Source organism: Corynebacterium sp. H127 (assembly GCF_037482665.1).
GTDB lineage: Bacteria > Actinomycetota > Actinomycetes > Mycobacteriales > Mycobacteriaceae > Corynebacterium.
Genome location: NZ_JBBHKY010000007.1, coordinates 57,672 through 138,665, shown reverse-complemented (window position 1 = coordinate 138,665; position 80,994 = coordinate 57,672). Strand labels below are relative to the sequence as shown.

The following is an 80,994-nucleotide window of genomic DNA, read 5'->3' as shown; positions in this document are numbered from 1 at the left end:
CGACTTCACCAAAGCCTGGACTACCGTACGCCGGCTGAGGTCGAGCACGAATTTTGGATGAGTAGCCCAGAACAAGAAATAATAGAAATCAAGGCAAACGCCTAGGAACAAAACCCGGGGCACTTCACACCTCAGCGTGGACACCGCCACCCACACCGCGCACCTACTCATGGACATGTCAGGCAAGTGGGTGCCCAGCTATTGCGGCGACATGAACCCCAGCCAGGTGTACAGCGCGCAGGGTATCGGTTGCGCGCCACACATGACACCCACCATCGGGCACCTACTACGCGACACTAAACAGCTTCAGCTCAACAGCCAGCCCGTAGCCTACTGCCCGGCGTGCATGAGCATGGCCATGTGTCAGGCGGAAATGCTGGGACAGCGATACAAGATCAAAACCACCATTCAGGCAATGGACGCCCTGCCAGGCAAACAAAAGCACGCAAACTGGCACAATTGATCCAAAACAAAAACTACCCGAGGGGTCGATTGATCCTCGGGTAGTTCTTCTGGGTAACAGTCACAAGTCCTGCTTGTAACTTTCATGACCGAGTGTAGACGAATTTACTCGGAATGCCAACACTCCCGTAAGCTAGGCGTGTCCACCTGCGCTATTGAAAGACCCTTTATGTCCACCCCTCAATGGTCAAAATTTGAAGCGGCACTGAGCAAACCACGGCTGCAGCCTTACTTGATTTCTGCACACGGGAATCAAGAATTAGCCATAAGTCTTTACCGCTGGAATCTTGAACTTTCAGTAGCTTTCCTGGAAGTACTTGCACCTACTGAAGTCATCGTAAGAAACGCTATCGACAGGGAACTTCGACTTTGGAACCATTCACGAAAGAAACCTGGAGGTGTATTCTTCAGCGAGAACTGGACATCTGACCCTGCACCCCAGCTTTCGATGTTGAGAAGTGCACTCAGAAATGCGCAAGATCAAGCCAATAAGTCAGCAATGGCACGCTCGGCAAACCATCCCCGCTACAACTCAAGCGTAAACCACGATGACGTGCTAGCTCAACTGACTTTTGGAACATGGCATAGAATCCTCCCGTCAAGTCAACCGGGCAACAAGCGCAAACAACTACTCTGGAACCATGCCCTAGTAAAAGCATTCCCCTATGCAGCAGGTAAGAACGCGGATCAAATACTAAAAGTGAGTGGCGAGCAAATGGTCTACTCCCGGTTGAGAAACCTCAGCCAACTTCGTAATCGCGCCGCACATATGGAGCCTTTGCTAGAGGTGAAAGTCAGCCGTCGTCTAAAAGATGTGTTTGACCTGATCCACTACGTCGATCCAGGTATGTACAGCTGGGTAAAGGGAATGTCCCGAGTCGCTGAAGTTAACTCTCGCCGCCCGGATATTCCAGCACAAGATTTGAGGAATACAAGCTAACCCGTAAGTTTTCGGCACCCTGAAGAAAGTCCTGACTGCAGGCAACGGGGCGGAGTCAGGTGGGGAAACTCCCCAATATTTCAGGCACCCCCTCGGGGAGAGAGACAACCTGACTGCAGGCAAACGGGGCGGAGTCAGGTGCCCATGCCCTCCAAGATTAAAGGGGCGGGCACCGGTTCCCCGTGAAACATTTTCTCGCGCGCGCGATGGGGGTGGCCAAATTTTGTGGGGAGAGAGGACACCACCCGCCCTAAAGGTGTCCACCAGGCAGGGGTTTTCGTGATTGTCGACGCCCTCCCCTTACAGCTCCCCGCGCTGCCGCTCCAGCAGCTCATACAGCAGCGCCGTGGTGGGGAACGTTGACAGGGCGGCACCCTGCCCACGCCCCGCAACCTCAGCAGCAGTAAGCACACCAGCATGCTGCAGGGCGCTTATGACGTCGTACCCGTATACTCGGGCTACCGCCAGGACTACGTGCGCTGGTGGCTGGTCAGCTTTAGCGGCACGGCTAATGGTGGTGTGTGACATGCCCGTGCGCTGTTCAATATCGCGTGTGGAGTCGTGGGTTATCCGCTGCAGCCAGTTCACATTACCAGTCATGCGTTTCAGATTAGCACCACATGAGGTAACGTGAAACAGGTGCACATACAGCGACAGGTTCCCTATTTGTACTGGTCACAGGCTCGCCGGCATAGTATGCACCACACTGGAAACAATAGCTGTCCGATAAGATAGATTATGTCAAAATGTAAAAAGTATGCACCACGCTTGCATAAAGTGATGTAACCTCGGGAATCCCCCAAACCCGTACACAACCCGAGCAACTATGCCCTCGGGGTTCCAGCGGGCCACAGGCAGGGGTTATCCCCCTCCCCGTCGCAACCGGGTACTAGGTACCCCAGAGAGAGATAACTTCATGTCTCGGGGACTCTCCCCCAGCCACCATCTAGGCTCAGGATACTTTTGGGTGAAATTCCCTGAGATTCTGAGATTCACCACTCTCCCCTATCACTACCAGCATAAACACGTCTCAGAACCTGGTAGAGACAGGCGGAAAGCGGATTGAGAAACTGAGATTAGGCCCGGCGCTAAAACAGAACAGGTTGCCCTTGCCGTGGTGCTAACTCCACTGGAGTGTCGGCGGCCAAAGGCTCCCCAGCGTCACGCGGTTGTGGCTTATCCCGGCGCGCCTGGTCATTGCGGATACGCTCAGCAATCACGCTCTTTTCCGTCCTGTATCGCTCAAAGGAACTGGTGAACTGGCACCCAGAAATGCACCGTGGTTGTTCTCGCTTCCCTTGCCACATGCCCTTAGGTTTGGAAATATCCAAGCCCAGCCGCTCCAGGTAGGACTCAATGCCGTCCAGGCTTTTCTCCCCGCTGGCAATCCTTGAGTCTGTGTTTCGTGCCCAGTCCAGCAGGGCGGCCCTCACGTCGTGGGTTGCCAGCACGTCGCAGGGTTCACCGGTAATGCGCAATGCTTCATCGTAGAAATCGAACGTTGCCAGCGCTGCAGCTTTCAGCCTATCCAGCACCATGTCATGCGTATCTGGCACGGTGAAGTGTCCCTGACGTTGCAGGCGCTGCAGTCCAACCATTGCCCAGTTGAATACGCCGGGCATTTCCTCAGCGATCTTTTCAGGCAGCGCGCTATCCTCCAGGGCAGTGCCCCGTACCTTTTGCCGAAAGAAAACGCCCATGAAACGGGTAGGGGCTACACCTGAGACGTCCAGCAAAGGCAGCACCGTGTTGGTGCAGATAATGACGTTGGCGTCAATCCTCACCGTTTTCCGGTTGCCGTACTTAGGCTCCACCACAATATCGTCCTGCCCGGTCACTTTCAGCAGCAGCTCAGCGAACTTGCGCGGGTCATGGACACTACGCATGTCAGCAAAGGAAATCAGCTTTTTGCCCACCCATGACGATGTTGTGTGCTTGCCTGTGTCTCCATCGGCGCTCACCTTATTGCCCGCACCCACAACCATGGTGCAGACCTTTTCGTACACGGACTGACCGGCACCAGATTCACCCATGAGGTACAGCCCTTTTTGTAGATCGGTACGACCTCGGGCAATGTAGCCCATGTACTCCTGCAGGAACAGCAAGGTGTTGGGCTGCCCTTTACATGCATGCTCAATGTAGGCGTCGAAATGCGGGCACGTCGCGCCGGGCTGGTAGTCATAATCCAGCTTCCACGCATTTGGGTAACGCGGGGAATGGCACCCCACCAAGGCCTGTGTTTCGACGTCGAACACGCCATTAGCCATGACAATGTACCGCTCGTGAGTCTTGCCCGCTTCTACCCCTGTTGGCACGGTCATTGCCAGGGCGTCACGCAGGCTACGGATACCAGCAGCGTTAGCAACCCAGGTACTTTCCTTATCGTCATTGGGTTCCGCACGCTCCAGCGACTCCAGGGCACTGGTACCAGGAACACGCCTAATCAGTGGCCTGCCACTTACAGCAAATGCCAGCAAGCGCTCCACGTCCCTGTCTGAAACTGTTGTCCAGATACCACCGGCCCATAGCTGCCATTCGTTCCCCTGCACATGGCGCAGAGATGGCACACCGTCGATGGTGAACAACTGGTGTTGCACCACCGTGGCGTTATCAATTTCATGGGCTTTGTGAAACAGTTTCACCTCGGGTGTTGTCTCAATTTCCCTATCCAATCTCAACACAACCTTGAGATGGATTACCGCAGGTAAAACAGCTAGAAAAATATAATCTCAGAATCTCAGAGGGGAAAGCAGTCACAGATTCTCCCCCGCTTCTATGCGCTTCAGCAGCCCTCGCAAATGCGGTACCGACTCCAGAGCCACCGAAACGTGCTCTACCGTCCCAGTCGACGCTTCCACTAGCGACCTGCCCAGCACCTCAGCGCCATGCAGCGCCCGCATACGCCGCAACCCTGCAGCCACCCGGCGCGCTGCAAACAACGTTGTCGGGTGAGCATGTTGGGCATTAAGCCAAAGTTGCTCCAGCGGGTTACCGATTACCCATTCACCACTCGCTTGCAAGGACTCCAGCACGGCCATTTTTGCCAGCACCGTGCCTCCCTCCCCGCTATCCACCTGCCATCGGGCTACACGTTGCACATGGCCCCATAGCGTGCGTGCGTGTGTACTAAAGAAATCCCGCTCTCCAAGTTCCTTGCCCAGCACAACAACGTCACCGGCACGCAGGGCCACGCACTGCGTGAACATCTCCAGCTCTTGGCTCACGTATGTTGCCCGCTCAGGCTCTCGGGTACCATTGGTTTCAGAGTGATGTTGTTCTGTATGCGCTCCAGCTTGCCGGGCTGGGGCGTTTTCTTTTGCCGTGCTTACCTCGGGATTGAGCACTTGGTCATGCCAGCTCATGCTGCACCACCGCCGTTGTTGCCACCGTCGAACCACGGCATGACAGCGTGCTCATACCCGGCGCGCTGCAGCTCCACCGGCACGGCGTGCTGGGCAGCGTCCAACAGGGCTAGAGCAAGGGCGCGTAGGTCATGGCGGGAACACTCCACCAGCACGGGCACGTTGTCTACCCGCTCAATTTTGAGTATGTACCGGGCGGTTCTCAGGTCAGTGCTCGGGGTACGGTGACAATGCACCTCAACCACCCCGTGCGGGTCGGCGTCCACATTCCCGTCCGCGTCCATGGCGGTGTCCAGCAGTTCGCCCCACAGGGCAGTCTCAGCAACCTGCACCCACTGGGGCTTATCGCGCCGGGGCGACGGGGCTTGCTCTCCCATATTGTGTACCAAGCGCATGTTAGGCCACCTCGTTCCAGCGGGTGGTTGCGGTGGCGTCCATCATGGCGTCGACTTCAGCGGCGTCTAGGCGGATTATGCGGGAACTCGGGCGGTAGGCGGTGAGCTTGCCCTGAGCAATCCAGCGGCGGACTGTTTTGGTGTGTACCCGTGCTCGGGCAGCAGCTTCCTGAATGGACTCATATTGACGATTGGGTGCTTTTTGCACTTTAAATCTCTAGTTTCTGCAATGCTTTGGAACGGCAAGGCATGCTTACGCCGCCCCAAGGCACCGAAGCTTGGGTAATAGGCGACTACCTTGCGATTAGCATTTAGAGTCCGTTAATTAGTCTACCATAGTCCACTATTGTCTACCTAGGGACATTCTCAACAGTTTCAGCTCCACACGATCATGTCCGGCGCGCTTGAATTTCCAAAGCACTGCCCGCAATTTCGGTTCACTCACCTGGAATCGGGGAAAGCCGTAAACAACATCACCATTTGAATTACGACGGTCGATGAATACGGGAGAGTGCTGCATATTCTCTATCGCTAAGAGGTTGGCACCTGATTTCGCTAGGAATTTTCTCGAGCGCTTATCCCCCTCTCGTGAATCGACAGCTGGAATTGTCGCCTCCGTATCGAAGCTCCCATCTGGCCGAATTCCAGGAATCACGCCCATGGCATTAATTGCAGGCTGATTGTAATAAGTCGGACGCGGTCGTTCCCCCTTGCTTACATGCACCTGAAACACCCTGCACGGCTTGTCGTTATGCGATTCAAGGTAGAACACAGCCAACCTGTGTCCCTTATTGTCGACTACTTCAATCGGTTCAAACCAGCACTGCTGAATTAGCCTTATTCGCGCCGCCCGGTGTAAAGGCAGCACGTCTGGATTCTCGATGTAGTTTGTACACAATTGCATGGCTTCATCACCCAGCAGCGACCGTTCATTGACCGCCGTGATTGGACGATTGATGCTCAGCCCAGAAAGACGCCCATCATGGCTATGACACACAATCATGTATTGCTTCACCCCATCAACAGTTTTCTTTGAGAATCCCACGTCCCCTAACCTCCCCCACCCGGCGCGCCGGGCTAGTTGTTGTCTTGCCCGGTGCTTATGGCACGACGTGCCATAGCTTGTTTAGCCTTACGTTCAGCGGCGCGCTTAGCCCTCAGCCCAGCCTTACGCTCAGTGGCTTGCTTCACCGCTTCAGCGTCGACCACAGGGGCAGCCATGCGGTTAGCCAGCTCAGCGTCACGCTCACTAGTCGCATGCTGGTACCTAAGCGCGCTTGCTGTCGTGGAGTGCCCCAGGCGCGCCATAACCTCAGGCATGCTTGCCCCAGCCCGCGCAAATTCAGTGCCACCGTAATGCCTAAGGTCATGGCTGGAGACGTCCCCACGGTCGACGGTCTCCCCGGCGCGTTTCAGCATGCGGTTAAACCGGCGCCGGTCACTCCACCCACCATCGGCATTAGGGAACAGTAAAGCGTCACGTGACTTATCTTTCATGGTGTCCATATGTCCAATTAGCAGGGGGATTAGGTGCCCAGGCACCATTACCCAGCGCTGTCTCTTGCCTTTAGTCTCAGCCACGTATTTATCCCCCGCCGCTGTTTCCTTAACGGCACGCACCACATGAAATCGGGCGCCGACCACCTCCCCGTCTTTCACGTCCAGGGCTACGTCCTTACGCCTAAGCTCAGACCATTCACCAATGCGTAGCACACACCCACCGGCGACCTGCACGGCCACCCGGTAGTGCTCGGGTACCGCCGCTGCAATGCCCTGTAGTTGCTTCACCGTGAGCAAAGGTTTCTGTTGTGCTTCAGGCGACTTGCCAGCGCCCTTGATGTACACCAGGGTAAGTTCTATCAGCCCAGCTTCGACAGCGTGCTTAAACAAGGTAGCCAGCAGTGAATAGCTATCGGCGTTGCGCTTGTGCGTGGTGGGAGTCTTAGCGCGCATGGACACCCACCAGTCCAGCACCATTGCCCGGTCGACGTCGACCAGTGGCACGTCCCCCAGCCACGGCTTAATCCTGTTGCGGAAAATCGACCGGTAGGTGCCCTCAGTCGTGGCAGGGTACCCGGCCTGCACCAGCATGAGGTCAAAGTAAGCGGCCACCGTGGTGGCGTTACGTGCCCGGCGCGCTTCCACAACCTCGGGCGGCTCCCACGTGCCTAGCTCCAGCTGCCTGGAGATAACCGACAGGAACCCTCAGCGTCTTGAATGGCTGCGAATGTTTGGGGTGTTGTGTAGTGCTTTTCATCGGCGCCTTTGTAACGCGCCTGGAAACGTCCGCTGGGCAGTTTGCGGATTGACCCGAATCCTTTACGTCGGTTGCGTTGTTTCTTTGCTGGCATGCGCTTCACCTCCAGGCGTTCCCGTCATGACACTTTTGGCACGTGCCATAAACGTGCCATACCTAAGGGGTTTCATGTCCCCTTGTGTCCACTTGTGCTCTTAGCATATCATGGGAACTACCAGCACAAACAGAACAAAACCCCCGCTCATCACTGAACAGGGGTTTTGGGTTTGGCGGAAGTGGAGGGATTTGAACCCCCGGATAGTTTCCCATCGCTGGTTTTCAAGACCAGTGCATTCGGCCGCTCTGCCACACTTCCAACGCAAAACCTTTCGACACGAGTGCCGAGGAAAAGCGTACCCAGAATGATAGCCGATACCCCGTCCAAAATCCCAAATCCTCGATACCCTGGTTAGTCATGAGCACCAGCACAGAAATGACGGCCATCCTCGCCCAAGACAAGACACCCACCCTCTGCACTGTCCCACGCCCTGAAATCGCTGATGGTGAGGTGCTGGTAAAGGTCAAAGCCGTGGGGGTAAACCGCGGGGACTTGCTGCAAGTTGCGGGCCACTACCCACCTCCTCCGGAGGTCAGCGAGGTCCTCGGCCTTGAATGCGCGGGCTTCATTGAAGATCCCGGGACCACGTCTCGTGCCAAAGGCGAGGAAGTTGCCTGCCTTCTTGCCGGAGGTGGCTATGCGGAATTCGTTGCTGTTCCAGAAGGGCAACTTTTCCCTGTTCCTGCTGGCTGGTCCATGACTGAGGCTGCCGCGATTGTTGAAGTCGCCGCCACCGTCCACTCGAATATGCAACTTGCAGGCCTAAAGGCCGGGGATACCCTACTCATTCACGGCGGCGCGGGCGGAATTGGCACCTTTGCCATCCAGTACGCCAAGGCGCTGGGATGCACCGTGGCTGTCACTGCCGGTAGCGCGGAAAAGCTCGATGTTTGTCGGCAGCTGGGCGCGGACATCCTCATTAACTACCGGGAGGAGGACTTCGCCGAGGTCATGAAGAACAAATGCAACGTGATCCTGGACATCATCGGCGCAAAGTACCTCGACCAGAACGTCCGCGCCCTCGCGATGGACGGACACCTGATCATCATCGGCATGCAAGGCGGGGTGAAGGGGGAGCTTAATATCGGCCGGCTCCTCACGAAACGTGCCAGCATTTCTGCCACCGCACTGCGCGCCCGCGATCTCGCTGACAAGGCTCGGATCGTCGCCGACACTGTGCACACCGTCTGGCCAATGCTTGCCGACGGCCGGATCAACCACCACCTCAGCACCGAACTCCCCCTCGCCGAAGCCGCAAAGGCGCATCAGATGCTTAAGGAGGGCGCGGTCACGGGCAAAATTGTCCTTGTTGTGGCTTAGGATATTCGGGTGCGCTTTCTGAATCCGATTCTCTTGGTGCTGGGCTGGGCGGTGACCCGCCTACTGTTGGTACGGCAATCCTTTGGTCGCCACCGCTGGATCTTTGGCGATGTCCACTACTACTTCTCCGAAATCCTTAAGGAGCGTAGTGGCCAGGTCGCGCTGAAGGAGTACCCGGAGGCTAACCTGTGGTTGATTCGCTTGATCGATCACTTTGCCCCGGATTCCCAAACCAGCATTGAGTACAGCTATGTCGGGTTCATCTTGGTGCTGGATTTCCTCTTCTTCCTCCTGCTGCTTCGGAGGGGCCACCGCCTGGCGAGTTGGTTCTGGGTCGCCTTTGGGCTGGTGGTCGGTCCGATTTATCTCACTCGATTGGATCTGATTCCTGGGCTTTTGGTGGGCGTTTTCGCCTACCTCTTGGCGCGCCACCAAAAACTGGCGGCGGCGTTCTTGGGCGCTGCAACGATGATGAAGCTGTGGCCTGGGGTTTTAGCAGCAGTGTTGGTCGGCCATTTCAAGAGCCTTCAGTCTTGGCTGCGCATCGCGGCGTTTGGCGGAACAATGGTGGTAATGGCCCTGATAACTACTCTGACGTTGGGCTTCGACCGCCTACTGTCACCGCTCAGTTACCAGGGGGAACGCGGACTTCAGATTGAGTCTGTTGCAGCTACACCTTTCATGGTTTTAGCGTCGACAGGCGGCGGTGGCTACCGCATCTCCTATGCGCCGTCGAAAAGCTTTGAGGTTGTGGGCCCTGGTGTTGCCACTGCCACGCAGGTTGCCTCCCTGGCGCTCTACGCGGTGGTGTTGTTTGCCGCGTTTATCCTGCTGCGCCGGCTGACTAGCCTGACGTGGCGTGCCTCGGAGTCGGTTGCGCTCGCGGTGGTGCTGACGGTGGCCATGTTGGTAACCAACAAAGTGTTTTCTCCGCAGTATATTGTGTGGCTCGCACCTATCTTCGCCGTCGCACTCTGCTTCAGCAAGTCCCCGAAGCTGCGGCAAGCCGCGGTGCTCGTGTTAGTGATTACGTGGCTCACGCAGCTGATCTACCCTGCGAATTACACGACGCTGATGACGAATGACCCCGACTTTCTGCCGACGCTGCTCCTCACGCTTCGCAACGCGGCGATGATACTGCTGATGGTGCTGAGCCTGCAATGGTGGCGTTGGGAAACTCGGCAGCCCTTAGCTGCCGTCCATAACCCGCCGGAGGCAGCACTACATGGTCGGCACCGCGAAGCAATTCAGCACTAGGCCAACGAGGCCAGCACCCGAGTGAGCTGATCAATGTCAGCCATGGTGTTATACGGGCCAAGTCCGACGGTGATTGCTCCGCCTTCTTCGAAGGTCCCCATCGCTTCCAAAAGCGGGTTACGCGGGCTAAGAGAGGTGACCAGGCCATTGGTGAGCAAGCGGCGTTGAACAGTCGCCGCCGGCACCCCAGGAACCATAAACGTCACCCGCGGCACACGATCCAGGTCAATGGCACCATGTCCCGCAGCTTCACCGCTGATGCCCAGCAGGTGAACGCTCGGCAAGCTGTTGAGCGAGTGCAGCAAATGCGCTGTGAGACGTCGCGAGTAAGCATCAATGTCTGACATCGCCCGCCGCAGACGCGTGCCACGAGTGCCACCCGGCGCAGCAAAATGCGCATAAAGATCAACGATTGCGGTCACGCCGCCGGCTAAGCCCACAGAATGCCCGCCGAGCTCTAGCTTCGCCGCTTTATCGACGCCCGCAGCCGGGTTAACAGATGCCAGCAGAGGGAACATCGAGGTATCCCGGAACACCAATGCGGCCATCTGCGGCCCGCCCATCGGCGCGAATTCTACGACCGCAATATCCGCGCCCCACTCGTCGATAGAGATGGCGCGATAGGGCGCTACCGCGGAGGCATCAACCAAAATCCAGGCGCGGGATTTAGACCTCACGATGTCAGAGATTGCAGCAACATCAGTGACCATTCCGGTCAGTGGGTGCGCGGCGGGCACGACAACGAAACGCGTCGAACCATTAACCACTTCTTCATATTGCCAAGCCGGAAGCTCCCCGGTACCGAGATCCGGTTCCGCCCAGACGACCTTCGAATCAGTGCGCAGGAATGGGCGGGTAACAGCGTCATCATCTACCTTGTTCAGCAAAACCTGCGTAGACCTGCGCAGCCGAGGAGCCAACGCCTCCGCCAGACTACGTAATAGCACTGCCTTGTTCGGGCCGAGTACTACGCGATCAGGGGCGGCACCGGTGAGATCTGCTACTGCAGCACGCGCGGCATCAAGAAAGCAGTCTCCAACGTTGGCACCGATTTCAGCGGCGCGTGAATGGGTACCAGACAGCGGGCTACGTTCATCCATGAGGACCGCAGAGCGGAAAGCTGTGGTGACAGCCGAGGAGACACGCTCCGGGATCTGGGCACCCTCATGCGCATTGAGGTAGGTCCAGCCGTCGCTAAGCGAGGTGTAGTGGCCTCTCGCATAGGCGACATCGAACATACGAAACTCCTGGACTTGAAAAATCTAGTTAACTGGCACCCGCTTACCCCGCTAAGCATACCGTGACGGCTAGGCTCTTAGGAGTGTCACATAAAGCAGCAGATCTCGAGCGGATGACCCGCGTTGACCAGTCCGATGCCCCTGCATCTAGGTCGATGACCTTTTCCGCAGCCTGGGCCGACCTTGTTCGCGGATTCAAGCAACACGAGCTATGGTTGCAGCTCGGTTGGCAGGATATCAAGCAGCGCTACCGTCGCTCGGTATTAGGTCCGTTATGGATAACCATTGCCACTGGTGTGATGGCGCTTGCTCTCGGCTTGCTCTACTCCTTATTGTTCCGGATTTCACTCGCGGAATTCCTGCCACACGTCACCGTTGGCCTCATCATGTGGGGCTTCATCTCCGGCGCCATCAAAGAAGGCTCGGACATCTTCATTGATAACGAGGGGCTGATTAAACAACTGCCCTCGGCACTGTCCGTGCACGTCTACCGTCTTGTCTGGCGTCAGACGCTGTTCCTAGCGCACAACCTAGTGATCTGGGTGGTGCTCATGCTCGTCTTCCCGCGTCACTTGGGTTGGGATATTTTGCTGGCCATCCCAGCTCTGGTTTTGCTGATCATCAACGGTGTATGGGTGGCCATGTTCTTTGGCATTGTGGCAACCCGCTACCGCGATGTCGCCCCATTGTTGGAGGCACTGGTGCAATTGCTGTTTTACGTCACCCCCATCGTGTGGACTACCCACACCTTAAAAACCGCGGGCCCGGAGATGGCGACCCGCGCGCGGATCGTGGAGCTCAATCCGCTGTACCACTACATGGAAGTCATCCGCGCACCGCTTATCGGCGCCCCGCTACCGATGTACCACTGGTACGTTGTGCTCGGCTGCACTGCTGGTGGCCTTATCCTCGCGATGCTGGCAATGAAACAGTGGCGCTACCGCGTGAGCTACTGGGTTTAGGAGTTTAGACATGGTTTCCATCGATACTTACAACGCTTGCGTGGATTTCCCCATCTTCGACGCCAAGTCCCGCTCTATGAAGAAAGCCTTCCTTGGTGCCGCTGGCGGTGCCATCGGCCGCAATTCCAATAACACAGTGGTCGTCGAAGCTCTCAAAGATATCAACCTCCACCTGCGCGAAGGCGACCGCGTCGGCCTCGTCGGGCATAACGGCGCTGGCAAATCGACGCTGCTGCGTCTGCTCTCCGGCATCTACGAACCCACCCGTGGTTCTGCCCACATTCGTGGCCGCGTCGCGCCGGTCTTTGACCTTGGCGTGGGCATGGACCCTGAGATCTCCGGCTACGAAAACATCATCATCCGCGGGCTCTTCCTTGGCCAGACACGCAAGCAGATGAAGGACAAAATGGAGGAGATCGCTGACTTCTCCGAGCTCGGCGAATACCTAGCTATGCCACTACGCACCTACTCCACCGGCATGCGTATCCGGCTAGCCCTTGGCGTGGTCACTTCGATCGAGCCTGAGATTTTGCTTCTCGACGAAGGCATCGGCGCCGTCGATGCCGCGTTCATGACCAAGGCTCGGATACGCCTGCAAGAGCTGGTCAAACGCTCTGGCATCCTGGTCTTTGCCTCACACTCCAATGACTTCCTGGCGCAGCTCTGCGATACCGCGCTCTGGGTTGACCACGGCACCATCCGCCAATCCGGCACCGTTCCCGATGTCGTGGAAGCATATGAAGGAAAGGGTGCCGCCGACCATGTGCGTCGCCTGCTGACCCGCATGGAAGAGGAGAAGTAATGCGCCTGTCCCGCACTGACCGCGTTGCCGCGGTGATCGTCACCCACAAGCGCGTCGATATGCTCCGCGCCTCACTAGAGGTCGTGGCAGCACAAACCCGCCCGGTGGAATGGATCATCGTGGTGGACAATGGCTGCGAAGACAGCGTGAAGTCCCTGGTCACTCAGGTCTGCGGCGCACGCGGCGTGTATCTTCCCTCTCAGACGAACCTCGGTGGCGCCGGCGGCTTCGCCTACGGTTTCCTCACCGCACTGGCCCTCGGGGCAGATGCGATTTGGTGCGCGGATGACGACGGCCGTCCCGAAGACTCACACGTGCTCGGTGCGCTCTATGACTGCGCGCTCGAAAACGGCTTGGCTGAGGTGTCCCCTGTGGTCGTCGACAAGGCTGAACCAGAAACGCTCGCCTTCCCACTGCGCCGCGGCCTCACCTGGCGTCGCAAACGCTCCGAACTTGGCGATGGCTTCCTGCCGGGCATCGCTTCCCTATTCAACGGCGCGCTCATCTCGGCGAAAGCAATGGAGCAGATCGGCGTGCCCGATTACCGACTCTTCATCCGCGGCGACGAAGTGGAATACCACCGCCGACTCGTCCGTTCCGGGCTTCCTTTCGGCACCTGCCTAAGCACCGCATACTTACATCCGAACGGCTCTGACGAGTTCAAGCCGATCCTGGGTGGCCGGATGCATACTCAGTACCCGTCCTCGGATTCCAAGCGCTTCTTCACCTACCGCAACCGCGGCTACCTGATGAACCAGCCTGGCATGCGCAAACTGCTCCCCCAGGAATACGCGCGCTTCGCTTGGTTCTTCCTCGTACAGGAAAAGGATCCTGCCGGCTTCCGCGAGTGGCTCAAGCTGCACAAGATGGGACGCGAGGAGAAATTCAAGCGACCTTAGGAAGCGAGCTTGCGACTTGCTGAATTTGTCACTTCCCCTGGTAGTTTTCCGGCGGCGAATTCCTACCAGAGGAAGTGACAAATTCGGCGAGCTACTTAAAAATGAGCATCCGCTGTGCGAAGAAGTTGATCACGGTAGCGATGCCTTGCGCAAAGACAAAAGCACCAACAGAGGCAACAAGCATAGGCGCGTGCGGCTCTAGGAGATGGAAACCCCAGGCATAAAGCGTCATGTTGAGCCATCCGGTAACGGTATAGAGAATCGCTACGTAGAACAACCGCTTCCAGGAGTGATCGGCCTGGAAAGTCCAGCGACGGTTGATCACATAGGCCGTGATAGTTCCGAAGATGAACCCTACGAGTCGCGCCCGAGATGCCGCGAAACCAAACAGAAATTGAGTGAGCGCCGTGAAGCCCCAGTCAACGACCGCTGAAATAATGCCGGAAATAATGAATCGATAGCTCTGGGTTTTCATATCCACGAGGAAGTAGCCTACCCTGCGAGCAGGTTTCGATAAATCTCCAAGCGGTCAACGGGCGATTTGGCGTGTCTCCCATAAGCCCCGAGCCGTGCCAATCCGGTCAGAGATGAAGCGCACAGGGCGCGGATGGTCGGTGCCTGCAGTGGGCTGCCGTCATCGTCAACCCACCCCAGGGTCGCCATTGTGCCCTCTAGTAGCTGATCAGACATTTCAGGGCCGCTGAAGCACGAGAGCACCAGCACCATCACCCAGTAGGCATCACGGGCTGCCGGGTCAGACTCCACCGGGAATTCCGCCAGCGGGGACAGCGCCTGGCGCAGATCGAGGGCTTGGAGCAGTGGCACGAAGTCATACAGACCCCCGCGTTCTATGAGTTCACGCACTTCTGGGTTGGTGAGTGATAGCACAGCAGAGACGGTTTCCCGCCCGGTGAGTTCGGTGTTTACCGTGGCGAGGTTGAAGTCGTCGGAAAGCGAACCATCGCCGCCGATACACAGGGCGCGCGGGGTGCCCTCATCGCGTGGGTAGGCATCGACGACCCGGATATCAACCTGCCACAGCCCCCACTCATAAGTGAATTCAGCGGGGATGCGCGAGCTGCCCTCAAGCCCGGGGAAGGACGAGGGGCCATCACTGGGGTCGAAACCGAAAATGATGTCAAGTACCCGCCGGAGCTCATCAAGGCACATGGTGTCATTGACTCCGAGGTGCCGGTACACATCAGTCCCCCGAACCCCAGCCCAGAGAATCAAGGAGCGCATGCGCCCCAGCCTAGTTAAGGATCCTAGGAGGCGCGGAGAACAGCGCGGAGGAATTCGCGGCGTGGTTTGGAAAGAGGGCCACCCAATACCAGGTCATCGCCCACTATGATCCCGAGACTGCGCAACACGTCCATCGTTTGAAGAGTCAGCGAATCCACCTCGGCCAGGGTCGTACGCTGCCCGGTCCATGCCATTCCCTCCAGAATGAAGGTCGTAGCGGCACCAAAGGGCATGGAGGAGATCAGCGCGATCAGGCGGAGCCAAGCTGCATCGTTGCCGCGGGTATCGCGTTCCAACGGCAGGCGGTGCGCGATGTGCCGCCACTTGTCCAGATCTGTAGTCAGCCCTAGTCGCGCGTCGTCGAGGTCAAGAAGCGCTACCAACCGGGCGTCGGCAAGCAACGGTGCGATCATCTTCGCGGCCTCGCCTTCAGCCACGTCCGCCGGGGCGTCGATGTCCAAAAACGCCACCAGCTGTGCTGTTTCCCACATTCCCGTGCGGAAAATTAAGTCTCGCAGACTCGGTTTGACGTGCGCCATCTTCGCGAACACCCAGCGCTCCGCATCCAACTCCCGGTTGACATCGCCAAGGTCGAAAGCGAGGTTCCCTAGTGTTCCTTCACCATCAATGCACAAGGTCTCCAGACGGGGCGTGCGCTGAATCTCTGAGACCAAGTTGATGTCAATGCTGAGAGGCTCGGCAAAATGGGAAACAAAACGCAGGTCAGCAACCTTAAGCAACTCGCCAAGCGTTACTGTTTCGGAAGGTGTGCCGGCGGCGTCGAAACGCACGAGAGTCGGCGCCGGCATGACTACCGCCGCGTTTTCCTCATTGCCCGCGGCCGCTGAATCCAATTGCAAAAAGGCATGCTCAGCTGGCTCTACAATGTCGAAGGCAACTTGCAGGATACGTGCGAAACGCTCCATACCAATGTCAGCCGGTACCCGGAGCCTGCGCCACACTTGCCCACTGGTCGCCTGCACTAGCAGCGCCTGGCCGTCGAGCACAGGCTCACGACGCAGCGGGCGCTGCAACTCAGGATCAGTCAGTGGTACGAAGCTCACGCTTCGAATGCTAAAGCCTAAGCGTTACTTTGGCAGTACGAGTACGTTACTGCTCCCACCGCCAGCCCTTCTGCAACGCGGGCGAAAGGACTCTTAAGCAGGCGCTTTTCTACGCCGGCAAAGCCAATCACAGTCAAAACTGCTCCGCCAATAACTCCCCAAGTTTTTAGCAGCGAACCCGGATCCCCCGCAGGTACGTCAGATTCCGGGCCGGCTTGATCGCCGATATCCCCGATCCGGTGCCGCACGCGGTCCACAATCACTGCGGGATCATTATTCGGATCATCGTCAGTGGAATTGAGATATGCCACAGTGCCAATCCCCGCGCCCAAAGCAAGCAAGCGGTTGACGGGCTTGCGCAACGCAGCAGACAGGCCAACAGATACTGCAAGAATGAAATCGTCCATGGCTACTAGTATGGACTCATGTTTGGATTTATGAAGAAAAAAGCCGCAACCGATCATACGGCTGCGGCTTTGACCAACACCCCGCTCAGCAATGAGCTCACGATGATGCTGGCTCAGGAGCTCCCGCTCCTGGACTCTAAAGACCGCGTACGAGTGTACGAGATCCTAGAGTCTTACGAGGGTCCTACGATCACCCGGCAAGAAGACTTGCCACAGGAGATCAAAGGCATGCTCGACCTCGATTAACTACTAGGAAGAGATAGCAGAAGAGGTGTTGTCGAACAGGGTGGTTGCAACGTTAAAAACGCCCTGCAGGCCACCGGTGAACAGGTTCAGCAGACCCTGAACTGCGCCAACAATGCCGTCGAAAAGTGCGTTGAAATCCATAATGATTCCTTTCTCGTTGATCGATTGGAGTTCCTAGTGTTGCAGCGAAACAAGCTAAGAACAAACCTTTTTGAAAGGTAGCATTTAATAACCTCGGCCATAAGTCCAGTTCAACTCGACAACCTAAAAATGTGACAGACCCCCCATTTGTGGGGTGCAGCGACCGCCATGAAAGACGAGTAGCCTTGTTGGCGTGACTAAACAACAAGTACTGACAGGTTGGGGCCGAACTGCCCCAACAACTGCGCAGGTATTGTCCACTCCTGATGTGGAGTCGATTGTTCGCGCAGTGAAAGAAGCTGCTGAAAAGAACGACCGTGGCGTGATTGCACGTGGCATGGGCCGCTCCTATGGCGACCCAGCACAAAACGCCGGTGGCCTGGTTATCGATATGCAGCCGCTTAACCAGATCCACTCCATCGACACGGAGACCGCGATTGTCGACGTCGATGGTGGCGTCACCCTCGACCAGCTGATGAAAGCCGCCTTGCCATACGGCCTCTGGGTTCCGGTCCTGCCAGGTACCCGCCAGGTGACCATCGGCGGCGCAATCGGCCCCGACATCCACGGCAAGAACCACCACTCTGCTGGTTCCTTCGGCGACCACGTCGTCTCCATGGAACTGCTCGTGGCTGATGGACGCATCCTGCACATCGAACCAAACGGCACCCCAGAAGACCCACAGGGCGACCTGTTCTGGGCCACCATTGGCGGCATGGGCCTCACCGGCATCATCATGCGCGCCCGCATCAAGATGACCCGCACCGAAACCGCCTACTTCATTGCAGACGGTGACCTCACCCAAAACCTAGATGAAACCATCGAGTTCCACTCCGATGGCTCCGAAACCAACTACACCTATTCTTCTGCTTGGTTCGACGCGATCTCCCCAGAGCCAAAGCTCGGTCGCGCGGCCATTTCCCGTGGTTCGCTGGCCACCCTGGCCCAGCTGGAAGAGCTCAATCCGAAGCTCGCCAAAGATCCACTGAAGTTCAATGCACCACAGCTGGTCACTGTGCCAGACATCTTCCCTAGCTTCACCATGAACAAGCTATCCATGATGGCAATCGGCGAACTGTGGTGGCTCAAGTCTGGCACCTACAAGAATCAGGTCCAGAATCTGACGCAGTTCTACCAGCCGCTCGACCTGATCGGCGAGTGGAACCGTGGCTACGGCAAGAAGGGTTTCTTGCAGTACCAGTTCGTAGTCCCACGCGAAGCCGTGGAACCATTCAAGGACATCGTTAAGGACATCCAAAAGTCCGGCCACTACTCTGCGCTGAACGTGTTCAAGCTGTTTGGTGAAGGCAACAAGGCACCACTGTCCTACCCAATGCCAGGCTGGAACGTCTGCGTGGACTTCCCAATCAAGGCTGGCCTCGGCCAGTTCCTCGATGATCTGGACAAGCGCGTCATGGAATTCGGCGGCCGTCTCTACCTAGCCAAGGAATCCCGTACCTCCGCAGAGAATTTCCACCAGATGTACCCAGGCATGGCGGACTGGCTCAAGATCCGCAACGAGATCGACCCGACCGGCGTCTTTGCATCCGACATGTCCCGCCGCCTTGAATTGGGAGGAAAGTAAATGCTGAACGCAGTAGGAAAACCACAGCACATCGTGCTGCTCGGCGGTAACTCCGACATCGGACTCGCCATCATTGAGGAGTACCTGCAGAAGGGTGCTGCCAAGGTCACGCTGTGCAACCGCACGCGCCCTGAAGCGGCTATCGAGGCCGTCGAAAAGCTCGGCGGCACTGCCGAGTTCATCGAGTTCGACGCCACCGACTTCGCCTCCCACGAGGACGTCTTCGCGCAGATCGACGGCGATATTGACGTCGCCATCGTCGCCTTCGGCATCCTCGGAGACAATGAAGAGCAGTGGCAGAACCAGGCCAAGGCCGTGGAAGCCGCTCAGATCAACTACACCGGCGCCGTATCCGTTGGTGTGTTGCTGGCTAACCGTATGAAGGCACAGCACCACGGCACCATTGTGGCCCTGAGCTCCGTTGCCGGCATCAAGGTACGCCGCTCCAACTTCGTATACGGCTCCACTAAGGCTGGTTTCGACAGCTTCTACACCGAGCTCGGCGAGGCCCTGCGCGAATACGGCGTAAATGTGCTTGTTGTTCGCCCGGGACAGGTGCGCACTAAGATGAGCGCAGATGTTAAGGAAGCCCCACTTACCGTTGACCGCGAAGCCGTGGCCACCGCGGTGGTGGATGCTGTACAGAACCGCAAGCAGGTACTGTGGGTTCACCCTGCATTCCAAGCTGTCATGATGGTGCTGCAGCATATTCCGAAACCAATTTTCCGTAAGTTGCCGCTGTAAAGAGAGAACATGAACGTCGTCGAGAATTACAAAGCAGACACCTTAAGTTTCCGCTCCACAATCCTCGCGATGTTCGCCGCTACAGTTGGCGGCGCAGTATTCACGCTGGCATGTTGGTTTGTCCTCAAGTCAACCAACCTGCCAGCGTTTGGCGGTTCTTATGTCTCCCGCGCCATCGCCACAGCCTGCTCGAGCGCAATCATCATCGGCGTGAGCCTGCTATTGCTGTGGTGGTTGCGGGATCAACACCGCGATTCCGTGCGCCCCAAGTGGCGCACCATCCTTACTTATCTGGCGGCTTACCTTGCCCCAGCCGGACTTGTGGTCTCCAACTTGGCTATTCCACTGTCAGCAACACGCCTCTATTTGGATGGCGTCACTGTGGACCAGGGATTCCGCACCCAGTTCCTCACCCGCATGACGGCTGAATTCGGCCTACAGGATATGAACTACATCGGGCTACCGTCGTTTTACCCTGGTGCCTGGTTTTGGTTCGGCGGTAGGTTTGCCAATCTCCTCGGCCTGCCCGGCTGGGAGGCGTACCAGCCCTGGGCTTTAGTCTCCATTGCCGCGATGACCTCTGCATTGGTGCCACTGTGGCAACGCTTGAGCGGCAGTCTTCCAGTCGCCGTGGGCATCGCCCTAGTCAACACCACCATCTTTTTGGTGATGAGTCCGGAGGAGCCCTATGCAGGCATCGTGGCACTGGGTATCCCGGTAGCCGCGGTGTTGATGTCTCGCACCCTACACGGCAGCTGGGCCGCCGCCGCTGGCCTGGCAATCTACCTTGGACTTTCTGCCGCGACGTACACCATCTTCACTGCAGCAGTGGCACTCAGCGTAGTAGTGATCACTCTTGTGTACGCGATCCTGGTCGAGCGTTCTTGGCAGCCCATTATCAAGTTGACCTTGGTGGGAGTCACTTCGATGGCCATCGCTGCGATCGTATGGGCGCCGTACCTGATCAAGCTACTCAGTGGCGCACCGCGCAGCGATAGCAGCGCTACGCACTATCTGCCCCTGGAGGGCACGGAGGTGCCGTTGCCGATACTCTCCCCGACTCTGATTGGCCTTCTGTGCGTCATTGGCATTGTGTTCTTGGTATTCCGCTTTAACGATTTTGATGTGCGCGCCATGGCAGTGACCCTGATCGTTATCTACGGTTGGCTTATCGGATCTATGGTGTACACCTTGGCTGGCAACACTCTGCTCGGCTTCCGCCTGGATATCCTGGTCTCGCTACTCTTGGGCACCGCAGGTGTTTTGGGCATCTCGGACTTCCGACTCAACGGCGTCCGCAAGTTCTACCCCGCTCGTACGGATGTGGCTTTTTCCACCAAAGTCTCGGCTGTGATGGTGATCCTCTTGATGATCGGTGGCGTAGCTTATGCTCAGTTGATCCCCAACCGCACAGCTGTGGCCATCGATCTGGCCTACACCGATACCGATGGCTACGGTGAGCGCGCAGACAAATTCCCGGCTGATTCGGCAAAGTACTTCCCGGAGATCGATGCCTACCTCCGCGAGTCCGGCCATGAACCCACCAACACCGTGGTGCTTACCGACGTCAAGGACTTCCTCTCCTTCCATCCCTATTACGGCTACCAGGCATCTACCAGCCACTACGCCAACCCGCTGGGCGAATTTGAGGCACGCAACGACCTCATTGAAAGCTGGGCGGTGCGCTCCCACGAGGATTTGAAGGATCCGGCGGCGTTTTCCGCCGAGATAGCCCGCTCTCCTTGGCGCGCCCCAGATGTCTTCATCCTTCATGGCGATAGCACCGATCCGAAAAGCCCGTGGAAGTACGATCTAGCTGAGGATATCTACCCGAATAATCCAAACGTTCGTTCCCGTGGTGTCTATTTCAACCCAGCAGCTTTCCAGGATTGGGACATCAAGCAGGTAGGTCCATTTGTGGTAGTTGTTAAGCCAGTGACGTAGAGTAATGATTTGTGTCAAAAGCAGCCAAACTCGCCCCGAACTGGTTAAAGACCACCGCGATCGTCTCAGGACTGGCAGGATTACTCCTTTTCATCCTGACGCCGTTCCTGCCGGTGAATCAAACACAATCGTCGTTTGATTGGCCCCAGAACGGCCTGAACAGCGTCAACGCGCCGCTGTTGTCCTATGCACCGCAGTCTATTGACCTCTCTGTACCCGCTTCTGCTCTGGAAGAGATGCCGGAAGACGAGTGGATGGTTTTGGGAACTCTCCCTGCCGATTCCAAGGATGCTACCGCCCGTGGCATGTTCGTCCGCTGGACCGACCAGGGCCTCGACGTGGTGGTGCGTGACCGAGTTCCACTCTCGATCCCCAAAAGGGACATCCCGAAGGACGGCACTCTGACGGTCTCCGCCACAGCGGAAGAGACCAAGGTGACTTTTGGTTCCAAGTCAGAAGTGCTCGATGGTGACTACCGCCCGCAGCTCACCGGCATTTATACCGATTTGCCGCGTGATGGCAGCATCAGTGGGCTCAACGCTCACGTTGAGATCAATTCTCGCTTCACTTCCAGCCCAAGCCTGATCAAGTACGTGACCATGTGGCTCGGACTTGCGCTGACCGTGGTGGCGTTGTGGTGTCTACACCAGATGGACAAGCTGGACGGCCGCAGATCTCGCGGATTCTTCCCACCGGATTGGTGGAAGCTGAAGGGCCTCGATGTCCTCGTCGCCTTCGTTTTGGTTTTGTGGCATTTCATCGGCGCCAATACTGCAGACGATGGTTATCTGCTCACCATGGCCCGCATCTCACACGATGCCGGCTATATGGCGAACTACTACCGCTGGTTCGGTGTCCCAGAGTCACCGTTCGGCGCGCCATACTATGACCTGCTAGCCCTGATGTCTTATGTGTCCACCAGCTCTATTTGGATGCGTCTACCTGGTCTCATCGCCGGCTGGATGGTGTGGCTCCTCATCACTCGCGAGGTGCTGCCACGGCTGGGCACCAAGATCGGTGATCGTCGCGTAGCGCACTGGACTGCAGCGATCAGCTTCCTGAGCTTCTGGATCGTCTACAACAACGGCACGCGCCCAGAGCCTGTCATCGCACTCGGCGCTCTGCTCACCTGGGTCTGCATGGAGCGTGCCATCGCTACCTCCCGATTGCTGCCTGCCGCATTCGCCGTCATCCTGGCGACGCTTTCTCTTGGCGCGGGCCCAACGGGCCTGATGGCCGTCGCGGCCCTGCTTGCCGGGTTGTCTAGCCTCATTCGCATCATTTATCGACGCCTGCCACTGCTGGGAGCACCACACGGTGGCAAGGGCACCTGGCGGGCTGCGATGGCGATGATTGCGCCATTCCTGGCTTCGGGAACTGCGATCCTACTCGCGGTTTTTGGCGATCAAACGCTGCCCGTGGTCATGGAAGCAATTCGCGTCCGTGCTGATAAGGGTCCTGCACTGGCCTGGTACATGGAGTGGGTTCGTTATGAATCCCTCATGGGCCAGACTGTGGATGGTTCCTTCACCCGTCGCTTCGCCGTCATCATGGTGTTCGTGTCGGTGGCGCTGGTGTTGGCATCCATGCTGCGCAACGGTCGTGTACCGGGCTCCGCCTCAGGGCCGTCGCTACGCTTGCTCCTGACCTTCCTGGGCACCTTGTTCTTCATGATGTTCACCCCAACCAAGTGGACCCACCACTTCGGTGTGTGGGCCGGCATCGGTGCCGCAATGGCAGGCCTAGCGGCGGTGGCACTATCGCATATGGCACTGAAGTCTTCACGTTCCCGCACCCTGCTCTTTGGTGGAATCCTCTTCGTGCTGGCGTTCTGTCTCTCCGGCCCGAATGGCTGGTGGTACATCTCCAGCTTCGGCATTCCGTGGTACGACAAGACGGTGCAGTTCAAGGGCATCGAAGCCTCGAGCGTGGTGCTCGCTATTTCCCTCCTCGTGCTGTTGATCGGCGTAATTCAGTCCTTCATCTCCGATGTTCGCACCGCGCAGGCGGAGGTAGCAGGAGAACTGGAAGAGCTGAGGCACGAACGACGCCAACGCCTGCAGCGTTTCCAAGGCTTGGCGGCATCCCCGATCGCTGTGGTGTCCGCACTCGTGATGGTGTTTACCGTCCTCAGCCTCAGCAAGGGCTTCATCTCCCAGTACCCCGCGTACTCCGTCGGGCTCGGCAATGTGCGCTCGGCTACCGGCAACTACTGTGCCTTGGCTAACGACGCCCTGTTGGAGACCAATTCCAATGAGTCCTTCCTCAAGCCTGCCGACGGCTCGGAACTGGGCAAATCTCTGGAAACCGATGAGAACCGTGGCTTCGAGGCCAACAACGTGCCAAGCACCATCGACTCCGAGTCTGTTGGCGTGGAGAAATCTGAAGGCACCATCGGCGGCGCTACTGCTTCCGAAGACACCACCGAAACCGGTGGTGGACAGAACGCCGGCAACTCGGGTGGTGTCCGCTCGGATGTCGGTGTCAATGGCTCCAAAGTCTCGCTGCCATTCGGCCTGGACTATCAGAAGGTCCCGGTTGTGGGCTCCTACACCGAAGGACCACAGTTCCCCGCAAAGGTCACTACCACTTGGTACTCCCTGCCGGAACGCAGCGAGGACACCCCGCTGGTAGTGGTGTCCGCAGCGGGCCGCATTGCGCACCATGACATCAATGGCGTAGAGCAAAACGGCCAGGACTTGGTCGTAGAGTATGCGACGGTTAACGGTGACTCGGTTACTGGCGTCGGCAAGCTGGAACCTTTGGACATCGGGCCAACGCCGTCGTGGCGCAACCTGCGTGTACCGATGGATCAGATCCCACCTGAGGCCAATGCAGTGCGCATCGTGGCCGAGGACCAGAACCTCGACCCGGAGCAGTGGCTGGCGTTCCTGCCACCACGCGTACCTAAGCTCGATTCGCTCAACAACGTGATCGGCTCTGAGGATCCCGGCTTGTTGGACTGGGCCGTGGCGCTGCAGTTCCCTTGCCAGCGCACCTTCAATCACTTCGCAGGCGTTGCTGAGCTGCCGAAGTTCCGCATCGCTCCAGATCATCCAGGCAAGGTCACCCTGTCCCCTGTGATGGACTACGCCGGTGGCGGCGTCCTCGGCTTGACCGAAGCCGTGAACACCTCCGTGGAGATCCCTGGTTACCTCAAGGATGACTGGCATCGCGACTGGGGCTCCGTCACCCGCTACACGCCACGCACGAATACTCGTGGTGAGGAGCCCGATGTGGCTGAGATCAACCACGAAGTCATTCAACGTTCTGGATTCTGGAACCCCGGACCAATGAAGATCGACGAATAACCCTTCGAAACTAAGGCCTCCGCTTCGGCGGAGGCCTTCTTGGTGTCTGCATCTTCTAGCCGCAAGGTCCGGATCCTCGCAGAAACTTCCACGAGGCCGCAGGCCGACAACAGTGATCCCAGGAATTCTGAGTTCTGCACGGCGGGTACGAAAGGCTTGGGTTGATTGTTAGGAAAACATCTTACTTACCCATTGAAGACACCCATAAACGCTGAAGCTAAGATCACTTCTCGTGTCCAATGATCCGCACTACGCGCCCTCCACTATCCCGACTAATGTTGTCGATTCCTTCCGCTACGCTTTTTCCTCCCCGACGCAGCTGCGCCGGGAGGTTTTCGGCGGCCTGATTGTGGCGCTGGCGCTCGTGCCGGAGGCGATTTCTTTTTCTGTTCTCGCTGGTGTGGACCCAGCGGTGGGATTGTATTCCAGCGTGATCATGACAGTGGTCATTTCTCTCACCGGCGGCCGCCCCGCAATGATCGCTGCTTCCACAGGCGCGGTCGCGGTTGTCATCGCGCCCGTCGCCCGCGACTATGGCATGAACTACTTCCTGGCGACGGTGGTGCTGGCCGGCGTAATCCAGCTGATCCTGGCTAGCTTGGATGTCGCCCGACTGCTGAGGTTCATTCCGCGCAGCGTCATGACGGGCTTCGTCAACGCGCTCGCGCTGGTGGTGCTCAGCGGTCAGATCAGACATCTGATTAACGTGCCGTGGCTGGTCTACCCATTAGTATTGCTCGGAATTGCAATCCTGGTGTTCTTGCCGCGACTGAGCACCGTGGTCCCGGCGCCACTGGTCGTGGTGCTGCTGCTCACTATCAGCACGATCTATTTCGACTGGGACCTGCCTACTGTCGGCGATCAGGGCGAACTGCCTACCTCTTTACCGAACCTGCTTGTTCCTGTTGTTCCACTGACCTGGGAAACACTCACCATCATCGGCCCATTTGCGCTAGCCATGGCACTAGTCGGCCTTATGGAATCGCTGCTAACTGCCAAGCTGATTGATGACATCACGGAGTCGCACAGCTCCAAGGCGCGCGAAAGCTTCGGGCAGGGCCTAGCAAACGTTATGTCAGGTCTCTTCGGTGGCATGGGCGGTTGCACGGTAATCGGTCAGACCTTGATCAATGTGAAGGAGGCACAAGCCCGCACGCGCCTGTCGACGCTCCTCTCCGGCGGATTCCTTTTAGTATTGCTGCTCGCATTCAGCGATGCGGTAGGCAAGATTCCTATGGCAGCGCTGGTAGCCATCATGTTGATGGTGGTCACACACACCTTTGATTGGCATTCGGTTAAGCCGCGCACCCTCAAGTTGATGCCGGTATCAGAAACCGTGATCATGCTGTTGACGGTGGCCACCACCCTGCTTACCCACAACCTTGCTATCGGTGTGGGTGTAGGCGTGCTCGCCGCCATGGTGGCGTTTTCCCGCAAGGTGTCCAATGTGGCCTCGGTGACGGAGACTCCAACGGGTTATCAGGTCAACGGCCCACTGTTTTGGGCTGCGAGCAATGATTTGATTTACAACTTCGACTACAACCGAGGACTGCAGCATGTGGAAATCGATTTGAGCGAGGCCAGGATTTGGGACGCTTCCACCGTCGCCACCTTCGATGCGATCACGCAAAAATACGCAGCAAAGGGGACGACCGTCTCAATCGTTGGACTCGATGCCCGAAGCCAGCAGATTGTGGACCGGCTTTCTGGGCAGCTGGGCTAAGCCCTACGGCGCCTGATGCCCCGCTGCGTTCAGCAGCAGCAACAGGTCACCCACGGTGTAATCGCCCGTAGCCATAGCTTGGAGATCTTGGACAGGCAGGTCGCCGCCGAGATCCTTCACCATTCCGCCCAGAGCATCGGCGACGCCAGCCTCAAGTCCAGCAGCACCGGCAGCCTGCTGCGCCAAAGCGCCAGCCTGATCTGCCGGCAGGATGCCGATAGCACCTGCCATTGCCAGCAAGGCCGCGACGATCTCCTTGTTTGACATACCGAGGTTGCCGTCGGTAGCCACGACTTCACCCGGCGCGAGCACACCGCCATAGGAACCATTGAAGCTAGTGAGCTGATTTGGGGTGCCATTAAAGAGGTTCACATCAACTGGGGTGTCCACACCGGTGACGCTTCCCTCGCCAGTGCGCTGCCAGAAGGCCATCTGCTCCCAACCGCCGGGGAGGCTGTCCGGGACATCATTCTGGTAGGCCGCGAACCACAGCGGGTAGTGGCTGAATTCGGTGGTGTTGGCCATATCTTGCTGCCAGAAGTAGCGGTAGGTGTACACCATTGGCTTACGACCGGTAAGGCGCTCAGTTTCACCTAGAAAAGTGCGGGTCCATTCCTGAAGTTGCTCCGGCGCGAGGCCATCAGTTTGCTCCAGATCCATCACTGGAGGCAGGTCTTGCGGATGCGCCTTGTACGCGGCCGCAAATTCTGCGGCCTGCGCTACGGGATCGGTGCCGGGGCGAGCGTAGTGATAGGCACCGACAGTCAGACCGTTGTCCTTGGCCTGCTGGATGTCTTGAGCGTACTGCGGGTTCTGGTACCCAATGCCTTCGGTGGCCTTCACGAACGCGAAGTCCTGGGAATTGTTTACGGTAGCCCAGTCAATATTGCCTTGCCAGCTGGCCACGTCGATGCCGGATGGCGCATCGTGCCCAGCGGCGACCGCCACAGGGGTAAGCAAAGTGGCGGAAAGGAGCAGGGGAAGGAGGACCTGTCGTGTCCGTCGGAAAATATGCATGACACCAAACGTACACAACTTTCACACAAGTCACATCAGCAACACGTAAGAATTATCAATCTTGTTCAATCTCACACACTTGACATACAACCAAATAAACAAGGGATAGATCACCATCGTCAGAACGCCATACTGCACAAAAGCCAACTCTTCCGATGCCGGCATCACATTCCACAAGAAGTGCAGCAGCATCGCGGCCCCAATCCACCACAACTTGGACAGAGACTTCCGCTGGAACATGGCTTGCCCGATGCCCCAGCCAGCAATCGCGGTCAGCGCCACGTGGAGCCCCGGACCTGCGACAGCTCGCATCCCCCACATCGCAAGGACACCAGCGAAATCACTATTGGCGTCGAGAAGCGCGCCCATCGCCCCATAGCTAAGGTTCTCATTAACCTCAAAGCCCAGCCCGACCAAACCGCCGGTGACAAAGCCGTGCCACGGCCGATTCAGACGACGGGAGCAATACAGGATCAGCAGCACGCCAGCAGCTTTGGCGATCTCCTCTGGATACGCCCCACCAAAGGACGCGGCGAGCACCTCCCAACCCAGTTTGTCGGTGATCTCCAACCACGCAGTCGAAGGCAGCGCGACCAGCGCCAACGACACCCCCGCACCCCAGGCCAGGCAGCTCAAGACGTACAGCCCGCCTGCCGACGGCCACAACGGCCCCGCCCGAAACAGCAATACGCCGGCAACCAGGTACACCGCCGCGAAAAGCAGCCCCAACCCGAGCCCAATTGGAGATAGCACACCACCAAGTCCAGTCATGAGGACGGCGATCGGAATGCCGAACACCAGCACTAACCAGTACATTCCCGAGCGATTCATGCCGCCACACCTAGCTCTTCCAGCTCAGGCAACTCGCCTTCGCCACCGCGAAAGGCATCCAGGATCAGCGCCGAATACGGTCGCTGTTCTGCACCGCTCACCACTGCGACCATCATCAGCCCTTCATGTTCACCCGTACCAACGGTGGCAACGCCTATCGCATCATCGGTCTCATAGAGCAGGTGCTGTCCATCCCGAACCAGCTCGCCCTCACCTGGTGGGAAGAGCAGGGCGGCGCGCATGCCCCGCTTGAGAGTGTTCTCCGGATCCTCGCTGCCTTCCATCACAATGGAATACACACTTGCACCGTCACAAGACCACGATTCCATCAGTAGTTCATCGCCCTCTTCACAAGTCAAGGGGCCACCGTCGGGCCAGTTGATGGGAATCTCCCACTGGGTCATCGGCGAGCTCAACACGAGTGGACTGCGATCACTATCGAGCTCTGGAACCGCCAGGCTGATCAGTGAAGGCGCGAGCAGCAGTGTCGCCACAATTCCGGTGATTTTCCACACCGGTAGCCGGGGTTTGAGTCGATAGTTGGGCATAGTGCCTAGGATAGTGCGTTATGGACAACCTCTATGAAGCAGTAAATGGCGACTGGCTGGCCACCCACGTGATTCCCGATGACCGCGCCGTCGATGGCACCTTCCACAAGTTGCGTGACGACGCCGAGGCTGCGGTGCATGAACTGGTGCAGGAGCATCCGCTCTACCGCGGGTTCATGGACGTAGGCACCCTCAACGCTCTCAGCACAGGCCCCCTCGGCCCCGACTTGTCCTTACTGACGCTGCCCGCCACTGAAGCGCTGGGCAAGCTCTCCCGCACCGGAGTCTCTTCCCCCATCGAAGCCTTTGTAGCAAAGGACTCTGCGTCCGAGGAAGCATTGGTTTACCTCGTACAAGGCGGCCTCGGGCTACCAGATGAGGCTTACTACCGCGAGCATCCAGAGATCCTGGCTGGCTATGAACAGCACGTGGCACGGATGCTGGAATTCCTTGGAAAATCGGATCTGACTCCCGCCGTCATCGAGCTGGAGAAGAAGCTTGCCGCCGCGCATTGGGATGTCGTTGCGGCCCGCGACGCCCAGAAGACTTTCAACCCGATGCCGTTTTCCGACCTACCTGTCAACGTCCAGGAGGTGCTCCGCGCCGCTGGGGTGCCTGAGCATCGGGTGATCAACATGATGCCGTCCTTCTTCACCGCCCTGGATGCCTTGTTGGAGTCCGAGGACTGGACCCCGTGGCTTACCTGGCACGTTCTCTCCGCCCGCGCCCCTTATCTCACCGAAGAGATTTCGCGCGCGAACTGGGAGTTTTATGGACGTACGCTCACTGGCGCCACCGAGCAGCGCGACCGCTGGAAGCGCGCCGTCGGGTTGGTTGAATCCATGGTGGGTGAAGAAATCGGCAAGGCCTACGTGGACAAGCACTTCCCCCCTGCCCATAAGGAAGAGATGGAGCGGCTGGTCGGTCGGCTACTCAAGGCTTATGAGTCCCGTATTTCGCAGCTGGAATGGATGACCCCGGAGACTCGGAAGCGCGCCCTGGAAAAGCTAGCCAAGTTCAAAGCCAAGATCGGCTACCCGAACAACTGGCGTTCTTTTGATGGCCTCGAATTCGGCTCGGACTTGTTGGAGAATGTTCGTCGCGCTGCCGCCTTCAACCATGACTACGAGTTGGCCAAGATCGGCAAGCCGGCGGACCGGGACGAATGGGTCACCACCCCGCAAACCGTCAACGCCTTTTACAACCCAGTGGTCAATGACATCACCTTCCCAGCAGCTATCCTGCAGCCCCCGTTCTTCGACCCAGCTGCCTCGGATGCAGCGAACTTCGGAGCGATCGGCGCCGTCATCGGCCATGAAATCGGGCACGGTTTCGACGACCAAGGTTCGCATTACGACGGCGACGGCAACCTGAACTCCTGGTGGACCGAGGCTGATCGTACTGCTTTCACCAAGCTGACCGCACAATTGGTTGAGCAGTTCGACGGCCTCATCCCAAGCGTCTTGGCAGGCAAAGCGGGCATCCATGGAGTCAACGGTGAGTTCACCTTGGGTGAAAATATCGGCGACCTTGGTGGCTTAGGCATCGCCGTGACGGCTTTCCTCCAGTCTGGCTCTCAGGAAGAACTCCCCGAGCTCTTCCTGTCATGGGCGCGGATCTGGCGCACCGCTATCCGTCCTGAAATGGCTGAGCAATACCTTGCCATCGATCCACACTCCCCAGCCGAGTTCCGCTGCAACGTCATCGCCGCGAATATCGACGAATTCTATGAAGCGTTCGAAGTCGGAGACATGGCAATTTCCGCAGAGCAACGCGTGCGGATCTGGTAGTTTACGCAGCTAAACTAGTCCTCTGTTGCGTCCGCGACGGAGGACTAGTTCAACGGTCATTAGCGAAAGAGCAGCGCTACCGCCGTTAGTAATCCGCTCAGCAGTAGCCCTTTTCCGTAATAGTCAATTAGTTCCATTGGAACACTTATCCCCATGCCGTTCTCCATGAAAGTTAAGGTCACCACGCGTCGCGGTTGACCGCGCTTGTAGGATCCATAGCCAATCGAGGCGACTATTCCAAGCAGCCACACTAACGGCAGTTGCCACAACAGGTACGCCACTGTGCCTCCAAGCAGCGCGTGACATCCAAGAACGATGAACCCTGCTGTCGTGCTGTCCGTTAGTTTGCTGGTATCCGCACAGCGATAGACACCAGCGCCGAGAATGGTCCACGCACAAACAAAAACAATGGCACAACTAGGACCAAGAGGCGTTGTGAGCACCACAGCGGTTGCTATCTGGATCAGCGCGATGAGCAGCAGATACGACCTTCTCATAAGACGTCGCAACGTTAAAGAGGGGAGCTTTATCGATCTCCACCGGATCCACATCTCAGCGAAGGCATCGGAGGCGAGTTGATTGTCTTGCACGTGAAAAGCTGCCAATCCAACGAGCCGGGTGCGCCCGGCTGCGAGAAGGACTGGGAGACTCGCGGGCTTGATCATGGCGAATACGACGCGTAGCGCAACAGCACCACAAGCACCTAGCACTGGGTGCCCAACCGCGACTCCAGTAACAACACCAAAAACTAACTGTCCACAAAGCTGGACTACTGAGTCCACATCAAAGCTGCGCCTACCGCCACGTGGCCGCTCGTGGTAAACCCAACGAAGCTCTGACAGCGCACGCAATGGCATGATCCGCTCTAGAAGCCATGCGAGTAGGGAGTTTGCTAAGACCGCCGATACAAGAACGATCGGCGACGAGGCCACTCCCGCTAGATCGGACTTAGCAGCTAACCACTGAACGCCGTTCCACAGAAACCCTAGGCACACGCCTGCAATTACTATTGGGTACAGAAAACCCGATATGCGTTCGAAAATGCTCATCTGAGATCTACTATTTCGTCACAGGCAGCCTGAACTAGTGCTGAATGAGAAGCAACTACGACGATGCGGGTGTCCGCTAGTGTCTTAAGCTCATCACATAGAAACGCTATCCAGTCGGGATCGAGGTGCCGCTCTGGTTCATCGATGAGGATTACCCCAGCAGGCACCCTAAGTTGCGCAGCCAGGAATACACGCTGCCGTTGCCCGCTGGATAACCACGCAGGCGGAAGCTCAAGAAGGGGTTCCAAGTCCCAACTCGCAACGAGTGCTTCCGAAGATTCACCCAGCAGCTCCAAATGCTCAGCAACGGTCATATCGGGATAAAAGACCGGATCTCCCACCCGGAGCACAATGCCATCCCCCTGATAGCTGACGGTACCCTCGATCGGCTCAAGCTCGTTGGCCATGGTTTGCAACAGAGTGGATTTCCCAACTCCATTGGGTCCACGCAGCCCATACATCCGGCCAGGACAAAATTCCTTATCTAAGGATCCGATGGGCAGTTTATGTCCATAACTACAGGCAACGTGAAGCATGGCACCATGATACACATTGATATCCACTAACTTACCGAGTAACTTACTTGGTAAGGAGGTAGTAGCGAATGTCCATCAAATATGCACTATTGAGCCTCCTCGACGAGCAACCGCAAGGATCTGCCCAGCTGCAGGCCACTTTTCATGAGCGCACGAATCACACCTGGCCACTCAATATCGGTCAGGTCTACCAAACAGTCAAGCGACTCCAACGCGATAAGTTGATCGAAGTCACTGGCCGCGATGGTAAGGCCGACATTTTCAGCATCACCCCAGCCGGCAATCAAGCATTGCGGGAATGGTGGTCGATGGCCGTCGAAAAGCCCGCCGATGACCGCGATGAACTGGTGATCAAAATGGCGATCGCAAAGGATCGCAGCACGCTAATCAAAACTCAACGCGCTGCGAATATGGCAAAACTTCGTGAATTAACTCGTACCCCGTCCGAAGGCACCGCCGATCTACTGAAACAGCGGCACATTTTTAACCTCGAAGCCGAGGCCCGCTGGCTCGACTACTTAGAGGAGCAAGCATGAAACTGGAAAGCATTACTCAAGAATTCCGTGACGGATCCAACACCCGCACAGTGCTTCGCGATGTCACTCTCGAAGTCAGCCCGGGCGAACTCGTCGCCGTCATGGGGCCGTCGGGAGCCGGCAAAACCACCTTGTTGCGCATCGCGGGGTTGCTCGAAACACCCACTAAAGGGCGCGTGCTTATTGGCGACATCGACTGCTCTACGCTGGACCGCAATCAACGAGCTGATTTACGTCGCGACAGACTCGGATTCGTCTTCCAGGATTACAACCTCATCGATACCCTGACGATTGTCGAAAACGTCGCATTGCCACTTGAACTCGCTGGTCACCGCTCAGCGAGGAAGCAGGCTTTGGCAGAGCTGGAAAAGCTCAGTCTGGGGGAAATAGCTGAGCAGTTCCCCGACGAAGTTTCTGGTGGCGAACGCCAACGTACCGCAATTGCCCGCGCTTTTATCGGGCCACGCTCCGTAATCCTCGCCGACGAACCGACAGGTGCTTTGGACACAGCGAATTCCGATGCTGTGATGCGCCTCATCAGGAACCGCGTCGACGAGGGCTCATCCGGTTTGATGGTCACACACGAACCTCGACTGGCAGCCTACGCCGACCGAACGGTGCGGTTGAAGGACGGTGAACTGCAATGATCCGGCTAGCACGACGTGACATCGTCAAGCATTGGAAACGCTCACTGGTCGCGATACTCCTCTTGGCGATGCCTACGCTCATCCTCACCACGTTCCTATCACTGGTCCACACCGCCGTGTACCTCGAGGAGTATCCGGAAAATGTGTATACCTATGCGAACAACGCTACGCAGCCGCGGGAAGATTTCCACCGGGTATACCGTGGCCAAACCGCTGCTTCTGCCAACGGCGAGTCAGTAAACCAATGGGTCACTGCGCATGACTATGCTGATGCCCCGCCTCCCGGCACGGTGATTATCTCGCGCGGTGTCGCCCGCGCCCTGGGACTATCTGTCGGCGATACCGTCGACATCGGCACTGCCGCGTTAACGGTCTATGACCTGCGCTACCCAGATAACATAGTGGCCAATGTGGCTGACGGCGCCCAATTAGGTCTTGACGATGACGTGTGGTGGGCAACAACTGAACGGGTGGCCGCGGGTGACCCAACGTTTAGCGGCATCTTTGTCGAAGAAGGCCAACCTCTACCGCCCCGCCTTTCCCGCTTCATAGTGGGCTTTTTCGCAAGCGGATTCTCCGCCACAATGCTGCTCTCCCTGTTTGCTCTCATGACAATCATCGTCGCGGCACTGAGCGCTCCTTTGTTTGTGATGGCACACACTCGTCTACGCCGCATCCAACAACAATTGGACTTCATCGGCGCACGGAAATCCCGCATCGATGCCATACTCCGTTGGGAGGCACTGCTCCTCGGCATAGCCGGCGGCGGATTAGGTCTCTTCGCTTCGGGAGTACTGTCTGCCGCCACCGGGTACTTCTTTATCGATGAAAAGGTTCAATGGGCCTGGGACACAGGACTGATCTTTGTTGCACTCACACTGGCCAGTGCATTGTCATCCGCACAAATAGCTTTGCGAGGCTCCCAACGAGGCGCCCTGCGCACTTGGCAGCGCTGGCTTGGACCAAGCATCCTTGTCTTCGGGTGCTTGGTCCTTCTCGAACCGAGCATTGGCCCGTTTTTAGGAATGCCGGTTGCTTGCCTTGGCGCGGCCCTGTGCGGACCATGGATAATTGGCATTCTTGCTGCGCTGGCCAAACACGTGCCTAGTGTGACCGCAATGTCGATTCGAGACGCTGAACGCAACCACAAGCGGACGTCAGCAGCCATCGCATCGATCACCGCCACATCCATCGCCATCGGAGTCCTCAGCATTGCGCTACCAGGTTTCATGAATCCTAATCAAGGCCTTAGCAATGGAGTGATCGCTAAGGCCAACGTCCCCGTGACATCGCAGGAGAATTTTCTCCCATTACTGACAGCGCTCGAAGAAGACTTCGGGCCTCGAGTCGATATCTACGCAACAGAAGATTACTCGTATGATTCCGGTGGAACTGCTTGGTACCCATTGGGCATTTACGCCTACGACATAGTGGCCGACCCAGCGATTGTAGACATGCTAGTGATCGATCCAGAAAGTCGGAAGGCTGCACGAGAAAAACTGCAGGCAGGCGAGACTATCAAGGCTTCTGAATTGGGAATCGCTGCGCCGGGAAAACTGAGTGCTCGACCAGACTCCGGTGAAAAGAGTAAGTATGTGGCTAGCTTGTTTCCGGATAGCCCTACTACGATTCAACAGCTCAAATTGCATCGACTCAGCCAAACCAGTGGCATGGAAATCGGTGCAGCAAATGAAAACAAGAGCCTGCTCACAGTCACGCTACTAATGGTGGGCCTCGGAGTCCTGTTCATTGTCTCGATCATCGCTATGGTGCTTGTGCTCGCCGCCGCGGAATCTCGCACGGATCGTCGCTGCCTCGATGACATCGGCGCGGGTCCGAAGACAATGCGAAAATACCTTGCTACACAGGCCGCACTTATCACGATTCCGAGCGTTTTCTTGGGTTTCGCATTGACGATTGTCATACTTGCGATATTTCGGGGCTCATTCTGGTTTAGCGGCCCAATGGCACCGTTTTAGAATCACCGAGTCAAATCACTACAGATCGCGCCAGATCAGTTCAGCCACCACGAATTGGTCTCCAGATTCGATCAGAGTGCCGCTGATGTGTCGCGGAGATGGGACGCGGGATGCACGCAGGTATTTTGCGGGGAGGAGTCGGCGCGAAACACGTAGTTCAAAGGAACGTCCTACGCCGTTGACTTTCGCGCTGGCAAGGACGCGCTCTTCGGAGGCATTCTCTATGGCCACGTCAGTGATTTCAGTGGACGGGGTCTGGCCGGTGCCTTGGATGTGCATGGCCTGAGCCTTGCCGTCGCTACGCTCAGCTTCGGTGTCTCCGGCGAGGATGACGCGCACGATCTCCCCTACCGCTACTGGGTCGTGAATCGCCTTAGTAACGTAGCGGGTTCCGAGCGCGCTGTGCTCCATGGTGCCCACCTGCCCGCTAGACAGTGCCTCGCTGCGATAAGTGACGGGCAGCTGGACTAAACGCCCCTCATCATCGTTGCCAATAACAAAGTCGATACCAACTTCGCCCGCTGGGTCTACCAGCCGAAACGCGCCGAGTTCCGTGAATCCTGGCATCCAGGCTTGCAGCATTTCTTCCTTGCTTGGTGTCAAGGTTGCTGGGAGGATTTCTGCTACGCGGCTCATGCGTGCCAGTCTATGCGCTCCAGGTCGAGCAGGAAACCTTTCGCAGATAATCCGCCAAGGTATCCTCCTAGTCCGCTCTTCGCCAAGACCCGATGGCAGGGCACCAGAATTGGCAGTGGGTTTCTCGCACACGCTGTCCCAACGGCTCGGGCCGCCCCGGGACGCCCAAGCTCGGCAGCAAGCTGACCATAGGTTTTAACCTCGCCAAAGCTTATCGACGCCAACGCCCACTGCACCTCCTGCCGGAAGTTCTTCGGTTCCGGGCGATCCAGCGGCACGGTGAATTTTTCTCGCTTGCCCGCCAAGTACTCTTCGATCTCCGCCCGGGCTTGTTGCTCCCAAGTGGTGGGCTCGCAGGTTTCCGCTGTGCAGAAACGAACGTGCTGGATGCCATTGCCGGAGGAAACGAGGGTTAGCGGGCCGATGGCGGAGACGAAGGAGAGCATATACTCAGTGTATGGAAGATTTTGTGGTTGGTGGCCAGGATCGCAAGCTCAGTGACCAGGAACAGTTCGAGCAAATCGACTGGTATTTCCAGGCGCATTACCCTGTGAAAGATCTCGAAGATTGGCTGGCCCGTCTTCCCGATCGCCTCACCCATGCTGCAATGATGCAGCTGGGCTCCGCCGCGGATCATGAAATGCCCGGCGTGCTCTATTCCGCGGGCATCACCATGTCCGAACATGAGCTGGGCACTGTTTTCACGCCCTCACAGCCCAACACTCGCACGGCGGTGGCTTCCTGGGGTCGCCCTGCAGGCCCGGCTACGGAGAATTACTGGTTCCCGCTTGTCGCCGCAGCAGCGCAACTGTCTGGCACAACCATTCTTGCTACGAATCAAGTAGCAGCAGCGAAGTCCTTTTCGGACACTGCTTGGGGGCTATCCGAAGGGTGCCCAGCTGTAGAAGACGCCGGGTTCGATAACTACCTGCTTACCCGACCGAACGGCGACTGGATTCAGACCCCAGCCGCTGCCCGCGCAGAGATCCAAGCAGTGGCCGAGTTCTTGCGGGGAAACTAGCAAGCAACTTCGAATTCCGCCTCGGTGATGGACTGGAGCTCCGCCAGGCTTACGCCGTCGGCAAGCTCGAGGAGCGTCAAGCCCTTGTTCGCGTCCACAGCGAACACCGCATGGCTGGTGACGATCATGTCCACGCACTTCGCGCCGGTCAGCGGCAGGGTGCAGCTCTTGAGGATTTTCGACTGCCCCTTCTTGGTCACATGATCTGTCATCACGATGATCGTGCCTGCGCCGTGTACTAGGTCCATGGCCCCACCCATTCCTTTGACAAGTTTGCCGGGCACCATCCAGTTAGCTAGATCACCGAATTGGGAGACTTCCATAGCGCCCAGCACTGCAACGTCGATGGACTTGGAACGGATCATCGCGAAGGAATCCGACGACGAGAAGAAGGAGGCGCCGGTGGTAGCGGTGATGGTCTCTTTACCGGCGTTAATCAGCTCTGGGTCCACGGCCTCATCTGTCGGGTAGGGACCAACACCGAGGATGCCATTTTCGGAGTGGAGCACCACATCTAGCCCCTCCGGTAGGTAACCGGGTACGAGAGTCGGCATGCCGATGCCCAGGTTGACGTACTGCCCGTTCCGCAGCTCCTTGGCCACGCGAGCCGCCATCTGGTTACGATCCCAAGCCATTACTTGCTCACCGTCCTATTCTCGATTCCGGTCTCTTGTGGGCCAACATGCACAACCTTTTGCACGTAAATTCCAGGTAGATCCACCTCATCGGGGTCCAGCGTCTCTACGAGTTCCTCTACCTGGGCGATGGTGATCTTTCCGGACATCGCTGCGTCTGGATTGAAATTCTGCGCGGTCTTATAGAAGGACAGGTTGCCGAATTTGTCACCCCGCTTGGCATGCACGAGCGCGAAGTCCGCCCGGATACCCTCTTCCATCACATACAGTTCGCCGTTAAATTCGCGTGTCTCTTTAGGCTGGGACACCTCTGCCACGCTGCCATCCGAGTTGTAGCGCACCGGCAATCCTCCCTCAGCGACCTGCGTGCCAACTCCAGCAGTGGTGTAGAACGCCGGAATTCCAGCCCCGCCTGCGCGCATCCGTTCCGCCAAGGTGCCCTGCGGCGTGAACTCCACGGAGATTTCGCCAGCTAGGTACTGGCGAGCGTATTCCTTATTAGCGCCAATATATGAGCCGATAGTCCGGGAAATCCGTCCATGTTCGAGTAGTTTTCCGAGGCCGTGCCCATCGGTACCACAGTTGTTGGAGATGATCGTAAGGTTCGTAGACCCAACTTCACGGAGCGCGTCAATAAGGATGGCAGGTATCCCTACCAGCCCAAACCCGCCCACTGCTATCGATGCCCCGTCAGGGATTTCCACTACCGCATCACTTGCTGATGAATATGTCTTGTCAATCATAATCCGCAGTGTACACTGATGTTCATATATTGCACACTAGTTCACACTGCGAACATCAGCGGTCTTAAGGAGATCCAGTGAACCCCAAACCTGCTCCCGAGAGCAGCCCCGACACCACCACAGTTCAATCTTTGGCTCGTGGTCTCGCCGTCATTCGTTCCTTTAACGGCGAGCGCCCAAAACAAACCCTCAGCGAAGTAGCCGAGGTCACCGGATTAGCCCGTGCTACCGCCCGACGCTTCCTCCACACCCTGGTTTCCCTCGAGTACGCAGGAACGGATGGCACGGCGTTTTGGCTCACCCCGCGAGTATTAGAACTGGGATTCTCTTATCTCTCTGGGCTCGAACTACCCACAATCGCACAACCCCGACTCGAACAGCTCTCCCGCACTCTGGGCGAATCTAGCTCCCTGTCTGTTCTCGACGGTGCCGACGTGGTCTACGTCAACCGCGTTCCGGTGCGCAAGATCATGACGGTGTCGATCACCATCGGCACCCGCTTCCCAGCCTTTGCTACCTCCATGGGGCGCGTCCTGCTCGCTGCTCTCCCAGAGGATCAACTAAATAAATTCCTCGCGGTCGCCGATTTCGACGCCCTCACTTCCCGCACCAAAACCAGCCCCGCGGACATTAAGGCAGAACTGGCGCTGGTGAAAGACCAGGGATTCGCCATCGTGGATCAAGAGTTAGAACCTGGGCTGCGCTCCGTCGCTGCACCCATCTATTCCCCTACCGGGGATGTCATTGCCGCGATCAACATCTCTACCCAGAGTGCGCTTCGCGACGCCGGGGAGCTCACCCACCAGGTCATCCCCGAGCTCCTCAACACCGCCCGCGCCATCTCTGCCGACCTGAAAACCGCATCACCTTAAAATCTAGAAAGGCCAGCTCCGTTGAATTCCACTCCCAGCGACATTGTCATCGTCAGCCCACTGCGCACCCCAGTTGGCCGTTACGGTGGTCAATTTTCCCAGGTCAACGTCCAAGACCTCGCCGTTCCCGTTGTTCAGGAGATCCTGAAGCGAACCGGCCTAGACGCCAAGCATATCGACGACGTCATCCTCGGCCAGGCCTCTCCCAATGGTGCAGCTCCTGCCTTAGGACGCATCGTTGCTCTGGATGCCGGGCTTGGAACCTCAGTTCCTGGCATGCAGTTGGATCGGCGCTGCGGTTCGGGGCTGCAGGCCATCGCAACCGCAGCTGCCCATATTGCTGCTGGCGCCGCTGACCTCATCATCGCTGGTGGCGCGGAATCCATGTCCCGCACTGAATACACAGTAGATGGGGACGTGCGTTGGGGCACCAAGGGCGGTTCCATGGAGTTCAAGGACCGATTAGCAGAAGCTCGCGTGACCGCTGGCGGCAAAAATCATCCCGTCCCAGGCGGCATGATCGAAACCGCAGAAAACCTCCAGCGTGAGTACTCCATTGAACGTCAGGCCCAGGATGCTATGGCGGCTACCTCACATGAGCGCGCCGTTCAAGCACAAGAGTCGGGGGTTTTCGCCAAAGAAATCGTCCCCGTCTCTGTCCCCGGCCGAAAGCCTCAGGATCCACCGCAGCAGCTCAGTACCGACGAACACCCGCGCCCCGGCACCACCAGCGAAAAGCTAGCCAAGCTCGGAGCAATCCTGCCGGACGGCACCGTGACTGCCGGTAACGCCTCTGGTCAAAACGACGGCGCTGCCGCGATGATCGTTTGTACCCGCGACCGCGCAGCCGAACTGGGGCTCAACCCAGTTGCACGACTGGCGGGGTGGGCAGTGGCAGGAGTTCCTCCGGAGACCATGGGCATCGGCCCAGTACCAGCAACGAAGAAGGTACTTGAGCGCTTGAACCTGACCTTGGCTGACATGGATGTCATCGAGCTCAATGAGGCCTTCGCCGCGCAGGCCCTAGCGGTGCTCGCAGAGCTCGAGCTATCCCCCTCGGATCCACGGCTTAACCCGCACGGATCGGGCATCTCTCTCGGCCATCCGGTGGGGGCGACCGGAGCCCGGATGGTCGTGACACTGGCGCATGAGCTGCAACGGCGCCAAGGCCGCTACGGCCTGGCCACAATGTGCATCGGTGGCGGACAGGGCCTAGCGGCTGTCTTCGAAGCGGAAAACAACTAAGAGTTAAGGAGAACAAATGGCAATCCTGCACGTACAAGAATTCGGCACCGGCGGCACCCCACTGGTCTTTCTCGGCTCTTTGGGCTCGGATACCGCAATGTGGCTGCCACAGTTAGACCATTTCAGCGCATCGAGGCGCACCATCGCGCTCGATCACCGCGGTCACGGCTCTTCTCCTCTCGTGGCCGGCTCTCCCACCGTCGCGGAGCTAGCCGAGGATGTCCAAACGACATTGCGCGCTATCGGCGTCGAGAAATACGACGTAGTCGGCCTTTCTCTGGGAGGCGCCGTCGCACAGTGGCTGGCCCGCTTTGATGACAACGTGGAGCGTGCGGTCTTCATCTGTACCGCCGCAAAGTTTGGCGAGCCAGCTGGCTGGGCGGATCGGGCTGATACCGTCCGAACCGGCGGGGTGGCTGCGCTTTCCGACGCCGTGGTGGATCGCTGGTTCTCCCCGACCTGGTTACAGCAGCACCCCGCTTCTCGGATGTATTACCGCGCCATGATCGAAAGTACCCCAGCAGAAGGTTACGCCCTGGCCTGTGAGGCACTTGCCAACTGGGACTTCCATGCCGAACTGCCACAAATTGCGGTACCAACGCTTGTTATCGCCGGCACGGAAGACCCCTCCACCGCGCCGGCTGTAGTGCGACAAATCTCTGACGCGATCCCCGACGCGCACTATGCCGAACTCTCGCCCGCCGCGCACCTGCCAAATCTGGAACAACCGGAACAGGTGAACCGGCTCATCGAAGCCCACCTAGCCAGCTAATCCCGCCCTAAAGGAGTCGCTTCATGGCCCGCATATGGCCGCTGCTTGCCGTCGAGAAGCCGACCTTACCCCGCCCAAGTTGGCAGGAGGTTCGCCGGGATCTTGGTATTCAAGAGATAGGGGTCGGCCTAGTTGCGCTGCTCTTTTCCGCCTCAGGGGCCATCGCGGTGATCTTGCAGGCTGCCTCCGCGGGAAACCTCAGCGGGCAACAGACCGCCTCTTGGATTTTCGGAGCCTTCTTTGGCAACGGCATCCTGACGGTGCTGCTCACCTACCTGTATCGGTCCCCGCAAGCATATTTTTGGACCATCCCGGGCACGGTGTTGGTGGGCGACGCTCTCACGCATTTGAGCTTCGCCGAGGTCATCGGAGCATACTTGGTCACCGGTCTGGTGGTATTCACGCTGGGATGGTCTGGTCTCATCGGGCGCATCATGACGGCGCTCCCACCCACGATTGTGATGGCGATGGTGGCGGGCATTTTCCTAAGGTTCGGTTTAGATCTGATCGGTGCTGCGCGCAGTGCACCTATCATCGCGCTGCCAATGATTGCCGTATTCGTGGCGCTATCCGCGCTGCCCAAACTAGGGAAATACGCTCCACCTGTTGCGGTGGCCGCGGTCCTCGGCACGCTGTTGGCGCTAGTTACTGGGGAATTCTCGAGCGGGGCGCTTGCTAACGGGATCATCGCCAAGCCGATGCTATTTCGACCCGAGTTCAGCGCAAACTCCTTGATTGAACTGGTGATCCCGCTAGCGATCACTGTAGTGATCGTGCAGAACGGCCAGGGCACTGCAGTGCTCTCGGCGTCGCGACACCACCAAGGCCCTAACCTTTCGGCAGCTGCCAGCGGTATCTGGTCAATCCTGGTGGGCGTGCTGGGCACTTCTCCCACCTGCCTAACCGGTCCGACAAACGCTATTATCTGCAGCGCCCCCGAGCCTAAACGCCACTACACCGCAGCCTTGGTCACCGGTAGTGGCGCTATCCTTATCGGACTGTTGGCACCGGTGATGGTGGGGTTCATGTTGGCCATGCCAGGGGCATTCATCGCTACGCTGGCAGGGGTTGCCATGCTGGTGCCACTCAAGAACGCCTTTGTGGCCGCGTTTTCGGGTGCAGCTACCACGGGCGCGCTGGTGTGTTTCCTCGTGACGGTGGCTAACCTCACTTTGTTGGGGATCACCGCCCCATTTTGGGGCTTGCTCTTCGGTTGCGCTACGGCCGCTGCCTTAGACAGGAAGAAGCTCCCCTAGGCAGGTATTTCCTAGGGGAGCGAGCGTGGTTGCTATTTGACGTCGTTGGGGTGCTTCGCCAGCGGCGTGACCTTAATGTCCATATAGGGGAACATCGGTAGGCCGGACAGGATCTCGTGGAGTTCGTCCGCATCCGCAACGTTCAGGATGGAAATGTTGGCGTACTCGCCTGCGATACGCCAGATCTCCGGCCATTTTCCCGATCCCTGCTGTTGTTGAGAGTAGGCTCGCTCACGAGCCATCAGGTCAGCCCGCAGCTCCGGATCCATATCGGCTGGGAGATTGACGATCATGTGGCAGTGAAACAGTGCCATGGTGGCGCTCCTTTATTTTCTAGTGAAGTGGTTGATCTTGTCCCAGTCGGGCTCGAGTCCCAGGCCGGGTCCTTCCGGCAGGGTGACGGTGCCGTCCGCGTAGACCAGGTCAGCAGTGGTGTAGCTTTCGCACAGCAGTAAGGGACCGAACAGTTCGGAACCGTAGGATACCGCTGGGGTGGCGCAGGCAAAGTGCAGCGAGGCAGCCGTACCAAATGGCCCTTCCAGCGAAGTCGCGCCGTGACAGGCCAGGCCGGCTGCTTCTGCAATGGCGGCGGCCTTCATGGATTCCCGCAAACCGCCGAGTTTGGTGGTCTTGAGTGCAACTACATCCGCAGCTTGCATCTCTATCACCTTGAGCACGTCCGCCGGGCTGCATACGGATTCATCCGCCATGACCGGCACGCCTACTCGCTGGGTGATCTCCCGCAGGGTGTGGTAATCGTGTGCCGGCGTGGGCTGCTCGAAAAGGTCGAACCCGGCGTCGGCAAGCCGCGGCAGATAGTGCAGGGCGGTGAGACGGTCCCAGCGCGCGTTGATGTCGATGCGCAGGGACACCTTGTTCCCCACCGCTGCAGCGAGGTCGACCAAGCGCTGCGTATCGACGGCCGGATCCCCGGAACCCATCTTGAGTTTGAAAGAACGATGCCCATAATCCGCGATGCGCTCCTCGATTTCCGCGACCGCTTCGTCGAGGGGCAGTACGCCCAGCGCCCAGGTGACATCGATCTTGTCACGAACGGCACCACCCAAAAGGTCGCGCACTGGGATACCAAGGGAGCGGGCCCAGGCATCATGGATCGCAACGTCGCAGGCTGCCTTGGCAAAACGATCATTGGCAACCACTTTTTCAAAGTCAGCGAGGATGCCTGCCAGCTCGTTGAGCTGCCGCCCGATCATGACGGGGGCCAGGTACCCGTCGATGATGGCCTTCATGGTTTCTACGGATTCCCCGCCCCACCAGGGGCCGCCGGGCACCACACCTTCACCGTAACCCTGCACGCCTGCCTCGGTCACAACGGTAACCAACAGAATCGGCTGCGCGACCGCGGTAGTGGTGGCAAAGCCATGCGGGCGGATGAGGGGAACATCAAGAATGCGCGTATTTACCCGCGTAATGGTCAAATCGGCCACATTGTCTCCTTCATGTGCATCAAAACGACGGTAGCCCCATCCCATTGTTTATGGGAGGGGCTGGGAAGTGTGGGTTAGTCTTCCTTGTCCAACGCGAAGGAGTAATCGACCACGTTGTTGCCGTTGCCGTCTTCCTTTGGATCAAGCAGCAATTCTGGCTTTACTGCGGTTGCGACGTCATTATCAGTCCAGTCACCACCGCGGAAGTACAGCTGAGTAGTGATGCTGCGGTGGCCTGGGGCCTTGACCATCAGGTGCAGATGAGCTGGGCGCCATGGGTGTCCGCCGTAGGAATCAATGAACCAGCCGGTAGGTCCATCGGACGGGATCTGGTACGGAGCCGGCTGCAGGGTCTTGATCTGGTAACGGCCCTCTTCATCGGTGACGATGGTGCCACGGAGGTTCCATTCTGGAATGTTTGGCGCGAACTGAGAGTAGTAGCCCTCGGAGTCTGCGTGCCACAGCTCGACGGTGGCTCCGCCGAGGCCCTTGCCATCCACGTCGGTGACCTGGCCCTGGAAAATCAGTGGCTGCTGTACTTTGTCCTGTTCACGCATTGGCATCTCGCACACGGCCGGGAGCTGTGGCGCGTTTTCAACGTAATACGGGCCTTCGATGGAGCCCTTGGTGCCGGTGTATTCGTGGCGGTTGTAGTTGATCTCTTCGATCTCATGCTCCACGAAAACGTCCAGCCACAGTGGCCACTCGCCATATTCGCCAACGTCGATCATCCACTGCTTTAGCACGCGGTACTCGTCGTAGGTGACCTGGTGATCGTGAGCAACCTTAGCGATAGCCGCGAGGAGGTCAGTGTAGATCGCGTTCGCGCGCTCCTTGGAGGTATCGGCGGAAACACGATCTGACTTGAACTTGTCGGTAGCCGCGTTGCCAGAGGCGTGTGCGGTTGGGTTGATCTCTGCCTGAGTCATGTCAGTGACCTTTCGGTGGGTGAGAAGTGGTGGCTGGGTGGTTGGGGTGCGAGTGAGAAGCCACAGCGCCTGTGACCCTCAAATCACTTGATAGGTACTGTGCTTCAGGTCACGGGCTAAGTCAACCGTCAAAATCGGCCCCAAAAGCCCGTTTCACGCCAAAGAGATGGAAAAGTCCCCCATTTCTCCAGGTAAATGGACGCTAAGTGAACGAACGTCCATTTAGCGCACGTCCAACCCCTAGACAACCCTAGGGAAGTCCCTAGTGTGACCTACATCATTTGTATGGATTATTGAAACATCGGACACGTCAAACGTGGACTGGGCACTCGCCCCTGAACCCGAATTTCGGGCTCCGAACTCATCCCAACGAAGAAGGAAGGCTTCCATGTCAACCAGCCATACTGACAGCAGGAATCTGATCTCCACTGCACTGCAGAACGAGCCAGACCAGGGCATCGTGCGCGTCAACCGCGCCATCTTCACTGATCCCGAACTGTTCGAACTCGAAATGAAGTACATCTTCGAAGGCAACTGGATCTACTTGGCGCACGAGTCTCAAATCCCGAACCCGGGTGACTACTTCACCACCTATATGGGCCGCCAGCCGATCGTGATCACTCGCTCCAAGGACGGCGAACTCAACGCACTCATCAACGCATGTTCCCACCGCGGCGCAATGCTCTGCCGCCGCAAGACGGATAACCGCACCACCCTGACCTGCCCATTCCATGGTTGGACCTTCTCCAACGATGGCTCCCTAATCAAGGTCAAGGATGAAAAGGACGGTGCGTATCCAGAAAACTTCCGGACCGACGGCTCCCACGACCTGCGCCGCGTCGCCCGCTTCGAGTCCTACCGCGGCTTCCTCTTTGGATCCCTCAATCCCGACGTGGTGCCACTGGAAGAGCATCTGGGAGATGCCCGCACCATGATCGACATGCTGGTAAACCAGTCGCCTGAAGGCCTCGAGGTGCTTCGCGGCTCCTCCACCTACACCTACGACGGCAACTGGAAGCTCCAGACCGAGAACGGTGCCGACGGCTACCACGTCTCCTCCACCCACTGGAACTACGCCGCCACCACCTCGCGTCGCTCCACCGGCGAGTCCAAGAACGCCACTAAGGCCATGGATGCCGGCACGTGGGGCAAACAGGGCGGCGGCTACTACTCCTTCCCCCACGGCCACCTACTGCTGTGGATGTGGTGGGGAAACCCAGCAGACCGCCCACTGTATGAGCGCAAGGAAGAACTCAAAGAGCAGTTCGGGGAGAACATCGGCGAATTCATGGTCGGCGCTTCCCGCAACCTCTGTCTCTACCCGAACGTCTACATCATGGACCAGTTCTCCTCCCAGATCCGCCACATTCGCCCGATCGATGTAGATAAGACCGAAGTCACTATCTACTGCATCGCACCGAAGGGCGAATCTGAAGCCGCTCGCGCCAACCGCATCCGCCAATACGAGGACTTCTTCAACGCCACCGGCATGGCCACCCCAGATGACCTCGAGGAATTCCGCTCCTGCCAGAAGACTTACCAGGCCTCCGCATTCCCGTGGAATGACATGACCCGAGGCCTCGGCCACCAGCAGAACGGCCCTGACGATGTAGCCCAAGGCCTCGGCATGACGGAAGTGCTGTCCTCCGGCGCACGCACCGAAGACGAGGGCCTCTACCCGATCCAGCACGGCTACTGGGAATCAATCATGTTGGATGCCGTGGAGCGTGACGGGCAAGCCGACAAGGCAACCGCGGACGATGCGGCAGCGTTCGCCGCCACTCAGAAATTCTCGGCCGCTAAGGCAGCCGCTACCAGCACCCAGCAAGCCGAGGCACCGCGTCGCCGTCGCCGTCGATAAGCCCAGCCCACGATCAACTTTTAGGAGGAACCATGAGCACCGAACTCACCCACACCGACATTGAACAATTCCTCTATCACGAGGCGCGGCTTCTCGACGACCGCGAGTTTGAAGCCTGGCTCGAGCTGTACCACGAGGACGTCGATTATTGGATGCCCGCCTGGGACGACAATGGCGAGCTGACCGAAGATCCGCAGCGTGAAATCTCCCTTATGTACTACCCCAACCGTGGCGGACTCGAGGATCGCATTTTCCGTATCCGCACCGAGCGCTCCTCAGCAACCTCGCTGCCAGAACCGCGTACCGGCCACAACATCACCAATGTGGAGATCTTGGAAACCCGCGAGAACGAGGTCGACGTTCGCCATAACTGGGCCAACTACTACTACCGGTACAACACCACAGATGTGTACTTCGGCACCACCTTCCTCACCTTGGACACCACCACGGACGCCCCGCTGATCAAGCGGAAGAAGATTGTGCTCAAAAACGACTACATCCACCACATCGTCGACGTCTACATGGTCTAGGAGGCCCACATGTCTAATCACAAGATTGCGCTCGCCTTTGAAGACGGCATCACTAAGTTCATCGATTGCGCCGAAGACCAAACCGTTGCCGATGCCGCCTACCAGGCGAAAATCAACATCCCATTCGACTGCCGTGACGGCGCCTGCGGTACCTGCAAGGCCTTCTGCGAAGCCGGTGACTACGAGGACGGCGAGTACATCGATGACGCACTCACCGCCGCCGAAGTAGCCGAGGGTTACTGCTTGCCCTGCCAGATGACGCCGCTGTCCGACGTCGTCCTGCAAATCGCTACCACCTCTGAATTGGCAAAGACCGGCGCCCAGGATTTCACTGGCACCATCTCTCGCCTCGAGCGCTATTCCGAATCCACCGTCGGTTTCAGCGTGGACATCAAGAACCGCGAACAGTTGCACTTCCTGCCAGGCCAGTACATGAACATCACCGTGCCCGGCACCGAGGAGACCCGCTCCTACTCCTTCAGCTCCGACCCGGACGGCAGCGATGCCAGCTTCCTAGTCAAGATCACCCCGGGCGGCCTCATGTCCACCTACCTCGATGAACGCGCCCAGGTAGGCGATCAACTCACTCTGTCCGGCCCGATGGGTTCCTTCTTCCTTCGTGAGCCACTGGATCCGATCCTGTTGTTGGCCGGTGGCACCGGACTGGCACCGATCACCTCCATCCTGCACAAGTTGGCGAGTGATGAGCTTCTCGACGTACCGGTACGCCTGATCTACGGCGCAACCTTTGACCACGACGTAGTGGAACTGGCTCAGCTCGACGCGTTTAAGGAAAAACTCCCGGACTTTGACTACTTCGTTGTCGTTGCTGACCCGGATTCCACGGCGGAGCGCAAAGGCTATGTTACCGACCACATGACTGAGGAACACCTGCACAATGGCAACGCCGACGTATACCTGTGTGGCCCACCGCCAATGGTGGAAGCCGTGCGCACCTACTTGAACGAGCAGCCGAATCCGCCGCAGAACTTCTACTACGAGAAGTTCTCCAACACGGCCTCCCTCGCTTCCGAGAAAGCTCCAGCGGAGGTTTCTGCCTGATGAGCACCACGGACAAAGGCCACGTCCCAGTTGGTGACGGCGTCGAAGGAAGCCCGACGATATTCACCCCGCGTCGTTTTGCGGGAAAGCGCGTCGTAGTCACGGGTGCAGCGCAGGGCATCGGCTATGCCGTTGCCAAGCGGCTAGCTTATGAGGATGCGAGCCTGCTACTGGTGGATCGTGCGGACTTGGTCCTGGATGTCCGCAGCGAATTGGAATCCGTTGGCGCGGGAGAGGTCACCGCGATTACCGCAGACCTGGAGACTTATGCCGGTGCCGAGGCGGTAGCAGCGGCAGCGCGCACGGAACTTGGTGGCGCAGACACGCTGATCAACAACGTCGGCGGCACCATCTGGGCGAAGCCTTTTGAGGAGTACAGCCCGGAAGAGATTACCAAGGAAATTGACCGCAGTCTCTTTCCCACGCTGTGGGTGACCCGGGCGGTGCTGCCAGTTCTGATCCAGAACGGTTCCGGCACCATCGTCAATGTGTCCTCCTGCGCCACCCGCGGCGTGAACCGGGTTCCCTATGCCGCGGCGAAGGGTGGCGTGAATGGGATCGTCTCCGCACTGGCAAAGGAGGCCGCACCGCACAACATCCGGGTAGTAGCCACCGCGCCTGGCGGCACTCTCGCACCGGAACGCAAGGTCAAGCGTGGTCCGAGTCCGGAAGATGAGCAGCAAAAGCAGTGGTACCAGCAGATCGTAGACCAAACGATCGAATCAACCGTGATGGGGCGCTACGGCACTTTGGAGGAACAGGCCGCTCCGATCTGCTTCTTGGCGTCAGATGAGGCCTCCTACATCACTGGTTCAGTATTGCCGGTGGCGGGCGGCGACCAAGGTTAATCGCCGCTAAATCAGCCCATGACGCGGAACTTTATTGTTAAAATCCAACAATGATTCACTCCAGGGATGACGCTCACGCTTTGTCCATCTCTGGAGATCCCCGCGCCTTGTCCGAGCGGATCCAAAAGCTGCAGCCGGGTCAGGGGCTGATCGTAGAGCTATCGGCCCCTGCCGGCTCCGGCAAGCGAGATTTCCTCCATCACTTACTTCAACAATGCCCCGGGTGGTTCACCCATCGCATCGCAGCACTCCCCTGGCTGCGCGCGGACTCCGGAAATGTCATCCGGCATCTCCTCGGCCCCCGAACCGAAAAATCAGATGCACTCCAAGAGCTTCTCGACGCCGATTCCGCTGCCCACCTCATCGTCATCGACGATGCACACTGGGCCGATGACGCCTCGATCCGCGAACTCGCCACCGTGGCGCGCCGGCTGAGCCGAGGACGCCTAGCCCTCATTCTGAGCGTGGCCACCGAGGACGGGTCCGCTAGCTCGCTACCGCTCACCCACATTGCTGACTATTCGATCAGCCTTCCGCCACTGACCCTGGCCGAGGTGCACGATGTGGGATATAACCTGCTCGGTATATCTCTTTCTGCCAGCATCTGCACCCGGCTGCTAGAGATGTCGGGTGGCAGACCAGGCCGGGTGCGCGAGCTGCTATCCACCCGAAACCTGGACTATTGGCGCAACGATGACGTTGCCATCCCAGTGCCGCCGAGCTGGCAGCAGTCCCTTGCCACGCGTACTAACGGGCTGTCGCCGCAGGCGCACTCCGTGCTCGAATGTTTAGGGGTTTTCCGCGATAGTTGCCCATTGGACCTGCTTCAAGAGCTGTCCGGGGACCGCGAACTTGAGGGAGTGGATGAGCTGGTTCACGCGGCAATACTGCACGTCTATCCCACTTCCACCGGCCTGCATGCCGCAGTGACAAATCCCACCGACACCGCAGTTATTCAGCAGCAACTCTCTCCCGGCAGACAAGCCCGACTACACGGCCTCGCCGCCGACTATTTCACGCGCCACAACAGCGACGATCAGGCGTTGATCCACCGGACGTTAAGCGCCGTAGGCTGCCGCGATACCTACGCGCTCCTCCTCGCAGATCGCGGCACCAAACTTGGAGAGCTTGGCGCGTGGCAGCTCGCCCGACGCTACTTTGATGAGGCTGCGGCGCTTGCCTCGAATCAGCGACTGCGACAGCAACTGCGTCTCGACGCCGTCGAAGCCGTCATCTCAGCTTCAGACATCGCCTCTGCCAGTGTGCTGTCCTCTGGGGTAGATCCCCGCTTGAACAGCCAACGAGTCGATTCCATGCTGGGTGGAATCGCCGTGCACGAGGGACGCCGCGCTGAAGCAAAGTCACTGTTGGAACCCCTAGCAGAGCAGTTTTCTGACTTAGCTGCGGAAGATCCTGTTGTGGCCGCACGACTCGGAGTACGCATGACCTTGCTGTCTATTGCGGATTGGGACGCACCCGGTGTGGTGTCCTGGGCGGCGCGCACCCGCGAGGTGAGCCCTGCGGCTAATGAATCTGGCATTGAGGCAGCGGCGATCTCCCTGGTTGGCAGCGCCGCACTGTCGCGCACGCACGTCCCCGAGGCGCTGCGTTCTGCCGCGGATGCGCCCTTTCAGGCGCAACGCCTCAGCATGGCCCATGGTTGGGTCAGCCTGGTTTTTGATGACCCGATTTCGGCCCGAGACCTGCTGCGAGTGCGCTTCGAAGGAGAAGGCTCGGAGCGCATCGCGCTGTGGCAGGATGCCTGGCTAGCCCGCGCAAATTTCCTGCTCGGCGACTGGCCAGCAGCTTCCGCCGCAGTAGAACGCGGTCTGTTCCGGGCGGAACAATTTGGCATTCCACTGCTCAAGCCCCTCTTGTTGTGGACTGGCGCTCATGTTGCGCTCTATCGCGGTGATCGGGAACTAACGCGGTTCTATTCCAACCGCCTGGTCCTCGGCCAAGACTCCTTTGCCATCCAGCGCCTGCCCTCCCATATGAGCAGATTGGCTTCTGCCAGCCTCGCAAACGATGTCAGAGGAGCCGTGCGCGCAGGCGAACAACTCATGCAGATTCGCGCGTCGCTCTCGGACTATGCACCCGGCTTTTGGCCTTGGGAAGACGTCTTCGTCCAGGCATTGCTTCGCGACGGCCAAACCGAGCTCGCCACCACCCTGCTGGAGCAATTCGAGGCCGAGGCGTTGGAAACTGGCATCGCCTCACTCACCGCAAAACTCGCCGTACCGCGCGGAAATGTGCTGTTTCAGCAGGGGGAGGTTAGCGCAGCCATGCATTTGCTTGATGACGCCGTGGACTGCATCTCTGCACTCCCTCTCCCCGCTTATGAGAGCCGGATCGTCTTTGAATACGGGCAGCTGCTGCGCCGCTTTGGCCAGCGTCGCCGCGCGGATGAGATGTTTGGCCGAGCAACAGAGCTGTTCACAGAGATGGGGGCGGATGCTTTTGTGTCGCGCGCGCTGCGAGAGCGTCGCGCTGTCGGGCTCGGGCCTCGACATCACGCACCTGAGGAACTCACCCCACAGGAACTTGAGATTGCCCGGTTGGTCGCGCGGGGGGCGACCAACCGGGATGTGGCAGCGGAGTTGTACCTGTCGGTCAAAACGGTGGAATACCACCTCACCCGCGTTTATCGGAAGCTTCGGATTCGTCGGAGGAACGAGCTCCCTGGGGCACTGCGCCGGTTATGAGCTGGCTATTGGCCTAGGGTGCGGAGGTCCACTCCGGTTTCGGTGAGGGGTAGTCCGTCCGCGATCCAGTGTGGGCGAGCACTGTCTGCAACAGCGCTGGTGCCGTCGGCACGCACAACCCGCCACCAGCAAGTGATCCCGCCATAGTCCCGCATGATGCGGCCGACTTGTCGTGGCCCACAGCCGACGGCAGCGCCGACTTCACCATAGGTTGCCACTTGCCCACGGGGAATGGCGGAGACGTAGTCGACTACTGCTTCTGCCAGCGGTGTCACAGTCCAAACTGGCTGAGATCAATGCCCTGGAGCGGGTCTTCTTCTCTGCCTTCTTCCGTGGGTTCTGCGATCTGCGCCAAGGTGAGGGTGGCTCCCGTGGAATCTGCAATCAGAGCCATCCGGCCGAAGTCAGAGTCCCATGGTTCCCGAATGAGGGTGCCACCAAGCTCAGTAACCTTATTAGCAGCGTCATCGACGTTCGCGACTCCAAGGTAGGTCTGCCAGAAGCTCGGTACCTGGGGCGGGAACTGTCCCTTTGCATCCCAGATACCAGCGAACTGTGCGCCATCTTCCAGGGCGGTGGTGTAGTTGAACTCGTTGCCCTCTGCGATTTCGGAACCAAGAGCTTGGGTCACCCAACCAAAGAGTTCTTCATAGAATTCCACTGCTTTGCCATAGTTGGTGGTAGCGGTGAGTTCATGCCACACCGGAGTGCCTGGCTCGCCGCCTGCAACAAAGACTTCATCGGTGGCCAAGAGTCCAAAGACAGCGCCGGCTGGGTCAACACACAGCGCAATTTCTCCCCGGGAGACTTGGGCAGGTTCGAGGATTACACGGCCGCCGAGTTCAGCGACGCGCTCCACCGAGTTTTCTAGATTCTCGGTGTAGAAGTACGTCACCCACATATCAGGCATAGTGGCTTCAGTTTGGTGTACCAGTCCAGCCACCGGTAGCCCCTGGCAGCGGGCCATACGGTAGTCCTGTTCATCACCGATTTCCCAGCTCAGGATTTCTGAGTAGAAGTGGGAGGCTTTTCGGATATCCGAGGTAGACAGCTCCACCCAGATCGGCATTCCATGTCGTGCTTCAAAGGCGGGCATGGTTACATGTTCCTCCACTTCTCGTAGTCGAAATCGTCGTTGGCGGTTGCCTCATCGAAGAAGTCATCATCGTCCTCGCTGGCTACAACACGGGCGCAATTCTCGCCGAGACACACCACGTCTCCGTGGCGAAGGGTTTTTCCGCGGCGAGTATCCACTTCCCCATTCACAGTGATGTGGCCTGCAGCAATAGCTTCCTTAGCTGCCCCGCCAGTATCAACAAGGTTGGCCAATTTGATGAATTGACCCAGTTTGATGGTTTCGTCTTTGATTCCGACGTCATACATGGAAGGAAAGCTTACGCCAGTTTCACTGCGGTTCCAGTTGCGCTCACCATCAGCATGTTATTTGCCTGTCCCATGGTGGAGTAGTCCAGGGCAACTCCGACAACAGCATCGGCGCCGAGCTCCGCTGCCCGCTGCACCATTTCGGCGAGAGCGTTCTCTCGAGCTGCCTGGGCTTCACCTTCATAGGCTTCGCTGCGGCCACCGACGATGTTGCGCAGTCCGGCGGTGAAGTCCTTGAAAGCGTTGATCCCGACGATGGTCTCCCCGGCGACAACCCGAATGTACTGACCGATTTGGCGGCCTTCGATGTTATTGGTAGTGCTAACAATCACAGCTGATCCTTTGGTTTGATGGTCATGTTTTCAATATTGACGTGGGATGGCAGCGAAGCGACCCAACGCACGGTCTCAGCGATATCCGCTGCTGTCAGGTTGAGTTTGTCCGCGTAGACCTCCTCGGCTTTGTCAGCATCGCCTTTAAAGCGGATGAGAGAGAAATCGGTTTTGACGCGGCCGGGATCGATTTCGGTGATGCGCAGCGGAGTATCGATGGTTTCTTGGCGCAATACCGAAGTCATCGCGCGGACACCGAACTTCGCGGCGTTGTAGCCAGCGCCTCCCGGATACGGGTTCAGCGCGGCGACCGAGCCGACGTTGATGATCGTGCCGTCTGCGGCGATGAGCGCATCTAACAGAGCACGAGTGACATTTAACGTGCCGATGACATTGGTTTCATACATCCAGCGCCAATCATCCAGGTCTGCGTCCGCTACGGAATCGAGACCCTTAGCGCCACCTGCGTTATTGACCAGTAGATCCAGTTGCTCAATCTGTTCGGCCATGCGGGCAACGGAATCCAGATCTGTTACGTCGAGTTCAATGGCGGTGCCTCCGATTCGCTCCGCCACCTCTTTAATCCGATCGGCGCGACGCGCAGCGACGAACACGTGCCAACCGTCCTTGGCAAGTGCTTCCGCCGTGGCCGCACCAATACCGCTAGAAGCTCCGGTAACGAGTGCCGTCTTTTGGGTTGCTGCAGTCATAGTTCCTACAATAGATCGGATGCGCCGAGTACGCGGTTGTTTATCAAACCTGTAGCCTCCATGAGCGCAAAGCAGATGGTAGGGCCAACAAACTTAAAGCCTCGCTCCTTCAAGGCCCGCGCCATCGCCGCAGATTCTTTTGACACGGTGGCAGCCGTCTCCGCATGGGTTGGACGTTCCCAATCCGTGGGGGCAAAGAAGGCTAGGAAGGCAAGGAGACCGCCGTCGTCACGCAGTTCTTGTACCCGGGCGGCGTTGTGGACCGCGGCGCAGATCTTGTTTCGATTTCGGATAATTCCTGGGTTAGCTAGTAGTGTTTCCACGTCTTTGGCGTTGAAACCGGCAACGGTGTCCACGTCGAAATTGGCAAAGGCGGCTCGAAATGCTGGCCGTTTTTTAAGGATGGTTTCCCAGGACAGGCCAGCTTGAAATCCTTCCAGCACCAGCCGTTCAAAAGCCTCATTTTCAGTTCTGATGGGCCTGCCCCACTCGTTGTCATAATAATCACGCAGCAAGTCGGAAGACTGGGCCCACTGCGGGCGAATCCGACCATCAGTGCAGGAAACTAGGCCATGTTCATTAAGGGTTGTGTTCATGTCTGCCATGTTAGTGGGCGGGCGGGACCCCACCGCCTTCACAATTAGAACACGCGTTCCACCCCTTGAATCAATTAGCCAGCCGACAGGCTCGCCACAGCTTAGAATGAGTCTTACATCTAACGAAAGGCATTGACATGGGAATCATGGACCAGGCTAAGGACTTCGCAGAGAAGAACCCCGGAAAAGTCGACGAGATCATCGAAAAGGTCGGCGACATCGTCGACTCCAAGACGCAGGGCAAGTATGCCGACAAGGTAGACCAGGCCCAGCAAATGGCGAAGGAAAAGATGCACGGCCAGCACGCTGCCACGCCAGCCCAGGAAGAGACCCCTGAGCAGCCGCACTAAGCCTCATCGCACTACCGAGCCGCGACCGTTAAGGTCGTGGCTTTTTTAATGCCCTATCCAACGTCACCCAATCACAACCGCATTACGTTCCCGTTTCACTTCCATCGAGATTTGAGCAAAATACCAGCTCATGACCGCGCCGTCCCAAAGAGTAGGTGGCGATCTCCCGTCAGCGCCCCTAGCGTGGACCATGTACCAGTCATCCGAAACGAAAGGTAAGCACCATGAGCGTTTTTGATAAGGCAAAGGACATGGCAGCCAAAAACCCCGAGAAGGCTGACCAGGTCGTCGATAAGGCAGGCGATGCCCTTGACGCAAAAACCGGTGGCCAACATGAACAGCACGTGGATCGCGCCCAAGATGCCGCCCACGACCACCTCAAGGGCTAAAGATTTACTTGGCGGATCGTAAAATTGATCCGCCCCTCCCGAATGCCGCAACCTTCCGGCGCTGTGCCGTCATACACCTTTGGCACGCCATGAAATGCTCGCCGATGCTCTCCACCAAACACGAGGAGGTCACCGGATAGCAGTTGAATTTCACACCACGGACGGTTGCGGTTTTCTGTATTACCCAGGCGAAACAGTGCCGAATCCCCGATTGAGATTGACACAATTGGTGCCTCCGATTCTTCCCCCGCATCCTGATGCATCCCCATCCTCGCACCCGGCGGGTAGTAATTGATCAGAAGCATCTCCGGCCGAAAGCGCCTCACCCAACCCGACAGTTCCGGCGCGCTTTTCGACGCCATCAGCAACCCTTGCCTGCCGAGCTGTCGCGCCCACTGCGGCATAGGCAACGGCGAGGGCTCATAGCTATTGAGATTGCCCTGCCAGCGATAGCCGAGTGGCTGCATATACACACTCATTTGTCCGGAAGGCAGCGTGGGGCGAGCCATGCCACGACTAACTTGCCGCGCAGCCTCGACTAGATCCGCCTGCATATTGGGGGATAAGTAAGCTGGCACATGCGCCACTCCTGCGGCAATACGCTTGGGTGGCCGTGGGAGTTCTGCAAATAAAGCTGGCACAGTGTTAGGATAACTGCCGACAGTTGTAGATATATCAACAAAGGATGAATTGATGAAGATCGCAGTAGTACTCGGCTCAATCCGCGAGGGCCGCTTCGGCTCCCAGGTTGCCAACTGGGCAGTATCCAACATTGCAGGTGCCGAGCTGGTTGACCTCAAGAGCTTTAATCTGCCACTACTGACCAGCGCCCCACCAATGGCAATGAAGGGCAAGTACGACGTCCCGGAGCAGCAGGCATGGGCGGACGCAATGTCCAAGTATGACGCCTACATTTTTGTCACCGGCGAGTACAACCACGGCATTCCGGGCGCCCTGAAGAATGCCATCGACTCACTCGGCGTCGAGTTGCAGGGCAAGAAGGCTAGCTTCATCTCCTACGGCTTCGATGGTGCTATTCGCGCCGTTGACCAGCTGCGAATCGTACTGCACAACTTTTCGATGAGGCTGCCGCGAGCCCAGGTTTCCATCAACCTCAACACTGAAATGGTCGATGGCACATTTGTGCCCGGCGACCACCAGATTGGCGCATTGACCCTAGCCGTCGAGCAGCTTAAGGCAAGTTAAGCGCCAGTTCCCCGCTCAGGGACTGCAGCCGACTCACTCAAGCAATGCAGATCAGTTTGGCTACCATCTGCACGCTTGCCGTTAACAAAGAGCTCGATCTGGGCGGGACCTTCGTCTACCTGCGTGTACAAAGTTTCTGTGAATGTCACGGTCTCACCGGAGCGGTCGAACTTCGCGGTGAACTTACTACCCTCGGCGTATTGGCCGCCGATCGGAATCGAAACTTCCGTGTACTCACCGGTGTCCGTTTCAGTCTTATTGACGCTTGCTTCCTCGTACTCGAGCGAGTCCAGGCCAGAGTAGATAAAGAGGCCATCGAGCTTGGCGTCCTGATCAATCCGATGCAGCCACTCTTCCTTCTCCTCTTCAGACACTGGCTCGGAGGTCAAATTAGCTGGGCCTCCAGCATGACGGGCATGTGCGCACAACCCAGGCGAAATCGATTCAGCCCCTGGGGCTTCCGTATCGGCGAACGCTGGGTTAGTGCACGCTATCGCTCCAGCCGTAAACCCGGCAATCACCAGCGCAGTTGAACGTTTGGCGGTCATAGCAATCCTTCCTCACTGTGGGTACTGACACTGCCACCACAACATGAGCACTATTGACAGTTAATACCTACAGCGGGTAGTTACCCAATCTTTATAGGCCGCCTTAGTTACCGCAGGAAATCCCTGTGGAGTGCACTGGACAATAGCCATGCGGGTTTTTATACAAGTACTGCTGGTGCTCATCTTCCGCCAAGTAGAAAGGCTGCATCGCGGTCACTTCCGTGGTGATGGGCGGAAAACCATGCTCAGCGAGCTTTTCGCCGTAACGCGCCACAACATCCCGCACTACCTCCGGCTCATGCGTGCAAAAGATGGAGCGGTACTGCGTGCCGACGTCATTGCCCTGGCGGTATCCCTGCGTAGGGTCATGCGCCTCCAAAGCAAGGGCCACAATATCGCGAACGCTGAGTGAGTCGTCGAAAAGCACCCGCACCACCTCTGCATGGCCGGTGCGCCCAGAGCAGACCTCCCGGTAGGTCGGGTTAGGAGTGGAGCCACCGGCGTATCCGACCTCGGTCGAGACAACACCCGGGGTGTTCCACATGAGTTTTTCAGCGCCCCAGAAACATCCGATGCCAATCAAGACTTCCTTTCCATCTTGCCGCAACGGGGTGCCGAACACGGCGTGTGGTGCAGGATCAGGGTTCACCGGCATCGATCCGCCACGCAGCGCAGATTCGGGGGTGACCATTTCTGGTTTCGGCGCAAAGAGGAAGCCCATATACGACACTATATCGTTGCGAAATCCCCAATCGCGCCTATCATGGGGGTCACACCGTCAAACGAAAGGTTTTAAGCACATGGCTAAATACGAACTGCCACAGCTCGACTACGCATACGATGCTCTCGAGCCACACATCTCCGCTGAGATCATGGAGCTGCACCACACCAAGCACCATCAGAACTACGTCAACGGCGCAAACGCCGCCCTTGAAAAGATGGAAGCTGCACGCCAGGATGGCACCATCGGCGCAGTTGTTACTGGCCTTTCTAAGGACCTCGCTTTCAACTTGGGCGGCCACACCAACCACTCCCTGTTCTGGAAGAACCTGGCACCTAACGCTGGCGGCCAGCCAACCGGTGAGCTTGCGGAGGCAATTGACCGCGACTTCGGCTCTTACGAAGCATTCCAGGCACACTTCGAGGCAGCTGCCCTCGGCCTGCAGGGCTCCGGCTGGGCAGTTCTGGCGTGGGACACCCTCGGCGAGCGCCTCGTTATCGAGCAGATGACCGACCAGCAGGGCAACCTCTCCATCGACCTGCGTCCACTGCTCATGCTCGACATGTGGGAGCACGCCTTCTACCTCCAGTACAAGAACGTGAAGGCAGACTACGTCAAGGCTGTCTGGAACGTTTTCAACTGGGAAGAAGTTGCCAAGCGCTTCGCAGCTGCTAAGTAATCGTTCTCGCCGACTCAACCCATCGCCCACCAGTGCTGTGCACTGCACGGGCGGTGGGTTTCGTCGTGGCTGGAGTACAAGCCAGCTGGGCTAGATCTCCAGTTCCGCAGGCCTTATTCACTCACGCTCCCTAAACGAGAACTTGCATTTTCCCCAGCACGAACTGCCGGAACAGCTCCACCGGCGGTGCCTCGGCCAGCCCAGCGCGCCAGATCATGCCAATATCGCGCCCCTGCGTTGGCGTGAGAGGTACCACGGAAACACCCTCGGGGACCAGCGCCGAATCCCCCATGGGCAACAAAGCAACTCCCAGGCCAGCGGCCACGAGTCCAGCAACAGTTGTCATTTCCATGGTTTCAAAGGCGATCTTTGGCTCAAAACCTGCGTCAGCTGCCAGTCGATTTAGGATTATCTGAATGCCATAACCAGGCAACATGCCGATGAACGGCTCATCCTTGGCTGCAGAGAGTTTGACCGCAGTCTTCGTGGCGAACTTGTGGCCGGCGGGAACTGCTAGGCCTAGTCGCTGCTGGGCCACCGTAGTCCAGGCGACGTCGGTACTGGCAGGCTCCGGGCTGACGAAGGCGAGGTCCAGGGCGTCGTCAAGCACTGCCTGCTCCAGCTCGCGCGCGGGCCCCTGCCGGAGCTCAAACTGTACTTTCGGATAACGGGCGCGGTATTCGCGCAGGAGAGCCGGCACGAGCCAAGTACCCAGGGAATGCATGAAGCCAATGCGCACGGTGCCCAACTCGGGATCCATCAGGCGGTGGACTTCGCGGCTCCCTGCCTCGGCGGCCGAGAGGAGCGCGCGGGCATAGCGCTGGAAGGCGCGGCCACGGGTATTAAGCTGCAGGGTTCGCCCGACGCGATCAAACAGCGTCGCCCCCAGTTCTTCCTCTAGGCGGGCAATGCGACGCGAGAGAGTTGGTTGGGGCACCCCCAAGCGAGCTGCCGTTTCAGTGAGGTGTCCGGACTCCGCCACGGCGAGAAAACTGGCGATGTCGCTGCTAGCGAGATTCAATTCATCCTCCGGATTAATTAGAGCCATTCTTCGCACTTTACTAATACAACCAGCATAGGCACGATGGAATCATGACGGGCATAAGGCGGACGGACGCAGCATACAAACGGGCAACGTGGGCGATGCTTGCCGTTGGGTTAGCCACGTTTAACGGACTCTACTGCACCCAAGCGCTCCTGCCGACCTTTTCAGAAGTTTTTAGTATCTCCCCCACCACGGCGGCCCTCACCATTTCTGCGGCGACCGGCATGCTCGCCCTGTGTGTGGTGCCGGCTTCAATCTTGTCGGAAAGGTTCGGCCGCGGCCGCATCCTAGCCGGCTCCCTGATAGCCGCCACCGCAGTCGGGCTGGTCATTCCTTTCCTCAGCGATCCAAACCTCATCATCGCCCTGCGCGGCCTCCAAGGAGCTTTCTTCGCTGGCACACCGGCGGTGGCCATGGCGTGGCTTTCGGAAGAAATCGATGCTCGCGATCTCGCCGGCGCTATGGGGCTATACATCGCGGGAAATGCCTTCGGCGGGCTACTCGGCCGCATCATCCCATCGACAATCCTGGAATTTGCTAGCTGGCGCTGGGCAATGGGCATCAACGCCGTGTTCGCTCTGACGATGGCAGCCCTAGTGTGGTTGCTACTCCCAGCACAGCAACATTTCCACGCCAAGCAACTACATGCCAAGGCTGAAGTGCAGGCCATGCTGGGACACTGGAGAAATCCACGGCTGGCAGCACTATTCATCCTGCCACTGCTAGCGATGGGGACCTTTGTTTCGGTTTACAATTTTCTTGGCTTTCGAATGATCCAACTCTTCGGGCTCAGTGAAGGCCTTGTCGGACTGCTTTTCATCATGTACCTTGCGGGGACTTGGTCGTCGGCACGCGCAGGTTCGATGGTAAAACGCTGGGGCCGCGGACCAGTGGTGCTGAGTATGGCGCTGCTGATGCTGGCGGCCCTGCCAGTACTCAATTCAGGCCATCTGAGCGTGATTCTACTGGCGCTTTTCATTTTCACAGCCTCGTTTTTTGCGCTGCATTCGACGGCCTCGAGCTGGGTAGGCATCCTTGCCACTGAGCATCGTGCGGAGGCGTCCAGCATGTACCTGTTTTGTTATTACGTTGGCAGCTCTATCATCGGCTGGCTATCTGGCATGGTGATGCATATTGGCTGGTTCCAGTTCACGATGTGGCTCTCAGCGTTGACGGCGCTGATCGTTCTCATCAGCGCTTGGCTATGGTCGACCCGCGAGCAATCCGGCCAGGACTAGTCCAGGCTCAGGACCTTTTGCAATTCCTGGAACACCTCGGGCTGCATCACATGCGTGACAGTGCGACCTTCGCGGACCTTTCGCAGTAAACCTGCATCACTGAGCTTCTTCAGATGGTGCGACACCGTTGGTTGGGACAAATCAGTGCGCGACACCAAATCGGTTACGGAGAGCGGCCCGCAGCCGGCCGCTTCTATTTCAGACAGCAACTGAAGCCGTACTGGGTCCGACAAAACCTTGAAGAGCATGGCGTACTTTTTCGAGTCTTCTGCCGACAGTGGTCCATCACATAAGGAACAACAACCCATGACCACCAGTATATATTGACGTCCGTCGATATAAAAGCTAGGCTTTCATATCGATACCCTTCGATATGAAAGCCTGCCACAGATGTCTCTCCTGGACCGTTTCCTTCCCGCCTGGATCCTGCTCGCCATGGGTGCCGGCCTGGCGCTGAGCAACATATTTCCCCACTTAGCTCCCGCACTGAACTCGATGCACCTGGCAGGAATCTCGATCCCCATCGCGATCGGCCTATTCGTCATGATGTACCCACCTCTAGCTAAGGTGCGCTACGACAAAGCAAGCAAGCTCGCTTCTGACCGCCGCCTCATGATCGTTTCCCTGCTCCTCAATTGGCTCATCGGCCCCGCATTCATGTTTGCCCTGGCCTGGCTCTTCCTGCCCGACCAACCCGAACTACGTACCGGCCTAATCATCGTTGGCCTAGCCCGGTGCATCGCCATGGTCTTGGTATGGTCCGACCTGGCCTGCGGCGACAAAGAAGCTACCGCGGTACTGGTTGCCGTGAACTCAGTTTTTCAGGTTCTAATGTTTGGCATCCTCGGCTGGTTTTATCTCCAAATACTGCCTAGCCAACTTGGCCTGCCGACCACCTCTGCTGAGTTTTCATTTTGGACCATCGTTTCCTCGGTGCTGATTTTTCTCGGTATTCCACTACTGCTCGGAGCACTCTCCCGCGTTATCGGCGAGAAGCTTAAAGGTCGCGATTGGTACGAAAGTTCCTTCCTTCCCCAGATCTCCCCACTCGCACTGCTCGGCCTGCTGTACACCATTGTTTTGCTCTTTGCCCTGCAGGGCGAGCACATCGCCGAGAATCCCTGGGCGGTCGCTCGCCTCGCGGCGCCACTATTGTGCTATTTCTTCGGAATGTTTTTCATCGGCGTCCTTGCTTCCTGGCGCTCCGGGATGGGGTATGCCCAATCCACATCCGTGGCTTTTACTGCCGCAGGCAACAATTTTGAGCTGGCTATCGCGGTAGCGATCGGCACCTTCGGAGCCAGCTCCGGCCAAGCGCTCGCCGGAACAGTGGGGCCGTTGATCGAGGTGCCGGTCCTGGTCGCGCTGGTGTATGTCATGAAATCCCTCAAGCCCCGTCTCTACCCTCAGGAGTCTTAATATGAAGAAGGTTTTGTTTATCTGCGTGAGCAATGGCGGCAAGTCCCAGATGGCAGCAGCCCTGCTCCGCAAACATGCTGGCGATTGGATCGAGGTTCACTCCGCAGGCACTCACCCGGGAAGCACTCTCAATGAGGAGTCCGTTGCCGCCATCGCCGAAGTTGGCGCCGACATGTCACAGGAAACTCCGAAGCCCATTGACCCGCTGCTGTTATTGAATGCCGACCGAGTCATCGTTTTGGGCAAGCAGGCGCAAGTTGCTGGCACCGTAGAGTTGTGGGACACCATTGAGCCTTCACACGACGGCATCACCGGCATGGAGCGCATGCGCTTGCTTCGCGAGGACATAGACAACCGAGTGCGCACCCTGGCGGAAGAGCTAAAACAAGCTTAATCCTGTATCTTATATACATGATTAAAAGTGGGCGGAAGAGCTGGCATAAGACCGCAAGCAAACCGGTGTCGTGGTGGATGCTTGCCCTCATCATTGCTGGAGCTAGCCACATCCTCATCCCCGAATACCGGTGGATGCTCATCCACATGCTCACGCTGGGAATCCTCAGCAATTCCATCCACCTCTGGAGTTTTCACTTCACCGAAAAATGGATGCATGCGGACTTCAGCCAGTCACAGCGGCGCAGCTTCGTCGCTCGCGTTTACGCACTAAATGTAGCCTTCATCATCACCATCCTCGGTCGAGTGCTGGGACAATCCTGGCTAGTGGTCTTGGGGGCGAGCGCCATTGCTGCTCTCTTTGGATGCCACGCCATTGTGTTGGGCCGACAATTCCGACCTTCACAGCGTTTCGCTCACTCAATCGTCGCCTACGTGGCCTCCGCAATCTCCCTCGTTGCCGGCGCCATCCTGGGCGGACTCCTCGGGCTCGGCTATTCCGAGCTCTTGCCCGCACACCTGCTTCTCAACTTCGGCGGCTTTGTAGGCCTGGCTGCACTAGGCTCCCTGGCGGTGCTCTTCCCCGCCATGTGGCGCACCCAGATCAAATGGGACTTCACGCGCTGGTCGGTAGGGATCGCCATCGTGGGATTAGTGGTAGGCACCCTTTGGCTCACCCCAGGCCTATTGATCTACGCAGCTGCTTGGCTGCTGGCCCTCGTCGGCTTCCTGAGTAGTTTGGTGGCAGTGGCGCGCGATCCGCGTGACCGTGTCACCTTTGCCTCCGTATCTGCACTCGCCGCAATCTTGTGGCTCATCGGCTCCATCCTTGCGTTGGCAGCGGGCCACCTACCTGTCTTAGGCCTCGCGGTAGGTTTCGCGGCGCAGCTGCTCATCGGAACCATGAGCTATTTGCTGCCGACGACCATTGGAGGCGGCCCAGCCGCAACCCGCGCCGGGATGCGCGTGATGAATCAGGCCGGACTGTTTCGTTGCACACTGGTCAACGGCGGGCTGCTGATCTGGATTTTCTCTTCTAATAGCTGGCTGAAAGTGGTGGCTTCCGCCCTAGTGTGCCTTTCACTGGCATATCTAGTGCCAGCCACCCCGTGGGCGGTGAAGGCACAACGCACACTCATGGCCCACAAGGATAAACCCCTGGCCACGCCCGATACCGCACCCCGGTGGCATCAGATCACGGCGGGCATCGCCGTCCTCACTGCCGCCGCAATGCTCCTTAGCGGCAACCCAGGTCCGCAACCGGCCAGCACCGCTGCGGGAGCGGAAACCGTGCGGATGGACATCACAATGAACCAGATGAGATTCCATCCGAGTTCGATCACCGTTCCGGCCAATAGTCGGCTAGTACTCACGCTAAAGAATGAAGACTCCATGGTGCACGATCTGGTATTCCCCAACGGCGCGACCACTGGCAGGTTAAACCCCGGCGAGACTGCGGAACTCGATGCCGGTGTCATCACCGAAAGCACCCAGGCTTGGTGCTCTATCGCTGGCCACCGGATGCAAGGCATGACACTGGATGTGCTGACCGGGACCGCGCCGGCTGAGCAGCAAGGCCAGCAACAACCGCACCAGCAGCATCAACATCAGGCGATGGCAGCTGCGGGCGTCGGCAAGCCACCTGCGCACACCATCGACCCGGTGGTGCCACCGAGCACCGTGCATGACATCACTATCAACGTCGAGGAGAAGGTCATCGACGGCCGCGCCCGGTGGACTTTCAACGGCGATATGCAGGGCCCTACCTTGCGCGGAAAAATTGGCGACGAGTTCCGGGTGAAGTTCGTCAACAACGGTTCGATGCCACACTCCATCGATTTCCATGCCGGTCTCATTTCCCCTGATGAGCCGATGAAGAGCATCAACCCTGGCGAGTCTCTGCAATATAATTTCCGTGCGCACCACTCTGGAATCTGGCTGTACCACTGCGGCACGATGCCAATGTCCATGCACATCGCTGCCGGCATGTTCGGCGCAGTGATCATCGATCCGCCAGACCTCGCGCCCGTCGATCATGAATACCTCATCATCCAATCGGAGCTCTACGGCAGCACAAACGATCCCACCAACCCGGTCGACGCCACCAAGCTCGCCGCCGGCACACCAGACCGCGTCATGTTCAACTCCGTGGAGGACCAGTACGTCCGCAACCCGCTCCACATGCGGGCAGGCGAGACCGCGCGCTTCTGGCTTCTCGACGCCGGCCCCAACAACTCACTCAGCTTCCACATCGTTGGCTCACAGTTCCACACCTCATACAAAGAAGGGGCCTACCTGCTCAAAGACAGTGACACGGGTGCCTCACAAGCCCTAGATCTATTAGCGGCGCAGGGTGGTTTCGTGGAAGCCCGCTTCCCAGAGCCTGGCACCTACACGATGGTCAACCACCAATTCATTGATGCTGAGCGCGGAGCCCGCGGCAAAATCATCGTGGAATAGCAAAGTAGATCCCGGCGTGCAGAGAGCACCCGGGATTAAACTGCGCCTCGCACGCCGGACACCGCGGGCCATACTCCTGGTAACTCATGCGATGCCCACACACGCCGCATTCAATGGCAGGCTCATCCAACGGCATCTGCCCAAAGGGGTGAGCCGACTCCGCCGCATGGCACAAGTGACATGCCCAGTAGTCCCCGCATACGCTGCACTTATTGGCCACCACGTCCAGTTCCGAATGGTAGTGCTCGCAGCGCCCGTGCTGGTCAACCAGCAGCCCGCGGATCAAAAGATCACCGGCTCTCGCGGGACCGCGGCAGGGTCAAACTGGGCAAGCAGTTCCTGCGCCGAACCGGGCTTCAAACCGAGCGATGCCGCGAGCTTATGCATGGCAAAATCGATACCCATCTCCCGCAGCGTCACAGCGCCATCGCGCTTAGCCAATCGTTTTCCCGCCGGGGAGAGCACCAGCGGTACGTGCACATACTCCGGCACCGGTAGCCCGAGCAGACTGGCCAAGTAAGCCTGGCGTGGCGCGCTGGACAGCAGATCATCACCCCGAACCACCTGATTGACTCCCTGGTAAGCATCGTCGACGACCACCGCCAGGTTATAGGCCCAGTCGCCATCTCCACGCCGCAAAATCATGTCATCCACATCACCGGAGTATTCACCAACAAAATAGTCGTGCACCGTGAAGGAACTCACGGCAGATCGCAGCCGCAATGCTGGCGCTTTGTCTGGTTTTGGCACCGCCCCGTCGCGGCAGGTCCCAGGATATGAACCCGGTATGGCGTGCGGCGCGCGGGAAGCCTCCTGAATATCCTTCCGGGAACAGAAGCATTCATAGGTGGGCAGTGCCGCCAGGGCCGCGGAATAAGCTTCCGAACGCGTCGACTGGTACAGCACCTCGTCATCCCAATCCAGGCCGATAGCTGCGAGATCTTCCAGCTGGCGGGCGGCGGATTCGGCAGAGGAGCGCCCCGAATCGACGTCTTCAACACGGATGAGAAATGAACCGCCGTCGACACGCGCAAACAACCAGGCCAGCAGCGCGGTGCGCAGGTTCCCAAAATGCAGATCACCACTGGGGCTAGGTGCGTAGCGTCCGATCATGGTAATTAATGCTAGTGAATACTTCTAAGTCTGGGGAGGGCGCAGCCTCTTTCGAACAAGCTGCGTCCGTTCATACACCCCGCCACATCACTGTCCAGCGTTCCTTCTACCCGGTGCTGCTCGCGCTCTTCGTCGCGATCTTCATCATTTCCAACATCACCGCCTCTAAAGGCGTAGCCTTCGGCCCCGTCATTACCGACGGCGCCTTCTTCCTCTTCCCCATCGCCTACGTCATCGGCGACGTTCTCTCCGAGTGCTACGGCTTCAAAGCCACACGCAACGCCATTTGGACCGGCTTCGCAGGCATGCTGCTCGCCGTCCTCGCCTTTTATATCGCCATCGCCCTGCCCCGTGCGGACTTCTACGAAGGCCAAGATGCCTTCGCCACCACGCTCGGCCTGGTGCCACAGATCGTCTTGGCCTCGCTCGCCGGATATCTGGTCGGCCAGCTCCTAAACTCATTCACCCTGGTGAAGATGAAAGCGAAAACCGGCGAGAAGTCCCTCTGGGCCCGGCTGCTCTCCTCCACCGTCGTTGGCGAATTCGGCGACACCCTGATTTTCTGCCTCATCGCGGCGCCTGTCATCGGCATCAGCACTATTGAAGATACGGTGAACTACACGATCGTCGGCTTCCTATGGAAGACCGCCGTGGAAGTGTGCATGATGCCAGTGACCTATGCAGTTATCGCGTGGGTGAAGAAGAAAGAAAACTACTAGCGCGTCACAACGGGGCATCCGAGCGTTCTAAGAAATCCCTAACCGCAGCCGTCGCTCGGCAGTCATCTTCGTTGTAGTTCAGCAACGCTGTGCGGGCTGCCGCGGAGCCGGCAGCAGCGTCCAGAAATAAATTCACCGAGCTTTCCCCGTCGACGTCCCCGCTGTAGTGATAACCCGCAGCAGGGGCCACCACTTTCAGGCCAAGTCCGAAGGGGCCGATGAGCTGCGCGCGCACGAGCTGGAAAACATCAACCCAGTATCCGGAATTGATGAATTCTTCCACCTCGGCCACGGTTGGCACACCGGGCTGCCCGGCGAATCGACGAGCTGAGGCGCGCATCCAGTGGTTTTCGCCATGCGCGGAGTAGCAGAACGCGCCGAAGGTCTGGCCGTTAGCTGTTGCCGTAGCGCGGGTATCGCATAGATAAGCCCAAAAATCGGCGAATGCGCTTGCTTCCTCAGCGAGCGACCACGCGGTAAAAGCGTGATACGCCGAGCCGTCCCACGCACCCCAAAGGTAGGCACCCTGGTCAAGGTATGCCTCGAGGTCGATGAATAGCTCTACATCGAACCGTGGAGCGCTCAGCAAACCCCGCGGAACTACCGTCTGACCGGAGCGAAAAGCCGCAGCTAGCAGCGAGGCTTCACCGAGGTCCGCCTCGATAAGACCGCCGACAGTGTGGATGCCACGTTCCCGATACGGGTTGGCGCGGTCGCCGGGCAAAAGTAGCGAAATGTCATCGGCCCGCTCTAGTTCAACAGAACACAGCGACCAGTAGCGGCAGGAATCGCATTCCTTCACTCTGCGAGGGGCACGCGGCGTTTCCACCTGGAGCGCGCGCGTGAGAGCTTCATCCAGCGGCGCGAGGGGTTCTAGGAACGCACGGGTGCGATCTTGGCCAATCGTGCCACCCAGTCCGCAGGACAAATCCATCTCAGATAACGCTCGGCCAGCTAATGCAAGCCGATATGTATCCAAAGCGTGATGTCTGATCTTAAATTCGCCGGTCAGAACACTTCCGAGGCCTAATCTGGGCACTGCGAGGTAGCGCGCCTGCACCCCGGAGTGATTCCGGGCTGCGCGGTGGTTACTCACCATGATCGGAAGGTAGCCATCTTCGAATGCCACGAGGATATCCACTGTGATCTGGAACCTGCCCCATTCGAGCACCGCCTCGGTAATCAGCGTGTCCCCAGCAGCTAGGCATTCGAGGGTCTCAAAATAGGATTTACCTGCGCTAACTCGTCGAAAATAGCGCGCATCCCCCATGGCCGGGGACTGTGGCAGAAGGTTGTGTACGGCGGCGAGGGCGGCGTCGATACGCGCGGCGCGGGCCTGGGCTGCTTCCGTCGGCGGAACGTCGGGGTGCGCAGCGCGTTGCACCGCGCGGTATCGGCAGCCGACCAGTTCGCTCGGGGAAGTCACGATTAATACTCTGCCATGAACGCGCGTTCCGGGACAGGTAGGGTGGTTAAAAGAAACCAACGTAATCCGAGGAGTAAACCATGGGCGTTTTTGAGTCGATCCGCAAGGCACGCGCCAAGACCAAGGCTGAGGTCAAAGCCGCAAAGGCGAGGGCTAAGGCCGAAGTTAAGGTGGCGCAGAAGGATCGCATCCGCCAGCAGAAGCTGCTCGCGCAGCAGGAGCACAAGCTGATCAAGGCTGAGCAGAAGGGCTTGAAGGCTAAGCGCAAGCAGGAGATCAAGCTGGCCAAGACGGAATTGGCAAAGCGCAAGGCGGGTAAGGTCAATAAGAACAATGTGCAGCGTTATGTCGGTGTGGCACGCATGCTGGCTCCGCTGGTACTGCCACTGATGTACCGTGGCATGACTCAAGCTCAAGAGCTGGTGAATAAGCAGCGCGCGCAGAAGCACGGCGTGACCGCGGCTGAGATGTCCCAGTTTGCGGGCCATGGCGCTTCGCTCAAGGCTCGCATCACCGGCCTGCGCAAGAATGTGGACGAGGCTCCACTGCCACGCGGTTTCAAGCTTGATGCCAACGAGCGCCTTGATGAGCTGGATAAGGCCGTGGACAACGCCGAGTTCATGACCCCAGAGCAGCGCCGTCGTGCGCATCGCTCTATCACTTCTGACCTCGACATGGTCGCTGGACAGATCCAAGAAAAGCTTGTTTGATCTCTCCGTCATCGGCGCTGGCCTGCCGGTTCTGCAACGAATCGACCAGCTAGCGCCGCTGCTTGACGACGCCCACCGCGCCGTCATCCAAGCACCGCCTGGCACGGGCAAGACTACGTTGGTGCCGCCGGCGGTGTTTAATGCTGTCGGCGGGCGTGTGATCGTTGTGGCACCGCGACGTGTTGCAGTACGTGCTGCTGCGGCGCGACTGAGTGCGCTTTCCGGCCTGCCCATCGGCTACGCCGTCCGTGGCGCTTCCCGACCTTCCAAGCTTGTCGAATTTCTCACCCCGGGTGTCCTGCTGCGCAGACTCCTGCACGATCCCTTCCTCGAGGGCGTCTCCGCAGTAGTCCTCGACGAAGTTCACGAACGCGGCCTGGATACTGACCTTGTGCTTGGCATGTTGCTCGAGCTCACCGAACTGCGCGAGGACCTCGCCCTAGTCGCTATGTCCGCGACCATTGATGCCTCCCGTTTCGCAACCCTGCTTGGCGACGCCCCGATCCTGGAAACCCCCGCGCTCACGCACCCACTCGACATCCGATACCAACCAATCCCGGGTCGCCTCGCCGGGAAACGCGAGTTCTATGCTGAGTTGGCGCGGCTGGCGGCTTCCCATGTCGGACCACATTCAGTGCTGGTCTTTGTTCCGGGCGTGCGCGAAGTGAACCTAGTCTGCTCAGCGATTGATGCCATACCGCTGCACGGCCGACTCTCTCCCGCCGAGCAGGATGCAGCGCTGTCGAACGACTCCCCGCGGGTAGTGGTGGCAACGAATGTCGCCGAGTCCTCGCTTACTGTGCCCGGTGTCCGGGTGGTCATTGATTCCGGTTTGGCCCGCGTACCCCGGCGCGATCGTGCACGCGGAATGACCGGGTTGTTGACCTCCTCCATCGCCCAGTCATCGGCAGACCAACGCGCCGGCCGTGCCGGACGTGAAGGCCCCGGGCTGGTGATCCGCGCTTATTCTGCTGCGGAATATGCAGCGTTTCAGCCTTTCAGCACCCCGGAAATTTTGTCGGCAGACCTCACCCAAGCGGCATTGTTCATGCATTGTTGGGGTTCTCTGGAGCTACCGTTGCTGGATCAACCGCCGGCGCCTGCCTTGGCGGATGCGGAAGCGGCATTGCGTGAGCTCGGTGCGCTCGCCCCCAATCTGACAGATCTTGGCCGTCAACTCGCGGCGCTACCGCTGGAGCCTCGCCTCGGGCGAGCGCTGCTTGCTACTGGTGATGTTGCAACAGTAGCTTTGCTCTCCGACCAACCCTCCGGCGACATTTCTCGTGGACACGCCCCCGCCCAGGAGGTCCGTCGGCTGTCTTCCTTGGTCTCGGCAGGTCCACGCAATCCCGGACTCACCACCGCGCTGGCTTATCCAGAGTGGATCGGCCACCGAGTTGGGCCGGACACCTATTTGCTTGCCTCCGGCACTCGCGCGACCTGCACAGATGTCCACGACGAGTGGATCGCTTGTGCTGCCGTAACGCGTTCCGCCACCGGTGGCGTGATCCGTGCGGCTACTGCGCTGCCCTTCGACGATGTATTGGCGGTGCTGAGCATCTCTGAGGAAGACTCGGTTCTAGTGGAAGACGGCAAGATCAAGGGAGTTCGGGTGCGCCGCGTGGGCGCAATCCCGCTCTCTTCCACCCCGGTCCGCTTGGAATCAGGACAGGTACAGCAGGCGTTGGCTAATGCGGTGCGTAGCTCTGGGTTGGAGATACTGCGTCTGTCTGCCGATTTTACTGCGCTGCGGGAACGATTGGCGTTTCTGCATGAGCACCTCGGCGCCCCTTGGCCCGATGTTTCAGATGCAGCATTGCAGGACCGGGTTTGTCAGTGGCTGGGGACGTCCCTAGAAATTGGCGCCGCTGCTTTGCAACCGTTGTTGCCGTGGCCTGAGGCTTCTCGGCTCGCAGAGCTTGCCCCGGAACGGCTTCAGGTGACAAGCGGGAATACCCACCGCTTGCACTATGACACGGGAAGACCGGTGTGCCAGGTGAAGTTGCAGGAGTGTTTTGGCCTTGACAGTTCTCCGGAAGTTTGTGGCGTTAAGGTGCAGTTTCATTTGTTGTCTCCTGCGGGGCGTCCGCTCGCAGTGACTGATGATTTAGCTAGCTTCTGGTCCGGCCCTTATGCGGGAGTGCGCGCCGATATGCGGGGCCGCTACCCCAAGCATCCGTGGCCGGAGGATCCGTGGACGGCGCCGGCAACAGCACGTACTAAGAAGCGAAGCCGTTAACGTCCCACCAAATGTAAAGCACACTTGACGTAAAGCTCGTTTTACATTTAGAGTGAGGGTATGCACAAGACAACCTTTGGAAGAATGCGCGGCGGGCATTCCACCACGACCCTATTAGCTCTGTCCACCACCATCGGCTTGAGCATCGCCGCCGCACTAGGTTGGCTGATGTCCCAAAACTACCCAGACATTGCACTCTGGCTAGCTCTCCTCATCGGCATCGCTTGCATGGGTCCTGTCCTTTGCGTTGGCACATGGGCACTGCTGGTGGATCTTTCTACCCTGAAAGGTCGCGCCGAGCGCATCGACGACAGCGTAGAAAACCACTGGTCTCATGATGCCGCCGCCGGTACCGGCACGGACCTGTTAATCGTTCTCGGCCTACTAACCACCGTGGTAAACGTTGGCCACCTAGAGCTCCCGACTAACCATCTAGTCCTCGCGCTTCTCATGATTGGCATGTTGAGCTTTGGCATCCGCTACACCATCGCTAAACGGCAAGGGAGCTAAGGCATGAAGTGCGAAATTGTGCATGGAGCGACCGACTGGCTCATCCGCAAACTTTTCATCGAGCGCAAGGAAAAATAATTGCGCAACTTCCTCCCCGAGGCCCGTAAGCAGCGTGGACTTTCCCAGCTAGCGCTTGCCGACGCCATTGGCGTCTCTCGCCAGACCATCATCTCCATCGAGAAGGGGCGTTTCGACCCTTCCCTCCCCCTCGCCTTTGATCTCGCAAGGTTCTTCAATTGTCCGATCGAGGACCTGTTCCACCCAGGAGAAGCCTAGATTTGGAAATCTTCCCCACCATTCCACGATTTTTCACCCATTTAGCGAGTGAAATCTCCGGAAGGTGGGGAAGATTTTCCTGCCGTAAAACCACCCCAACACCCACATCATCCCAACGGCATAACCAGCAAGAATATCCACCGGTCGATGCACTCCCAAGTACAGACGCGAATATCCCACCAAAGCCGCTAGCCCTATTGCAAGCACAGCAACCCACCACCGTGGCCACAGCAAGACCAGCACACACGCTAGCGCTGCAATCGCGGTGGCATGGCCACTCGGGAAGGAGTAGCTAGGCTCAAAGACCATGGCGTCCGCCGGACGCGGAACCGCAAAAAGAGGTTTGAGCAGGTGCGTCGTGAGGCTCGCCAAGGCCACGGGCAGGGCTAGCCAGGGACGTCGACAAGCAGTCGCGAGCAGCACCGCATAAACCAACACCGCCCAGGGTTGGAATAGAAGGGAGATCAGCCCCATTGCTGCCAGCTGAGATAAACGCTCATGACCACGACCATGGTCAGGAGTGCGATTCGAATGAGTTTTGCCCCGCCACCCAATACTGTTCGGGCACCGATTTGGGCTCCGATCACGTTTGCTACTGCCAAGCCCAAGCCGAGTTCCCACCACACGTGCCCGTGGAGTGCGAATACTGCTAGCGCGCCAAGGTTCGTCGCGGTATTGACCACTTTGGTCAGCGCAGTGGAGGCTAAAAAGTTCTGAGAAAGAACACCAGTAAACAACATGATCAGGAACATGCCGGTACCGGGGCCGAAAATGCCGTCATAAAACGCAATCCCTCCAATACCAAGCAGAGTCAGCATTTGACGGGTTCTTCCCGGCACTGCGAGCGATTCCCCTTTCCCGAAGGAGGGCCTTAAAGCGACGAAGACACCAGCGAAGATCATTAATACGATCACCACCGGTCGCATGACCTCTTTCGACAATAAGGCTGCTACAAGTGCTCCACCACCGGAACACACTGCTGCCAATGGCACGTATCCGAGCAACAGCCGACGATTAACCGGTACATTGCGCACCATCGTCACCGCTGCAGATGCGGTGCCAGATACTGCCGCCAATTTGTTGGTGGCCAGTGCCACTGCTGGCGGCAGCCCTGGTAATACCGCCAGGATCAGTGGGATGAGAATTAGACCACCACCGCCGATCATCGCATCGACCCATCCTGCTGCGGCTGCGCCGGCTATCAGGATTGCCCAAGTTTGCATGCCAATGTCCACGAGTAGACTCCTTGTTTTAGACAGTTTTAGTTATAGCACCCGAGGAATTCCTGATGATGTGGTCGAATCCGGTTCGCTGGACCGTGGTGGTACCGGCAACCATCGGGATCGGGATGCTCTTTGATTACCTGCACGTTCCTGCTGGCTGGATTCTCGCGGCGATCCTCGCAGCCGCCGGAATGTCTATCTCCACCGGCCGCGATCTCCCCGTACATCGAATGGTCAGCCGCGTCGGCCGAAACCTCATCGCAATTATGGCAGCGGCACCCATCGTGGCGGCGGATCCGGTAGAACTCACCCACTTCATCCTCCCTGGACTCGCGATGGCGGTGATCACCATCGGAATCGGCATCGTCGGTGGCCTCATACTCGCACGCTCCACGCCAGAGATCTCGCGAGAAACCGGCGTGCTCTCCATGCTCGCTGGCGGCGCCTCGGTCATGCCCGTGCTAGCCCAGGAACTGGGAGCAGACTTCCGCTACGTCACCCTCACCCAATACTTGCGACTGCTAGCGGTTACGGTCACCCTTCCACTGTTGGTTCCGCTCATGGATGTGCCCCGTGGCGGGGTAGATCACCTGCAGATCAGCTATGACCCCGTCGCGTTGATCGTCATCCTCGGCATCATTGTTGTCGGTGAACCGCTGGGCAAGTTCCTCCGACTGCCAGCACCTACGATCCTTGGCTCCATGTTGCTGACGATTGTGGCCGCGCAGTTCTTCCCCGACCCCGCGGCGCTGGCTTTGCCACCTGTGCTGAAGATTGCCGCATTCATTGCCATCGGTTGGGCAGCTGGTGGTGCACTCTCCGTACCGGCGCTCAAGCTCTTCGCGAGCCAACTACCCGCCACGTTCCTCTTTATTTTCATCCTGCTCGCCGCCAGCGCACTCGCAGCATTTGGCCTGATGTTCTGGCTCGACACCACCTACTTCGAGGCCTATCTCGCCGCCAGCCCCGGCGGCTTGGAGACCGTGCTTGCGCTTGCCGACGAGTTTGGCGCAGGCCCCTCCATTGCCGCCATCCAAGTCATTCGCCTGATAGCGATCCTGCTGGTTGCGGGCTATCTGCCCAAGATTCTCAAGTGAAGTCTTAGCCCAGCAGTTCTTGGCGGAGAATCCCCATCGGGATCGAACCGTGTGCGAGCGCCTTGGTGTGGAAGTCTGAAAGAGACATTCCACTAGCTGTGACATCATCGCGCAACTGCTCCCAGAGCCGCTGGCCGAGAGCATAGGAGGGTGCCTGACCAGGCCACCCCAGGTAACGGTTGATTTCAAATTCGAGGGCACCGGGGCTCATCACGGAGTTTTCCCGGAGGAAGTTCCGTGCGTAGGAAGCATCCCAGCAGGAGGTCCCTTCGGGAACCTTCTTCCCCAGGTGCACGCCAATGTCCAAGACGACGCGGGCGGCGCGGAGGCGACTGGCGTCGAGAAGCCCCATGCGGGTACCGGGATTGGCGTGGTAACCGAGGTCCTCCATGAGTTGCTCGGCGTAGAGCGCCCAGCCTTCGCCGTGCCCGGAGTTCCAACACACTACTCGACGCCACAGATTGAGAGGCGCGAGCAGGGCGGATCCGATTTGCAGGTGATGTCCGGGGACGCCCTCGTGGAAAACCGTGGTGAGCTCCTGCCACTTATGGAAGGTGGTCTCCCCTGGCACTACAGACCACCACATTTGGCCTGGGCGGGAGAAGTCGGCGGCCGGCGGGGTGTAAAAGATTCCGCCCGTACCTGCCTTGTCGATGCAGCACTGGATAGTGCGCAGCTGCTCGGGGATCTCCATATCGAGGGTGTCGATCACATTATCCGCCACGGTCTGCATCCATTGCTGCAGCTCATCGACGCCTTCGATCGTGTAGTCCGGTTCCTTGTTGAGGCGGGAGGCCGCTTCGGCGACTGAGGTTCCCGGACCATAAAGCTCTGCAGCGAGCTGGCGCTGTTGCTCCGAGATCTCCTGCAAGCGGTGCAATCCCCACTCATATGCTTCGTCGAGGTCCACCGCAGCGCCGACGAATTCGCGGGAGAACAACTCGTAGCGTTCACGGCCCACTGCGTCATTGGTGGGGGCGTAGCTGGCGAGGTGCTCCGAGAGCCAGTCCGCCATCGTTGAGAAAGCTTCCTTGGCCACGACGACCTCTGCTTCTGGAGCGCCCAAGGTATCTAGGAAAGAACTCGCGGCGGCCAGATTGTTGCACTCGGTCACCAGCAGGTCGATCTGACGCAACGCGGCCACCCGCCCCTGCCCTGCGGCTAGGGCCAGCGACTCACGATAGCCATGGAGTGCCGCCGGAACTTTAGCCAGTCGGGAGCGAATGGCATCGGGGTCTGACATAAGAGAAAAGGTATCGCGGATGGTTTGCACCGGGGAGGCGACGTTATCCAGTTGCGCGTAGCGTTCCGCCCGGTGGTGCAGATCCAGTTGTAGGCAGAGGCGATCGCGGAGGACGGCTGCCGTGACGTTGTCGACGTGGTCGAAGTCGTCCTCGTCATCATTGTCATCGGTTGCGTCATCGAAGGCATCTACGTCAGCCAGGAGGTCTCGGTCCAATTCAGCCAGGCCGTCCCAGTAGGCCGGAGAGAAATCTTGGAGCTCGCCTTCGTGCCCTGCGATACCCCACGCGGTGGCATCCGTCGGCGAGAGCGCCGCGACGTCAAATACGTAGGCCTCACAGGTGGCGTCGAGCAAGGATGGCTCACGGTTGGGGGATGGCTGAGTCATAATCGGCCAGTCTAACTACTTCCTGTGGACTTGCCGAACTCGCTCATCCCCAGGCCACCATATGTTATAAAATCGTCTTAAGCCGGGAGGTTGGTTGATAGCCCACACCCCCGACCAGCACACCCGAATTAGCAAATCTACTACCCGTCCAATCGGCGTTCTGCCAGCGCATCCGCTATCGAGCGTTGGAAAGCGTCATTTTAGAATTGTTTTTGAGACAGCACCGCTTAGGCGGAATCTATGATTTTGAATATGCACCTCGCGTTTAGCCAGATCTTTGAGAAACCGGCTACTCCTGCTGCACAGGTTCTGTACCACGTTCGGCGTACACCGCATGTTGGTCGTGGCGAACTTGTAAAAGCAACAGGACTTTCTCAGCCGACGATTACGCGCGCGGTCACCGCCCTCACGAGCGCTGGCTTGGTTCGGGAACGCCGCGATCTGATCAACACTGAGCGGCCCGGAAGGCCAGTCGTCCCACTAGAGCTAGCTACCTGGCCCGCCGTGATGATCGGCGTGGCAATCGATAAAGATGATGCCCTCATCGGCTGCCACGACGCCCGTGGTCGCCTGCTGCGCGAAGTAGTGGTCAGCGAGTTCGCCAAGAACTACCAGTGCGAAGACGTCCTCGAATACATCATCGCCGCGATCTACCGCATCAAGGGCGACCTGCTCATGCCGCTGCGTAGCATCGCTTTGACGGCCTCCTCCCAACACTGGAATGATTTCTCCGCCATCCGCGAGCGCCTCGAGTTCGAATTCCACGTTCCCACCATCACCGGTAACACCGCAGCTGCCATCGCGCTGGCCGAAATCCAGCACGACGTAACCCAAGAGCAAGTGCTGGTGCTGTGCTCCGATTTCACCACCTCAGCGGCATTAATTACCGATACTGGTGTGTCCATTCCTTCGGAAAACCTCACCGCCGAGCAGTGGCTGACCTACGCCATTGAGGAACTACGCCCGCAGCAGATCGTCTTCTCTGGCTCCTATTTCACGGATCCGGAGAACCGCGAAACCATCCGCAAGCGCTTCAAAGCTGCCCACGGCGACAAGATCATTCTCCGTTTGACCCGCCCCGAGCTGGAATCCCGGCGCACCATTACCCATGCGCTTTCCCTGTCCATCCTCAATGCGCACCCGCTGGATCTGGCGAAAAGCTAGCCTATTCGGTTCGCTTTTCGACGCCCGCTTTTCGACGCTACAAGCGACCATGCTCCTTAGATAACTCCACATAGCGCCCAGCGTGGGTGACAAACTCCTGGGTGTTGTCGCGTTTGATCTTCGCCGGGATACCCGCGGCAAGAGTGTTATCCGGAATTTCCTGCCCTTCCAGCACGACTGCGCCCGCAGCAATCAGGCAGCCCTCACCGATCTTTGACCTGCTCAGCAGACCCGACTTCATCCCAACCAGAGTGCCATTACCCACGGTAGTGCCGTGGACCAATGCCATGTGACCGATGGTGACGTCATCGCCGAGGATGCACGGCGCATCCCGGTCGACATGCAGCACGGAGCCATCTTGCACATTGGTCCGGGCACCGATGCGGATCTTGTTCACGTCCGCACGGATCACCACGTTGTACCAGATGCTGGCATCCGGCCCGATTTCCACATCACCGATGATCGTGGCATTCGGCGCCACGAACGCAGAAGGATGAATCTTGGGCGCTTTGCCGTTGAATTCCTTGATCATAGAACCGCCTTCAGCGTCTCGACGCCAGTAAAGTGATGCGCGATTAGCCCAAACTCTTCCGCAGCCGCCACATTGGCCTCATTATCGTCAAAGAAGTGCGTCTCCTCTGGCTTTGTCCCCAGCAATTCCAGGGCCTTGCGGTACGCCTCTGGGTCAGGCTTCTCGACCTTGATGTCACAAGACATCGCCACGCTATGAAAATCCCGGAGCCACGTGTGCTTTTCCTTCACCCTTTCGGCCAACCCCTCGGGAATATTGCTCAGCAATCCAACCCGATGCTGCTCACCAAGACTCGTGACCAAATCAACCATCTCCGGATCCGGCTCCAACCAGCCCGCATAATCCGCCTCGATAGCCTGTTGCACATCGAAGGCCTCCAACTGCAGCCGCTGCTTCACCTGCTCCCAATACTCCTCCGCAGTCACACGACCAGCATCGAAGTCCGGGCGCAAATCCCAATACACCGGCCACAGCTCCGGGCCCGAACCAGTAGCATCCTCCAGCGCTTTCAGCGCCGACGGGCTTTGAGTTTTCAGCAGGACACCATAAAGGTCGAAGAGCAGATTCATGGCATCTAGGATACGGAGATTTTTCATCTGGAGGCGGGGTGAGGTGTCAGTTGGGGCGAGGCCGAATTTCTCACACCGGAAGGTCGCACTGCCCGAAAACTTCCATTCAAAGTGAGAAATTCGGCAGAATCAACCCATGGACTTCTTCGCCCGCCCTGCTGATGTCGTCGCTCCGCTGCTACTCAATACCGTCCTCACGCATGACGGTGTCAGCTTGCGAATCACGGAAGTTGAGGCGTATCTCGGCATCAACGATCCTGCTTCCCACGCTGCTCGCGGCCTCACCAAGGCGAATGCCGCGCTGTTCGGGCCGCCAGGGCATCTCTACGTGTACCACTCTTATGGCATCCATAAGGCGGGCAATATTGTGGCGCATCCGCATGGCGAATCCGGCGGAGTCCTCATTCGCGCTGGCGAGATTGTCGCTGGTCAGGACGTCGCAAAGCAGCGGCGCGGCCAGGTCGCCCCGCACAAGCTGGCGTCGGGCCCGGGGAATGTGGGCAAGGCGCTCGGCCTGCTTATCGACGACAATTCCACGCCAATCTCCCTCGATTCTCCCGGCGCATTCAGCCTCGAGCTCCCAGCTCAACCGGCGGAATTTGTTTCGGGGCCGCGAATTGGCATCACCAAGAATCCTGAGGCGCCTTTGAGGTTTTGGATCCTCGGTGAGCGGACGGTCTCGGGCAGGAAAACCCCTATCTAAACGGCACTTCGCCGATCGTGCGTCGTAGTTTGCGGGTACGCAGCCGAGCCGGATCAGCGGCTAGCGCCTCCACGGCGTGCACGGCGCACATGACGTGAGCCTCCTTGGAGGAGGAGTAGAAGGCTTGCGCGGCGGCCGGCAACTTGGGAACGGCGTGGAGCGGCAGGTCAGAGACGGAAAGTAGGGTGCCGTAGGGGACGCGGTATCGGTAGCCGTTGGCCGCGAGAGCAGCGGATTCCATGTCCACTGCCACCGCGGTAGAGCCGCGGAGTTGCTTCCAGAGTCGCTTGGGGGTGTGCCATTCCCAGTTGCGGTCGTCGGTAGACAGTACGGTGCCGGTGCGCATGAGTTCGGCGTCGTCGCCATAGATGGTTCGGACGGCGGATTCGAGGGCGCGCTGCACTTCGGGGATCGCGGGGATGGGGAGGTCGTTGGGCAAGTGCCCGGAGAGGATGTGGTCGCGGCGCTGGTAGGCGTTGCCGAGGATGAGGTCGCCGATGCGCATGCGGCCGTCGAGTCCAGCGCAATGGCCGATCATGATCCAGCATTCGGGGCGCAACACTGCGAGGCAGTCGGTGATGGTCTTGGCGTTGGAGGGGCCAACGCCAATGTTGATCATGGTGATGCCGTCGCCGGCCTCGGTGACCAGGTCATAGCGTGGCATTTGTACGCCATCACGTGGTACCTCGAGCGAGGTGTAGCGGCCGCCGGCGGATTGGCCGAAGCGCACAAACTCGGTGGTGTGCATGTTGTAGTTGGTGAAGAGGATGAATTTCTGTACCGATTCCACGGGGAGCCCGGTGTAGTGCTCGATGCGTTTGCAGGCAATGTCGAAGCGTTGGGCGGTGAAGTGGAACAGTGGCAGTTCTTCGCCGTGGAAGGCTCCCCATTCGCCGTCGATAATCGCGTCGTCAACAGCGTCGAGGGAGGGACGCGGCAGCTTCGATGCCGGTGAGCGTTCGATCGCGGGTGCATCGTCGATGTACTCGGGCGGGATCTGTTCCCCGGAAGCTCCGACGAAGATCTCGCACGGGTAATTGCTGCTGAGGCGCTCCAGCTGCTCCAATAAGTAGGAGCGGATCAGGGCAGGCCGGGAGAGAGTGGCGGCGTAGCGACCGGCACGATCCACATAGCCAAAAGGTTCAGTGCGGTCGATGGGGCGCCATTCAAGGACATCCACCACAAGCTTTGGGTAAACCACCTGTTCATAACCATCTGCGGTGTCGCGTTGCAGCAGTTCCAGACCGAGATCAGTGGCGGCACCATAGAGCTCGATCAGCTTATCGACGGCCTCAGCCGGGCTTCCCATCTGTTCCATATTCGTCAGCCTATCTGTGAACAGGAAAGGCTGCAGCGACGGGAAACTGCCCGTATCCCAAGCCCGCTTCCCAAGCTCTAGCCTCCGAACAGCTCCGCAGTTGTCACCGCTCCCCCGCTTTCTGCAAACTCAGCCCGCGTTGCCGCCAACAACGCAGGATCAGCAATGAGGTCCACCGCTACTTGCGCGAGCCCAACTGCAGCATCTTCCAAGGCCACCATCCCGTCTTCAGAGGCTGCTGCTTCCCGCAGCTCGGCGGTATGCAGGGCCACACCAACGGGCGCGATTTTCACCATCGGGTGGATTCCCGGCACGAGGTGGGACACGTTACCGAAATCGGTGGAAGCAGCGAGCGTTGCGGGGATGACACCAGCTGGAATCGCGGCGCGTCCCCGCCGAGAC

Annotated in this window: 87 protein-coding genes, 1 tRNA gene and 2 pseudogenes (1 of these 90 cut by a window edge); 43 read left to right on the top strand and 47 right to left on the bottom strand. The window is 58.4% G+C overall.

Annotated features, from left to right (window positions below; translation table 11 throughout):
* Positions 1-136 precede the first annotated feature (136 nt).
* Entirely contained in the window at positions 137-463 is a 327-nt protein-coding gene (locus WG936_RS09075) for a hypothetical protein (protein ID WP_339572725.1), read from the top strand.
* Between the two features lie 168 nt (positions 464-631).
* A complete protein-coding gene (locus WG936_RS09070) occupies positions 632-1,402 on the top strand; it encodes an Abi family protein (protein ID WP_339572724.1) in 771 nt (256 codons plus the stop codon).
* A gap of 300 nt (positions 1,403-1,702) precedes the next feature.
* Here the strand turns inward: WG936_RS09070 and WG936_RS09065 are convergent, their stop codons facing one another.
* The 8 genes from WG936_RS09065 to WG936_RS09030 all read right to left on the bottom strand — a co-directional run bounded on the left by WG936_RS09065 (position 1,703) and on the right by WG936_RS09030 (position 7,771).
* Positions 1,703-2,002: a hypothetical protein gene (locus tag WG936_RS09065; RefSeq protein WP_339572723.1), complete on the bottom strand. Its 300-nt coding sequence runs from the start codon at positions 2,000-2,002 to the stop codon at positions 1,703-1,705.
* Between the two features lie 488 nt (positions 2,003-2,490).
* Positions 2,491-4,074, bottom strand: coding sequence for a DUF5906 domain-containing protein (locus WG936_RS09060; protein WP_339572722.1), 1,584 nt, complete (start codon positions 4,072-4,074; stop codon positions 2,491-2,493).
* A gap of 81 nt (positions 4,075-4,155) precedes the next feature.
* Positions 4,156-4,764: a hypothetical protein gene (locus WG936_RS09055; protein ID WP_339572721.1), complete on the bottom strand. Its 609-nt coding sequence runs from the start codon at positions 4,762-4,764 to the stop codon at positions 4,156-4,158.
* The gene (locus WG936_RS09050) at positions 4,761-5,159 is read right to left on the bottom strand and encodes a hypothetical protein (protein WP_339572720.1); all 399 of its coding nucleotides are present in this window, start codon (positions 5,157-5,159) and stop codon (positions 4,761-4,763) included. The genes WG936_RS09055 and WG936_RS09050 overlap by 4 nt, the downstream gene beginning before the upstream one ends.
* 1 nt (position 5,160) lies before the next feature.
* Entirely contained in the window at positions 5,161-5,367 is a 207-nt protein-coding gene (locus tag WG936_RS09045) for a helix-turn-helix domain-containing protein (protein ID WP_339572719.1), read from the bottom strand.
* 135 nt (positions 5,368-5,502) lie between these two features.
* Positions 5,503-6,204: a hypothetical protein gene (locus WG936_RS09040; RefSeq protein ID WP_339572718.1), complete on the bottom strand. Its 702-nt coding sequence runs from the start codon at positions 6,202-6,204 to the stop codon at positions 5,503-5,505.
* A gap of 32 nt (positions 6,205-6,236) precedes the next feature.
* Positions 6,237-7,304 carry a tyrosine-type recombinase/integrase gene (locus tag WG936_RS09035; RefSeq protein ID WP_339572717.1) on the bottom strand — a complete coding sequence of 356 codons (1,068 nt, stop codon included), beginning with the start codon at positions 7,302-7,304 and terminating at the stop codon, positions 6,237-6,239.
* Positions 7,305-7,683: 379 nt separating this feature from the next.
* A tRNA-Ser gene (locus tag WG936_RS09030) sits at positions 7,684-7,771 on the bottom strand.
* A 117-nt stretch (positions 7,772-7,888) separates the two neighbouring features.
* On the opposite strand from WG936_RS09030, the gene WG936_RS09025 reads away from it, so the two are divergent.
* Positions 7,889-8,833 (top strand): NAD(P)H-quinone oxidoreductase, encoded by a 945-nt coding sequence (locus WG936_RS09025; protein ID WP_339572730.1) that lies wholly within the window; start codon positions 7,889-7,891, stop codon positions 8,831-8,833.
* A gap of 9 nt (positions 8,834-8,842) precedes the next feature.
* Positions 8,843-10,090: a hypothetical protein gene (locus WG936_RS09020; protein ID WP_339572716.1), complete on the top strand. Its 1,248-nt coding sequence runs from the start codon at positions 8,843-8,845 to the stop codon at positions 10,088-10,090.
* On the opposite strand, the gene WG936_RS09015 is transcribed toward WG936_RS09020, so the two are convergent.
* Positions 10,087-11,328: an aminotransferase class V-fold PLP-dependent enzyme gene (locus WG936_RS09015; RefSeq protein ID WP_339564127.1), complete on the bottom strand. Its 1,242-nt coding sequence runs from the start codon at positions 11,326-11,328 to the stop codon at positions 10,087-10,089. The two genes, WG936_RS09020 and WG936_RS09015, sit on opposite strands and share 4 nt — an antisense overlap.
* Positions 11,329-11,441: 113 nt before the next feature.
* On the opposite strand from WG936_RS09015, the gene wzm reads away from it, so the two are divergent.
* The 3 genes from wzm to glfT1 are packed head-to-tail and all read left to right on the top strand — an operon-like array spanning position 11,442 to position 13,991.
* The gene (wzm, locus tag WG936_RS09010; protein WP_339572729.1) at positions 11,442-12,290 is read left to right on the top strand and encodes a galactan export ABC transporter permease subunit Wzm/RfbD; all 849 of its coding nucleotides are present in this window, start codon (positions 11,442-11,444) and stop codon (positions 12,288-12,290) included.
* A gap of 10 nt (positions 12,291-12,300) precedes the next feature.
* Positions 12,301-13,092 carry a galactan export ABC transporter ATP-binding subunit Wzt/RfbE gene (wzt, locus tag WG936_RS09005; RefSeq protein ID WP_339572715.1) on the top strand — a complete coding sequence of 264 codons (792 nt, stop codon included), beginning with the start codon at positions 12,301-12,303 and terminating at the stop codon, positions 13,090-13,092.
* Positions 13,092-13,991 carry a galactofuranosyltransferase GlfT1 gene (gene glfT1, locus WG936_RS09000; protein WP_339572714.1) on the top strand — a complete coding sequence of 300 codons (900 nt, stop codon included), beginning with the start codon at positions 13,092-13,094 and terminating at the stop codon, positions 13,989-13,991. Before wzt ends, glfT1 begins: the two co-directional genes overlap by 1 nt.
* A 91-nt stretch (positions 13,992-14,082) precedes the next feature.
* Here the strand turns inward: glfT1 and WG936_RS08995 are convergent, their stop codons facing one another.
* The 4 genes from WG936_RS08995 to WG936_RS08980 are packed head-to-tail and all read right to left on the bottom strand — an operon-like array spanning position 14,083 to position 16,704.
* On the bottom strand, positions 14,083-14,466 hold the full coding sequence (locus WG936_RS08995; RefSeq protein WP_339572728.1) for a GtrA family protein: 384 nt from the start codon (positions 14,464-14,466) through the stop codon (positions 14,083-14,085).
* 17 nt (positions 14,467-14,483) lie between these two features.
* A complete protein-coding gene (locus WG936_RS08990) occupies positions 14,484-15,233 on the bottom strand; it encodes a hypothetical protein (protein ID WP_339564130.1) in 750 nt (249 codons plus the stop codon).
* A gap of 23 nt (positions 15,234-15,256) precedes the next feature.
* Entirely contained in the window at positions 15,257-16,297 is a 1,041-nt protein-coding gene (locus tag WG936_RS08985; protein WP_339564131.1) for an IS1096 element passenger TnpR family protein, read from the bottom strand.
* A 17-nt stretch (positions 16,298-16,314) separates the two neighbouring features.
* Entirely contained in the window at positions 16,315-16,704 is a 390-nt protein-coding gene (locus WG936_RS08980) for a hypothetical protein (protein WP_339572713.1), read from the bottom strand.
* A gap of 18 nt (positions 16,705-16,722) precedes the next feature.
* Here WG936_RS08980 and WG936_RS08975 point away from each other — a divergent pair, with 18 nt between their 5' ends.
* On the top strand, positions 16,723-16,950 hold the full coding sequence (locus WG936_RS08975) for a hypothetical protein (protein ID WP_339564133.1): 228 nt from the start codon (positions 16,723-16,725) through the stop codon (positions 16,948-16,950).
* Between the two features lie 3 nt (positions 16,951-16,953).
* Here the strand turns inward: WG936_RS08975 and WG936_RS08970 are convergent, their stop codons facing one another.
* On the bottom strand, positions 16,954-17,091 hold the full coding sequence (locus WG936_RS08970; RefSeq protein WP_339564134.1) for a hypothetical protein: 138 nt from the start codon (positions 17,089-17,091) through the stop codon (positions 16,954-16,956).
* Positions 17,092-17,284: 193 nt separating this feature from the next.
* Between WG936_RS08970 and WG936_RS08965 the strand changes: the two genes are divergently transcribed.
* The 5 genes from WG936_RS08965 (at position 17,285) to WG936_RS08945 (ending at position 26,398) form a co-directional block, all read left to right on the top strand.
* Positions 17,285-18,676, top strand: coding sequence for an FAD-binding oxidoreductase (locus WG936_RS08965; protein WP_339564135.1), 1,392 nt, complete (start codon positions 17,285-17,287; stop codon positions 18,674-18,676).
* Positions 18,677-19,420: a decaprenylphospho-beta-D-erythro-pentofuranosid-2-ulose 2-reductase gene (locus WG936_RS08960; RefSeq protein WP_339564136.1), complete on the top strand. Its 744-nt coding sequence runs from the start codon at positions 18,677-18,679 to the stop codon at positions 19,418-19,420.
* A 9-nt stretch (positions 19,421-19,429) separates the two neighbouring features.
* On the top strand, positions 19,430-21,364 hold the full coding sequence (locus tag WG936_RS08955; protein ID WP_339572712.1) for a galactan 5-O-arabinofuranosyltransferase: 1,935 nt from the start codon (positions 19,430-19,432) through the stop codon (positions 21,362-21,364).
* Positions 21,365-21,375: 11 nt separating this feature from the next.
* Positions 21,376-24,675, top strand: coding sequence for an arabinosyltransferase domain-containing protein (locus WG936_RS08950; RefSeq protein ID WP_339564138.1), 3,300 nt, complete (start codon positions 21,376-21,378; stop codon positions 24,673-24,675).
* Positions 24,676-24,907: 232 nt separating this feature from the next.
* Positions 24,908-26,398 (top strand): SulP family inorganic anion transporter, encoded by a 1,491-nt coding sequence (locus WG936_RS08945; RefSeq protein ID WP_339564139.1) that lies wholly within the window; start codon positions 24,908-24,910, stop codon positions 26,396-26,398.
* 3 nt (positions 26,399-26,401) lie between these two features.
* On the opposite strand, the gene WG936_RS08940 is transcribed toward WG936_RS08945, so the two are convergent.
* Genes WG936_RS08940 through WG936_RS08930 form a run of 3 tightly spaced genes read right to left on the bottom strand, consistent with a single transcriptional unit; the run spans position 26,402 to position 28,794 of the window.
* The gene (locus tag WG936_RS08940) at positions 26,402-27,415 is read right to left on the bottom strand and encodes a glycoside hydrolase family 25 protein (RefSeq protein WP_339564140.1); all 1,014 of its coding nucleotides are present in this window, start codon (positions 27,413-27,415) and stop codon (positions 26,402-26,404) included.
* A gap of 30 nt (positions 27,416-27,445) precedes the next feature.
* A complete protein-coding gene (locus WG936_RS08935) occupies positions 27,446-28,246 on the bottom strand; it encodes a PrsW family intramembrane metalloprotease (RefSeq protein WP_339572711.1) in 801 nt (266 codons plus the stop codon).
* Complete coding sequence (locus WG936_RS08930; RefSeq protein ID WP_339572710.1) at positions 28,243-28,794, bottom strand: hypothetical protein; 552 nt, start codon at positions 28,792-28,794, stop codon at positions 28,243-28,245. Before WG936_RS08930 ends, WG936_RS08935 begins: the two co-directional genes overlap by 4 nt.
* A 20-nt stretch (positions 28,795-28,814) precedes the next feature.
* On the opposite strand from WG936_RS08930, the gene WG936_RS08925 reads away from it, so the two are divergent.
* Complete coding sequence (locus WG936_RS08925; protein WP_339564143.1) at positions 28,815-30,584, top strand: M13 family metallopeptidase; 1,770 nt, start codon at positions 28,815-28,817, stop codon at positions 30,582-30,584.
* A gap of 59 nt (positions 30,585-30,643) precedes the next feature.
* Here WG936_RS08925 and WG936_RS08920 read toward each other — a convergent pair whose 3' ends face one another.
* Together WG936_RS08920 and WG936_RS08915 are read right to left on the bottom strand one after the other, a co-directional pair.
* Positions 30,644-31,633 carry a hypothetical protein gene (locus WG936_RS08920; RefSeq protein ID WP_339564144.1) on the bottom strand — a complete coding sequence of 330 codons (990 nt, stop codon included), beginning with the start codon at positions 31,631-31,633 and terminating at the stop codon, positions 30,644-30,646.
* Positions 31,630-32,169, bottom strand: coding sequence for an ABC transporter ATP-binding protein (locus WG936_RS08915; RefSeq protein ID WP_339564145.1), 540 nt, complete (start codon positions 32,167-32,169; stop codon positions 31,630-31,632). The genes WG936_RS08920 and WG936_RS08915 overlap by 4 nt, the downstream gene beginning before the upstream one ends.
* 68 nt (positions 32,170-32,237) lie before the next feature.
* Here WG936_RS08915 and WG936_RS08910 point away from each other — a divergent pair, with 68 nt between their 5' ends.
* Genes WG936_RS08910 through WG936_RS08900 form a run of 3 tightly spaced genes read left to right on the top strand, consistent with a single transcriptional unit; the run spans position 32,238 to position 35,331 of the window.
* A complete protein-coding gene (locus WG936_RS08910; RefSeq protein ID WP_339564146.1) occupies positions 32,238-32,705 on the top strand; it encodes a PadR family transcriptional regulator in 468 nt (155 codons plus the stop codon).
* Positions 32,702-33,352, top strand: a complete 651-nt coding sequence (locus WG936_RS08905; RefSeq protein WP_339564147.1) for an ABC transporter ATP-binding protein — start codon at positions 32,702-32,704, stop codon at positions 33,350-33,352. Before WG936_RS08910 ends, WG936_RS08905 begins: the two co-directional genes overlap by 4 nt.
* On the top strand, positions 33,349-35,331 hold the full coding sequence (locus WG936_RS08900) for an FtsX-like permease family protein (RefSeq protein WP_339572709.1): 1,983 nt from the start codon (positions 33,349-33,351) through the stop codon (positions 35,329-35,331). Before WG936_RS08905 ends, WG936_RS08900 begins: the two co-directional genes overlap by 4 nt.
* Positions 35,332-35,349: 18 nt before the next feature.
* Here WG936_RS08900 and WG936_RS08895 read toward each other — a convergent pair whose 3' ends face one another.
* Both WG936_RS08895 and WG936_RS08890 read right to left on the bottom strand, forming a co-directional pair.
* Positions 35,350-35,967 carry a CG0192 family protein gene (locus WG936_RS08895; RefSeq protein ID WP_339564149.1) on the bottom strand — a complete coding sequence of 206 codons (618 nt, stop codon included), beginning with the start codon at positions 35,965-35,967 and terminating at the stop codon, positions 35,350-35,352.
* Positions 35,964-36,413 (bottom strand): methylated-DNA--[protein]-cysteine S-methyltransferase, encoded by a 450-nt coding sequence (locus WG936_RS08890; RefSeq protein ID WP_339572708.1) that lies wholly within the window; start codon positions 36,411-36,413, stop codon positions 35,964-35,966. Before WG936_RS08890 ends, WG936_RS08895 begins: the two co-directional genes overlap by 4 nt.
* A gap of 11 nt (positions 36,414-36,424) precedes the next feature.
* Here WG936_RS08890 and WG936_RS08885 point away from each other — a divergent pair, with 11 nt between their 5' ends.
* Positions 36,425-36,988, top strand: a complete 564-nt coding sequence (locus WG936_RS08885; RefSeq protein ID WP_339564151.1) for a hypothetical protein — start codon at positions 36,425-36,427, stop codon at positions 36,986-36,988.
* Here the strand turns inward: WG936_RS08885 and WG936_RS08880 are convergent.
* Positions 36,985-37,623 (bottom strand): 3-oxoacid CoA-transferase subunit B, encoded by a 639-nt coding sequence (locus WG936_RS08880; RefSeq protein WP_339564152.1) that lies wholly within the window; start codon positions 37,621-37,623, stop codon positions 36,985-36,987. The two genes, WG936_RS08885 and WG936_RS08880, sit on opposite strands and share 4 nt — an antisense overlap.
* The gene (locus WG936_RS08875; RefSeq protein WP_339564153.1) at positions 37,623-38,366 is read right to left on the bottom strand and encodes a CoA transferase subunit A; all 744 of its coding nucleotides are present in this window, start codon (positions 38,364-38,366) and stop codon (positions 37,623-37,625) included. Before WG936_RS08875 ends, WG936_RS08880 begins: the two co-directional genes overlap by 1 nt.
* A gap of 77 nt (positions 38,367-38,443) precedes the next feature.
* Between WG936_RS08875 and WG936_RS08870 the strand changes: the two genes are divergently transcribed.
* Genes WG936_RS08870 through WG936_RS08855 form a run of 4 tightly spaced genes read left to right on the top strand, consistent with a single transcriptional unit; the run spans position 38,444 to position 42,511 of the window.
* Positions 38,444-39,238, top strand: a complete 795-nt coding sequence (locus WG936_RS08870; protein WP_339572707.1) for an IclR family transcriptional regulator domain-containing protein — start codon at positions 38,444-38,446, stop codon at positions 39,236-39,238.
* 21 nt (positions 39,239-39,259) lie between these two features.
* Positions 39,260-40,483 (top strand): acetyl-CoA C-acetyltransferase, encoded by a 1,224-nt coding sequence (locus tag WG936_RS08865; protein ID WP_339572706.1) that lies wholly within the window; start codon positions 39,260-39,262, stop codon positions 40,481-40,483.
* Positions 40,484-40,499: 16 nt separating this feature from the next.
* A complete protein-coding gene (gene pcaD, locus WG936_RS08860) occupies positions 40,500-41,255 on the top strand; it encodes a 3-oxoadipate enol-lactonase (protein WP_339572705.1) in 756 nt (251 codons plus the stop codon).
* Between the two features lie 23 nt (positions 41,256-41,278).
* Complete coding sequence (locus WG936_RS08855) at positions 41,279-42,511, top strand: benzoate/H(+) symporter BenE family transporter (RefSeq protein ID WP_339572704.1); 1,233 nt, start codon at positions 41,279-41,281, stop codon at positions 42,509-42,511.
* 32 nt (positions 42,512-42,543) lie between these two features.
* Here WG936_RS08855 and catC read toward each other — a convergent pair whose 3' ends face one another.
* The 3 genes from catC to catA all read right to left on the bottom strand — a co-directional run bounded on the left by catC (position 42,544) and on the right by catA (position 44,888).
* Positions 42,544-42,825, bottom strand: coding sequence for a muconolactone Delta-isomerase (gene catC / locus WG936_RS08850; protein ID WP_339564158.1), 282 nt, complete (start codon positions 42,823-42,825; stop codon positions 42,544-42,546).
* A 12-nt stretch (positions 42,826-42,837) separates the two neighbouring features.
* Positions 42,838-43,959, bottom strand: coding sequence for a muconate/chloromuconate family cycloisomerase (locus tag WG936_RS08845; RefSeq protein ID WP_339572703.1), 1,122 nt, complete (start codon positions 43,957-43,959; stop codon positions 42,838-42,840).
* Between the two features lie 74 nt (positions 43,960-44,033).
* Positions 44,034-44,888, bottom strand: a complete 855-nt coding sequence (gene catA / locus WG936_RS08840; protein WP_339572702.1) for a catechol 1,2-dioxygenase — start codon at positions 44,886-44,888, stop codon at positions 44,034-44,036.
* 388 nt (positions 44,889-45,276) lie between these two features.
* On the opposite strand from catA, the gene benA reads away from it, so the two are divergent.
* The 5 genes and pseudogenes from benA to WG936_RS08815 all read left to right on the top strand — a co-directional run bounded on the left by benA (position 45,277) and on the right by WG936_RS08815 (position 51,894).
* On the top strand, positions 45,277-46,749 hold the full coding sequence (gene benA, locus WG936_RS08835; RefSeq protein WP_339564161.1) for a benzoate 1,2-dioxygenase large subunit: 1,473 nt from the start codon (positions 45,277-45,279) through the stop codon (positions 46,747-46,749).
* A gap of 32 nt (positions 46,750-46,781) precedes the next feature.
* Positions 46,782-47,279 (top strand): benzoate 1,2-dioxygenase small subunit, encoded by a 498-nt coding sequence (benB, locus tag WG936_RS08830; RefSeq protein WP_339572701.1) that lies wholly within the window; start codon positions 46,782-46,784, stop codon positions 47,277-47,279.
* Between the two features lie 9 nt (positions 47,280-47,288).
* Positions 47,289-48,317, top strand: a pseudogene (benC, locus tag WG936_RS08825) (benzoate 1,2-dioxygenase electron transfer component BenC); the annotation flags it as partial.
* A gap of 23 nt (positions 48,318-48,340) precedes the next feature.
* The gene (locus WG936_RS08820; RefSeq protein WP_339564163.1) at positions 48,341-49,189 is read left to right on the top strand and encodes a 1,6-dihydroxycyclohexa-2,4-diene-1-carboxylate dehydrogenase; all 849 of its coding nucleotides are present in this window, start codon (positions 48,341-48,343) and stop codon (positions 49,187-49,189) included.
* 50 nt (positions 49,190-49,239) lie between these two features.
* Complete coding sequence (locus tag WG936_RS08815; protein WP_339572700.1) at positions 49,240-51,894, top strand: helix-turn-helix transcriptional regulator; 2,655 nt, start codon at positions 49,240-49,242, stop codon at positions 51,892-51,894.
* A gap of 5 nt (positions 51,895-51,899) precedes the next feature.
* Here the strand turns inward: WG936_RS08815 and WG936_RS08810 are convergent, their stop codons facing one another.
* The 6 genes and pseudogenes from WG936_RS08810 to WG936_RS08785 all read right to left on the bottom strand — a co-directional run.
* Positions 51,900-52,169 carry an MGMT family protein gene (locus tag WG936_RS08810; RefSeq protein WP_339564165.1) on the bottom strand — a complete coding sequence of 90 codons (270 nt, stop codon included), beginning with the start codon at positions 52,167-52,169 and terminating at the stop codon, positions 51,900-51,902.
* Positions 52,166-52,990, bottom strand: coding sequence for a VOC family protein (locus WG936_RS08805; protein ID WP_339564166.1), 825 nt, complete (start codon positions 52,988-52,990; stop codon positions 52,166-52,168). Before WG936_RS08805 ends, WG936_RS08810 begins: the two co-directional genes overlap by 4 nt.
* 2 nt (positions 52,991-52,992) lie before the next feature.
* The gene (locus tag WG936_RS08800) at positions 52,993-53,277 is read right to left on the bottom strand and encodes an RNA-binding S4 domain-containing protein (protein WP_339564167.1); all 285 of its coding nucleotides are present in this window, start codon (positions 53,275-53,277) and stop codon (positions 52,993-52,995) included.
* Between the two features lie 11 nt (positions 53,278-53,288).
* Entirely contained in the window at positions 53,289-53,609 is a 321-nt protein-coding gene (locus WG936_RS08795; RefSeq protein WP_339564168.1) for a heavy metal-binding domain-containing protein, read from the bottom strand.
* Entirely contained in the window at positions 53,606-54,319 is a 714-nt protein-coding gene (locus WG936_RS08790) for an SDR family oxidoreductase (RefSeq protein WP_339564169.1), read from the bottom strand. The genes WG936_RS08795 and WG936_RS08790 overlap by 4 nt, the downstream gene beginning before the upstream one ends.
* A gap of 89 nt (positions 54,320-54,408) precedes the next feature.
* Positions 54,409-54,915 (bottom strand): annotated as a pseudogene (locus tag WG936_RS08785) (DNA-3-methyladenine glycosylase I); the annotation flags it as partial.
* 137 nt (positions 54,916-55,052) lie between these two features.
* Between WG936_RS08785 and WG936_RS08780 the strand changes: the two are divergent.
* Both WG936_RS08780 and WG936_RS08775 read left to right on the top strand, forming a co-directional pair.
* Complete coding sequence (locus WG936_RS08780) at positions 55,053-55,265, top strand: antitoxin (protein WP_339564171.1); 213 nt, start codon at positions 55,053-55,055, stop codon at positions 55,263-55,265.
* Between the two features lie 224 nt (positions 55,266-55,489).
* Positions 55,490-55,654, top strand: coding sequence for an antitoxin (locus WG936_RS08775; protein ID WP_339572698.1), 165 nt, complete (start codon positions 55,490-55,492; stop codon positions 55,652-55,654).
* Here the strand turns inward: WG936_RS08775 and WG936_RS08770 are convergent.
* Entirely contained in the window at positions 55,651-56,295 is a 645-nt protein-coding gene (locus tag WG936_RS08770; RefSeq protein ID WP_339564173.1) for an alpha-ketoglutarate-dependent dioxygenase AlkB family protein, read from the bottom strand. The genes WG936_RS08775 and WG936_RS08770 overlap by 4 nt on opposite strands.
* A gap of 52 nt (positions 56,296-56,347) precedes the next feature.
* Between WG936_RS08770 and WG936_RS08765 the strand changes: the two genes are divergently transcribed.
* Positions 56,348-56,860 (top strand): NADPH-dependent FMN reductase, encoded by a 513-nt coding sequence (locus tag WG936_RS08765; RefSeq protein WP_339572697.1) that lies wholly within the window; start codon positions 56,348-56,350, stop codon positions 56,858-56,860.
* Here the strand turns inward: WG936_RS08765 and WG936_RS08760 are convergent.
* Both WG936_RS08760 and msrA read right to left on the bottom strand, forming a co-directional pair.
* Positions 56,857-57,408: a hypothetical protein gene (locus WG936_RS08760; protein WP_339572696.1), complete on the bottom strand. Its 552-nt coding sequence runs from the start codon at positions 57,406-57,408 to the stop codon at positions 56,857-56,859. The two genes, WG936_RS08765 and WG936_RS08760, sit on opposite strands and share 4 nt — an antisense overlap.
* Before the next feature lie 103 nt (positions 57,409-57,511).
* On the bottom strand, positions 57,512-58,129 hold the full coding sequence (msrA, locus tag WG936_RS08755) for a peptide-methionine (S)-S-oxide reductase MsrA (RefSeq protein WP_339572695.1): 618 nt from the start codon (positions 58,127-58,129) through the stop codon (positions 57,512-57,514).
* A gap of 79 nt (positions 58,130-58,208) precedes the next feature.
* Between msrA and WG936_RS08750 the strand changes: the two genes are divergently transcribed.
* Positions 58,209-58,808, top strand: a complete 600-nt coding sequence (locus WG936_RS08750; RefSeq protein ID WP_339572694.1) for a superoxide dismutase — start codon at positions 58,209-58,211, stop codon at positions 58,806-58,808.
* Positions 58,809-58,938: 130 nt separating this feature from the next.
* On the opposite strand, the gene WG936_RS08745 is transcribed toward WG936_RS08750, so the two are convergent.
* Positions 58,939-59,856: a LysR substrate-binding domain-containing protein gene (locus WG936_RS08745; RefSeq protein ID WP_339564178.1), complete on the bottom strand. Its 918-nt coding sequence runs from the start codon at positions 59,854-59,856 to the stop codon at positions 58,939-58,941.
* Positions 59,857-59,900: 44 nt separating this feature from the next.
* On the opposite strand from WG936_RS08745, the gene WG936_RS08740 reads away from it, so the two are divergent.
* Positions 59,901-61,091: an MFS transporter gene (locus WG936_RS08740; RefSeq protein ID WP_339564179.1), complete on the top strand. Its 1,191-nt coding sequence runs from the start codon at positions 59,901-59,903 to the stop codon at positions 61,089-61,091.
* Here WG936_RS08740 and WG936_RS08735 read toward each other — a convergent pair.
* Entirely contained in the window at positions 61,088-61,399 is a 312-nt protein-coding gene (locus WG936_RS08735) for an ArsR/SmtB family transcription factor (protein ID WP_339564180.1), read from the bottom strand. The two genes, WG936_RS08740 and WG936_RS08735, sit on opposite strands and share 4 nt — an antisense overlap.
* 82 nt (positions 61,400-61,481) lie before the next feature.
* On the opposite strand from WG936_RS08735, the gene arsB reads away from it, so the two are divergent.
* The 3 genes from arsB to WG936_RS08720 are packed head-to-tail and all read left to right on the top strand — an operon-like array spanning position 61,482 to position 65,363.
* Positions 61,482-62,510 carry an ACR3 family arsenite efflux transporter gene (arsB, locus tag WG936_RS08730; protein ID WP_339572693.1) on the top strand — a complete coding sequence of 343 codons (1,029 nt, stop codon included), beginning with the start codon at positions 61,482-61,484 and terminating at the stop codon, positions 62,508-62,510.
* A gap of 1 nt (position 62,511) precedes the next feature.
* A complete protein-coding gene (locus tag WG936_RS08725) occupies positions 62,512-62,904 on the top strand; it encodes an arsenate-mycothiol transferase ArsC (protein ID WP_339564182.1) in 393 nt (130 codons plus the stop codon).
* Between the two features lie 17 nt (positions 62,905-62,921).
* On the top strand, positions 62,922-65,363 hold the full coding sequence (locus tag WG936_RS08720; protein ID WP_339572692.1) for a cupredoxin domain-containing protein: 2,442 nt from the start codon (positions 62,922-62,924) through the stop codon (positions 65,361-65,363).
* Here the strand turns inward: WG936_RS08720 and WG936_RS08715 are convergent.
* Both WG936_RS08715 and gluQRS read right to left on the bottom strand, forming a co-directional pair.
* On the bottom strand, positions 65,350-65,649 hold the full coding sequence (locus WG936_RS08715; RefSeq protein ID WP_339572691.1) for a CHY zinc finger protein: 300 nt from the start codon (positions 65,647-65,649) through the stop codon (positions 65,350-65,352). The two genes, WG936_RS08720 and WG936_RS08715, sit on opposite strands and share 14 nt — an antisense overlap.
* A complete protein-coding gene (gluQRS, locus tag WG936_RS08710; RefSeq protein WP_339572690.1) occupies positions 65,646-66,476 on the bottom strand; it encodes a tRNA glutamyl-Q(34) synthetase GluQRS in 831 nt (276 codons plus the stop codon). The genes WG936_RS08715 and gluQRS overlap by 4 nt, the downstream gene beginning before the upstream one ends.
* 8 nt (positions 66,477-66,484) lie before the next feature.
* Here gluQRS and WG936_RS08705 point away from each other — a divergent pair, with 8 nt between their 5' ends.
* Positions 66,485-67,195 (top strand): queuosine precursor transporter, encoded by a 711-nt coding sequence (locus WG936_RS08705; protein WP_339572689.1) that lies wholly within the window; start codon positions 66,485-66,487, stop codon positions 67,193-67,195.
* 4 nt (positions 67,196-67,199) lie between these two features.
* Here the strand turns inward: WG936_RS08705 and WG936_RS08700 are convergent, their stop codons facing one another.
* Complete coding sequence (locus WG936_RS08700; RefSeq protein ID WP_339572688.1) at positions 67,200-68,621, bottom strand: TM0106 family RecB-like putative nuclease; 1,422 nt, start codon at positions 68,619-68,621, stop codon at positions 67,200-67,202.
* An 80-nt stretch (positions 68,622-68,701) separates the two neighbouring features.
* On the opposite strand from WG936_RS08700, the gene WG936_RS08695 reads away from it, so the two are divergent.
* The 4 genes from WG936_RS08695 to WG936_RS08680 all read left to right on the top strand — a co-directional run bounded on the left by WG936_RS08695 (position 68,702) and on the right by WG936_RS08680 (position 72,356).
* Positions 68,702-69,331, top strand: coding sequence for a DUF6474 family protein (locus tag WG936_RS08695; RefSeq protein WP_339564188.1), 630 nt, complete (start codon positions 68,702-68,704; stop codon positions 69,329-69,331).
* Positions 69,324-71,570, top strand: coding sequence for an ATP-dependent RNA helicase (locus tag WG936_RS08690; protein WP_339572687.1), 2,247 nt, complete (start codon positions 69,324-69,326; stop codon positions 71,568-71,570). Before WG936_RS08695 ends, WG936_RS08690 begins: the two co-directional genes overlap by 8 nt.
* A gap of 60 nt (positions 71,571-71,630) precedes the next feature.
* The gene (locus WG936_RS08685) at positions 71,631-72,080 is read left to right on the top strand and encodes a hypothetical protein (protein ID WP_339572686.1); all 450 of its coding nucleotides are present in this window, start codon (positions 71,631-71,633) and stop codon (positions 72,078-72,080) included.
* A gap of 78 nt (positions 72,081-72,158) precedes the next feature.
* Positions 72,159-72,356: a helix-turn-helix transcriptional regulator gene (locus tag WG936_RS08680; protein ID WP_339564190.1), complete on the top strand. Its 198-nt coding sequence runs from the start codon at positions 72,159-72,161 to the stop codon at positions 72,354-72,356.
* 33 nt (positions 72,357-72,389) lie between these two features.
* Here WG936_RS08680 and WG936_RS08675 read toward each other — a convergent pair whose 3' ends face one another.
* On the bottom strand, positions 72,390-72,830 hold the full coding sequence (locus WG936_RS08675; RefSeq protein WP_339572685.1) for a phosphatase PAP2 family protein: 441 nt from the start codon (positions 72,828-72,830) through the stop codon (positions 72,390-72,392).
* The gene (locus WG936_RS08670; protein ID WP_339572727.1) at positions 72,821-73,579 is read right to left on the bottom strand and encodes a TSUP family transporter; all 759 of its coding nucleotides are present in this window, start codon (positions 73,577-73,579) and stop codon (positions 72,821-72,823) included. The genes WG936_RS08675 and WG936_RS08670 overlap by 10 nt, the downstream gene beginning before the upstream one ends.
* A gap of 65 nt (positions 73,580-73,644) precedes the next feature.
* On the opposite strand from WG936_RS08670, the gene WG936_RS08665 reads away from it, so the two are divergent.
* A complete protein-coding gene (locus tag WG936_RS08665) occupies positions 73,645-74,676 on the top strand; it encodes an AbrB family transcriptional regulator (protein WP_339572684.1) in 1,032 nt (343 codons plus the stop codon).
* A gap of 4 nt (positions 74,677-74,680) precedes the next feature.
* On the opposite strand, the gene WG936_RS08660 is transcribed toward WG936_RS08665, so the two are convergent.
* A complete protein-coding gene (locus WG936_RS08660) occupies positions 74,681-76,306 on the bottom strand; it encodes a DUF885 domain-containing protein (protein ID WP_339572683.1) in 1,626 nt (541 codons plus the stop codon).
* 240 nt (positions 76,307-76,546) lie between these two features.
* Between WG936_RS08660 and WG936_RS08655 the strand changes: the two genes are divergently transcribed.
* Positions 76,547-77,470 carry an ROK family transcriptional regulator gene (locus WG936_RS08655; RefSeq protein WP_339572682.1) on the top strand — a complete coding sequence of 308 codons (924 nt, stop codon included), beginning with the start codon at positions 76,547-76,549 and terminating at the stop codon, positions 77,468-77,470.
* A gap of 37 nt (positions 77,471-77,507) precedes the next feature.
* Here the strand turns inward: WG936_RS08655 and WG936_RS08650 are convergent, their stop codons facing one another.
* On the bottom strand, positions 77,508-78,002 hold the full coding sequence (locus tag WG936_RS08650) for a gamma carbonic anhydrase family protein (RefSeq protein WP_339564198.1): 495 nt from the start codon (positions 78,000-78,002) through the stop codon (positions 77,508-77,510).
* Positions 77,999-78,571, bottom strand: coding sequence for an HAD family hydrolase (locus WG936_RS08645; RefSeq protein ID WP_339572681.1), 573 nt, complete (start codon positions 78,569-78,571; stop codon positions 77,999-78,001). Before WG936_RS08645 ends, WG936_RS08650 begins: the two co-directional genes overlap by 4 nt.
* A 136-nt stretch (positions 78,572-78,707) precedes the next feature.
* Between WG936_RS08645 and WG936_RS08640 the strand changes: the two genes are divergently transcribed.
* A complete protein-coding gene (locus WG936_RS08640) occupies positions 78,708-79,274 on the top strand; it encodes a DNA-3-methyladenine glycosylase (protein ID WP_339572680.1) in 567 nt (188 codons plus the stop codon).
* Here WG936_RS08640 and amn read toward each other — a convergent pair.
* Positions 79,267-80,592 (bottom strand): AMP nucleosidase, encoded by a 1,326-nt coding sequence (gene amn, locus WG936_RS08635; protein WP_339564201.1) that lies wholly within the window; start codon positions 80,590-80,592, stop codon positions 79,267-79,269. The genes WG936_RS08640 and amn overlap by 8 nt on opposite strands.
* 77 nt (positions 80,593-80,669) lie before the next feature.
* Positions 80,670-80,994: the final stretch of a M20 family metallopeptidase gene (locus tag WG936_RS08630; RefSeq protein ID WP_339572679.1), read on the bottom strand. 1,001 nt of this gene lie beyond the right edge of the window; the window shows 325 of its 1,326 coding nt (coding positions 1,002-1,326); its start codon lies off the right edge, out of view; it ends in the stop codon at positions 80,670-80,672.

Excerpts from the sequence above, each read along its gene's own strand:
- WG936_RS09070 (WP_339572724.1), top strand. The coding sequence starts at position 632 with ATGTCCACCCCTCAATGGTCAAAATTTGAAGCGGCACTGAGCAAACCA.
- WG936_RS09065 (WP_339572723.1), bottom strand. The coding sequence starts at position 2,002 with ATGACTGGTAATGTGAACTGGCTGCAGCGGATAACCCACGACTCCACA.
- WG936_RS09055 (WP_339572721.1), bottom strand. The coding sequence starts at position 4,764 with ATGAGCTGGCATGACCAAGTGCTCAATCCCGAGGTAAGCACGGCAAAA.
- WG936_RS09050 (WP_339572720.1), bottom strand. The coding sequence starts at position 5,159 with ATGCGCTTGGTACACAATATGGGAGAGCAAGCCCCGTCGCCCCGGCGC.
- WG936_RS09025 (WP_339572730.1), top strand. The coding sequence starts at position 7,889 with ATGACGGCCATCCTCGCCCAAGACAAGACACCCACCCTCTGCACTGTC.
- WG936_RS09015 (WP_339564127.1), bottom strand. The coding sequence starts at position 11,328 with ATGTTCGATGTCGCCTATGCGAGAGGCCACTACACCTCGCTTAGCGAC.
- wzm (WP_339572729.1), top strand. The coding sequence starts at position 11,442 with ATGACCCGCGTTGACCAGTCCGATGCCCCTGCATCTAGGTCGATGACC.
- wzt (WP_339572715.1), top strand. The coding sequence starts at position 12,301 with ATGGTTTCCATCGATACTTACAACGCTTGCGTGGATTTCCCCATCTTC.
- glfT1 (WP_339572714.1), top strand. The coding sequence starts at position 13,092 with ATGCGCCTGTCCCGCACTGACCGCGTTGCCGCGGTGATCGTCACCCAC.
- WG936_RS08995 (WP_339572728.1), bottom strand. The coding sequence starts at position 14,466 with ATGAAAACCCAGAGCTATCGATTCATTATTTCCGGCATTATTTCAGCG.
- WG936_RS08990 (WP_339564130.1), bottom strand. The coding sequence starts at position 15,233 with ATGCGCTCCTTGATTCTCTGGGCTGGGGTTCGGGGGACTGATGTGTAC.
- WG936_RS08980 (WP_339572713.1), bottom strand. The coding sequence starts at position 16,704 with ATGGACGATTTCATTCTTGCAGTATCTGTTGGCCTGTCTGCTGCGTTG.
- WG936_RS08975 (WP_339564133.1), top strand. The coding sequence starts at position 16,723 with ATGTTTGGATTTATGAAGAAAAAAGCCGCAACCGATCATACGGCTGCG.
- WG936_RS08970 (WP_339564134.1), bottom strand. The coding sequence starts at position 17,091 with ATGGATTTCAACGCACTTTTCGACGGCATTGTTGGCGCAGTTCAGGGT.
- WG936_RS08960 (WP_339564136.1), top strand. The coding sequence starts at position 18,677 with ATGCTGAACGCAGTAGGAAAACCACAGCACATCGTGCTGCTCGGCGGT.
- WG936_RS08955 (WP_339572712.1), top strand. The coding sequence starts at position 19,430 with ATGAACGTCGTCGAGAATTACAAAGCAGACACCTTAAGTTTCCGCTCC.
- WG936_RS08940 (WP_339564140.1), bottom strand. The coding sequence starts at position 27,415 with ATGCATATTTTCCGACGGACACGACAGGTCCTCCTTCCCCTGCTCCTT.
- WG936_RS08935 (WP_339572711.1), bottom strand. The coding sequence starts at position 28,246 with ATGAATCGCTCGGGAATGTACTGGTTAGTGCTGGTGTTCGGCATTCCG.
- WG936_RS08930 (WP_339572710.1), bottom strand. The coding sequence starts at position 28,794 with ATGCCCAACTATCGACTCAAACCCCGGCTACCGGTGTGGAAAATCACC.
- WG936_RS08925 (WP_339564143.1), top strand. The coding sequence starts at position 28,815 with ATGGACAACCTCTATGAAGCAGTAAATGGCGACTGGCTGGCCACCCAC.
- WG936_RS08920 (WP_339564144.1), bottom strand. The coding sequence starts at position 31,633 with ATGAGCATTTTCGAACGCATATCGGGTTTTCTGTACCCAATAGTAATT.
- WG936_RS08915 (WP_339564145.1), bottom strand. The coding sequence starts at position 32,169 with ATGCTTCACGTTGCCTGTAGTTATGGACATAAACTGCCCATCGGATCC.
- WG936_RS08910 (WP_339564146.1), top strand. The coding sequence starts at position 32,238 with ATGTCCATCAAATATGCACTATTGAGCCTCCTCGACGAGCAACCGCAA.
- WG936_RS08905 (WP_339564147.1), top strand. The coding sequence starts at position 32,702 with ATGAAACTGGAAAGCATTACTCAAGAATTCCGTGACGGATCCAACACC.
- WG936_RS08900 (WP_339572709.1), top strand. The coding sequence starts at position 33,349 with ATGATCCGGCTAGCACGACGTGACATCGTCAAGCATTGGAAACGCTCA.
- WG936_RS08895 (WP_339564149.1), bottom strand. The coding sequence starts at position 35,967 with ATGAGCCGCGTAGCAGAAATCCTCCCAGCAACCTTGACACCAAGCAAG.
- WG936_RS08890 (WP_339572708.1), bottom strand. The coding sequence starts at position 36,413 with ATGCTCTCCTTCGTCTCCGCCATCGGCCCGCTAACCCTCGTTTCCTCC.
- WG936_RS08885 (WP_339564151.1), top strand. The coding sequence starts at position 36,425 with ATGGAAGATTTTGTGGTTGGTGGCCAGGATCGCAAGCTCAGTGACCAG.
- WG936_RS08880 (WP_339564152.1), bottom strand. The coding sequence starts at position 37,623 with ATGGCTTGGGATCGTAACCAGATGGCGGCTCGCGTGGCCAAGGAGCTG.
- WG936_RS08875 (WP_339564153.1), bottom strand. The coding sequence starts at position 38,366 with ATGATTGACAAGACATATTCATCAGCAAGTGATGCGGTAGTGGAAATC.
- pcaD (WP_339572705.1), top strand. The coding sequence starts at position 40,500 with ATGGCAATCCTGCACGTACAAGAATTCGGCACCGGCGGCACCCCACTG.
- WG936_RS08855 (WP_339572704.1), top strand. The coding sequence starts at position 41,279 with ATGGCCCGCATATGGCCGCTGCTTGCCGTCGAGAAGCCGACCTTACCC.
- catC (WP_339564158.1), bottom strand. The coding sequence starts at position 42,825 with ATGGCACTGTTTCACTGCCACATGATCGTCAATCTCCCAGCCGATATG.
- catA (WP_339572702.1), bottom strand. The coding sequence starts at position 44,888 with ATGACTCAGGCAGAGATCAACCCAACCGCACACGCCTCTGGCAACGCG.
- benA (WP_339564161.1), top strand. The coding sequence starts at position 45,277 with ATGTCAACCAGCCATACTGACAGCAGGAATCTGATCTCCACTGCACTG.
- benB (WP_339572701.1), top strand. The coding sequence starts at position 46,782 with ATGAGCACCGAACTCACCCACACCGACATTGAACAATTCCTCTATCAC.
- WG936_RS08820 (WP_339564163.1), top strand. The coding sequence starts at position 48,341 with ATGAGCACCACGGACAAAGGCCACGTCCCAGTTGGTGACGGCGTCGAA.
- WG936_RS08815 (WP_339572700.1), top strand. The coding sequence starts at position 49,240 with ATGATTCACTCCAGGGATGACGCTCACGCTTTGTCCATCTCTGGAGAT.
- WG936_RS08805 (WP_339564166.1), bottom strand. The coding sequence starts at position 52,990 with ATGCCCGCCTTTGAAGCACGACATGGAATGCCGATCTGGGTGGAGCTG.
- WG936_RS08800 (WP_339564167.1), bottom strand. The coding sequence starts at position 53,277 with ATGTATGACGTCGGAATCAAAGACGAAACCATCAAACTGGGTCAATTC.
- WG936_RS08790 (WP_339564169.1), bottom strand. The coding sequence starts at position 54,319 with ATGACTGCAGCAACCCAAAAGACGGCACTCGTTACCGGAGCTTCTAGC.
- WG936_RS08780 (WP_339564171.1), top strand. The coding sequence starts at position 55,053 with ATGGGAATCATGGACCAGGCTAAGGACTTCGCAGAGAAGAACCCCGGA.
- WG936_RS08775 (WP_339572698.1), top strand. The coding sequence starts at position 55,490 with ATGAGCGTTTTTGATAAGGCAAAGGACATGGCAGCCAAAAACCCCGAG.
- WG936_RS08765 (WP_339572697.1), top strand. The coding sequence starts at position 56,348 with ATGAAGATCGCAGTAGTACTCGGCTCAATCCGCGAGGGCCGCTTCGGC.
- WG936_RS08760 (WP_339572696.1), bottom strand. The coding sequence starts at position 57,408 with ATGACCGCCAAACGTTCAACTGCGCTGGTGATTGCCGGGTTTACGGCT.
- msrA (WP_339572695.1), bottom strand. The coding sequence starts at position 58,129 with ATGGGCTTCCTCTTTGCGCCGAAACCAGAAATGGTCACCCCCGAATCT.
- WG936_RS08750 (WP_339572694.1), top strand. The coding sequence starts at position 58,209 with ATGGCTAAATACGAACTGCCACAGCTCGACTACGCATACGATGCTCTC.
- WG936_RS08745 (WP_339564178.1), bottom strand. The coding sequence starts at position 59,856 with ATGGCTCTAATTAATCCGGAGGATGAATTGAATCTCGCTAGCAGCGAC.
- WG936_RS08740 (WP_339564179.1), top strand. The coding sequence starts at position 59,901 with ATGACGGGCATAAGGCGGACGGACGCAGCATACAAACGGGCAACGTGG.
- WG936_RS08735 (WP_339564180.1), bottom strand. The coding sequence starts at position 61,399 with ATGGGTTGTTGTTCCTTATGTGATGGACCACTGTCGGCAGAAGACTCG.
- arsB (WP_339572693.1), top strand. The coding sequence starts at position 61,482 with ATGTCTCTCCTGGACCGTTTCCTTCCCGCCTGGATCCTGCTCGCCATG.
- WG936_RS08725 (WP_339564182.1), top strand. The coding sequence starts at position 62,512 with ATGAAGAAGGTTTTGTTTATCTGCGTGAGCAATGGCGGCAAGTCCCAG.
- WG936_RS08720 (WP_339572692.1), top strand. The coding sequence starts at position 62,922 with ATGATTAAAAGTGGGCGGAAGAGCTGGCATAAGACCGCAAGCAAACCG.
- gluQRS (WP_339572690.1), bottom strand. The coding sequence starts at position 66,476 with ATGATCGGACGCTACGCACCTAGCCCCAGTGGTGATCTGCATTTTGGG.
- WG936_RS08705 (WP_339572689.1), top strand. The coding sequence starts at position 66,485 with ATGCTAGTGAATACTTCTAAGTCTGGGGAGGGCGCAGCCTCTTTCGAA.
- WG936_RS08695 (WP_339564188.1), top strand. The coding sequence starts at position 68,702 with ATGGGCGTTTTTGAGTCGATCCGCAAGGCACGCGCCAAGACCAAGGCT.
- WG936_RS08685 (WP_339572686.1), top strand. The coding sequence starts at position 71,631 with ATGCACAAGACAACCTTTGGAAGAATGCGCGGCGGGCATTCCACCACG.
- WG936_RS08675 (WP_339572685.1), bottom strand. The coding sequence starts at position 72,830 with ATGGGGCTGATCTCCCTTCTATTCCAACCCTGGGCGGTGTTGGTTTAT.
- WG936_RS08670 (WP_339572727.1), bottom strand. The coding sequence starts at position 73,579 with ATGCAAACTTGGGCAATCCTGATAGCCGGCGCAGCCGCAGCAGGATGG.
- WG936_RS08665 (WP_339572684.1), top strand. The coding sequence starts at position 73,645 with ATGATGTGGTCGAATCCGGTTCGCTGGACCGTGGTGGTACCGGCAACC.
- WG936_RS08660 (WP_339572683.1), bottom strand. The coding sequence starts at position 76,306 with ATGACTCAGCCATCCCCCAACCGTGAGCCATCCTTGCTCGACGCCACC.
- WG936_RS08655 (WP_339572682.1), top strand. The coding sequence starts at position 76,547 with ATGATTTTGAATATGCACCTCGCGTTTAGCCAGATCTTTGAGAAACCG.
- WG936_RS08650 (WP_339564198.1), bottom strand. The coding sequence starts at position 78,002 with ATGATCAAGGAATTCAACGGCAAAGCGCCCAAGATTCATCCTTCTGCG.
- WG936_RS08645 (WP_339572681.1), bottom strand. The coding sequence starts at position 78,571 with ATGAATCTGCTCTTCGACCTTTATGGTGTCCTGCTGAAAACTCAAAGC.
- WG936_RS08640 (WP_339572680.1), top strand. The coding sequence starts at position 78,708 with ATGGACTTCTTCGCCCGCCCTGCTGATGTCGTCGCTCCGCTGCTACTC.
- amn (WP_339564201.1), bottom strand. The coding sequence starts at position 80,592 with ATGGAACAGATGGGAAGCCCGGCTGAGGCCGTCGATAAGCTGATCGAG.